The sequence below is a fragment of the Tumebacillus sp. BK434 genome, from assembly GCF_004340785.1.
GTDB lineage: Bacteria > Bacillota > Bacilli > Tumebacillales > Tumebacillaceae > Tumebacillus_A.
The window spans coordinates 57,672-173,014 of sequence record NZ_SLXS01000006.1; the positions used below are offsets into that span (position 1 = coordinate 57,672).

Below are 115,343 nucleotides of genomic sequence, written 5' to 3' on the forward strand. Positions count from 1 at the left end.
GGAGCTGAATGAGCCGTTTCGGGCGATTCGGGAGGATTTGTTCAAGGCAGCGTATGCCTCCTATGTGGTAGAGCTGGCAGACCGCTTTGTAGAGGAGCGCGAGCCCTCGCAAGGCGTTTTTCTGTTAGTGCTGACCTTGCTGACCCATTTGGCTGACGGCAAAGACCCGGAGATCGTCGTGCGGCTTTGTGAGATGAAAATGTTGGATCTGGCCGGGATTCGGCCGGAACTGTACCATTGCGCGCATTGTTTTCAGCCGGTGGAGCAGGCGGTGCGCTTTTCCATCCTGCATGGCGGCCCGCTGTGCGGGAACTGCCATCCCTACGATGAGCGGGCGATCTGGATCAAGCCGGTGGCGCTGAAGCTCTTGCGCACCTTTCAGGCGATGGATGTGCGGCGCTTAGGCGAAGTGAAGGTCGGCGACGATGTGCGGCGCCAGCTCGGCAAGGTGCTGAAGCAGTACATCGATGAGTACAGCGGTGTGACGTTCAAGTCTCGTGCGTTTTTGGAACAACTCCATAAGTATGATCTATAGACGAAGCCCATTGTGGAGGAGTGAGCAGGATGACAGACCCGATGCTGGAAAAAGTGGACATTTTGCGCAAACGGTTTCAGATTTCCTACCGCGAGGCGTACAACTTGCTGGAGCAAAATGACGGCAATGTCGTGCGCGCATGCATTGACCTCGAGCACCGCACGGCCGACACTGGCGTGGTCGGGCAGGTCGAAGAGCGGATGCAGGTGATGGGCAAAGACTTGCTCCACAAGGTGCAGGACATCGTCCGCACCGGACAAGCTTCGAGCATACGTGTCATTCGCGACGGGCAGACGGTGCTGACGATCCCGGCGGCGGTCGGCGTGGTCGGCGCCCTGATCTTCCCCTATCTGGCGGTGGCCGGCACGGCAGCCGCTGTGGCCGCGCGCTACGAGATCGTCATCGACAAGCGAATGAAGCAAGACCCCGATACGGGGCATCAGCCGGCGGTCGTCAATGTGCATCACGAGTCGATCGATACGAGCGCCGTAACGCCGTCGCTCTCTTCCGGGAAAGCGGGAAGCATGGAGCGCGTCGAAGCATCCTCCAATACGTAATGGAACTGGCAGTTGCTGCAGAAGTTGTGCAGCAACTGCCTTTTTCATGTCGGGGCAGCAGGAAATAGTTGCCTGTACCTGACCGGCGCTCGGGCTCTTGCATATGGTATTACGAACGAGGAGAGGGGGTGGCCCGTAATGGATCGCAAGCGTGTGGGCTTGAAATTGGACGCGCAGTCCAAAAAAGAGCTGTTGGAGCTGCTGCAGACTCACGTCAAGCAGGAACATATGCCGAAGTCGCTTCAAGAACTTCTCCGCAAAGGGATGGACAGCTCGGAAGACGTTTCGGGAGAAAATACGGCAGAAATTGCGGAAGCAATCGCGGAAGCAACCACGGATGCAACTGTAGAGGAAACTTTACAGGAAACTATGGAGGACACTGTAGAGACATCTGTGGAGGACGAACAGGATTTAAATCTGGATTCGGATTTAGACTCGGATCTGGAGTCGGACTCGGAGATGGATCTGGATCTGGAAGAAGCGGACACGTAAGCAAACAAAAAAGTGACATCCCCAGTCGGGATGCCACTTTTGTTTTTCTCAGCCTCTAGGCGGTCTCCGTCTGTTTCGGAGCGCTGGTCTTCGCAGGGCGGAAGTGCAGATACACCATAAACACGGCGGCCAGCACCATCACGCTCAGGCTCGTCCACTGCGCCGCCGTAAGTCCGGCGAAGCGGTCCGAGTCGCCGCGCAGGAACTCCAAAGCGAATCGTCCCGCCGAGTACAGGATGTTGTAGGCAAGGAACAGGTAGCCGGTCGGCACGCGGCGCATTTTAAACAAGAACAACAGCGCCAGCACGATCAAGTCCCACTGCCCTTCCCAGACTTCGGCCGGCCAGAGCGGCTGTGAGCCGTATGTCGAATAGGCGACCGTGCCTTCCGGATAGACGAGGCCGAAGTTGCTGCCCGTCGGCGAGCCGAACGCGTCGCCGTTCATGAAGCAGGCGATGCGGCCGACCGCTTGGCCCAATATGATGCCAGGCGCCACGATGTCGGCAAACTCCCAGAAGTGGATCTTGTGTTTCCACGTGTACAAGCCGCCGCCGATAAAACCGCCGACCAGCCCGCCCTGGATCGACATCCCGCCGTTCCAGATCGCAAATACATCCATCAGATGTTGCGAGTAGTAGCCCCATTCGAAAAAGAGCACCTGCCAGAGCCTCGCGCCCAGCAGCGCGCCGAGAATCGCCCAGATCGCCATCCCCGAGACATGCTCTTCGTATTTGCCTTCCTGTTTGGCCATGTAGGTGGCCAGTCCGATCGCTAAAAGGATCGCAATCGCGACGATCGTTCCGTAGGAACGGATCGGGAAGTCCCCGATGTAGAACAGTATTTGGTGCACAGCACATACCTCCCAAGGGACGATCAACCAGTATTTTCTACCAACATTGTAGCCGACCTGCGGGCAGAAAGGAAGATGTGCGGGGAGACTATGCTTTGACGATCATGATCGAGCCGATCACGATCAGCACACAGCCTGCTGCGATGCCCAGCGTCACTTTTTCCTTGAGAAAGAGCGCGGCGAGGATCAGCGTGAACACGATGCTCAGGCGGTCGATCGGCGCCACTTTCGAAGCGGCCGCCTGTTGCAATGCGCCGAAGTAAAACATCCATGACGCCGCCCCGGCGAGGCCGGAGAGGATGATGAAGATCATCGGGCGCAGCGCGATGTCTCGCACCTGCCCGATCGTGCCGTTACAGGTGATGAACAGCAAGGTCGCCGCCGCCATCACCACGGCCCGGACGGCAGTCGCCACGTTGGAGTCGATCCCTTTGATCCCGATTTTCCCGAGGATCGCCACAAAGGAAGCGAACAGGGCGGAAAGCAATCCATAGATCAGCCAAGACACGAAATTTTGCCTCCTTTGTCAATCAACAGTTTCTGTTGGTATGCGCAGGAAGGGCAGAATTTAAACTTTTTGTGCAAACCTCACCAAGACTATAGCGGTTTTGCTGACATTCTAATAAGATGTACTATATAGCATATTGAACAGGATATTGTATGTCACATTTTCAGTTGAGCGAACAACGAGCGAATAAAAGGTGGTGGACACCATCGAACTGACCAAACGCCAAGGGCAGATCCTCGAGATCGTCCGCGAAGAAGGGCCGATCACCGGGGAGCAGATCGCCGACAAACTGGGGCTGACCCGGGCGACTTTGCGTCCCGACCTGGCGATATTGACGATGGCCGGTTTTTTGGAAGCGCGACCGCGTGTCGGTTATTTTTATGCCGGAAAGAAATCCGGGCAGATTTTTGGAGAACAGCTGCGCAAGCTGCAAGTGAAGCAATACAAATCGGTCCCCGTCGTGATCAACGAGGAAGCGTCAGTATACGATGCGATCGTCACGATGTTTATGGAAGATGTGGGCAGCATCTTTGTGGTGAAGGACGGCGGCATCCTGTCTGGCGTGATCTCGCGCAAAGACTTGCTGAAAGTCGCCATCGGCAACCAGGAAACGCAAAAAGTGCCGGTGTCGCTGACGATGACGCGGATGCCGAACATCGTCACGCTGTCGCTTGAGGACAGCGTATATGAGGCGGCCAAGCGCCTGATCGACTATGCGATCGACTCGATTCCGGTCGTGCGCCCGCTCGATGATGCGGGCAAGCAGTTGGAAGTGGTCGGCCGCTTTACGAAAACGACGATCGCCAAGATCTTTGTCGAGCTTGGTGAAGTCAACGAAGTGTAGGAGGGATGCGGATGACACCGATCGTGTATGTGATCTCAGACTCTGTGGGCGAAACGGCCGAATTTGTGGTGCGGGCGGCTGCGAGCCAGTTTAACGGCAGCCGCGCGGAGATCAGACGGATTTCCTACGTGGACGATATGGAGCCGATTCGGGAAACGGTGCAGGCGGCAAAGGAGATCGGCGCGCTGATCGCCTATACGCTGGTCATTCCGGAACTGAAGGACGGACTGGTGCGTGAAGCTTTGGAGCACGGCGTGACGGCGGTCGACATCATGGGGCCGATGGTGGCGGCGTTCCAATCGACGTTCCAAGCGGAGCCGAAAAACCGCCCGGGGCTCGTGCACAAGCTGGACGATGAATATTTCCGCCGTGTGGAAGCGATCGAGTTCGCCGTCAAATACGATGACGGGAAAGACCCGCGCGGTCTGCTGCGCGCCGACGTGATCCTGATCGGCGTGTCGCGCACGTCGAAGACGCCGCTCTCGATGTTTCTGGCGCACAAGCGTTTAAAAGCGGCCAACGTGCCGCTGGTGCCGGAAGTGGAGCCGCCGGAAGAGCTGTTTGAAGTGTCGCCGCACAAGGTGATCGGGCTGACCATCTCGGCGGGCGAACTCAATCTCATCCGCACGGAGCGCCTGAAGGCGCTGGGGTTGCGCGAAGAAGCGAACTATGCGGCGTTTGAGCGGATCAAGCTGGAGCTCGAATACGCGGAGCGGATCATGAAGAAGGTCGGCTGCCCGGTGATCAACGTCTCGAACAAGGCGGTGGAAGAGACCGCGAGCATCATCGTGGATCAGATCAAGCGCGGGAGCCGCCGCTAGTGATCTCCGCCTTTGCGGACGGCAGCCGCGAGCAGCAGCATCTGCTCGGCAACAAAGGAGCGGGGCTCGCCGAGCTTACGCGCCTCGGTTTTCGGGTGCCGGACGGGTTTACGCTGACCACCGCCGCCTGCCGCGCCTATTACGCGGCCGGGCAAACGCTGACGAGCGGGCTGCGCGAACAGATCGTCGACGCGCTGGCGGGCTTGGAGCGGCGGACAGGCAAGCGCCTCGGCGACCCGAGCCGTCCGCTGCTGCTCGCCGTCCGCTCCGGTGCCCCGGAGTCGATGCCGGGCATGATGGACACCGTGCTCAACCTCGGGCTGAATCGCGCGGTGGTGCAAGGGCTGGCCGGGGGAACCGGACATGCGGCCTTCGCCGCCGATTGCGAGCGCCGGTTCCGGGCGATGTACGGAGCGGTCGTCTCCGCTGAGATTCCCGAGTCGCCGCTGGAGCAGCTCTTGCAGGCGGTCAGCGCGGTGTTCGACTCGTGGAACAATCGCCGGGCGGCCGTTTACCGCCGGATTCACGGGATCCCCGAGGACGCTTTCACAGCGGTGAGCGTGCAAGAGATGGTGTTTGGCAACTTGAACGAGCGCTCGGCCGCCGGGGTGGTGTTCTCCCGCCATCCGGCCAGCGGCGAGCCGGGGTTGCACGGCGAGATCCTGTACGGAGCGCAGGGTGAAGATGTCGTGTCCGGCGCTGTGACGCCGGAGCGGATCGAAACGTTGCGCGCACGGATGCCGCTCGTCTATGCGGAGCTGGAACTTGCCGCACAACAGTTGGAAGCGCACTACCAAGATATGCAGGAGATCGAGTTTACTGTCCAAGACGGAGTGCTGTATCTTCTGCAGACGCGGGACGGCAAGCGCACCACGCAGGCGGCGGTGCAGATCGCCGTCGATCTGGTGCAGGCCGGAGTGATCGACCGTGCGGCCGCCGTGCAGCGGGTCGACCTGCCGGAGCTGAACCGGCTCCTGCAGCCCCGCCTCGATCCCGCCGTGCAGATCGCACCGCTCGCAACCGGCATTCCGGCGGTGCCCGGCGCGGCGGTTGGCCGCATCGCGCTCGACGCCGAGAGGGTGCTTTTGCAGCGCCGCGCCGGACAGGATGTGCTGCTCGTCCGGCGTGAGACCGACCCCGACGATTATGAGGCGATGACCGAAGCGCAGGGTATCCTGACCGCGTTTGGCGGGACGACGTCACACGCCGCCGTCACCGCGCTGCCGCTCGGCAAGCCGTGCATCGTCGGCTGCTCCGCCGTGACGATCGACCTCACCGCGCGCACGGTCGAGATCGGTGGCCGGACGTTTGTGGAAGGAGACGTGCTGACGTTGGACGGCAGCACAGGAAAGGTCTACGCCGACGCCTTGCCCTTGGCCGCACCGAAAGTTTCCGCCGCTGTCGACGTGTTCCGCAGCTGGCTTCAAGCGTAAAAACCCCTGTACAGGCACAGGGGTTTTTCCTTTGTTTGTGAAATTTTGGTCGGAGAGCAGAGAATTTGCAAATCGGAAGGATTTTTTGACGAAAGAGGCGTACATATTTAAGAAATGTTGTTTTCGCTCTTGACAAATCAGTCAGCATGCGCTCATGCCCGGAATATTTTTGTAGATGTGCGTCTATACTAGGGACGTACTTTAGCGGCTGTCGAGTGATTTTATTGTCGAAAGGTGTCAAAATGTGTTTTTGCGAGAAGGAAATCACTGCGCATCGTAGAATATCTTTGCTTCGGTACACCATTCTGGACATTCCATTTTGTCCGGGTGCACAGAAGGATATTGTTGAACGTTGGCGAATATTTTACGTACTCAAATGACAGACGAGGGTGATACGATGTGAAAAAGCGTCTGCCTGAGGAAATCATCGAACGAGTACGTCAGCACTTCGACATCGTCGATGTGATTGGTGAGTTTGTGCCCCTGAAGAAGAGCGGCCGCGGGTATATGGGCTGCTGCCCGTTCCACAATGAGAAATCGCCGTCGTTTTCCGTCTCGCAGGACAAACAACTTTACCACTGTTTTGGCTGCGGTGCGAGCGGCAATCTGTTCTCCTTCCTGAGGGATAAGGAAGGGATCACGTTTTTCGAAGCGGTGGAACAACTGGCCAAGCGCGCCAACATCGCACTTCCTGTCGAAGAGCTGGAAGACATCGATTCGCCAGAGTACAAGCGGCGCAAAGAGATGTTTCGCGCACATGATTTGGCGGCAAAATACTATCACCACATCCTGATGAACACCGATGCGGGCTTGCCCGGGCTAAGGTATCTCGAATCGCGCGGCATCACCAAGACGATCATCGAGGCCTTTCAGCTCGGCTATGCGCCAAACGCGTGGGATGTGCTTGTAAAATTCCTCAAGAAGCGGGGATTTGCCGAAGATTTGCTCGTGGAAGCAGGTTTATTGTCGCAAAGCGAGAAATATAAAGGCAGATACTACGACAAGTTCCGTCATCGTGTGATGTTTCCCATCCACGACGGACAGGGACAGGTGATTGGATTTGGCGGACGGATTCTCGACAAAGGGGAGCCGAAATATCTCAACTCTCCGGAGACGCCGTTGTTCTCAAAGGGACGCCATCTCTACAACTTGCACAGGGCAAGACCGGTGATGCGGCAAGAGGGTCGCGTGATCCTGCTCGAAGGGTACATGGATGTGATCATGGCCTATCAGCACGGCATACCGAACACGGTGGCCGCTTTGGGGACTGCGCTGACCAATGAGCAAGTCCGTTTGCTGCAACGCAACGTGGAAGAGATCGTCATGATGTACGACGGTGATGCTGCCGGTCAGAAAGCAGCCGTTCGATCGTCCGAAGTCATCAAAGAGTCAGGCGCAACTGTGAAAGCGAGGGTCGCAACAATCCCCGACGGATTGGACCCGGATGAGTTTCTGCGCAAATATGGCAAAGACGCGTTCGTCCGCGTCGTGCTTGACAACTCAAGCTCGATGACGGCGTTTCGCATGCATTCGCTTCGCAAGGAGTTCAACCTTGGCACGCAAACCGGCAAGGAAGACTACATCAAAGAAGTGATTCACAAACTGCTCGTCACCGTCAGTTCACCGATTGAACTGGAAACGCTCCTGCGCGAATTAAGCGAGGAGTTCGGCTATCCCAAAGAGGCCATGGAGAAGGAACTTGCGCTCGCCAAGAAAAGCCCGCCTGCGGGGGATAAACCTGACAGGAAGTGGAATACTAATAGAAATAATGCGGGTGAAGTGAGCTTTGCGAGCACAGGAAAACTGTTGCCGGCTCACATCAATGCAGAGCGGAAACTCCTTACTTATATGTTAATCGATGAAGGGGTAGCTAGACAAGTTCAATACGCGCTGGCAGACGAATTTTCTGTGGATGAGCATGGGGCGCTGGCCGCCCATCTTTTCGCCTATTACGCAGAACACACCCAGGCGGACCCGTCGCTGTTCATCGGCGGCTTAGAGGACCGCGAGCTTTTGAGGCTGGCGACTGCTCTCGCGATGGAAGCGGATCATCTGGATCGGCGGTCTGATCGTGTAGACGCCCTGGTACGTGAATATATCCATCGCATCAAGGTGTATCATTTGCAATTGGAAATGAAACGTTATGAACGGCAGATGATCGATTGTGGAAATCGAGGCGATACAGAAGGAATGCGGGCGGCATACGACGAAATGAATCGTGTGCAGTCCATGATTCAATCTCTGGAAAACGCGCAAGCCGAAATATAAACGTTCGTTAACTACTCCTTAGGGAAGGAGGGGTCGGGATGGTGAAAAAAGTGAAACACACAGACACTCAACAGATGTCTTTGGAAGAAGTAAAACAGATGCTTGTCGAAATCGGAAAAAAGCGCGGCGTGATCACCTACAGTGAGATTATGGACAAACTTTCCGCTTTCGATCAGGATTCGGATCAGATCGACGAATTCTTTGACCACCTCTCGGAGCAAGGGGTCGAGGTGATAAATGAAGCGGACGACGAAGCGCCGTTCGAAGATGACGACGATGATGATGAAGACGGTCCGAAGAGCCTCGATGAAGAAGAGGAGTTCGATCTCGAAGATCTGAGCGTGCCGCCTGGCATCAAGATCAACGACCCGGTCCGTATGTATCTGAAAGAGATCGGCCGTGTGCCGCTGCTTTCTGCTGAAGAAGAGATCAACTTGGCGCTGCGCATCGAAAAAGGGGATGAAGAGGCGAAGCGTCGCCTGGCGGAAGCGAACTTGCGACTGGTGGTCTCGATCGCCAAGCGCTATGTCGGCCGCGGGATGCTGTTCCTTGACCTGATCCAAGAGGGGAATATGGGTCTGATCAAGGCTGTTGAGAAGTTCGATCACCAAAAAGGGTTTAAGTTTTCTACGTACGCGACCTGGTGGATTCGTCAGGCGATCACTCGTGCGATCGCAGACCAGGCCAGAACGATCCGGATTCCGGTACACATGGTGGAGACGATCAACAAGTTGATCCGCATCTCCCGTCAACTGCTGCAAGAGCTCGGGCGCGAACCAACCGCCGAAGAGATCGCAGCCGAGATGGACATGAGCCCGGACAAAGTCCGCGAGATCCTGAAGATCGCACAGGAGCCGGTTTCGCTGGAAACACCGATCGGCGAAGAGGACGATTCTCACCTCGGCGACTTTATCGAAGACCAAGATGCACTGGCGCCGGCCGATGCTGCCGCCTACGAACTGCTCAAGGAGCAGTTGGAAGACGTGCTTGATACGCTGACAGAACGTGAAGAAAACGTGCTCCGCCTGCGCTTCGGTCTCGATGACGGCCGTACCCGCACGCTCGAAGAAGTCGGGAAAGTCTTTGGCGTCACTCGTGAGCGGATTCGCCAGATCGAGGCGAAAGCGCTGCGCAAACTGCGCCATCCGAGCCGCTCTAAGCGTCTCAAGGACTTCCTTGAATAGAACAATACCTTCGAACCTTCGCAGCACTCACTTCTTTTCTGGTGAGTGCTTTTTTATGCGATTTATCCGGGAGGCGTGATCTTTGAATCAGGAGCAAAAGAAACTCATGATCGGTGAGATCAAAAAGTGGCGTGAGAGCAGACTAATCCCGACCGAATATTGCGACTTTTTGATGAACCTATACGCGGAGGGCGATGCCTTTTCGCATGATCAACAAACGGGGAGCAAGGCCAAGTCGAGCTGGAAAACCAGTGCGAACGGCGGTGTCCTCGGCAAGGTGCTGCTTGTGATCACAGGCTTGTTGCTGTTCTTGATCTTTGCCCTTAATTTTACCTTGTTTCCCGAGCCAATGCAAATTGCTGTCCTGCTGCTCGGTACGGTCTTTCCGTTCGTGATGGCCTACCGCAAACGGGGCAAAAGCTCGCTCGCACAGACGGTTTGGCTGTTTGTCGCCGTGGTGATGGTGGCGCTGATTGGATATTATTACCTCTCTTCTTCCGGCCTGCTCGGCGACCGCGGGAAGCTGCTCGGCACGATGGCGGTCGTATTTCTGGTCTGGCTGCTGGCCGGAGCCGCCTTTCGCTCGCGGCTGGTCAGCGGCATCGGGCTGCTGGGCCTGCTCCTCTTGTATGCCAACTTCTTAGAAGTGGCTGCAGACATCGGCACCTCCTCGTACGGCGTGCAGCATTTCTATTTTATGATCCCTGCCTTTCTCGCGTTGTTCTTTGCTGTCGTGCTCGGCCGGTACCGCGTCTACGTCGCGCCGGTCTTCCTGGCGGCCGGGCTGCTCGCATTGTTTGGGCCCGATCTGCGGATGCTAGTATTTGGGCTGAACATGGATCTGTTCATGCAGATCCTCGTGTTTTTAAAGCTCGCGGTGCTGATCACGCTGTTCATCGTGTACCATCAGGGCCTCAAAAAGTGGGTTGGACAAGTGTCACAATAGCTCGAAAAGTATTGCCGTTCCTGATGGCGGTTGTGTATAATGTTTTTAGATGAATGAATGCGCACTCATTTTTCCGTTTCCATAGAGGAGGGTATCTTAATGAACTTTGATCTGACGCAAGATCAGATTATGATTCGCAACACCGTTCGCGATTTCGCTGAAGCGGAGATCCGCCCGAACGCCGAGCACGTTGACAAGACGGGCGAGTTCCCGTTTGACACTTTCATGAAGATGGGCGAGCTGGGTCTCCTCGGCCTGCCGATTCCGGAAGAGTACGGCGGCGCAGGCGCTGACACGGTCTCCTACGCGCTGGCTGTCGAAGAAGTCGGCCGCGCTTGCGGTTCGCACGGCCTGTCCTATGCGGCGGCAGTCTCGCTCGGCTGCAACCCGTTCCTTGCATTCGGTACTGAAGAGCAGAAGCAAAAGTGGCTCGTGCCGCTGGCAGAAGGCAAGATCCTCGGCGCGTTTGGCCTGACCGAGCCGAACGCAGGCTCTGACGCATCCGGCACCCAGACCAACGCCGTGCTCGACGGCGACGAGTGGGTAGTCAACGGTTCTAAGTGCTTCATCACCAACGTTTCCTACGCTAAGGTCTGCGTTGTAACCGCTGTCACCGATCGTTCCAAAGGTTCGAAAGGCATCACCGCGATCATCGTGCCGACCGATACCCCGGGATTCTCGACCTCCACGCCGTATGAAAAGCTCGGCCTGAAAGGCTCGAACACCGCGGAAATCATCCTCGACAACGTGCGCGTACCGAAAGAAAACGTGCTCGGCACTGTCGACAACGGCTTTATCCAGTTCATGAAGACGCTCGACGGCGGCCGCATCTCGATCGGCGCACTGTCGGTCGGTATCGCACAGGCGGCGTTTGAAGCGTCCCTGCAGTACGCGCAGGAGCGCAAGCAGTTCGGCCAGTCGATCTCCAAGTTCCAAGCGATCCAGTTCAAACTCGCCGACATGGCGATGCACATCGAACTGGCGCGCACCGCGGTGCACAAAGCGGCATGGCTGAAAGACCAAGGCAAGCCGTTCGGCAAAGAAGCGGCGATGGCCAAACTGTTCGCGTCTGAGATCTGCATGCGCGCATGCGACCAGGCGATCCAAATTCATGGCGGCTACGGCTATATGAAAGAGTACCCGGTGGAGCGCTACTTCCGCGACGCGAAGCTGATGGAGATCGGCGAAGGCACTTCCGAGATCCAACGCATCGTCATCGCGCGTCATATCGGTTGCTAAATTTAGCTAAATCCGATATACTGTTAAACAGCAATCAAATATCCATTTGAACGGGTATATTGAAAGCAGTCAACCAACCAACAATCTGCAACACCCCTCGTCCTGTTGGGCGAGGGCTTTTTTTATGCATTTTTAATCATTTGGAGGAATTTTCAGTCTATCATACGAAGTAGTAGTGCGAAGAGATTGGTTAAGGAAGGAGACTGACAATGGCTGAACGATTACATACTACCGTTGGGCAACTGCTTGACGATCTGGCTGCGCGCTTCCCGGCGCGTGACGCGATGGTGTACCATGACCGGGGACTGCGCTATACGTATGCGGAATTTAATGAGGTCTGCAAACAGGCGGCGAAAGGCTTGATCAAGCTTGGCATCGAGCGCGGCGAGCATGTGGCGGCGTGGTCGACCAACTACCCGGAATGGCTGATCACGCAGTTTGCGACCGGCAAGATGGGCGCGGTGCTGGTCACGGTCAACACCAACTACCGGGCGGCAGAACTGGAGTATCTGCTGCGCCAGTCTGACACCACGACCCTGATCTTGATGGAAGAGTTTAAAGGCACTTCCTACATCGACATGCTGTACGAACTGGTGCCGGAACTGCGCGAAGCAGAGCCCGGCCAACTGCAGTCGGAGCGCCTGCCGTTTTTGAAAAATGTGATTTTCTTGGGTGACAAAAAGTGGCCCGGCATGTTCAACTGGGCGGACATCATGGCGCTCGGTCAAGACGTGCCTGACGCCGAGCTGGCAGTGCGTCAGTCTTCGCTGCACCCGGACGATGTGATCAACATGCAGTACACGTCGGGCACGACCGGCTTCCCGAAAGGCGTCATGCTCACCCACAACAACCTCGTCAACAACGGGCGCAATGTCGCGGAGTGCATGAACCTGAGCGAGATCGACCGCCTGTGCATCCCGGTGCCGTTTTTCCACTGCTTCGGCTGTGTGCTCGGCGCGATGGCCTGCGTGACGGTCGGCGCGGCGATGGTGCCGGTCGTCGAGTTCAACGTGCAGGCGGTGCTGGAGACGGTGCAAGCTGAAAAATGCACCGCGCTGCACGGCGTGCCGACGATGTTTATCGCCGAGCTGAACCACCCCGATTTTGCCAGCTATGACCTGTCCTCCCTGCGCACCGGCATCATGGCCGGCTCGCCGTGCCCGACCGAAGTGATGAAAGCGGTGATCGAAAAGATGGGCGCGCGGGAGATCACGATCACCTACGGGCAGACCGAGTCGTCGCCGGCGATCACGATGACCCGCACCACCGACGGGCTGGAAACGCGCGTCGCGACGGTCGGCCGGGCCTTGCCGAACGTGGAAGTGAAGATCTTCATTCCCGGCACCAGCGAAGAAGCCCCGCTCGGCGAGCAGGGCGAGATCTGCACGCGGGGCTACCACGTGATGAAAGGCTATTACAAGAACCCCGAAGCGACCCGGGCGGCGATCGACGAAGACGGCTGGCTGCACACAGGCGACCTCGGCACGCTCGATGCGGACGGCAACCTGCGCGTCACCGGACGCCTGAAAGACATGATCATCCGCGGCGGCGAAAACGTCTATCCGCGCGAAGTGGAAGAGTTCCTCTACACCCATCCGAAGGTGCTCGACGTGCAGGTGATCGGCATCCCCGATCCGAAATACGGCGAAGAGGTTGGCGCGTTTGTGATCGTCAAAGAAGGGGCGACCTTGACGGCGGAAGAGCTGCGCGAATATTGCCTGGACAAGATCTCGCGCTTTAAGATCCCGCGCTATTTTGAATTTGTCGAAGGCTATCCGATGACCGCATCGGGCAAGGTGCAGAAATTCAAACTTCGCGAACTGGCGCAGGAGAAATTTCTCCTCAACTAGAAAGTTCAAGGAGGGCAGGCACCACTGGTGGTGCCTGCCTTTGCATTTTGGAAGGAGTGAGCAGGATGAAAGCGGTCTTTTTCGATTTGGACGGAACGCTTGGCGCGCACGGCCTGGGCAGCGGAGCGTTTTTGCTGCAGGCGCAAGAAGAGTTGCGGTCGAAGTTTCCCGAGCTGTCGTTTGGCGAACCGAAAGACTTTTTGATGTCCTATCGCAGCCTCAACAACCATTCCTGGGGCGCATGGGTCAAAAAAGAGCTCGTGCTGCCGGTCGATGGCGTGAAAGTGCACATCTGGCGCGAACAGTTGAAGAAGTTTGGCGTGCCGGCTGAGCTGGCAGACGGGCTGGCCGCAGAGCTGAAGGCGGCGATGCTGGCCGCCCATCCTGACGATTGGCGTCCGGCGCCGGGCGTGCACGAAGTGCTGCAGTGGGCGAAGGAACAAGGCGCGAAGCTGCTCGTCCTGTCCAACGGAGCGGCCGAGGTGCAGCTGCCGAAACTGGAAGCGCACGGGCTGCTCAGCTATTTTGATCATCTGGTATTCTCGCAGTCGATCGGCTATTCGAAGCCGGACCCGCTGTATTTTGAACATGCGCTGGAACTGGCCGGATGCAAAGCTGAAGAAGCTCTGATGATCGGGGACAGCTACACGCATGATATTGAACCGGCCGATTTCCTTGGCATGCGCCGCGTGTGGATCTTCGAAGACGCGCCGATTCTCGGGCTGCCCGATCGACATTCGGCGGCAGAACTTCGCGCGGTGCCCGGCTTGTTGGCATCCCTGTTGACATGAATGATCGGGACTAGCAGATTCTCAAAATCTTGTATGAGAAGCAAAACATCACCAAGACTTGGCTATCTCAATTCTGCCTCTGTCAACACCTAAGGCTGGCGGGTGCTGAACAGCACAGATCCTTTACTGAGCCCGTACAGCCCGGACGCAACAATCAAAAGCGCACAGAGCAGAATGCCTGTGGACGGTGTCACCAGCTGGTAGAGCGGAGCGGCCAGCAGCAGCCCGACGGCAAGCCCTGCGCCTGCGAACAGCTGGCGGATCGAATACAGCTTGCCGACATGTTCAGGGGGAAAGCCGGTCTGGATGCGTCCGAGGATCAGCAGATCGCCGATCGGGCTGCCAAAAGCGGCGATCGCTGCCCCGAGCATCGCGATCTGCAGCGAGCCGATCCCCATGACGGCAAAACCTGCCCCCAAGATCAGCTGGCCGAGAAACATCGCCCGAAACCCGACCTTGGCAGCCAATCCGCCCGTCACGAGCAGCGAGAGCACGTTGCCGATCCCGTAGGCGGCGACGATCAGCCCGTAGTCACTGGCGCTGTCTGACAGCAGCGGTGCGCCGATCATGAAGGCGGCACCCCAGGCGACGTTGACGACCGCGAGGCTGCTCAGAGCGAGCAGCAGGAGCTTGTCCTGCAGGAGCAGGTGCCACGCCGTGCGGATGTCATGCCCGATCCGCTTGGGTGCAGCGCCCTTGGGCGGACGGCTGGGGAACTCCTTGCCGATCAGCAGCAGCACCGCGCCGGAGACGAGGTACGTCATCGCGTCGAGCAGGAAAAAGTCGGGCAGCGCCAGCCAGAGCAGCAGCAGCCCGGTCAGGCCGGGACCGAGGATGCGGGCGAAGCGGTGCGTGCTGTCGATCAGCGCATTGGCCGCATAGAGCACGCTCTGCTCCCGGCAGAGGACAGGCAGGCTGGCCTGCAACGCCGGTTGAAAAAGGGTGCCCAGCGCTGCGACCAGCACGTGCGCCAGCATAAGCGGCCAGAGCGTGCCGTCGCCGAACCAATACCAGCTCAGTGGCAGCAGCCCGACCAGCAGCGCCCGCAGCAGATCGGAGACGATCATCGTCTTGCGGCGGTCGAAGCGGTCGGCATACGCTCCGCCAAACAGCCCGAGCAGGAGCGCCGTGACGGTGCCCGCCCCGGTGAGCAGACCGGCGCTGCTGCCCATCTGCTGCACCGCCAGCCAGGTGATGGCGATCAGATACAGCTGATCGCCAAACGCGGACAGAAACTGTGACAGCCAGAGCCACACCAAGTGCGGCGTGCGAAAAAAAGCAAGATAATTCACGAACAACCCTCCCTTTGCCAACATCGTACTAAGGGCAGGGTTATTTATCAATCCGATATCATCTATAATGAACATTAGGTTTTTCGATAAGGGGCGATCGCGATGGACACCAATCAACTGCAGACGTTCGACCAGATCGTCCGGCTCGGCAGTTTCAGCAAAGCGGCGCGCGTGCTGGACATCGCGCAGCCGACGATCTCGGCCCGGCTGCGCCAACTGGAGCAGGAGGTGGGCGGGGCGCTGCTGTTGCGCGGCGGGAGCAGGCTGGAGTTGACGGAGCTGGGGCGCAGCTTTTTGCCTTATGCGCGGCAGGCGCTGGCCGTGCTGTCGAAAGGCGTGGAGACGGCACGCCTCGCCGAGCAGGGCAAGCGCGGGCAGGTGGTGATCGCCACGCTGCCGACGCTGGCGGCAGGATTTTTCGCATCGGCGCTGGCCCGGGTGCGGGAGGAGAATCCGCAGCTGGGAATTGCGGTGCATACAGGGCACAACCGGGAGGTCGTCGAGATGCTCTATGACGGGTTTATCAAAATCGGCTTTCTGATCTGGCCGTACCTGAACGCCGACCTGACGACGCGGCTGACGGTCGAAGAGCCGCTGCTGGTCGCCGTTCCGGCCGGTCATCCGCTGGCGCTGCGGGGAAAGGTCACGCTGGAAGAGCTGAAAGAGGAAGCGAACCCGTTTTGGCAGATCGACTGGGGGCATGAGGTCAAAGGCTGGCAGGCGCTGTTGATCTGCGAACCGGGCACGGAGATCGAAGTGCCGCCGCAGACGGCGCTCGATCTCCTGTTGCGCGGGCAAGGGGCGGCGCTGTTGACGCGGGCGATGGCCGGCCGGGCCCTCGAACGCGGGGAACTGGTCGAACTGCAGGTCGAAGGGATGCCGCAGCTGAGTCGGAAAAGCGTGCTGGTGCAGCTCGGGCACGATCCGCTGCCGCCGGCGGTGGAAGAGTTTATCCGGCTGTTTCGGGAAGAAGCAAAGTTGGGCTATAATAGTTGAGACTGACTATCTTTACATAACAGGTGATCTCATTTGATAAACATATCGGAACGTTTGGCGCGGATCGCGTCATTTGTGCCCGTCGGAGTGAAGACGGCAGACATCGGGAGTGACCATGCTTACCTGCCGATCTATCTCGTCCAGCGCGGGCAATCGGTACAAGCGGTGGCAGGCGAATTGAATGAAGGGCCGTTTCTCGGGGCGGAGCGCAACGTGCGCGCGCACGGGCTGACCGGCAAGATTGCGGTGCGACGCGGAAACGGGCTGGCCGTGCTGAGCCCGGGCGAAGTTGACGTGATCACCGTCTCCGGCATGGGCGGCGGGACGATCCGCGACATTTTGGCCGCCGGAGCGGAGAAGCTGGAAGGCGTCTCCCGGCTCGTGCTGTCGCCGCAGGGCGATGGCGACTCGCTGCGCCGCTGGCTGCTGGCGCATGGCTGGAAGATCGTCGACGAAGACATGCTGATCGAGGATGAGAAGATCTATGAGATCGTCGTCGCCGAGCGCGGCGAGATGACGCTCGACGATCCGCTGCAACTGGAGTTTGGCCCGCTGCTGCTTGCACGCAAGCATCCATTACTGCTCGATCGCGTCGAATACGAACTGGGCAAGATCGCGCTGGCCTTAAAAGGCTTGGAGAAAGCCAAAGGGGACAGCGGACAGGCGCGCCGGGATGCGCTGCTGGAACGGAAAAGACAACTGGAGGAGGTAGGAAACGATGTCCGCTCATAAGACGACGGCGACGGTCAAGCAGATCGCCGCTGTAATGGAAGAGCTGGCGCCGCTGACGCTGGCCGAATCGTGGGACAAGGTCGGGCTGCAGGTCGGCGACCCGAAGCGCCCGGTGAAAAAAGTGATGCTGTCGCTGGACAGCAATGATGAAGGCGTGATCGACGAAGCGATCAAAAAAGGGGTCGACCTGATCATTGCGCACCATGCGATGATCTTCAAGCCTGTCCAGACCCTGCGCACCGACACGCCGTACGGGCGCAAGCTGCAAAAGCTGCTCGCACACAACATCGGCGTCTATGTGGCGCACACCAACCTCGACATCGCTGAGGGCGGCATCAACGACATCCTGGCCGGACGCCTGCACTTGGAACATGTCGAAGTGCTGTCCCGCGTCCACAACACCCGCCTGAAAAAACTGGTCGTCTTCGTGCCGGAGACGCATCACGCAGCCGTCTTGAAAGCGCTGGGCGATGCGGGCGCAGGTTGGATCGGCAACTACAGCCACTGCACGTTCAACACGCCGGGCATCGGCACCTTCGTGCCGCAAAAGGGCACCTCGCCGTTTATCGGCGAGCAGGGCGTGCTGGAAAAAGTGGAGGAAGTGCGCGTGGAGACGATCGTCAGCGACCTCAATCAGGAGCGTGTGGTGCGGGCGATGCTGGAAGCGCATCCCTATGAAGAAGTCGCCTACGATCTCTACCCTTTGGAGATCATGGGGCAGGAGCTCGGCGTCGGACGCGTCGGCGATCTCGTGCAGGAGATGACGCTTGAGCAGTTCGCGAACTTTGTGAAACAGCAGTTCGGCGTGGAGCATGCGCGGGTCGTCGGGCCGCATGACCGCCCCGTGCGCCGCGTGGCGGTGCTCGGCGGCTCCGGCGAGGAGTATTACCCGCAGGCGCTGCAAAAAGGCGCCGACGTGTTCGTGACCGGAGACATCCGCTACCACTATGCGCAAGATGCGCTGGCCGAAGGGTTGTGCATGGTCGATCCGGGGCATAATACGGAAAAGATCTGCATGCCGAGCGTGCAGGCCTACCTGGAAGCCAAGCTGCGCGAATACGGGTATGACGCGGAAGTTTTCGTGTCGGAAACGAACACAGAACCGTTCACTTTTTTGTAAGTTCACCGCGTCTTTTTTCTCAGACAAACCCATACAGTGGAGTATGGGGGTGAACGAGCATGGCTCATCTGATCATGAGCGCAATTGCACTCATTGCTGTTGTCCTGGCGTTTTCGTACGCCTATTATCTCCTACATTTGTTGCTGACGATCACAAAATGCCCCGACTGCGGACGGATCATGCAGAAGGTGATGTATACAGAGTTGTCGGAGGACGGAGAGCAGAAGCAGGTGCTGTATGAATGTCGGTTCTGCCAGTCCAAACGGATCAAAAAGAGCAGCATGCCGCGCGGACGAAAGTTTACACTGTACCCATGACACCTATGATTTGGTACTTGAAACTTCGGGGAAAACCCTGTATACTTCTTCTTTGTCAGGAATGAATCTGCTGATCAAACCGAAAAGTAAGCTGGGCAATCGCCGGTGCAAGGTCGAAAGGCCGCACGGGAGGAAAGTCCGAGCTTCACAGGGCAAGGGTGCCGGCTAACGGCCGGTGGGAGCGATCCTAAGGATAGTGCCACAGAAAGAAACCGCCAGCGGCCTCTTCGGAGGTGCGGGCAAGGATGCAACGGTGCGGTAAGAGCGCACCAGCAGCATGGAGACATGCTGGCTAGGTAAACCCCACCCGAAGCAAGACCGGATAGGAGTCCACATGCGTCGGCCCGGCGCGGACTCGGGTAGGTTGCTTGAGCGTGCTGGCAACAGTACGCCTAGATAGATGATTGCCACTCCACAGTGCGAGGGTGACTCCCGTTTGCAGCACCAGGAGTACAGAACTCGGCTTACAGGCTTACTTTTCGGAGTCATATATGAGAAATAAAGAACCCGCGCAGGGTTCTTTTTTTATTTCTGAATTATACTTGCCAGTCAGTTTTTGTAGTAGAATGAGTACATAACGGGAAGAGATGGGGGAGCGGTGTCCGATGTGGTTTTTGCGGTTTCGGGAGCCGGTGAATACGTGGACGCATTTGTTGACGTGTTTGGCGGCCGTTGCCGGCCTGGTGCTGTTGATCGTCTGGTCGCGGGAGAGCGCGGCAAAAGTGTCGGTGATGGTGATTTACGGGCTGAGTTTGATCGTGCTGTTTATGGCGAGCGCCGTCTATCATGCGGTGCGTTCCACGCCGGAGAAGATTTTGGCGTTGAAGAAGTTTGACCATATGGCGATCTATCTGTTGATCGCCGGCACCTACACGCCGGTGTTCGCCTTTGGGCTGGACGGCTCGTGGCGGATCACGATGCTGGCGGTGGTCTGGGCGCTGGCCTTGGCGGGGATGGCGATGAAGCTGTTCTTCATCAACGCGCCGCGCTATCTGTCCACCTTGCTCTATGTCGGCCTCGGCTGGATCGCGGTGGTGCCGTTTGTGAAGCTGGTCGAGACGCTGCCGACGGGCGCGATCTGGCTGATGTTCGCAGGCGGTGTGGCGTACACGGTCGGCGCGGTGATCTATGCGACCAAGTGGTTCGACTGGTTCCCCGGCAAGTTCGGCTTCCACGAGATCTTCCATCTCTGGGTGTCGGCGGGCGCGACCCTGCATTTTTTGATGGTGGCGCGGTACATTGCGATCTAAAGAGAAGACCTGATCCGCTTAGGATCAGGTCTTTTGCTTGATCAGTTCGATCAGCGCTTGGTCGGTGAGCTGTTCGGCGAGCGAGCGCACCTGGTCTTGGCCGTAGCCTTTCGGGCGGCCTTCGAGCTTGAATTTGCCCGACCAGACGCCGGTGATCATGTAGCCTGGCTCCCGATCCATCGTTTCCAAAAAAAGCAGGTAGCGGCCGGGTCCGGCGAAGTCACGAGAAAGGTCGTGGTGAATCTGGAGCGTCTTGCCTTTGACAGCAGGGTTGCCTTTGAGCACTTCGCCCGCCCGATAGGCACCGTCCGCGAAGTTTGCGATCACGATCAGGTCGGAGGCGGCGATGAGCTCTTCAAAATTCTTGATCGACACGCCGCGGTTGGCGAAAGGGTCGTCTCCGGACGGCAGTGATAAAAAGGGCGTCCAGCAACCGGTCGCCCGCTTGCAGGACAGGCCGTTGATCGTGCGGGCCGTCTGCTGTTCGATGCGGTAAGTGACGCTGGTCACCTGATCGTGGCCAAAGGTGCGGAGCAGTTCGTCATGAATGTTTTTGATCAGTTGACCTTCCGCCTCATGCGACAGTTTGGCGGCGTCCTGGTCGAAGGAGAGTTCGAGATTTTTCTCTTGCAACAGCAGCGTCTGCAGTTCAACTTGATCAGGCAGATGCTTTTCCACCAGCGGGCGAATCGCCTCACCGGTGGCCTGTTCCGCACAGCCGGTCAGCAGCAGCGGCAATGCCAGCCAAAAGAGCCAGTTTTTATTCAATCCCGTTCCTCCTTCGATAATCGGTTGGAGTCAAGCCAGTCTCTTTATGAAAGACGTAGGAAAAATGGGAAAGGTTCTGGTAGCCGACTTCGAGCGCGATGTCGGAAAGCGGGCGTTCGGTCGCCGCCAGCAGTTCCCGCGCTTTGTCGAGGCGGATGGCGGTGAGCGCTGCGGCGGGTGTGCGGCCGGTGGCTTTTTTGAAGGTGCGTTGCAGGTGGTAAGGGGAGATGTGCAGGCGGTCGGCGATCGATTGCAGAGACAGCGGTGCAGCGTAGCGGGATTCGAGCAGGTGTTGGGCCGCCCGCACCAGTTCATTTTGCGGCGCGGCTTCTTCCGGGCGGCAGCGTTTGCAGGCGCGCAGGCCGTGCTGTCTGGCTTCGTCCGGCGTCTGGAAAATGCGGACGTTTTCCCGCTTGGGGGTGCGTGATTTGCAGGAAGGACGGCAGAAGATCCCGGTCGTCAACACTCCGTAGTAAAATTGTCCGTCGGCCGTCGCGTCGCACTCGACGATCATTTGCCACTGCTGGTCCTGCATATGGTTTCCCTCCCGAATGGTCTGGTTGGCACTATTGTATCCTGTTTTATGGTAGGATGAAACCAGCAGATGATACGATTGGAGGAACTGACAAATGCCGCTGTTTTTTGCTTATGGCGTCAGCACCGACCCGGAGCGGATGCAAGAGGAGATGGGCGGGTACAAGTCCTATCAGACCGCGACCCTGCCCGGCCACGCCTGCACCTTCACCTACAACCCGGAGTATGACGGAGGGGCGACGACGCTGCTCCCAAGCCCGGGCGACGAAGCTCTGGGCGCAGTCTACGTAATTGAGGAAAGCCAACTCGCCTTGTTGGAAGAGGTCGACGATGAGTACGAATTGCACACCTTGCAAGTGCGGGCAGGCGGTGAACTCGTCGACGCGTATGTGCTCCTGCCGCGCGAAGAAGAAACGCTGACCCTGCCTTCGCCAAAATATCTGGAGCGGGTGCGCAAAGGCTTGTCGGTGCACCACCCGGCCGAGCAGGTCGAAGCGTATCTGCAGGCGGGCATCGACCGCGTCAACAACAGCGACCGCCATTAAATGAGAGAAACCCTTGGCACCTGCAAGCGCCAAGGGTTTTGTTGTCTAGACCAAACGCACGTTGTAGTTGCGCATCCAGGTGTCGATCTGCGCGAGGTAGGCGAACAGTTGCGGGCCTGCCATCAGCTGGCCGAAGAAGGGGCGGACAAAATTGGGGTCGTCGGCGTTTTGCGCCGCCTGCAGCAGCACCTCTTTGTTCACCACCTGCAGCAGCGGTGAAGCCGGATCATCGAGGATTTCGAGCAGCCAGCTGCGCACGGCGTTCAGGTAGGCCGGGTTGTGCGTTTTCGGGTACGGGCTCTTCTTGCGGTAGAGCACATCTTCCGGCAGCACCCCTTCCAGCGCTTTGCGCAGCAGCCCTTTTTCGCGCTCGGCGTAGAACTTCATCTCCCACGGCACGTTCCACATGTATTCGACGATGCGGTGGTCGCAGAACGGCACGCGCACTTCGAGCGACGCGCCCATCGTCATCCGGTCTTTGCGGTCGAGCAGGGTCGGCATCCAACGGAAGAGGTTGAGGTAGGACATCTCGCGCGCCCGCGCTTCTGCCGGCGATTCGCCTTCCAACTTCGGCACTTCGGCGAGCGCCGCCCGGTAGCGGCCGTCGATGTGCGCCGCCACGTTGATCTTGGCGGCGAACTCCTCGTTCAGCCAGGAAGCGCGCCCTTCCACATTGCGCGACCACGGGAAGGTGTCGGCGTTGACCATCTCCTCACGGTAAAACCATGGATACCCGCCAAAAATCTCGTCGGCGCACTCGCCGGACAGGGCGACGGTCGCTTCTTTTTTGATCTCTTTGGAGAACAGGTACAGCGAGGCGTCGATGTCGGCCATCCCCGGCAGGTCGCGGAAGGTGACCGCATCTTTTAGCGCTTGCACGAGCTGCGGCGTGTCGATGACGATGTTGTGGTGCTCCGACCCGATGTACTCGGAGACGCGCTTGATCCACGGGCCGTCCGGGTTGGGCTGGAAGTCGCTCGCCGTGAAATGCTTGTCGTTATCCACGTAGTCGACGGAGAACGTGTGCAGCCGTCTGCCCTCTTGTTGATACTTCATCGCCGCAAACGCCGAGATCATGCTCGAATCGAGCCCGCCGGACAAGAGCGTGACCAGCGGCACGTCGGAGACCAGTTGGCGCTCGACCGCGTCTTGCAGCAAGCCGCGCAGTGTTTCCACCGTCGTGTCCAAATCATCGGTGTGCGGGGCGCTTTCCAGTTGCCAGTACGGCGCTACCGCCGTACCGGTGCGGTCGAAGCGCAGATAATGCCCCGGCTTCAGCTCAGCGACATCTTGGAACACGCCGTGCCCTGGCGTGCGCGCCGGGCCGATGGCGAACACTTCGGCCAGCCCGTCGCTGTCCACGTCCGGCTCGACCAGCGGGTGGGCGAGCAGGGATTTCAGCTCGGAAGCGAAGAGCAGGCCGCCGCCGCGCTCTGCATAGAACAGCGGTTTGACGCCGAGCCGGTCGCGGGCGAGGAACAGGTGCTGCTCATGGCTGTTCCAGATCGCGAAGGCGAAGATGCCGTTCAGCTGCTCCACGCAGGCCGGGCCCCACTCGATGTAGGACGTGAGCAGCACTTCGGTGTCGGAGTGGCCTTGGAAGCGGTGGCCGCGGGCGAGCAGTTCCTTGCGGATGTCTTCGGTGTTGTACAGCTCACCGTTGTAGATGATCGTATATGTGCGATCGCCGCGGGCGCGGGTCATCGGCTGGATGCCGCCTTCGATGTCGACGACAGCCAGACGGCGGTGGGCAAATCCGGCGTGGGGAGACAGCCAGATGCCTTCTTGGTCCGGGCCGCGGAGGTGTTGCAAATCTGCCATTTGTTTGAGAATCGAACTCTGTTCTGTGAGATCGACTTTCCAATCGATCCATCCACTAATCCCACACATTTGTTCGTTCCCCTCCCATTCTCAAGTCTTACATGGACATTCGCCCAGCATGACATAACGTATGCGAAAGGGAAAAAAGATGTGCAGGAAATCACATTCCGTTGGGCCGGACTGACGCCATCACCTGTTCTGCGACTTCTTTCGACGCCAATCCTTCGAGGAACCAGCGCGAGAGATCGACGGCAGCCAGACAGCCGGCGGCGGTGGCGATCCGCTCATGTGCGACGAGCGGCGCCTCGACCACTTCGATGCCCATCGCGGCGAGCTGCTTGACCCGCGTCGGATAAGTTGTCGCCGTCAAGCCGTCCAAGAGCCCCAGCTTGGCGAGCAGCAGCGCGCCGGAGCAGATCGAGCCGATCAGCTGGCGGCCCGGGTCGAGCAGGCTGTGCAGGCGGGCGAGAATCGCTTCATCCCGGAGCAGCGTCTGCACGCCGGGACCGCTCTCGATCAGGACGGCATCCGCTTCTCCGAGATAGTCGAGTCCGGCCGACATCGGAATGGTCAGTCCGTTTTCAGAGGTGTGGTGCGCGCTGGTGCCGACCAGCTTTACTTCCCAGTCCGGGAGCAGGCGGAAGCGCGCCACGCGGTTCAGCAAATCCCACGGCAGGAAGACATCGAGATCGGTAAAGCGGTCAAAGACGAGAATGGCCAGTTTCATCAATCAGATCTCCTTTTTGTTCAACTTCTTGCATCTATGGTACGATGAATTGGGAAAGACGTACATACAGAAACAGGAAAGGGTGTCGTACACATGTTTATCGCAATGAACCGTTTGACCGTTCCGGCCGACTACCGCTCCCATCTCGAAGAGCGCTTTGCCGGTGCCGGCGCACGCATGAAAGACGTGCCGGGCTGCCTCGAATACCAGTTTCTGCTTCCGACCGAAGGCGATGAGATCATCGTCTACACCAAATGGGAATCGGAAGACGCGTTTAACGCCTGGACGCAAGGCGAAGCGTTCCAACGCGCCCACCAAGGCGCCAACCCGAACTCTCCGGTCAAAGGCGACCTGCGCAAGTACACTGTGAAATTCTCCTCCTAAGCGCAGGCCGGCACAAGCAAAAACAAAAGCAAAAGCGCACCTTGGCAGGTGCGCTTTTTTGCGTTACTTGGAGATCTTGATCAACGCCGCGGAGCGGTCGTTCGCTTCTTTCATCACTTGGATCTTCAGACCGTACTTGAGCAGTTTCAGGCCGGAGTCCGGGTTGGAAGCGTTCCAGTAGGAATCGTGGTCGCTGAACGTCTTTTCCGCCGCTTTCGCTTTGGAGAAGATCGAGCTGCCGTCCGCATACACGATGTTCAGGTCGGTGCCCTTCTGCAGCGAGAAGGTGGCATCTTTCAGCTGGAAGCGGGAAGCAGCCACTTCGCCGTCATTCCACTTCACGACGTTTTGGTGCGAGTCGACGACGCCGAGGAAGCCGTAGCCCGGGTGCATGGCGACCCAGTTGTTCTCATACGCTTCGTTCACGTACCAGACCAGCATGCCCGGGTCATAGGACATGAGGGATTTGCCGCGTTTGATGTGCGCCAGACCTTGGTCGACGCCGTCATGGGTGCGCCATTCCACCAGGTAGTAGTGCTTGGTGTACGACTTGCCGGTATCTTGCTTGAAGCCTTGCAGGTCGAAGGACGGAGTGCCTTCTGCGCCGTCGGCGAACACTACTGCGCCGTCAGCGGTCACTTTTACGTTGTCCACGTAGAAGCCTTCCAGGGTGGTGCCCCAGTCTGTGATCGAGCGGAACTGCAGCAGAATCTCCTGGCCGGCGTAAGCGGACAGGTCGATCGATTCATGCACCCAGCCGTTCGAGGAACCGGTGTAGCCCGGCAGGTTCGGTGCGATCGTCGGGTACGCGCCGTTCGCGATCTGCGTCGACGTGCGGTTGGTCGAGAGCGAATTCCAGGTCGCGCCGTTGTCGGTCGAGACTTGTGCGAACGCGTAGTCCCACGTGGATTCGATGTTGTACCAGGTATCGAAGTCGAGCGTCGCCGACGTTTTGCCGGTCAGGTCAACAGATGCGACCATCGAATGGTCGTGCTCGTCGCCTTTGCCGCCCCAGTACTCGAAGGAGCCGCCGGCCGGCTTGTTGACGACCGTCTCATTGTCCGGCAGGTCGATGCGGACGACATCTTCGTTTTTGCCTTTGGTGGTCGCTTGGTCGAGCGTCACTTCGAGGCCTTTTTTCGGGATGTCAGACAGCGAGATCGTCTTGCCATGCTGCCAGTTGCCGCCGATGGTGTCTTGGAAGTACTCTTTCGCATACGGGGAGAAGCCGGTCGGCTCGGTGCCGCCGATCTTGCCCGCCCAGGAGCCGGCCGACATGATCGACCAGTATTCGATCGGCTCGCCGTTGCCGGAGTAGATCGTGTCGTACTCGTCCGGCAGGCCGAGGTCATGGCCGTACTCGTGTGCAAAGACGCCGGTTGCGCCGTCTTCCGGCATGATGATGTAGTCAAAAGCTGCCATTTGGCCGCCCCAGTACGGAATGCTGGTCGAAGAGCCCGGCACCGCGTACGGCGAGGTCAGATCCCAGCGGTGCGACCAGATCGCGTCGCCGCCGAGGCTGCCGCCGCCCGCTTCTTCGCCCACGCCGGCGTGGATCACCGCCATGTGGTCGATGAGGCCGTCCGGCTCGCGGTAGTTGCCGTCGCCGTCAAGGTCGTAGATGTCCTCTTGGTCATATTCGGACAGGTCGAGGCCTTGGGCAACAGCTGCAGCCAGCGCGTCGCGGATCAGCTGTTTCGGATCGTTATCATCGCCGTCGACGCCGCCCACGTTGCCGCCGTAGTAAGCGGCCGATTTCGGAACTTTCACCCAGCCGACCACATCGCCTTCGACGGTGTACGAGCCGCCGGATTGCTGCAGATAGTATTGTGCCATCGAAACGAAGTGCTCGCCGTTCGGGCCAGTATAGCCGGTCGGGGAGAACATCATTTGCTGATAGTGTTCAGTCGTATAGTCCGGATAGAACATATCGGTTTCAGACTTCGTGATGTTGTTGTGCTCATAGTCGTCAAACTCGACGAGCAGCACGAGCAGCTTGTCTTTGCGCACTTCGCCGGTCCACGGCTGTTGCTGCGCAGGCTCTACTTTCTTGCCTTTGCCCTTGTTGCCTTTCGCAGCTTTGTTGACAGCTGCTGCGCGGTCTTTGAACGAGTTGCTCTGGGCGATCGAAACGTTCGGCTTCTTGCCTTTGCCGGTGAGGTAGTCTTTCATCGCCACTTCTTTTTGCTCTTGGCTGAGGCCTTGATCGATGATCCCGCGCTCGACGAGCGAATCGATGTAGCGGTCGGTGTTGATCACGTTCAGGTCGGCCGGCGTGCTTTCCCGGTCGGCAGCCTGCACGGTCACGCCTGTCGGAACACCGGCAAACAGAGACCCTGCGATCAGCACCGAGGAAAGACCAATCCCTAATGCCTTTTTCTTCATAAAGTAAAATCCCCCTTGCTCTCATTGAATATTTAGACTTCTCGTTATAACAGTTCAACAAGTGATTGAAAAACTCCTTCGTGCATCGAATGAAATATTGAAGATTGTAATTGTTATTAATAAAAACGCACCCAGTTACGGGTGCGTTTGCGGTGGTCTGGTGTTACTTGGTGATCTTGATGGTCGCAGCGGAACGGTCGGCCGCTTCGCCTACCACTTGGATCTTCAGGCCGTAGTTGTTCAGCTTGAGACCCGAATGCGGGGAAGACGGAGACCAGTAGGAGGACTTGTCATCGAACGTGGAAACCGGGTTTTTCGCAGCGTTGTACAGATGCTGGTCCGGACCGTAGTACACGTTGAGGTCAGCGCCTTTCTTCAGCGAGAAGGCAGCATCGTAGACTTGGTAACGGGTGCCTGCCGTTGCGCCGTTCGACGCATAGCCGCCCCAGTGGTGAACGTTTTGGTGCGCGTCGACCACGCCGAGGAAACCGTAGCCCGGGTGAGCGCCGACCCAGTTGTTGTCATACGCTTCGTTCACGTACCAAACGACCATGCCCGGGTCGTAGGAGAGCAGGGACTGACCGCGCTTGATGTGCGCCAGACCTTGGTCGACACCGTCATGAGTGCGCCACTCAACGAGGTAATGGTGTTTGGTGGTGTATTTGCCTTCCGACTTCGCGAAGCCGTTGAGCGTGAAGGACGGAGTGCCTTCCGCGCCGTCCGCGAACACTTCTGCGCCGTTTTTGGACACTTTCACGTTGTCGACGTAGAAGCCTTCGAGGTTGGTGCCCCAGTCTGTGATCGAGCGGAACTGCAGTTTGATCGTTTGACCGGCATAGGCGGACAGGTCGATCGTCTCATGCACCCAGCCGTTCGAGGAACCGGTGTAGCCCGGCAGGTTCGGTGCGATCGTCGGGTATGCGCCGTTCGCGATCTGCGTCGACGTGCGGTTGGTCGCCAGCGAGGTCCAGGTCGCGCCGTTGTCGGTCGAGACTTGTGCGAACGCGTAGTCCCACGTGGATTCGATGTTGTACCAGGTATCGAAGTCGAGCTTCGCGGTGGTGGCGCCGGTCAGGTCGACAGTGCGTACCATCGAGTGGTCGTGCTCGTCACCGTTGCCGCCCCAGTACTCGTAGGAGCCGGCAGCCGGGGTGTTGACGGTGCGGACTTTGTCCGGCAGGTCGATGCGGACGACATCTTCGTTAGCGCCTTTGGTGGTCGCCTGATCGAGCGTCACGGTCAGGCCGCTTGCCGGGATGTCAGACAGCGAGATCGTCTTGCCATGCTGCCAGTTGCCGCCGATGGTGTCTTGGAAATACTCTTTCGCATACGGGGAGAAGCCGGTCGGCTCGGTGCCGCCGATCTTGCCCGCCCAGGAACCGGCCGACATGATCGACCAGTATTCGATCGGCTCGCCGTTGCCGGAGTAGATCGTGTCGTACTCGTCCGGCAGGCCGAGGTCGTGGCCGTACTCGTGCGCAAAGACGCCGGTCGCGCCGTCTTCCGGCATGATGATGTAGTCAAAAGCTGCCATTTGGCCGCCCCAGTACGGAATGTTGGTCGAAGAGCCCGGCACCGCGAACGGCGAGGACAGGTCCCAGCGGTGCGACCAGATCGCGTCGCCGCCGAGGTTGCCGCCGCCAGCTTCTTCACCCACGCCGGCATGGATCACCGCCATGTGGTCGATGAGGCCGTCCGGCTCACGGTAGTTGCCGTCGCCGTCGAGGTCGTAGATGTCCTCTTGGTCATATTCGGACAGGTCGACGCCTTGGGCAACAGCTGCAGCCAGCGCGTCGCGGATCAGCTGTTTCGGATCGTTATCATCGCCGTCGACGCCGCCCACGTTGCCGCCGTAGTAAGCGGCCGATTTCGGAGCTTTCACCCAGCCGATGACATCGCCTTCGACGGTGTACGAGCCGCCGGATTGCTGCAGATAGTATTGGGCCATCGAAACGAAGTGTTCGCCATTCGGGCCGGTATAGCCGGTCGGGGAGAACATCATTTGCTGATAGTGCTCAGTCGTATAGTCCGGATAGAACATATCGGTCTCATCCGGCGTGATGTTGTTGTGCTTGTAATCGTCAAACTCGACGAGCAGAACGAGCAGCTTGTCTTTGCGCACACCGCCGTTCCAGGCCTCGCCTGCTGCCGGAGCGACAGTCGTGCCGGACGCCTGCTTCGAGGAAACGGCAGTGTTTTGCGCAGCTCCTTTGACTTTTGCGGAGCGCGACTGGAAGGTGTTCTTCGCAGCCGTGTTGACCGCGCCTTTGCCCGTCCGTTTCAGGTATGCGCGCATCGCTGCTTCCTTGTCTTCCTGATTCAGTTTACCTGAGATGATCCCGCGCTCCACCAGCGAATCGATGTAGCGGTCGGTGTTCACCACGTTCAGGTCGGCCGGTGTGCTTTCCCGGTCTGCAGCCTGAACGGTAACTTGTGCCGGTACGGCGGCAAACAAGGAACCTGCGATCAGGGCAGAGGAAAGGCCGATGCTCAACGCCTTCTTCTTCATAAGTGACTCCCCCTCTATTCTCTGTTGAGATTTACATCTCGGAAAAAAGTTTCAACAAATTTTCGAAAACTCCTTCTGGGTTGGAACAAAATACAGAAGGTTGTATTAACTTTCAACAAAGAACAAACCCTACATTTGGTTCTGTTTTATGAAATAAAAAGGCGCCCCTGTCGCAGGGCGCAAATGTGATGAAAAGCAAATGGCGGGAAAAGCGTGACAAAAAAGTCGAACCTCTCAGCAGCACCTTCGCGAGGTGCTGTTTTTATTTTATGGTACAATGGGAGTGTTTGTTAGGTAAGAGATGGGGAGAGATCAGAGTGCATCGAAATTTACGAAGCTTTATGCATACATTGCGCCAAGAGCGCGACATCGTGGAGATCACAGCGGAAGTCGATCCGTATTTAGAGCTGGCGGAGATTCACCGCCGCGTGATTCAGGACGGGGGACCTGCCCTGTTGTTCACCAACGTCAAAGGCAGCCGCTACCCGGTGTTTTCGAACATGTTCGGGACGTCGCGCCGCGTCGATCTGGCGTTTGGACCGCGCCCGGAGCAGCTGATGAAAGACATCGTCGGCCTGACCCACAAGCTGGTGCCGCCGACGCTCGGGAAGATCTGGGGCGAACGCAACCTGCTGCTCGACGTGGCAAAGACCGGCACGAAGACGGTCAGCGCGGGACAAGCGCCGATCCTGGAGATGGTCGATGCGCCGGCCAAGCTGTCGGAACTGCCGGTCTTGACGTCGTGGCATGAGGACGGCGGCCCGTTTGTGACCTTGCCGCTCGTGTACACGGAGCATCCTTCGAAAAATGACCACAACCTCGGCATGTACCGCGTGCAGATCTATGACGACAAGACGACGGGCATGCATTGGCAGATCCACAAAGGCGGCGGCTTCCATTACCATGAAGCGGAGCGGCTGAACCAGAACTTCCCGGTCACCGTCTTCCTCGGCGGCCCGCCCGCACTGATCGCTTCGGCGATCGCGCCGGTGCCGGAGATGCTGCCGGAACTGCTCCTGACCTCGCTGATCATGGGCGAGAAGCTGCCGGTCGCCAAAGATCCGCACGGCGGCAAGTATCCGCTGATCGCCGAGGCGGAGTTTGCGATCGTCGGTCACGTGCTGCCGCATGAGCGCCGCATCGAAGGGCCGTTTGGCGACCACTACGGCTATTACTCGCTGGCGCACGAGTTCCCGGTGTTCAACGTCGAACGCGTCTATCACCGCAAAGATGCGATCTACCCGGCGACCGTCGTCGGCAAGCCGGTGCAGGAAGATTACTACCTCGGCGAATTTTTGCAGCGCCTGTTATCACCGGCGTTCCCGCTGGCGATGCCGGGCGTGCGCGATCTGTGGACGTACGCCGAGACCGGCTTCCATGCGCTGGCTGCTGCCGTCGTGCGCGAAAGCTACAAGCGTGAAGGTCTCGTCAACGCGTTCCGCATCTTGGGCGAAGGGCAACTGACCCTGACCAAGTTCCTGATCCTGACCGACAAGCCGGTCAAGCTGGAGAACTTCACGGCGCTGTTTGAGCAGGTCTTGGAGCGCTTCGATCCGGCGCAGGACCTGTACGTGCTCGGCAACACCTCGATGGATACGCTCGACTACACGGGCCGCCGCCTGAACCACGGTTCGAAGGCGATCATGCTCGGCGTCGGCGAGCCGATGCGGACGCTGCCCGACACCTATCAGGGCGCTGACTTGCCGGGGATTCGCAAGATCGAATCGTATTGCAAAGGGTGTCTGGTGGTGGAAGGGGCATCGTTTGAGGAAGATCCGGAGCTGGCACCGCGCCTGGTCGATCTCGCCGCTGACAAGCTGCGCGAGTGGCCGGTGGTGTTCCTGGTCGATGATGCTTCGGTCGCCAAGTCGCAGTCGTCGTTCCTGTGGACGACGTTCACTCGCTTCGACCCGGCGCATGACATCTATGCGGAGTCTGAGCTGCAGCGTCACCATGTCGGCTACAAACTGCCGCTGGTGATCGACGCGCGGATGAAGCCGGGCTACCCGGACGAAGTGGTCACCCGACCGGACATCGACCAGAAGGTCTCGGAGCGCTGGACGGAGTATTTCGGCAAGACGAATTTTTAACAGGCAAAGACCCCATGGCGGCCGCCACGGGGTCTTTTTGCTTGGTTTTGCTTGGGTTAGAAGGGCTCTTTCCAGTCGGACAGCACTTGAATGCCGGATGCCTGTACGGTTTTGCGCAGCTGGTTGACATTGACCAGATGGTTTTCGTACTCGACGGTGATGATGTGGTTCCCCGGGTCGGCCAGCGCGCGCTCGACGCCAAGCAGCGCATTGAGCGAGGTGGAGACGCGGCGATACTCTTCCGGCGATGCCTGTTTGATCATGATGTGTGCGATAGACATAACGGAACACCCCCCTGACGTAAGTATGGATGGTGCGGCTTGTCTTTAGTCGATGGTCGAAGAGCCAAAATGCGTCACTCGTAGGTGCGCAGCTTGCTGCACACACTACTCCCAGGGGGTGCTGGATACGATGACCGAACGTTCGATGAAAAAGCGTCTCGAATGGCTGGACCGCAAAGCAAGAAGTGGGAAGCTGACGAAACAAGAGCAATTCGAACTGGGGCAAGCGTTTTTAACACCCGCTTTTGAAAAAGGAAAAAAATAGTCAGGCTAGCTGACATCCTGCCCGTTTGGAGAGGGCAGGATGCTTTTTTTATGAAACTTTCTGGAAGTTGTTCCGTATAGATAGGTGTTCGCCTGAAAGCCGCGAATGATTTCTGGAAAAAGGAGGGGTGTTGGTTGCTGGAACTCTATTACGGGTGTCTGATCGGCGGCATCCTGTTCGCGGTGGCGGTGCTGATCTTCGGCGATCTGCTGCATCTGCACGGGCCGGATTTTTTTGACCCGACTGTGATCGGCGGCTGGATCACCACATTTGGCGGCGTTGGCGTTTTGCTTACGACGTACACGGAACTGGGCTTGGTCGCAACCGCAGTTTTGGCGGCGCTGGCCGGGATCGTGCTGTCCTTTTTGGTCTATTTTTTCTATGTGAAGCCGATGAAGAAAGTGGAGAACTCGACCGGATTCTCGCTGCAGGATCTGGCGGGGAAGCTGTGTGAGGTCTCGGTGACCGTTCCGGAGCAAGGCTTTGGCGAAGTGTTGGTCAAAGTCGGGGCGGGCCTCACCAACCAGATCGCGGCCAGTTTTGACCGGGAAATCATCCCGGCAGGGATGAAGGCGGTCATTGTGGAAGTGAAGGATGATGTCTTATATGTATCTGCGTATGAAGAAGTAGAATAGCGTGCAGGAAGGGGTTATCGTATGCCGAGTTTTCTCGTAATTCCGGCAATTATCGTCGGGGTGTTGTTGATTTTGGGTTTGGCGTTCTGGGCTCGTTACAAGACGGTCGGTCCGGATGAAGCCATGATCGTGACAGGTTCCTTTCTCGGGAACAAAAATGTCTTGACCGATGAGTCGGGGCGCAAGATCAAGATCGTGCGCGGCGGCGGCGCTTTTATCCTGCCGATCTTCCAGCAGGCGGAGTTTCTGTCGCTGTTGTCGCACAAGCTGGACGTGTCGACGCCGGAAGTGTACACCGAGCAGGGCGTTCCGGTGATGGCCGACGGCGTGGCGATCATCAAGATCGGCGGTTCGGTCGAAGATATCGCGACGGCGGCGGAGCAGTTTATGGGCAAGCCGGTCGATGCGCTGAAATCGGAAGCGCAGGAAGTGCTGGAAGGGCATCTGCGCGCCATCCTCGGCACGATGACGGTCGAGGAAGTCTACCGCAACCGCGACAAGTTCGCGCAGGAAGTGCAAGGCGTGGCGGCCCGCGATTTGAAGAAGATGGGTCTGCAGATCGTGTCGTTTACGATCAAAGACGTGCGCGACAAACATGGCTATCTGGAAGCGCTCGGCAAGCCGCGCATCGCAGCGGTCAAGCGCGATGCGGAGATCGCCGAAGCGGAAGCGGTGCGAGATGCACGGATTCAAAAAGCGCTGGCGGAAGAGCATGGGCAGAAAGCCGAACTGGTGCGCGATACGAACATCGCAGAAGCTGCCAAGGAAAAAGAGTTGAAAGTCGCGTCCTTTAAGAAAGACCAGGACATGGCGAAAGCGGAAGCGGACCAGGCGTACCACATTCAAGAGGCGCGCGCGAAACAGCAGGTGGTCGAAGAGCAGATGAAGATCGAGCTGGTGCGCAAGGAGCGCGAGATCGATCTGGAGACGAAAGAGATCGTGCGCCGCGAGCGCCAATACGACGCAGAAGTGAAGAAGAAGGCGGACGCAGACCGCTATGCGGTCGAGCAGTCGGCAGAAGCGGACAAAGCGCGGCGTATGCGCGAAGCGGATGCGATGCAATATAAGATTGAAGCGGAAGCAAAAGCGAACGCCGAGCAGAAGCGCTTGGAAGGTCTCGCCATCGCCGAAGCGGAGCGCGCCAAAGGTACGGCCGACGCGGAAGTCATCCGTCTGCGCGGTCTGGCCGAAGCGGAAGCGAAGGAAAAGCTGGCCGAGGCGTTTGAAAAATTCGGCCAGGCGGCGATCCTCGACATCATCGTGAAAATGCTGCCGGAACTGGCCGGGAAGATCTCCGAGCCGATCGGCAAGATTGATAAGCTGACCGTCGTCGACACCGGCAAAGGCGAAGGCGCAGCGCGCGTGAGCAACTATGTCACCGAGCTGATGGCAACCGCGCCGCAAATGCTGAAAGACGTGTCCGGTCTCGACCTCGAAGCGATGATCAAAGGCCTGACCCAGCGCGGCGGCACGAACGCTGTGCAGAAGGTGATCGAGCAAGTGCAGGAAGAACTGTAATCGCAGAGCTTAGGAAGCCAAATTTATCGCCTGCAGGCGGTAGATTTGGCTTTCATGCTATACTGGAAGCAACATCCAAGTTGTAGAGCTGGCCGGATTGTCCAGAGTATTTGAGAACGGTTAACGACCGGTTTTGCGTGGTTTCGCAAGTATGAAAGGGAAGTGTTCGCGATGGTTTTTTTACAGGTGATGGCGGTGCTCGTGTGTGTCTATTGGGTCGTCATGCTCGTCCTGAACGTGCGGGGTCTGAAAATGATTCCGGAGCTGACGGGGGGCAAGGTGAGCGGGGAGGAGCCGTTTGTGTCGGTGATCGTAGCCGGGAAGGATGAAGAGGCGGCGATCGAGCGGACGGTGGAGAGCTTGCTGGCTTTGGAGTATCGGAACTATGAACTGATCGTGGTCAATGACCGCTCGGAGGATCGGACGGGCGAGATTCTGGACGCGGTGCAGCAACGCGCCAAGGAAACAGGCTCGCAGGTGCGGTTTAACGTGATACATATCGAAACGCTGCCCGAAGGATGGCTGGGCAAAAATCACGCGCTGTACCAAGGGTATCAGCAGGCGAGCGGCGAGTACATGCTGTTTACCGATGCCGATGTGCGCTTTGAGCGCAACGCGCTGGGTGCGGCGATGGCGTATGCCGTGCAGGAACGGGCCGATCACGTGACGATGACGCCGACGATGGAGGCGAGCCGTTTCTGGCTGCGGGCGTTCGTGCATTATTTTCTGTTTTCGCTGTGCCTGTTGATCCGTCCATGGCTGCCGAATGTGGATACGCAGGACAAGGTCGGTTTTGGCATCGGGGCGTTTAATTTGATCTCGCGTGAGGCGTATGAACAGATCGGCACTCACAAGGAACTGCGCATGCGGCCGGACGATGATCTGCAGCTCGGCACGATGGTCAAGCGCGCCGGGCTGAAACAGCGTCTGGTCACCGGAACGAAACTGTTGACCGTCGAATGGTATCCGACGCTTGGCGCAGCGATCCGCGGCTTGGAGAAAAACACGTTTGCCGGGCTGAACTATTCGCTCCTCATGGTGCTGATCGGCGTGCTCGGGCAGCTGTTCGCCTTTTTCCTGCCCTTTGTCGGCTGGCTGCTGCTGGGCTGGGCGGGACTGCTCTACGCGGCGTCGGTCGTGATGATGATCTATCTGTATCTGCAGTACACGCGCACGCTCAGCCCTTATCGGGGCGAAGAGGTGATCGCATTGCCGCTGACTGCGCTGTTGTTCGTCTACATCATCGTGCGGTCGACCTATCTGACGCTCCGCCAAGGCGGGATCTACTGGCGCGGGACGTTTTATCCGCTGAAAGAACTGAAGCGAATGAAGCAGGGGAGAGGGATCTTGTGAAGCTTGAGATCATCAGGGACTATCATGAGCAGACCAAACATCATTTTCACCGCCATGCGCGGGCGCTGGCACAACTGGATTGGGACACGCAGCCAGATCCGTTTCGGACCTATCTAGGGGCGGTGCAGATTCCGCTGTTGAAAGTGGGGCCGACCGCCGAGCCGCGCTACGACGAGGCTTATGCGGCAGGTAGGATCGCACCGGCACCGCTGAATCTGCAGGGCATCTCCCAGCTTTTCTATGACAGCATGTCGATCGCGCGCTGGAAGATGTCCTTGGACGGCACCCAGAAGCGGGCGGTGCGGATCAACCCGTCGAGCGGGAATCTGCATCCCACGGAAGCTTATCTGTTGTGCGGAGCGGTGGCGGGCGTGAGCGATGCGCCGTTGGTGGCGCATTATTCGCCTCAGGTGCATGCGCTGGAAAAACGGGCCGAGGTGCCCTTCCACCTGTGGCAGCGGCTGAGCCGGGGGCTGCCGGACGGGGGCGTGCTGGTCGGGCTGACCTCGATCTATTGGCGCGAGTCGTGGAAGTACGGAGAGCGGGCGTTTCGCTACTGCCACCTCGATGTCGGACATGCGCTGGGCGCTTTAGCGGTCGCGGCGGCGGGCCTTGGCTGGCAGGTGCGGCTCGTGGAGGCGCCGGGCACCGGGCAGTTGAACACCCTGCTCGGCGTCGCCGGACAGGACGGGCCGGAAGCGGAGCATGCCGACTGCCTGCTCGCTGTGTGGCCAGCGGGCTGCGAACTGCCGGTGGAAGTGGTCGACCCGTCCGTGATGGAAGAGTTCGCGGGACTGAACTGGCTTGGCGAGCGCAACGTGTTAAGCCGTGATCACCACCCGTGGGAGATCATCGATACCGCGTCGCAAGCGGCTGTGAAACCGGAGACGCAGGAGACGCCGCGAAGGGTTTTCAAAACGAACAGTGAACGGAGCGGCAGTCGGCCTGCTGAGATGCGCGAGATCTCACTGCGCTCGCTGGTTCGAAAGCGTCGCAGCGCCGTCGGGATGGATGGGACGACAGGTATTTCCCGGGAAGTTTTTTATCATATCCTGCAGCGGCTGGCAGCCCCTGCGTTCGATGTGCTGCCGTGGGAGCCGAAGATGAGCATGGTGGTGTTTGTCCATCGCGTGGCAGGTCTGACTCCTGGCATGTACGCCTTGGTGCGCAACCCGGAGCATGTCCAGTCGCTGAAAAGCGCTGCGCACGCCTCATTCCTTTGGACGAAGCCGGAAACATGCCCGGAAGGCTTGGACTTCTATCTGCTGACCACCGGCGATTTTCGCAAGATTGCCCGGGACGGTTCGTGCGATCAGGACATCGCGTCAGACGGGAGTTTTGCCGTGGCGATGTACGCGGAGTTTGACCGGCCGCTGGAGGAGCAGGGCGCTTGGTTCTATCCCCGGCTGCACTGGGAGTGCGGACTGGCCGGACAAGTGTTGTATCTGGAAGCGGAGGCGGCCGGTGTCAGCGGTACGGGGATCGGGTGCTTTTTTGACAATCCGATGCACCGCACGCTGGGGCTGAAAGGCCGGCAGTGGCAGGATCTCTACCATTTTACCGTCGGCGGCGCTTTGGAGGACCGGAGGTTGACCGATCTGCCCACTTATGGCGAATAGCGGACATTCGTTCGAAAGGAGTTCTGCATGATCAACAAACGGCTCCAAGAATTGAGTCTGCTGGCCGGCGGCACCATCCTCGTGCTGGCTGCATCCGTCCTGCTGGTGACCGCGCTGTTCTGGGCGCTCGGGCAACCGATTAGCAAGTGGAATCTTGCTCTCGGAGCAGGCTGTGCCGCTTTGGCGCTGGCGTTTGGCGTCAACCGCTATGTGGAAGGGGCGCTGCGGAAAGCGGGCGTTTTCGCCGGGGTGCTGGCGTTTGTGGCGGCATTGTTCTGGCTGTCGGTGCAGCTCGGCGGGTCTTATTTGGATGTGTCTTATGACGGGCAAGGCTATCACACCACGGCGGTGATCAAGCTTCATGACGGGTGGAATCCGTTTCATCAGCCGGACACGGGCAATGTCTGGAACGATCATTACGCCAAAGGCGCGGAGACGCTCGCTGCGGCGCTGTACAAAGTGACCGGGCATCTGGAGCAGGGCAAGGCGTGGAACTTCCTGCTGCTGTGCGCTTCGTTTCTGCTGGCGTGGGCCGGGCTGCTCAGCTGGGACAGGCAGGTCTGGCGGGCGCTGCTCGGCGCTCTCGTGCTGGCTTGGAACCCGGTGGTGCTGAACCAGACGCTGTCCTTTTACCTCGACGGGCAGCTCGGCGCGCTGCTGCTCTGCCTGCTCGGGCTGGGCGCGCTGATCGCCGTGCGCGGCGACCGGTGGATCGCGCTGGTGACGGCGCTAGCGCTGGTGCTGATCCTGAACAACAAATTCACCGGTGTCGTCTATGCTGCCGTGCTGAGCGGCGGGCTGCTCCTGCTGCTGTACGCGGTCGGCAAGCGCCGGGTCGCCGGCGCGATGGCCGGGGTGATTCTCGCAGCGTTTGTGGCGGGCATCCTGTTTGTCGGCTGGAACCCGTACGTGTTGAATACACTGGAAAAAGGGCACCCGTTCTACCCGGTCGCCGGGGACGGGAAGCTCGACATCATGGCGCAGCAGGTGCCGGGCAACCTGATCGGGCTCCCGGCGTGGCAGAAGCTGGGCTGGTCTCTATTTGCCCGGTCGGAAAATGTGCTGGCGACGCAACAGGCGGAGCTGAAGCTTCCGTTCACATGGACGCAGCAAGAAGTGAAAGCGTTCCAAGGCCCCGACCCGCGCATCGGTGGCTGGGGTCCGCTGTTCGGCGGCGCGTTGCTGCTCGGGATCGTGATCGCGGGGCTTTGCTTTTTGCTCACCTCGTGGCGGCAGGCGCTGCTGGCGTGCGGCGTGCTGCTGCTCGTCATCTTTTCGGTGCTGCTCAATCCGGAAGCGTGGTGGGCGCGATTCACGCCCCAGCTGTGGCTGGTCCCGGCGCTGGCTGCCGCGTACGGGCTCTTGATCAGCAACCGTCGGGCGCTGCAAGCGCTGAGTCTGGTGTTGCTTCTGCTGATGGGGACGAACTCGTGGCTCACCTCGCACGAGTATTTTGCACGGCAAAGCGAATACTCGGCGCTGGCGAAGCAGCAGCTCGCCGCCTTGCAGCGCGCGTCGCAGGAGCAGCCGATCCCGGTCCTGCTCGGCACCGGTGCGCACGCGCGGCGGTTCGCCGAGCACGGGGTGAGCTTTGTCGCAGTGAAAAAGCTGGCTTGTGCCAGCAAGACGCAGTTGCAGGCATCGGTGACTTTCGTGTGCACGCCGCCGGAACTGAAGGAAAAAAAGGGCATGTAGGGAACTAGTTGTTGATGCAACAAACTCTAGAGACAAGGTGGGGTACATATGACAGCAATTGAATACGTACGTGGTTTGTTTGGGCAGGAAGATGAGATCTTGACCGGCGTCCGCCAGTCGATCGTCGACCGCGGCATGCCGACGATCTCCGTGTCGCCGGAAGTGGGCCACTATTTGACGATGCTCGTCAAGATGATCGGCGCGAAACACGTGCTGGAGATCGGCGCGCTCGGCGGCTACAGCGGCATTTGCCTGGCCCGAGGACTCGGCGCAGACGGCTCGCTGACCTCGCTGGAGCTGGAAGCGGACTATGCGGAACTGGCACATGAGAATTTGAAAAAAGCGGGCTTTGGCGACCAGGTGCAATACCGTCTGGGCGAAGCGCTGTCCAGCCTGGAACAGTTGGAGCAGGAAGGGGCGAAGTTTGACCTGTTCTTCATCGATGCGGACAAAGTCAACTACCTCAACTATTACAACTATGCGCTCAAGCTGGCCAACCCGGGCGCGCTGATCATCGGCGACAACGTGCTGCAGAGCGGCCGCGTGTACGACCCGGAGAACGACGGGGAAAACACGCTGGCGATCCGCGCGTTCAACGAAACGATCGCGACCGATGAGCGCGTCGATTCGATGCTGCTGCCGATCGGGGACGGCCTGTCGGTCACCCGCGTCAAATAGGAGGCTGAAGATGAAGACGCTGTTGTTGTGGGACATCGACGGGACGCTGCTACGCAACAAAGGGGCGGGGAAGCGGGCGATGAACCGGGCGTTTGCCCAGCTGACCGGGGAGGCAGGCGCTTTTGACAGCCTCGACATGGCGGGCGGCCTCGATCTGAATATGATCGGCGGCGTGTTTGCCAGCTACGGAGTGGATGCGTCGCGGATGGATGAGTTTTTGACGCTGTATTACCCGTGTCTGGAAGACGTCATGCGCGATGGGAACTCCATGCTGATGCCCAACGTGCTGCAGGTGCTGGAACGGACGGAGCAAGACGAGCGCTTGTATAACGCGTACGGCACGGGCAACGTCGAGCGGGGGGCGCGGATCAAACTGGCGCATTTCGACCTGAACCGCTTTTTCCCGGTCGGCGGGTTCTGCTATGGGCCGGTCGAGCGCTGGCAGTTGCTGCAAGACGGCGTGGCGCGGGCGAAACAGCATTATGGCGTCGACTTCGCCCCCGAGCGGGTGATCGTCATCGGCGACACGTTGAAAGACATCGCAGCGGCCCGCAAGATCGGTGCCAAAGTCGTGGCCGTCGGCACGGGCGGCCATGCCTATGACGTGCTGGCAGAGGCGGAGCCGGACCTGCTCTTGGCCGATCTGAGCGAAGAGGAGCGCTTCTTCGCTTTCCTCAGCGAGTAAGCAGGCGTCCGCCCGGAGACCCTACCTTCAAGGAAGGAGGGATCGTCGATGGGCGAAAAAATCGTAGCCGTCCAAAAAAACGGCGACGGCGACATCACCGCCGTCAAAACGGATACCGGCCGTGTCCTGCAATACGATCAAGCGATCACCGAAGCGAAAAGCGGCAACCTGGAGCATGTTGACGTGTTCCAAAAATACGGGCGTGACATTTTGCGCTCCGAACCGGATGGGATCAAAGAAAACAATCTGGACAACTTGCCGCAGTTTTAACGAAGAAACGCCCCGTTCCTATGTGGAACGGGGCGTTTTATCTTTACGCTTTCGGAGCAGCAGATTTGATTGCTTCGGAAACGCTCTCAAACTTGTTGAAGTTCTGGACGAAGCGGGAGGCAAGGTCTTTCGCCTGTGCATCGTACGCTTCTTTGTTTTCCCAGGTGTTGCGCGGGTTGAGGACTTCGGACGGCACGTCTGCGACTGCGGTCGGGATCGCCAGGCCGAAGATCGGGTCGGTTTCGTATTGCGCCTTGTCGAGGGCACCTTCGATCGCTGCGGTGACCATCGCGCGGGTGTAGGACAGCTTCATACGGGAACCGGTGCCGTAGCCGCCGCCGGTCCAGCCGGTGTTGACCAGGTAGACTTTCGCATCGTGCTTGGTGATCTTCTCGCCGAGCAGCTCCGCGTACACGGTCGGGGCCAGCGGCAGGAACGGTGCGCCGAAGCAGGTGGAGAAGGTCGCTTCCGGCTCGGTGATGCCGCGTTCGGTGCCGGCGAGCTTGGACGTGTAGCCGGACAGGAAGTAGTACATCGCCTGTTCCTTGGTCAGTTTCGCGATCGGAGGAAGCACGCCGAATGCGTCTGCCGTCAGGAAGACGATCACGTTCGGATGGCCGCCGACGCTCGGGATCACGGCGCCCGGGATCGCATCGAGCGGGTAGGCTGCGCGGGTGTTTTCGGTCAGTTGGTCGCTGTCGTAGTCCGGCAGGCGGGTCTCGCGGTCAACCACCACGTTTTCCAGTACAGATCCGAACTTGATCGCGTTCCAGATCTCCGGCTCGTTCGCTTGGGTCAGCCGGATGCATTTTGCATAGCAGCCGCCTTCGAAGTTGAACACGCCGTTGTCCGACCAGCCGTGCTCGTCGTCGCCGATCAGGTTGCGGTTCGGGTCTGCGGACAGGGTGGTCTTCCCGGTGCCGGAGAGGCCGAAGAACAGCGCGACGTCGCCCGACTTGCCGACGTTGGCCGAGCAGTGCATCGGCATGACGCCTTGCTGCGGCAGCAGGAAGTTCATCACGGAGAAGATCGACTTCTTCATTTCGCCCGCATAGTGTGTGCCGCCGATCAGGACGACTTTTTTCTCGAAGGAGACGAGGATGAACGTCTCGGAGTTGGTGCCGTCAACCGCCGGGTCGGCCGAGAAGCTCGGAACGGCGATCACGGTGAATTGCGCTTCGTGCTTTGCCAGCTCTTCGGCGGACGGACGGATGAACAGCTGGTGCACGAACAGGTTCTGCCAGGAGTATTCGTTGATCACGCGGATCGGCAGGCGGTAGGTCTCGTCAGCCCCTGCAAAACCGTCGAATACGAACAGCTCTTCCTTGGTCTTGAGATGGTTCAGGACTTTCGCGTAAAGGGCATCGAACTTTTCCTGATCGAAGGGTTGGTTGACCGGACCCCAGTGCACTTGGTCTTGGGAGAGCGCGTCCTGGACGATAAACTTGTCTTTCGGGGAACGCCCGGTGTATTTGCCAGTGGTTACGCTGAGTGCGCCGGTGGAGGTGGTGATGCCTTCGCCATATTTCACTGCTGTTTCCATGAGAGTGGGTACGGAAAGATTGCGGTGTACGGTCGTATTGTTCAAGATCTCTTGGAGCTCAGCGGTCATCATGTTCGTTGTCATGGGAAAAGTTCAGTTCCTTTCCTTTGGGGATAGCTGTTATTATAATAGTAGTCAAACGTGGAAATTGGTGCAACACAATTTGACAATTGGTTACTCGTTTTTTCTTAATTAGGTCATACTATTTGCCTTAAGTATAACACAATGAATTTGGGACGTGTATCGTTTTTTCATGAAAATTTGGCAGGTTTATGTCCGACTGTAGTGTATCCAAATTAAGAGGAAAAAACAAGGAGGAGGTTGCCGCATGATGATCAGACTGATCGCCATCGATCTCGATGATACGCTGATCGCCCGGAGCGGGCAGGTTCCGGAGGCCAATTGGACAGCCCTCCGCCGTGCGCAGGACGCCGGAGTGCGGGTGGTGATCGCCACCGCCCGCGGATTCGCCGGGGCGAAGCGCTTTTATGACCCGCTGGGGCTCGACACACCGATGATCGTCTCCTCCGGCTCAAACGTTGTCGACGGGCGCACCGGGACTGTACTGCGCCGCCGCCTGCTGCCGCTGGAGTTTGCGCGGGCGGTCGCGGAGTTTGCCGACGAGCATGACATCGCGCTGCGCGTGTACGTCGGGAGCGAGGTCTGGAACAATTTCGACTACGACCCGGTCAACGGCACCGACCGCACGGTCGAGCGGACGGTCGCGCGATTGCATGAGCAGCTCGTCGAGGCGCCGTATCAGATTTTTGTAAAAGGGAACCGGGAAGCGCAGCTGATCCTCCGGGAGTTTGGCGAAGCTGGGGACGGGTATTGCTGCCGACATCACGTCTATGGCGACGGCATCTCCGAGCTGAACATCCTGCACCCGCAAGCGACGAAGCAGGATGCCCTGGCCGAGCTGTGCGCGGCGCTTGAAGTGCCCCGCGAGCAGGTGATGGCGCTGGGGGACAGCCGCAACGACCTCGGCATGATCCGCTGGGCCGGCCTTGGCGTCGCGATGAGCTGGGCGCCGTCTGACGTGCAGGAGGCCGCCGACTGGGTGCTGCCCGCCGATGCGGAGCGGCTGACCGGGGATCAGGATGCGGAAGTCGCCGAAGCGATTCTGCGTTTTGTGCTGCAGGCGGAAGAACAACAGAAGAGTTCCTAAACGGATCGATCCGGCTCCTGGTGAGCCGGATTTTTCGTTTAAAAGTATATTTGGAATGTTATTGCGATCGTAAGAACGGATGTGCTATTTTTAAAGGTGTAGACTTACTTACTTTTTGCACTTTTTTCTAAGTAATCAAGCGGACGATTTAAACCGACGAGTCGAAATGAAAACGGGAGGCGCTATCCGTGAGTGAAATTGACGGAATGTTAGGACATCTCATGACGAAAAAAGAACAGCATCAACTGCTTGTTTTGTGGAACGACACGGCGGCGGAATTCCCCCGGGAGCTTTGTTTGCATGAGCTGTTTGAACAGCAGGCGGAGCGGACGCCGGATGCGCCGGCCGTTTTGTATCAAGAGCAGCTCCTGACCTACGGGGAGCTGAACGCACGGGCGAATGGCGTAGCGGAGCGGTTACTGCAGCAGGGCGTCGGCCCGGATGTGCTCGTCGGGATCTCGGCGGAGCGCCGGCCGGAGCTGGTCATCGCCGTGCTTGGCGTATTGAAAGCGGGGGGCGCTTACCTGCCGCTCGACCCGGACTATCCGACGGAACGCCTGCTGTACATGCTGGAAGATTCCGGCGCGCCGGTCTTGTTGACGCAAACGCATCTGTCCAAACGTTTTGCCGGCACAAACGCGCGCCTGTTGTTTTTGGAAGACATGACCGCTGCACAGGAAGCAAATGTGACATCGGCTGTGACGGCAACAGACCTGGCCTATGTGATCTACACGTCCGGCTCCACCGGCCGGCCGAAAGGGACGATGATCGAGCATCGCAGCATTGTCAATTTTGTCTGGGACATGAAATCAAGACTGGAGCTGGGACCGGACAAACGGGTGCTGCAGGCCGCTTCGTTTAGTTTTGATGCTTCGGTGATGGAACTGTTCACGGCGCTGACTACAGGAGCCCTGCTCTGCATGGCCGATCGGGAGGACCTGCTGCCCGGTCAGCCGCTCGTCGACCTGTTGCGGGAACTGCGCATTACCAACTTGCTGCTGCCCGCTTCTGCGCTTGCCCAGCTGCCCGACACCGACCTGCCCGATCTGACCACGCTTTGCAATGGCGGGGAAGCGTGCTCGGCGGAACTGGCTGCAAGGCTGTCGAAAGGGCGGCGTTTTTTTAACTTTTACGGACCGACCGAAGCGACGATCGCCACTTCGGCGGAGCGATGCGACGGGTCGCGCAAACCGCCGATCGGACGTCCCTTTTCCAACGTGCGCTATTACGTGCTCGATGAGCAGTTGCGCCCAGTGCCGGTCGGCGAGCCGGGTGAGCTGCACATTGGCGGCTCCACGCTGGCTCGCGGGTATCTGAACCGTCCGGAGCTGACGGCGGAGCGGTTCTTGCCCGATCCGTTTGTGGACGAGCCGGGTGCGCGGATGTACAAGACGGGCGACCTTGTGCGCTGGCTGCCGGAGGGGACGGTGGAGTACCTGCGGCGCATCGACCAGCAGGTGAAACTGCGCGGACTGCGCATCGAACTGGGCGAGATCGAGCAGCAGCTTGCGGAGCATCCGCAGATCGGCGAAGCGGTGGCGATCGTGCGTGAAGATCTGCCGGGTGACCCCCGCTTGGCGGCGTATGTCCTGCCGCTTCCGGGCGAAGCGGTGTCGGGGCGTGAACTGCGCGACTTCCTGCACGATCGTCTGCCCTCGTTTATGGTGCCCGGCGCGGTGGTGGTGCTCGACCGCTTGCCGTTGACGCCAAACGGCAAATTGGACCGCCAGGCGCTTCCGGCGCCGATCTGGTCGCGGGAAGAGCTGTCCAGCAAGTATGTCGCGCCGCGCGACCCGGTGGAAGCGGCGGTTGCTGCTGTCATGGCGGTCGTGCTCGGCGTGGCGGAACTCGGCGTGCAGGATTATTTCTTGGAGCTGGGCGGTCACTCGCTGCTGGCGACACAGGTGATCTCGCGGGTGCGGGAGCAACTGCTGGCCGACGTGACGGTGCGCGACCTGCTGGAAGGGCAGACGGCGGAGATGCTTGCCCTGGCGGTCAAACGTCAGCAGGCAGCAGGCGTGGACGCACCGGGCAAGATCGTCCGCCAACATCTGCAGCAAGCACCGCTGTCGTTTGCCCAGCAGCGTTTGTGGTTTATGCAGCAGATGGAGAGCAGGAGTGCGGCCTACAACACACCTTATGCGGTACGTCTGACCGGATCACTCGATGCCGAGCGGCTGATCGCGGCGCTGCAGGAAGTCGTGGCGCGGCATGAGTCGCTGCGCACCGTCTTTGTGACGGAAGACGGGCAGCCGGTTCAGATCGTGCGTGCAGAGCGGAATGCGGCGGTGACGGTGCAGGATCTGCGCGGCATGGATGACCGTGAAGCTCTTGCGCGGCAGATGATGGCGGACGCGGCCGGAGAACCTTTTGATCTGGAAAAAGGGCCACTGCTGCGCTGCGACTTGGTGCGGCTGGAGGATACGGCGTGGCTGCTTCTGCTCAATTTGCACCACATCGTCTCGGATGGTTGGTCGATGGGCGTGCTGCTGCGCGAACTGTCGGCGCTGTATGCCGGACAATCCCTTTCGGAGCTGCCGATCCAGGTGATCGACGCGGCGGCGTGGCAGCGGGAGCGTATGCAGGGGGAGACGCTCAACAACCTGCTGACGTTTTGGAAGGAGCAGGCTGCGGGGGCTCCGTCTGTGCTGGATTTGCCGACCGATCAACCGCGCCCTGCGGTGCAAAGCGGGCGAGGTGCCGCACAGTTCTTCACGGTGCCGGCCGATCTGGCTGCACGCTTGAAACGGCTGGGGCAGCAGGAACAAGCAACGTTGTTTATGACCCTGCTCGCCTCGTACCAGGCGCTGTTGCATCGGTACACGCGGCAAGACGATCTCTTGGTCGGATCGCCGAGCGCGGGCCGCACGCGGGCAGAGTTAGAAGGGCTGATCGGCTTTTTTGTAAACACACTGGTCTATCGGGCCGATTTCTCCGGGGAGCCGAGCTTTCGCGAACTGTTGCGGCAGGTGCGCGAACGCGCGCAAGCTGCGTATGCGCACGAGGAACTGCCGTTTGAAAAACTGGTCGATGAGCTGCAGATCGAGCGCAGCTTGAGCCATCATCCGTTGATTCAGACGATGTTTACGCTGGAGAGCACAGCGCCCGTACAGTCGTGGCAGCACGAGAGCCTGCAGGCTGACTATGTGCAGATCGATGGCAAGACCAGCAAGTTCGATCTCGCGCTGCGCCTGATCGTCACGGCGGACGGGCTGTCCGGGGAGTGGGAATACAGCACCGACCTGTTTGCCGCCGAGACGATCGGACGGCTGACCGGACATTTTTTGACGCTGTTGCAGGGAATTGCCGCACAGCCGGACGAAAAGGTGGCGCTCTTGCCGCTGTTGACGGAGGCGGAGCGCCTGGCGCTGCTGCCCAATGAGAGCGCTCCGGCTCTGCTAGCTGCGCCGGATGGCTGCATTCACCAGCTCATCGGGCGGCAGGCGGCCGCGACGCCCGATGCTTGCGCGTTGCGGTATGCGGGGCGTGAGATGACGTATCGCGAGCTTGAGGTGCGGGCGAATCAGCTGGCCCGCCATTTGCACGCAGTGGGCGTGGGGCCGGATGTGTTAGTCGGTCTGTCTGTGGAGCGGTCGCCGGAGATGATCGTGAGCATGCTCGGCATCTTGAAGGCGGGCGGCGCGTATCTGCCGCTCGACCCTGACTATCCGTCCGACCGGCTGGCCTTCATGCTGGAAGATGCACAGGTGCAGGTGCTGGTGACGCAGTCACAGCTGCTGGACCGCTTGCCGCATCAAGGCGTGCGGACGGTGTGTCTGGACCGGGATCGGGCCGTGATCGCTGTCGAATCGGCCGATCCTGTTCCGTCGAACGTGACGGCCGGACATCTGGCGTATGTGATCTACACGTCCGGTTCGACCGGCAAGCCGAAGGGCGTGCTGCTTGAGCATTGCGGCCTGTGCCAGCTGGTCGCGGCGGTGAATGAGCGGTTCGACATCCGGCCGGGCAGGAGGGTGCTGCAGTTTGCCACCTTCAATTTTGACGCGTCGGTGTATGAGATTTTTACCACGCTGACCGGCGGGGCGACGCTTGTGCTGGCCGACAGCGACACGCTGTTGCCAGGTGAGAATCTGCAGCGCTTGCTGCGCGCGGAAAAAGTGAACACGGCGATGCTGCCTCCCGCTGCGCTGGCCGTGACGAGCGCGGACGGCTTACCCGACTTGCAGACGGTGATCTCCGGCGGGGAGGCCTGCACGGCGGAGCTGGCTGCGCGGTGGGCGAAAGGACGACGTTTTCTGAATGCGTACGGGCCGACGGAAGGCACGGTCGCCGCCACGTTGGCAGACGGTGTGGACGGCAGCCAAAAGCCGCCGATCGGGCGGGCGTTGCCGCATGTGCAGACCTATGTGCTGGACCGTCATCTGCAGCCCGTGCCGGCCGGAGTGCCAGGGGAGCTGCATATCGGCGGCGCGGGGTTGGCTCGCGGGTATCTGAATCGGGAGGAATTGACCCGCGAGAAATTTATCCCGCATCCGTTTGCGGATGGGGCGGCGTCGCGGCTGTATAAGACGGGTGACCTCGTGCGCCTGCTGCCAGACGGGCAGCTCGATTATCTGGGCCGCCTCGATGATCAGGTCAAGATCCGCGGATTCCGCATCGAGACGGGCGAAATTGCGGCAGCGCTTTTGCAGCATCGGGCGGTGCGCGAAGCGGTCGTGGTGGTCATGGAGGCCAAGACGGGTGAAAAGCGACTGGTCGCATATGTGGTCGCCGAGCCGGAACTGACGTTGTCTGACGGGGAACTGCGCGCGTTTTTAAAAGAGTCCTTGCCGGGCTATCTGGTACCCTCGGCATTTGTCCTGCTGGAAAGACTGCCGCTCACCGCCAACGGCAAGGTCGACCGCCGGGCACTGCCTGTGCCGGATGCCGCGCTTTGGACGGCCGAGTACGTCGCGCCGCGCGATGAGGTGGAGCGGCTGACAGCGGAGATCTGGCAGGACGTGCTCGGTGTCGAGAATGTTGGGGTCCGCGATGATTTCTTTGCGCGGGGCGGGCATTCCCTGACGGCGACACAGGTTGTGTCGAGATTACAGCGAGCCTTACAGGCGGATGTGACGGTGCGTGACCTGTTTGCCGGGCCGACCGTGGAGGAACTGGCTGCCCGGATCAGGGGGCGTGCGCAGCAGGAGGCACCCCCTGCTGCAGAGATCGTGGCGCGGGAACGGGTTGACGGTATGGCACCGTTGTCGTTTTCCCAGCAGCGGCTGTGGTTTTTGCAGCAGCTGAAGCCGGATTCTGCCGCCTACAACATCCCATTTGCACTGCACCTGCGCGGGGCGCTGGATCTGCTTATGCTGGAGCGCAGTTTGCAGGAGTTGGCAGGGCGGCATGAAGCGCTGCGCACCACCTTCGCCGAACTGGAGGGCAAGCCGGTGCAGGTCATCGCCCGGCAGGCCGATCTGAAGCTTGTCGTGCAGGAGATTCCGGAAGCGGAGGTCGAACGCTTGGCGCGGGACGAAGCGCAAACGCCGTTTGACTTGACGGCGGGACCCCTGCTGCGCGCGACGGCGCTGCGAGTGAACGAACAAGAGCACGTGCTGCTGCTCACGATGCACCACATCATCTCGGACGGCTGGTCGATGGGCATCTTCCTCCGCGAACTGACGGCGGTCTACCGTGAGTTGGAGCAGGGCGGTGTGCCGCAATTGGCCGAGCTTCCCGTGCAATATGCCGATTACGCAGAATGGCAGCTGGAGCGGTTGCAAGGGGAGAAGATGGAGCACCTCACAGGTTATTGGAAGCAAAAATTGAACGGGGCGCCGACCGTGCTCGAACTGCCGGCCGACCGTCCGCATCCGCCGGTGCAAAGCTATGCCGGGGCGTATTGTCCGCTTGTGCTGTCCAAAGCGTTGACCGAGCGGTTGAAAGCGATGTGCCAGGCGGAAGGAGCGACGCTGTTTGCCGGGCTGCTGGCGGCGTATCAGGCGTTTCTGTACCGCATGACGCGCCAGGAAGATCTGCTGGTCGGATTCCCGGCGGCGGGACGCAACCGGGCGGAGACGGAAGGTCTGATCGGATTTTTCGTCAACACGCTGGTCAGCCGGGCGGTCTGCGCGCCGGAGATGACGTTCCGCGACTTGCTGGCTCAGGTGTCTGAAGGCGTGCTCGAAGCGTATGAGCAGGAGGAGATGCCGTTTGAAAAGCTGATTGAGGAACTGCAAGTGCCGCGCAGCCTCAGTCACAATCCGCTAATTCAAACGATGTTCCTGCTGGAGCAGGAGCCGGTGCAAAGCCAGTGGCAGCTGCCGAACCTCGAAGCGGAGATGCGGGAGACGGACAGCGCAGCGGCGATGTTTGATCTCACGCTGCACCTGACCGACACCGGGCAGGGTCTGGCCGGGGGCTGGCAGTACAGCACCGACCTGTTTGACGCAGCGACGATGGAACGCATGAGCGGCCACCTGGTGACGATGCTGGAAGCGCTGACCGCCGATCCGGGGCAAAAGCTGGCCGGTCTGCCGCTTTTGACGGCGGAGGAGGAGCACAGGCTGCTCGTGACGTGGAATCAACAGGAACACGCTCCGATTTCCCGGACTTGCATCCATGAACTGTTTGAATTCCAAGTCGCACAACGGCCCGATGAGACGGCGGTGGTGTACGGCGCGGACGCATACACCTATGGCGAACTGAATGAGCGCGCCAACCGGTTGGCGCACAAACTGCGCACGCTCGGGGTCGGCGCGGAGACGCTGGTCGGCGTATGCATGTCGCGCTCGGCGGAACTGCCGGCTGCGCTGCTGGGCATTCTCAAGGCGGGCGGGGCGTATGTGCCGCTCGACCCGGACTATCCGGCCGAACGCATCGCTTTGATGATGGAAGATGCGGGCGTCTCGGTGCTTTTGACCGAACAGAAGCTACTGTCGCATCTGCCAGAACACGGGGCGCAAGTCTTGCTGTATGAGGACACGGCAGATGAGCCTGCCGAAACGAGTTCCGCAGTCGTTGCCCCTGATCAGCTTGCATACGTCATCTATACGTCCGGTTCCACGGGACGTCCGAAAGGCGTGGCGGTCGAACACCACAGCGTCCATGCGCTGATCGAATGGTCGCGTAGGCAGTATGCGCCAGACGAGCTGGCCGTCGTGCTCGCTGGGACGTCGATCTGCTTCGACTTGTCGGTGTGGGAATTTTTCGTCACGCTGTCGCTCGGTGGCAAACTGGTCATCGCCGACAATGCGCTTGCGCTGCCCAACCTGCCGAACAAGTCGGAAATTACGCTGATCAACACCGTACCTTCGGCGATCACCGAACTGCTGCGGCAGAAGGCGATCCCGAAATCGGTGCGCGTGGTGAACCTGTGCGGGGAACCGTTAAAACGGCAGATCGTCGACAGCCTGTATGCGCTGGGGACGGTGGAAAAGGTGGTCAACGTGTACGGTCCGACAGAAGACACGGTGTACACGACGTATAGTCTGACCCGCGCCGGACAGCCGGTCACGATCGGCCGGGCGATCGACCGCGAGCGGTTATTTGTCCTCGATGAACAGATGCGCCCGGTGCCGATCGGTGTGGCCGGCGAGCTGTACATTGGGGGAGCAGGTCTGTCACGGGGCTATCTGCACCGTGCGGAATTGACAGGGGAGCGTTACTTGAACAATCCGTTTGCGCACGGGGAACGTCTGTACCGGACGGGCGACTTGGTGCGCTGGCTCGCCAGCGGCGAGCTGGATTATCTGGGCCGCCTCGACCATCAGGTGAAGATCCGCGGCTTCCGCATCGAGATCGGCGAGGTGGAAGAGACGCTATTGCGGCACGAGGCGGTGTTGGAGACGGCGGTGATCGCACGGGATGACCATGCGGGAAACAAACGTCTGATCGCCTATGCCGTGCTGGAAAAAGAGTCTTCGGCGAGCGCTCTGCGCGCCTATATGAAAGCAAGTCTGCCCGATTACATGGTGCCGTCTCTGTTTATGCTGCTGGAGGAACTCCCGCACACGCCAAGCGGCAAGATCGACCGCAAGCTGCTGCCCGTTCCGGATTTTTCCGCCCTGCAGTCCGAACAGGGGCTCGAGCCGCGCAATGAGACGGAGCGGGCGCTGGCAGCTCTTTTTGCGGAAGTGCTCGGCTTGGAGCGCGTGGGTGCGGATGATAACTTTTTCGAATCGGGCGGGCATTCGCTGCTGGCGACCCAACTGATCTCCCGCATCCGGGATCACCTGCAGATCGAACTGCCGCTTCGGGCCTGCTTTGAAGCGCCGACGGTGGCGGAGCTTGCAGAACGCCTGCGGGAGGCGGGAGCAGTCCGGACAGACATGATCCCGAGCGGGGAACGGGATGGCATCCTGCCGCTATCGTTTACACAGCAGAGATTGTGGTTCATGCACCGTCTGCATCCCGAGAATCCGATGTACAACATGCCGACCGTGCTTCGGATGTGCGGAGACTTGAACCTGCTGGCGCTGGAAGCGGCGCTCGGGGAGATCGTCCGCCGCCATGAAGCGCTGCGCACGGTCTTTGTGCAGCAAGGCGAGGAAGCGGTGCAGGTCATCGGCGAACCGAAGCCGCAGCGCGTCACTCTGCTCGATCTGTCCCGGCTTCCGGAACCGGAGCGGGAAGCGGATGCGAAGCGCATCCTGCACGAAGAGACGCATCGCCCGTTCGAGCTCAGCAAAGGACCTCTGCTGCGGGTGATCCTGCTGCGTTTGAGCGATGAAGAACACGTGATGCTCCTGCTCGTGCACCACATCATTTCGGACGGCTGGTCGAACGGTGTTTTGACCCGCGAACTGACAGCGTTGTATGAGCAATACACGGGAGGAAAGGAAGCGGCGCTGCCCGCTTTGCCCGTTCAGTATGCCGACTATGCCTGCTGGCAGCGCGAATGGCTGCTCGGCGGGGAAATCACCGATCAGCTTGGGTATTGGCAGGAGCAGCTCAGCGGGGAACTGCCTGTGCTCGCCCTGACGACCGATCGTCCCCGTCCGGCCGAGTTCAGCTATCGCGGTACCTGTGAGCCGTTCCAACTGTCGGAAGAGCTGACGGCGCAGCTGAACCGTTTGTCCCGGCAGGAAGGCGTGACGCTGTTCATGACCCTGCTTGCCGCCTTCAACACCTTGCTGCACCGTTATACAGGGCAAGATGACATCATCGTCGGATCGCCGATCGCCGGACGCAGCCGGGCGGAGATCGAGCAGCTGATCGGATTCTTTGTCAACATGTTGCCGCTGCGCACCGACCTGTCCGGGGACCCGACCTTCCGCGAGCTGCTGCAGCGGGTGAAGCGCGTGACGCTTGGCGCTTATGCACATCAGGACGTGCCGTTCGAACAGCTGGTCGATGAGGTCAAGCCGGAGCGCGACCTGTCCCGCACGCCGTTGTTCCAAGCCTGCTTGATCTTGCAGAACCTTCCGGACCAGGTGTGGCGTCTGCCGGGCCTGACGGTGGAAGCGCAGCCGGTCACCAGCGACACGGCGAAATTTGACATCACCTTTGCGATGCAGGAGCAAAACGGCAGGCTGCACGGGGTAGTTGAGTACAATACGGACCTGTTTGACGCCGCTACGATCCGCCGCATGACCGGACACTGGTCGAATCTGCTGGAGAGTATCGCTGAAGAGGCGGGGCGGCCGCTGTACGACCTTCCTTGGCTTTCGGAAGCGGAAAAACACGACCTGCTCGAGCGCTGGAACGACACCCGGACCCCTTACCCGAGAGACAAAACCATTCAAGCGTTATTTGAAGAGCAAGCGGCCCGCACCCCGGACGCGGATGCCGTGCTTTTCGCGGGGGACAACATGACCTATCGCGAACTGAACGAGCAAGCCAACCGGGTGGCGCACCGTCTGCTCGCGCTTGGTGTGCAGCCGGATGAACCTATCGGCATCTCCGTTTCCCGTTCCTTCGATCTGCTGATTGGCGTGCTCGGCATCGTAAAAGCGGGCGGCGCGTACGTTCCGCTCGATCCGGAGTATCCAAACGAGCGGCTGGCCCTGATGGTGGAAGACGCTGCGCTGAGGATCATCCTGACGCAGGAGCATCTGCTCGCCGACCTGCCGGACACACAGGCAGTCCTGCTGTGCCTCGATCGCGACCGGGAGGTTTGGGACAACGAGAGCTGCGAGAATCCGCCTTGCCGGACCACCAGCGATCATCTGGCGTACATCATCTACACGTCAGGATCGACCGGCCGTCCGAAAGGCACATGCATCCCGCAGCACGCGGTCAGCCGGCTGGTGAAAAACAGCAACTATGTGCAGTTCACCGCCGAAGATACGATCGCGCAGGTGTCCAACTCGGCATTTGACGCGGCGACGTTCGAATTCTGGGGCGCGCTGCTGAACGGCGGACGTCTGGTGATCCTGCCTAAAGAGCTGGTGCTGGACGTAGACCTGTTCGCCGCGGCGATCCAAGAGCACAACGTCACATCGATGTTCCTCACCGTCGCGCTGTTTAACCAGATGGCGGCCGTGCGGCCAGACGCCTTCCGCACGATGCGCGACCTGCTCGCCGGCGGCGACGCGCTCGACCCCAAGTGGGTGAAAGCGGTGTTGGAACACGGCGCACCGAAGCGTTTGCTCAACGGCTACGGCCCGACCGAAAGCACGACGTTTGCGGCGTGGCACGAGATCAAGGCGGTGCCGGAGGGAGCGGTGTCCATTCCGATCGGCCAGCCGCTTGCCAACACCTCGCTGTACGTGCTCGATGTGCAGATGCAGCCGGTGGCAATCGGTGTGCCGGGCGAGCTCTACATCGGCGGCGACGGGCTGGCCCGCGGCTATCTCAACCGTCCCGATCTGACGGCAGAGCGCTTCGTGCCGCATCCGTTCAGCGCGGAGCCGAACGCCCGGCTGTATAAGACGGGAGATCTCGTGCGCCGTTTGGCGGACGGCAACATCGAGTTTATCGGCCGCGTCGATTTCCAAGTCAAGATCCGCGGCTTCCGCATTGAACTGGGCGAGATCAAAGAAACGCTGCTCCGCCATGAACTCGTCCAAGACGCGCTGGTGCTGGCCCGCGAAGACGAGCCGGGCGAAAAGCGCATCATCGCCTACGTCACGCCCAGCGGGGAGGAGAGCGGCCTCGCGCAGGTCCTGCGCCGCGATCTCAAAGAGCAGTTGCCCGCCTACATGGTGCCGGCTGTGTTCCTCGTGCTGAAAAGCCTCCCGCTCACGCCAAATGGGAAGATCGACCGCAGTGCACTGCCCAAGCCGGAAGACATGCTGCCGGAAACACATCAGGTCGACACACCGCGCCAAGCCGGACTGGAATCGGATCTTCGCAGCGTCTGGCAGGAGGTGCTGGGCAGGCAGGATGTCGGACTGCACGACAACTTTTTCGATCTGGGCGGGCACTCGCTTCTGCTGAGCAAAGCGCACCAAAAAATCCAAGAGCGAATCGGGCGCACCTTCCCGCTGGTAACCATGTTCAAACATACCACGGTGGCCGCCTTGACCTCCTTTTTGCAAGGCGACCGCCCCAGCGCTGAGCGGAAAAAAGCGGAGCATGGCACTCCGCGCACCGAGAGCCGCAGCATCGCGATCATCGGTATGGCGGGGCGCTTCCCGGATGCAAGCGATCTTGCCCGCTTCTGGCGCAACCTTGCAGATGGAGTGCAATCGGTGCAATTTTTCCCGGAAGAGCAGCCGGCGATGGCCTTGCCGGGAATGGTGATGGCAGGCGCCTTGCTGCCGGACCCGGAATACTTTGATGCTGAATTCTTCGGCATGTCTGAGCAAGAAGCACTGTTGACCGACCCTCAGCAGCGCCTGCTGCTCGAATGCTCACAGGAAGCGTTGGAAAGCGCCGGGTACATCCCGCAGCGCTTCGACGGCAAGATCGCCCTGTATGCGGCGGGGGGAGAGAACAAGTATGCACAGCTTCTGCTGCAAGATCCGTCTCTGCTGCAGGAGACGGAGAACTTGATTCATTTTTCGACCGGCAATGATACCAACTTCCTGACCACCAAAGTTTCCTACCGCCTGAACCTGAAAGGCCCAAGCTTTGTTGTGCAGACGGCCTGCACCGGGTCGGCCGTGTCCATCCACCTCGCGTGCCAAAGCCTGCTCGCCGGGGAAAGCGACATGGCGCTGGCCGGGGGCACCAATGTCAAAGTGCCGCAAAAACAAGGCTATCTCGCATTTGAAGGTGGGCCGTACTCCTTCACGGGCGAGAACTGCCGGCCGTTTGACGCCGATACGGAAGGGGCGTTTGTCGGCTTCGGCACAGGGGTCGTGCTGCTCAAGCGTCTGGACGATGCGCTCCGGGACGGCGATCCGATTCATGCGGTGATCCGTTCTACCGCTTTGAACAACGACGGCGCAGCAAAAGTCGGATTCACAGCCCTTGGCGCAGAAGGCATCGAGCAGGTCATTCGCGAGGCGGTCGACCAGGCGGGCATCGACCCGCAGACGGTGACCTACATCGCCGCACACGGGATGGGCACGCCGCTTGGCGACGCGATTGAAGCGGACGCTTTGGCTACCGTCTACGGCGCGGGCGCGGAAAAAACGGGCTGGTGCGCGCTCAACTCGATCAAGCCGAACATCGGTCATACCGGTGTCACGGCGGGCGTCGCCAACGTGATCCACACGGTGCTTGCCATGCAGCACAAAGCGCTGCCGCCCTTGTTGGGATATCGAACGCCGAATCCGCAGATCGAGGTTGCGAACAGCCCGTTCTACTTCAACACCGCTTTGACGGCATGGGAAACGGAGCCGGGAGTGCCGCGCCGCGCCGGGGTCAACTCCTTTGCGCTGGGCGGCACCAACGCGCACCTGATCCTCGAAGAAGCGCCGGCGCTGCAGTCGGAACCTTCGCAGCGCGCCGAACACGCGGTGGTGCTTTCGGCGAGGACGCCGGAAGCGTTGGAGATCATGGCGAACAACCTCGCCGATCATCTGGAGCAGCACCCCGGACTAACGCTTGCCGATGTCGCGTACACTTTGCAGACCGGCCGCGCCGTGTATGCTCACAGCCGCGTCCTGCTCTGCCGCGACGTGCCGGATGCGATCGCTCAACTGCGCGGCCAGCAGCAGCGCACCGTGTCTTTGGAAGAGTTGGATTGGAGCACGCACTATGCGAACGAAAAGCGCCTTCGTGTGCCGTTGCCGACCTATCCGTTCGAAAAGAAACGCTATAGCGTGGAGCCGCAAACAGCAAAAACCACCCTCTGACGAGGGTGGTTTTTCACGTTTTAAGCCAACACATCCCGCTTCGTAAACGAAGCAAATGACACAGCCAGCGACGCAGCCGACCAGACCGCCAGCACGGCCAGCGAGTAGCCGAGCGTCAAGCCGTCGACGGCAGGCGGCGCGCCGTTGATGTAGCCGGCGAGGTTGAGGTGGGTGGTGAAGACATATTTGGTCAGCGGGAAATCGGTCGCCAGCTGAACCATGATGCTGCCGCCGATCAGCACGGCGAGCATCACGCCCATGCCGGTCGCCGTGCCGCGCACCAGCACGGAGACCATGAACGACAAGGTCGCCACGGCGATCGCCGCGATCCAGCCCAGCCCATAGTTCATCAGGAGCAGGTGCCAATGCGGGATCACCCGCACGTTATCCGCATCCAGCGTGCCGTTGACGATGCTGAAGCCGGTCAGCATCGGCGCATCCCAGCCCCGGTAGCCGAAGAAGATCCCGGAGATCAGGAAGGATAGCACGCCCATCGCCAGCACCGTCAGCGTGGTGAAGATCAGCAGCGTCAAATACTTGCTCATCAAGATCCGCCAGCGCTTGACCGGCCTCGTGAGCAGCAGCTTGATCGTCCCGTCCTGATGCTCCGACGACACGATGTCGGTCGCGATGACGATGACGAGCAGGGGCAGGAACAAGGAGATGCCAAACTGCATGAAGATCCGCGCAAACGTTGTCGCGCCCGGTTCGGACGGGTTGATGTCGCGGTCCAGATAGTATTTGTTCTGTTCAATCCGCAGGGTCATCTGCGTGCGGCGCGCCTCGTCGAGCGTCGGGTTGGCGAGGCGGCGCTCCGTCTCGGTGATCTCCTTGCCAAGCTCAGCGCGCCAGTCGGTGACGCCGGTTTGGGCCTTCATCTTCTGCTGATCGTGATATTGCCCATAGGCAAACAGCGGAATCAGCACGGCGAGGATCAGCATGACGACGAGGAAGCGCTTTTTGCGCAGCACCTTCAGCGTCTCGTTGCGTGTCAACTGATAGAGGTTACGCAATCGAATCACCTCCCGTGATCTCGAGGAACAGTTCTTCCAACTGCCCCTGCACCTGCACGCCGTACAGCTTGATGCCGGCATTGATCAACTGCTGATTGACGAGCGCCGTCTGGTCGGTGGTCAGCACGGCGACGATCTTGTTTTCGCCGAGCCGCTCGACCTGTGCGGCGCCAACTTCCGCTGCGATCAGCTCACAGGCCTGCTCGCGGTCATCGACCGTCCACTCGACGCGGTTGGTGCCGGTGTGGACGATCTCTTCGACGGTCGCCACCTTTAAGATCTCGCCGTGCGAGAGGATGGCGACGCGGTCGCACATCATCTGGACTTCGGCCAGCATGTGCGAGGAGACGAAGACGGCGAGGCCTTCCTCCCGCGCCAGGCGGCGGATGAACTCGCGCAGCTCGCGAATCCCCGCCGGGTCGAGCCCGTTGGTCGGCTCGTCCAGGATCAGCAGCTTCGGGTTGGCGAGCAGCGCCTGCGCGATGCCGAGGCGCTGGCGCATGCCGAGCGAATACGTTTTCACTTTGTCATGAATCCGCCCGTCCATGCGCACCAGCTTGACCACTTCTTCGATGCGCTCATCGGGCAGATCGAGCATGCGGGCAAAATGTTCAAGGTTCTGCCAGCCGGTCATGTACTTATACAATTCGGGATTCTCGACGATGCAGCCGACACAGCGCATCGCTTCGATGAAGTTTTTCTGCACATCATGGCCGCCGATCAGGACTTCGCCTGCCGTCGGCTTGATCAGGCCGACGATCATGCGGATCGTGGTCGTCTTGCCCGCACCGTTCGGGCCGAGGAAGCCAAACACTTCGCCTTCGAACACATCAAACGTGATGTTTTTGACGATGTTGCGGCCGCGGATCGTCTTTTGCAGCTTGCGGACAGACAGCGCGACAGGAATGTTTCTATCGTTCAAGCGTTGCTCCTCCCAGCTTGTGAAGATGTGAATCGTTGTGAAAAGATGCACGATCTCTCGTCTCTATGATACACTAAAGCAAGGGAGGTGCCGTACACGAAAATGAAGAAAAAACGTTCTTTTTTATGGGGCAGCGTCGTCACGTTGGCACTGGCCAGTGCAGCGGTCCTCAGCGCCGGATTCATCCTTGCGCTCTCCGAGCCCGGCGAGGCAGCATCCACGCTGCAGTCCCATCCGGCTTCCACGGCGCAGCAAGAGGCCCAGCCTGCCGTCGCCGTCGACAAGAAGGCGGATGATCCACTGCTGATCGTCGCGATCGGCGATTCCTTGACCAAAGGCATCGGCGACACGTCGGGCAAAGGATATGTCGGGAATTTGAAATCACGCCTTGAGGCGGCCGGACAGAAGGTCAACGTCCAGAACCTCGGTATCAGCGGACTCGAATCGACCGAGCTGGTGAAGTCGGTGCAGAATCCGGGCGTGCAGCAATATTTTCAAGATGCAGAACTGATCATGGTCTCCATCGGAGGCAATGACATTACACACTCCATCGGCGGAGTGGATAAACTGATCGGCGCTAAAGGCGTCGATGAGAACACCATTTTGGAAACGCAGGCGGCATACACGAAAAACGTGCAGGAAGTGCTGGCTTCGATCCGCAAAAGCAACGCAAAGACGCCGGTCATCGTCTTGGGCTTGTACAACCCGTTCGAAGGGCTGTTCGAAGATCAAGGCAAGTCGGACCAGCTGCTGCTCGACTGGAACGAGAACCTGCGCAAAGTCGCGCAAGCTTATCCGCATGTCAAAGTGGTGCCGATGTTCGACCTGTTCCAATGGAACAACAGCACGTTGCTGTCCTACGACCATTTCCACCCGAACAACGAAGGATATGCGAAGATGGCGGAGCGGATTTACAGCGGCTTGCCAAAAGAGTTTTTGAAATAGCGATGCGAAAGACCTTCCCCGGAGCGGGAAGGTCTTTTTTAGTTCTCGTAGGTGTCCAGATACCGCGAGGACTTGCCCTTGGCAGGGGGCGCTTGTAGCATCCAATATGATCTGCAGTCTACTAGCCGCACGTCGCCAGCGCAAAAAAAGACCGCCGGGTTGCTTGCCCCCGGGCGGTCTGCTTGCCAATTATTTCGGGCGGATTTCTTCCACGCCGTTCATGTACTTGCGCAACGCTTTCGGGATGTAGATCGAGCCGTCTTGGCGCTGGTGGTTTTCCAGGAGCGGGATCAGGATGCGCGGAGTCGCCACCGCTGTGTTGTTCAAGGTGTGGCAGAACTGCAGCTGCCCGTTTTCATCGCGGAAGCGGATGTTCGAGCGGCGCGCCTGGAACTCGTGCAGGTTGGACGCCGACTGCGTTTCGCCGTAGCTCTCCCGGCTCGGCATCCACGTCTCGATGTCGTACTTTTTGTACACGCCTTGCCCGATGTCGCCGGTGCAGACGCTGACCACGCGGTACGGCAGTTCCAGCAGTTGCAGCAGGTCTTCCGCATTTTTCGTGATCGTCTGCAGGATCGCTTCCGACACTTCCGGGTCGTTTTTGCAGAGCACCACCTGCTCGACTTTGGCGAACTGGTGCACGCGGTACAGCCCGCGCACATCGCGGCCCGCCGAACCGGCTTCGCTGCGGAAGCAGTTCGAGACGCCGGCAAAGCGGATCGGCTCCTCGACATCGACCGTCTCGCCGCTGTAGTAGGAGACGAGCGGCACTTCCGACGTGCCGACGAGGTACTTGTTGTCTTCCAGCGCATAAGTCTGGTCCAGACCCAGCGGGAAGAAGCCGGTGTTGGTGAACATCTCTTCGCGCAACATCACCGGCACGTCAACCACCGTAAAGCCGCGGTCGGTCAGCAGGTCGATCGCCAGCGACTGCACCGCACGGTGCAGGTAGGCGCCGATGCCTTTCAAATAATAGTTGCGCGTGCCTGCGACCTTCACCCCGCGCGGGATATCGAACAGGTCGTATTTTTCCCCGAGCGCCACATGGTCGAGCGGCTCAAAGTCGAACACCGGCACGTCACCGACCCGGCGCACTTCCACGTTGTCGGCGTCCGATTCGCCGATCGGCGTGTCCGGCGAGATGATGTTCGGCACACGCAGCATCAGTTCGCGCAAGTTCGCTTCCACGTCGTTCAAGGAGCTCTCCAGCAAGGTGATGTCCGCGTTGATCTTGCGCACCTGCTCTTTGGTCTGCTCCATCTCGTCTTTCTTGCCTTGTTTCGCCAGCTGCGGCATCATCTGCGACAGCTGGTTGCGCTGCATGCGGTACTGCTCCAACTCCTGCAGGATGCGGCGGCGCTCGACGTCAAACGTCAGCAAGCCGTCGATCGACACCTCGATGCCTTTTTGCTTCGCGACCTGCTGCACCATTTCCGGATTCTCGCGAATGTAGCGAATGTCCAACATGTTTCATGCACTCCTCACTGTAAAATTTTTCCGAAAAACACAAAGAGCGCCCACATCCCTTTGGGACGAGGAGCGCTCTTCTCGCGGTGCCACCCAACTTGGCCAAACATCTGCAACAGACAATCTGACCCTCTTTGCACTGCTGTAACGGGCAGTCCCCGGTCTGCTCTTCGCAGACGCCTCCGAGTTGGATGCTCTTCACCGGCATAATTCCGCTCTGTAGATTTTTTCTATTATAAGATAAGATGTTACGAAATGACAATGGGTATTCTTTTTGCCAGCAATTCTTTCACCATTTCGGGAAAACATGTACAATAGACAAGTTAGACTGAAACAGGTGAAACGGAAGGTGACTATAGATGAATCAAAACTTGAGACGTGAAGACATCGAGCTTCTCGCGCCTGCAGGCAACTGGGAAGCGATGCGTGCAGCTGTGGCCAACGGGGCGAACGCCGTCTATTTCGGCGTCGAAAAGTTTAACGCCCGCGCCCGGGCGAACAACTTCTTGATGGAAGAGCTGCCGGAGATCATGGAGTTCTTACATATGTACGGTGTGAAGGGCTTTCTGACCTTCAACATCCTCGTCTTTGAAAATGAGCTGGAAGACGCCAAAGAACTGATCGATGCCTGCATCGACGCCGGGGTAGACGCGGTGATCGTGCAAGACCTCGGCCTGGTCAAGATGATCCGCGAGATCTCGCCCGACTTCCCGATCCACGGATCGACGCAGATGACGATCACCTCTTCGGAAGCGGTGGAGTTCACCAAGCCCTACGACATGGAGCGCGTCGTCCTCGGCCGCGAGAACTCGCTCAAGCACATCCAAAAGATCGCGTCCGAAACGGGCAGCGAACTGGAAGTGTTCGTGCACGGCGCTTTGTGCGTCTCCTACTCCGGCCAGTGCCTGACCTCGGAGATGTGGGGCGGCCGCTCCGCCAACCGCGGCGAATGCGCACAGGCCTGCCGCCTGCCGTATGACATGATCGTCGACAACGAGCACAAAGACATGGGCAACATCGCCTACGTCCTGTCGCCGAAAGACCTGTCCGCGCTGGAACTGGTGCCGGAGCTGATCGAAGCGGGCGTGACTTCCTTCAAGATCGAAGGCCGTTTGAAAGCTGCCGAATACGTGGCGAACGTCACCGCGAAGTACCGCAAGGCGATCGATGCTTATTTTGCCGGGGCGGACTACGACCCGCAGATCATCGACATCGCGGAGCTGGAGCAAAGCTTCTCGCGCGGCTTCACGCACGGCTTCCTCTCCGGCACCAACCACCAGCAGCTCGTCGACGGCACGTTCCCGAAAAAGCGCGGCGTGTTCCTCGGCAACGTGAAAAAAATCTTCCGCGACGCGATCCTCGTCGATCTGCAAGCGCCGCTGAAGCGCGGCGACGGCATCGTGTTTGACGCGGGCGACCCGACCCAGGACGAAGAGGGCGGACGCGTCTATGACCTGCGGATCAAAGGGCAGAAGATCGAAGGCAAAGTCGAAGCGGGCATGTACGAGATCGTCATGGGCCGCCATGACGTCGACCTGAGCCGGATCAACGTCGGCGACAAAGTGTGGCGCACCTCCGACCCTGAGCTGGACCGCCGCCTGCGCAAGACGTTTGAAACGGAAAAGCCGTACCACACCTTCCCGGTCAACGTCTCCGTGTACGGCAGCATCGGGCAGCCGCTGATGACGATCTGGACGGACGTCAACACCGGCCATGAAGTCACGATCTCCTCGGACAAACCGGCCGAAGCGGCGATGAAGCGCCCGCTGAACGATGAAGTGCTGCGCGATCAGCTCGGTCGTCTCGGCGGCACCGTCTACCACCTCGGCGACCTGTCGCTCGACCTCACAGGCGATCTGATCGTGCCGATGTCGGAGCTGAACCGCATGCGCCGTGACGCGGCCGAACAGCTGCTGGCGCTGCGCGTAGCACCGCGCCAGTATCAAAAGCGTGACATCGACGTCTACGCCGACACGGCGGCTGCCGATCCGGCCAACGGCGCCGAAGCCAGCCTGATCGCGCTGTGCCGCTCCTTGGAGCAGATCGAAGCGGCAGGCAAGACCGATGTCGATTATATCTACGCCGACTTTGAATTTGTCCGCGACTATCCGAAAGCGGTCGAGTCGGCGCGCCAAGCGGGCAAGAAGATCGCCCTCGCCACCCCGCGCATCCTGATGCCGGGCGAGCGCGGCATCCTGCTCAACATCATTAAGGCCCAGCCGGACGGGATCTTGATCCGCAACACCGGCGCTGCCTATTTCTTCGAGCAGGAGCGCCCGGAAGGCATCGAGCTGATCGGCGACTTTTCGCTGAACATCGCCAACCACAAAGCGGTCAACCTGTTTCTCGATCGCGGCATGAAGCGCGTCACCGCCTCCTACGACCTGAACACCGAGCAGATGGTCGACCTGCTCTCTCAGTCGGACGCCAGCAAGATCGAAGTGGTCATTCACCAGCACATGCCGATGTTCCACACCGAGCACTGCGTGTATGCGACCTTCCTGTCGGAAGGCACCGACTACACCAACTGCGGACAAGTCTGCGAGAAGCACCGCGTTTCGCTGCGCGACCGCGTCGATTTTGAACATCCGGTTCGCGTCGACACCGGCTGCCGCAACACCGTTTACAACGCGGTCGACCAGTCCGGGGCCGAATTCCTCCAAGAGTTCCTCGAATACGGCGTGAACACCTACCGCGTCGAGTTCCTCGAAGAGGACGGCGGACGCGTGCAGGAAGTGCTGAAACTGTACCGCCAAGCCCTGCAAGGCGAAGTGACCGGCACCCACGTCTGGCGCACGCTGAACGCCACCAACCAGCTCGGCGTCACGCGCGGCCAGCTGACGAAGACGGGCATCACGCGCGGCTAAAGGGAAGAGCTGCAGAAGCTGATCTTAGGATCAGCTTCTTTTGCATTTAGAAATTGGCTCCTGACGATGTACGATTGACTGGACGCTTTATCATGTTAAAATACGGGTATTGGCTCTATTACTTTCTTTCTTTTTATAAAGGGGGGTAGGCCGATGCTCATCCACGGGAATGCGGAAGCGAACGGATTGATCGTCCAGACGATCGTCGACGGCTGCGGCGTGTTTATGAACCGGGCCAGAACGATTTTGGGCGAGAAAGGGATTGTCGAGATTGATGAACACGGTTGGTACCCGCTGCAAGCGGTTTTGGAAACGTTAGACGAACTGAAGCGGACGGTCGGCAAAGAGATCATCTGTGAGATCGGCAAGCATGTCGCCATGCGGGCGAAGGAGATCGAAGGCGTCCACACTTTTGAGCAGGCGATGCACGCCTTAAACGACATTTGCCACTTCCACCACCGGGGAGTCGGCAGCAGCGAATTGGCCTATCAATGCCTCCAGTCCGAACCGAATCAATTGCACATCATCTGCCACAATCCGTATCCCCACAGCTTCAACTTGGGAATCATTCGCGGCATGGCCCGAAAATTCTCGATCCTGGTGCGCATCGAAGCGCTGCCGTCCGTACATCGTGGCGGCGAGTTTCTCGTGACCCTGTAGCTCAAGTCCCAAGTGAATATAAAATGGCATCATCATAAAAAGACCACGTTCCCGGGGAACGTGGTCTTTTCCTGTCTTGCGCTTACGGCCAGCGCAGGCCTTTCGGGTAGTGATTCTTCACCACGCCGCCGGACTGTTTACCCCAGCCGAGCGGAAACCCGTCCACGGTGAGCACAACCCAGCCTCTGGCGCTGTCCGCCGCGACCGTCTCGCCGCGCAGATACTGCAGCGTCTGCGGGCTGTCGGCCGTCAGCGGCACCGTGTGGCGTATTGCTTGTGCAGGGAGGCCCAGCGCGAGGGCATGGCTCGGCTCGAAGCGATTCTTCTTCAGCGTTCCCAAGTGCCAGCCCGGACGCACCACTTTCAGCCCCTTGAGGTCGGGCAGCCCGCTTGGCACGAGATAGAGGTTGTCCCCGAAGAGCAGAAATTCGCCTTCCGGGGTGCTGTGCAACGCTTCTTCGGCAAACTGCCGGTAGCTTTTCAGCGCCTCCGCCGGAAGCTTGACCGGCTTGACCTCTTTGCGGCGCGGGGCCGGCTCGCCATCCGTCTTGCGCAGATGCGCCACATAATGCCCTTCCCCGCGCAGGCGATGCGGCCACAGGCGGGCCGTCTTGGCCAGATCGGCCCGGCCTGCGTCGGCCCACTCCGGGCGGCCCGGCGCAAAGTGGTCGAACGTGTGAATGGCCAGCACTTCAAACTCCGCATACTTCTGCAAAAACGCTTCGATCAGCCCTTCGTTTTCCGCGGGCGCAAACGTGCAGGTCGAGTACACCAGCGTCCCGCCCGCGCGAAGCATTTGGGCGGCCGCATCCAAGATGTCGAGCTGGCGCAGTGCACAGGCGGTGACATGCCCCGGACTCCATTCTCCGCAGGCATCGGGGTCTTTGCGGAACATGCCTTCGCCCGAGCACGGCGCATCGACCAATATCTTGTCAAAAAAAGCGGGGAAGCGCTCGGCGAGCCGGTCGGGCATCTCGCTTGTGACGAGCGCATTTTGCACGCCGCACCGCTCGATGTTTTCGGAGAGGATCTTCGCCCGCTGCGGATGCGGCTCATTGGACACGAGCAGCCCCGTCCCTTGCAAAAGGGCGGCGAGGTGCGTCGATTTCCCGCCCGGAGCGGCACACAGATCGAGCACGCGGTCGCCTGGCTGCGGCTTGAGCACTTCGGCGACCGACATCGCGGACGGCTCTTGAATATAGTAGATGCCGGCCGCATGGTAGGGATGTTTTCCCGGCCGCTCCGGCGCTTCGAAATAAAACCCGCCCGGCACCCACGGCACCGGCTCCAGATGAAACGGCGCGAGCTGCAACAACTGCTCAGCGCTTGTTTTTAACGTATTTACGCGCAATCCCTGTACGGAAGGACGATCGAGCGTTTCGCGAAACGCTGCGTATTCATCGCCCAACAGCTCCTGCATGCGCGTCAAAAAAGCTTCCGGATATATCGTCCGCACTTCTGCCAAGGACATCATCTCCCTGCCCATTAGGTTTTCCGGAAGTATATCTTACCATGTGTGGAAACGCGCGCATAGCATCCCGCTAAGGAGCTCGCATCACAGGGTCTTTTTTCATTGCAACGGAGGGAAACCTATAATACAATTCGCGTAGAATGTCACGGCTCACGAGAGCAGGGGGAACAGAAGCTTGAAGACTGAACAACTGCAAACTTACCGGGCAGCGGGATACCGCCTGCTGCCTGTCAAACGTACATATGACGGGGTGACGCTCGACCCGGCGGAAATTTACGAGCGCTTGGGCTGGCAAGGCAAGCATCATTTTTTGCTGGAGTCGGGCAAGATGGGCGACTTCTCGTTTGTCGGCGGGGAACCGTTCGCCACGCTGACCGCCAAAGACGGCCGGATCGAGTTCGTCCACGGCGAACACCGCGAGGAGCGCACAGGCGATCCGCTGGAGATGCTGCGCGAAAAAATGGCCTTGTTCCGCGCCCCGCGCCTGGCCGGCTTTCCGAAGCTGCGCGGGGGAGCGGTCGGGTTCTTGGCGTACGACACGGCACGCTATATCGAGCGCTTGCCGGAGCAGAGCCGGGATGACCTCGGGACGCCCGATCTGTATTTTGTTTTTGTGGACAAACTGTGTGTGATCGACCACCGGAATGGAACGGTGCATCTGATCGCCCATGCCGATCTGCAGGCGGAAGACGGACTGGCGCAGGCGGAAGCGTCCCTGGCGGAGATGGAGCAGAAACTGTTCCACGGCGCGTCGCAAGCGCCGCTTTTTCCCGTGCTCACCGCGCAGGAGGACTGGAGCTATTCCTTCTCGCAGGAAGCGTTCCAACAGGCGGTGCTGAACGTGCAGGAATACATCCGCCAAGGCGACGTGTTTCAAGTGAACCTCTCCGTGCGCCAAGGCCGGACGCTTGGCGCGGCGCCGTATGAGATCTATAAACATTTGCGAAAAATCAACCCGTCGCCGTACGCGAGCTATCTGCATTTCCCGGAGTTGCAGCTCGTGTCCTCATCGCCGGAGCTGCTGGTCAACGTGCTGCAAGGCGAATGCAACACCCGCCCGATCGCCGGCACCCGTCCGCGCACCGGCGATGCCGTGCAAGATCGGCAGGCGGTGGAGGAGCTGCGCAGCAACGAAAAAGAGATCGCCGAGCACATCATGCTGGTCGACTTGGAGCGCAACGATTTGGGGCGCGTCTGCCGCTATGGCTCGGTGGAAGTCAATGAGCTGATGGCGATCGAAGAGTATTCGCACGTTTTCCACATCGTCTCCAACGTGCGCGGGCAACTGGCAGACGGCCGCGACGCCTACGATGTGATCCGCGCAACGTTCCCCGGGGGCACGATCACCGGCGCACCGAAGATCCGCACGATGGAGATCATCGAAGAGCTGGAGCCGACCCGCCGCGGGATCTACACCGGGTCGATCGGCTGGATCGATTTTGACGGCGATATGGAACTGAACATCGTCATCCGCACCTTGCAGGTGCAGGACGGCAAAGGCTATGTGCAGGCGGGGGCGGGCATCGTGATCGATTCGGTGCCGGAGCGGGAATACCACGAATCCCTGCGCAAAGCCAAAGCGCTGTGGGTCGCGATTGAACAAGCGGAGCAAGCCGCGCAGAAAGGGGGCGTCCAGGCATGATCCTGATGATCGACAACTATGATTCGTTTGTGTACAACCTCGTGCAATACTTGGGCGAGATGGGCCATGAGCTGGTCGTCCGCCGCAATGACGGCATCTCCGTCGAGGAGATCGCCGCGCTGAATCCCCGCGTGATCGTCATCTCCCCCGGGCCGTGCTCGCCGAACGAAGCGGGCGTGTCCTTGGAGGTGATCCGCACCTTTGCCGGCAAAATTCCCTTGCTCGGCGTCTGCCTTGGGCACCAGTCGATCGCGCAGGCGTTTGGCGGCCATGTGGTGCGGGCCGAGCAGCTGATGCATGGGAAAACGTCGCGGATCGAGCATGACGGGCAGACGATGTTTGCCGGGCTGCCCTCGCCGCTTACCGTATGCCGCTACCATTCGCTGATCGTCGAGCGCGAGACGCTGCCGGAGTGTTTTGAGATCTCGGCATGGACGGAAGCGGGCGAGATCATGGCGATCCGCCACAAGGAGCTGGCGGTGGAAGGCGTGCAGTTCCACCCAGAGGCGATCTTGACCGAGCACGGCAAGCAGATGCTGCGCAACTTTTTGGAAAGGCAGGGGCTGGTATGCTCGTCTATCTAAACGGTCGCATCGTTCCGGCGGAGGAAGCGACCGTGTCCGTCTTGGACCATGGCTTCCTGTACGGGGCGGGGCTGTTTGAAACGATGCGCACCGCGGGCGGTGTTCCGATGTTCTGGCCGGAGCACGCCTGCCGCCTGCGCGAATCGGCCGCGTGGCTGAGCATTCCGCTTCCGTGGAGCGATGCGGAGCTGGAGAGGGCGATTGTGGAGACCGTGCGGGCAAACGGTCTGGAGGAAGCGTACGTCCGTCTCACCGTCTCGCGCGGAGAAGGGGCGCTCGGCCCCAGCGGCAAGACGTGCGCGGCGCCGACGCTGGTCATCTATGTAAAAGAGCTCGTCCTGCCGCCCGTGACAGGGCGCAATCTGGTCGTATTGACAACGGTTCGCAGCACTCCGGAAACGCCGGTGCGGGCGAAGACGCTCAACTACCTGAACAGCCTGCTCGCCTATCGTGAACTCGAGCAGCGCGGTGCAGCAGAAGGGATTCAACTCACCCAGGACGGGTATATCGCCGAAGGTGCGGTCAGCAACCTCTTCTTCGTCGTGCAGGGTGAAATCTGGACGCCTGCGCTCGAGACAGGCTGCCTGCCGGGCATCACGCGCGACTGGGTGCTGCAGCAGTTGCCAGTGATGGAGAAGCGTTTCACGCTCGCGGACATCGCGGGCGCCACCGAAGCATTCACCAGCTCATCTGTCGTCGGGATTCTCCCGGCCACAGCCATAGAAGGCGTGCCGATCGGCTCTGGAGAGCCCGGCCCGGTGACCCTGCAACTCATCGAAAACTGGAAGAAAAATACTTGAGAAATACCTCTTGCAAACTACTATACGCCATGATATATTAATACCTGTCGCCGCGAGAGATGCGCAGCGGCAACCGTCGGACAGAGGTAGTCCAGTTAAGGGCACGACGTCCTGTACGTGAGCCATTAGCTCAGTTGGTAGAGCAACTGACTTTTAATCAGTGGGTCGAAGGTTCGAGTCCTTCATGGCTCACCATGCGGAAGTGGCTCAGGGGTAGAGCATCGCCTTGCCAAGGCGAGGGTCGCGGGTTCGAATCCCGTCTTCCGCTCCATTTTTCTTCTTTAAAACAAAATATGCGGTCGTGGTGGAATGGCAGACACGCACGCTTGAGGGGCGTGTGGGGCAACCCGTGGAAGTTCGAGTCTTCTCGACCGCACCATTTTGGGGGTATAGCTCAGTTGGTAGAGCACCTGCCTTGCAAGCAGGGGGTCAGCGGTTCGAATCCGCTTATCTCCACCAGTTGCCTTTTTAGCTCAGTAGGTAGAGCGCATCCATGGTAAGGATGAGGTCATCGGTTCGATTCCGGTAAAAGGCACCATTTTTCTTGGCTCGTTGGAGAAGCGGCTTAACTCACCGCCCTTTCAAGGCGGCATTCACGGGTTCGAATCCCGTACGAGTCACCATTTTCTTTTCCCGTAACAAAACAACAGATGGCTCGGTAGCTCAGTCGGTAGAGCAGAGGACTGAAAATCCTCGTGTCGGCGGTTCGATTCCGTCCCGAGCCACCATTTTTGGATGCGGGCCCATAGCTCAGTTGGCTAGAGCGCACGACTGATAATCGTGAGGTCGGAAGTTCGAATCTTCTTGGGCCCACCATTCAACTTACGCAAACAAGGGTTCAAGCCTATAAACTCAGTATGCGCGAAAGCGGTGTCTCCTGACACCGCTTTTTTATTTTGGCATACATTGCTACTAGCAGAGAGGAGGAGCGTGGATGCCTATTGGCGGAATCAACGTCTTTGCCTTTAAAGTCAACGTCATCGACAAAGGATACATTAACATCGGGCCTTCCTTCGTGCAGGATTGGAATGGCTACAGCAAGCAGAACTACGGTTCCGGGGAAGCAAACGGTGACGTGGCCGCACAGTTTGCAGGAGCAACGAACATTCTGGATACAGATCTCGCCGATCAAAATATCAATCGCACCAGCGCCGTGTAGCAAGCGCCAGCAGCATCAAAAAATCGTCGGTTCGCACCTTGCGCCGACGATTTTTTATGGTTCGCTTTGGATGTTGATCCGCCGGCCGGCGCTGTTCTTCTTGCGTCGGCGCGGCAGCCGGATCTCTAACAGCCCATGGCGATAGATCGCTTCAATGTTCGCTTCTACAATCGGCTTGTGAATGGGGATCGAAAGTGAAAAAGCGCCGACAAACCGCTCCGCCCGTACCGGGTGCAGGTCAGGGTAGGGGCGCTCCAGCGTTCCTTCCACGATCAAATGCCCATGCTGTGTGTAGACTTCCACAGCGGACATGTCCTTCAAGCCGGGCAATTCAACATGCACGAGGATCTGCTTTTCCGTTTCAAACAGGTCGACGGCCGGTTTCGAGGAGGGGGCAGTTGAAGACGGCGCATCGGCCGACCCGATCGTTCCGTTTCCCCGTTCATAGCTTCGGAGATCTTCACCGCTGCGGTTCTGTTGTTCTGCATCGGGGATCACAGAGAGAATGTCCGTCCAGAAGTCATCCCCGAAGAACTGACGGGCTTGTTTTTCCCAACGGGTCCAACTTCGGTTGTCTTTCAACGGTGATTCCCCCCTTTTCCTGCGGTCATAGATAGCCTATGCGGACAGAAAATCAGGTGTGCGTTTGGGCGGATGTCACCACCTTCACGTTGCGCACATAGGCTGAAGTAATGAGGAGGTGGGCGAGATGGCTTTTACCATTAATATCTTCTGTATCAAAGTCAACAACGTGGAGAATGCCTCCGCGCTGAACGTCGGGCAAAACCTCCTGAATGACTGGAAGAACAACTCCAAATACAACCAAGGCTTTGGCAACTTGAACGGAGACGAGAACGTCCAGAAGCGGCTGCGAAGCCGTGTGGACGACCCGGATTTTATCGACGCGCCGGTCCGAGACACTTCCGTGACCCAACTTCCTTCCTTATTGGGGTGAGATGATGCAGATCAACGTAATGAATGTGCGAGTGACAACGTTTGACAAAGCGTTCATGACCATTGGCCCGAGCATCCAAAACGTGGTGCGCGGGCGGCAGAATCAGAATCAGGGGTTCGGAGAGGTCGAAGGCGATTTCAATACGACAGAAACGACCCGTTTTGAAGTGGACGACCGTGATGGAATCGACTTTCCGGTCCATCGTGTCCACATCAACATCGCAGGGAAACGCAAATGAAAGTGTTTTTTGATGTGAAAAATATCCGCATCAGTTCGATGGAGAACTCAGCACTGAACGTCGGGAAAAACTGGCTGGTCTCTGCTGTTCCAGGACGAGAAGCTCAACACGAGAGCGAGGAAGAAGGTGAAAGCGGCCGTGTGGGACGTATGGCAGGCCCTGCAGCAGCTCGAGGCCCGCATTCGCAGACTGGAAGCAGAAAATGTTGAATTGCGGCAGCAACTGAAAGCGGGCAAACGTCCATTAAAAGTCAAGAAAATCGTCTACCATGTTCATTCGCTGCACATCCAAGAGATGAAAGGCACGATGAATCTCGGTATCTCCGCCCCCTTGCCGGAAGAGGAAATGGAGCAGTTTCGCATGGAAATGCAAAAACAGCAAGATTGAGAACTGTCGACAGCTCAGGTTGACAGTTTTTTTATGAGTACGACCTCAATTATTGGGCATCTTGTGGAAGGAAGTTCATAATTCGTTATCGAAGAATAGCATGATGCTGATTAACACAAGCACCGCTTGACTTGTGTCAGGCAGATACATAAAGGAGGTAACAATCGTGATTAACAAAGTCTATGACAGTGTACAAGAAGCCATTGCAGATATCCAAGACGGCGCCACCATCATGGCTGGCGGTTTTGGTCTGTGCGGCATCCCGGAGAACTTGATCCTTGCACTGCGCGACAAAGGCGTTAAAGACCTCACCGTCATCTCCAACAACTGCGGCGTCGATGAATGGGGCCTCGGCTTGATGCTGCAAAACAAGCAGATCAAGAAGATGGTCGCTTCGTACGTCGGTGAAAACAAAGAGTTCGAGCGTCAATTCCTCTCCGGCGAGCTGGAAGTGGAACTGGTGCCGCAGGGTACGCTCGCAGAGCGCTGCCGTGCAGGCGGCGCAGGCATCGGCGCGTTCTTCACCCCGGCCGGCGTCGGCACCCCGATCGCCGAGGGCAAAGAGACCCGCGTGATCGACGGCAAAGAATACATCCTCGAGTACCCGTTGAAAGCAGATTTTGCAATCGTCAAGGCGTGGAAAGCTGACAAGATGGGCAACCTGATCTACCGCAAATCCACGCAGAACTTCAACCCGATGATGGCGGCAGCAGGCAAGATCACCATCGCGGAAGTTGAAGAGATCGTCGAAGTCGGCGAACTGGACCCGGATCAGATCCATACCCCGAGCGTCTATGTTCAACGCGTCGTTCTTGGCCAGCACGAGAAGCGCATCGAACGCCGCACGACTCGTCAAGGGTAATCACCAACGGATCTGAAAGGGGAGCTAATAAAATGGCATTGACTCGTGACCAAATCGTTCAACGTGCAGCGCAAGAAATTCAAGACGGCTTCTACGTCAACTTGGGCATCGGCATCCCGACCCTGGTGGCCAACCATATTCCGGAGGGCCTGAACGTCGTCCTCCAATCGGAAAACGGGCTGCTCGGCATCGGGCCGTACCCGACCGAAGAGGAAGTCGACGCAGACCTGATCAACGCGGGGAAAGAAACCGTAACGACCATTCCGGGCTCGGCCTTCTTCTCCTCCGCCGAATCGTTCGCGATGATCCGCGGCGGCCACATCGACATCGCCATCCTCGGCGCGATGGAAGTCTCGGAAAAAGGTGACCTCGCCAACTGGATGATCCCGGGCAAGATGGTCAAAGGCATGGGCGGCGCGATGGACCTCGTGCACGGCGCGAAGCGCCTGATCGTCACCATGGAACACAACAACAAACATGGCGAAGCGAAGATCCTCAACGAGTGCAAACTCCCGCTGACCGGCCGCGGCGTCGTACACCGCATCATCACCGACCTCGCCGTGCTCGACGTGACCGCAGACGGCCTCGTCCTGCGCGAAGTAGCTCCGGGCCACACGGTTGAAGAGATCCAATCCAAGACCGAGCCGAAGCTGATCATCCCGGCAGAAGGCGTACAAGAAATCAACGTGTAAGTACAGCGTGTGAGAGCTCCGTCCGAAAGGGCGGAGCTTTTCTTCGCCAGCAGAAATTGGGTGCATTTTTTTCTGCAAAAAGTATTGCATAACGACATTTGAAATGATATATTATCTCTTGTCGACAGCGACTGGGTCGCTTCGATACGGTTAGAGTTTCCATGACATACAGCAGTGCAACAAGAGCCATTAGCTCAGTTGGTAGAGCAACTGACTTTTAATCAGTGGGTCGAAGGTTCGAGTCCTTCATGGCTCACCACTTTATGTATGGTAGTGCAGTTAAGAACGCAACAAAGGCAGCCCAGCTAAAAGCGCGACGTCCTGTCGCAACGGAGGTAGCCCAGCTAAGTACGCGACGTCCTGTCGCAACGCTGGACACGGTACATCCTGTACGTGCGGAAGTGGCTCAGGGGTAGAGCATCGCCTTGCCAAGGCGAGGGTCGCGGGTTCGAATCCCGTCTTCCGCTCCATTCAATTTCATAGTATACTTTTGATTATGCGGTCGTGGTGGAATGGCAGACACGCACGCTTGAGGGGCGTGTGGGGCAACCCGTGGAAGTTCGAGTCTTCTCGACCGCACCATTTTTTTATTTCCAGGCATTTTTCTTTTCTCTTACACGCGGAGAGGTACCGAAGTGGTCATAACGGGGCGGTCTTGAAAACCGTTAGGGGGCAACCCCACGCAGGTTCGAATCCTGTCCTCTCCGCCAAACGTTAAACAGCAAGGGTTCATGAGGGTTTTCCACAGCTTGTGGAGAGACCGCATGGACTCTTTTTTATTGTCGAGTTCGCAAGGGTGTGCGGTCTAGTTGGTTCCAAATTGGTACGCTGAGATGATGGCAAGGCATTTTTGGAGATCAGCAATCAGGGTAAGGAACGAATAGTAGACGGACAACATGACCAGCAGTTGTACGTATCAAAAACATAACCAATTTTTGCACCATATTTGATTTTCTAATTCCATGCACCCAAGTTCCCACCCATTCATCTCAAAAACGAATTACAAGGCAAATACGAGTGTCTGAGTGGGGAGAGATAGAGATATTGGGGCGATCTAGAAAACCGTTAGGGGGCAATCACCACAGGGGTTCGAATCCCCTCCTCTCCGCCATTTTTGATACATGAGGCTTCGAGGAACTTTTCCACAATTTGCGGAGCGACTGCAGGAATCGGACGAATTTGTATGAGTTCGCTAGGGTTCTACAGACCGCCTTTAATAAGACCGATGTGCCATGCTGATGGGATTGTTCCTATCAGCTTATTTTCGTGCTAGCTCTTTACAAGTAGGATGTACTACCATGTCACGAAGTGTGATTAATTGAGTGTTTTGAGAGTTTGGATGTATAATAAGTAAATACCAGTCACATCAAGACCGAGTGAGGCTTGTAGCTTTGGCTAGGTGGGTTCCGGTGCGTATGATCAATGGATAAAATAATATCAATTAATAAACACATTGTTTAGTTCTATGGATAGCGAGGGTTCTACATGAGAGGACATGAAACCAAAGCTGCGACCCGCTCCGTTGCACAACGAGTCCCAAAATCGAGTGCAAGGCGTACGATCCAAGAGGGGGAGGCCAATCGAATTCTCCAAATGCAAAAAGTTTATGGGAACCAGAGTGTGGGGCGCTTGATGACTCAATATCGTCACGCTGTTGTGCAGCGAATGCAAGGTCACGCGTCCGCAGGATCAAATGGGAGTAGTTCCATCGCACAGATCCAACCGTTGGTCTTGGAAGGGGTTCATTCCAACAAAGGTGCAACTCTGACGCTTAGCGTCAAGGGGAATCAAGTGAAATCAATCTGGAGCAGAGGAATAGAAAGTCATGAAGGATGCGTCACTTTTGGCATTCGTGATAACGTACCCATCATCACATGGGTACAAGCTTCTCCACCAGGCCAGGGGGTTGGGGCGGCTTTGATGTACTTTGCAGCAATGGCTTGTCAGCAAGCTTCCGTCAACTCCATTTTTGTTGACAATGTGATAGATTCAGCGAGAAAGTATTATGAAGAATTGTCATTCACGGCGTATACAAGGCGAGATGAAAATGGCGTGGAAACATACATCAGCGATACGGATATGATCGGGGATACAGCGTCAGTACTCTCAACCTCGGAGCTCAAATTTCAAAAAGGGTGGAGGCAGAGAAGGGGAGACAAAAAGAAATGCAACATTCAGTAGCATTCAACAAAGAGTGGGTTGGTCAAGAGTTTTGTGTATTCACCTGCAAGTGAGCCTCGATGGGGGCAACACCACGCAGGTTCGAATCCTGTCCTCTCCGCCAAATGTTAAACAGCAAGGGTTCATGAGGTTTTCCACAGCTTGTGGAGAGACCGCATGGACTCTTTTTTGTTGTCGAGTTCGCAAGGGTGTGCGGTCTGGTTGGTCATCGAGTTCGCTCGTGTGTGAGTCCCAACGAACGATTCTTATCGTTGGAGGGATATGAAGATGGAAAAGAGAAAGCGGAAGACGGTACGTACTCATCGGGCTTTAAGCGTAGCGGAGCAAGAAGTGCTACAGGAGGAGGGGGTGTCCCTTGAGCAAGCGATGGATCAATTTCTGCAAGCCAAGCAAGCTGAACGGGCAGCCCAAAGGACGATTCGTGATTACAAAACCCATTTTCGGTATCTTCTATCGTGGTTGAAAAAGAATCATCCCCTTGCAACTCTACCCACGATAACTGTGAACATGCTGAGAGAGTATGTGAACTGGATGACGAGTGGGAAAGAACTGTACGATGATCACCCACAAAAACGCAAGAAGAAAGGGATTGTGGGGCTTTCACCGATGACCGTGAATGTTCGGATCAGAACAATGCGAGCGTTTTTCAACTGGTGCGAACGAGAAGGGCTGGTACAGCAGTCTCCGGCGTTTGAAATTAAGCTGCAGAAGGTGGACGAGGATAAAATTTGTTCTTTCACGGAAGAGCAGTTAAGAAAACTGCTTTCCGTTCCTGACCGTAATATTTTTAATGAATTTCGTGACTACGTAATCATGGCGACACTGGCAGATACAGGACTACGGATAAGTGAATTGCTATCTTTAAAGGCCGTAGATGTTGACTTCGAACAGCTTACATTGACAGTTCCGTGGGAAAAAGAAAAACTCGTAAAACACGTATCGTACCGATTTCAAAAAAAGTTGGTCGCTTGCTAGCTGAATTGATCAAAGAAAATCAGGATTTCGGAGACGGAGCAGAATCACTTTTTTATTCAGCGTATGGACGTGTCCTGCAGCCAGATGCTTTTGATTGTCAACGCCGGGGGTAAATTGACCCACAAGCGTCGGTTTGAAAATGACCCACCCGTCGATTTACTCTGTCTTCTGTTGCGGCATCCCGTAGGAACCGGCTTTCATCTTCTCGCGTAAGCGGTAGCTGTTGCCGCGAATGTTGATGATATATGAATGGTGTAGCAAACGGTCAAGAATCGCTGTCGCGAGGACGGAATCCCCCATCAGTTCTCCCCACTCTCCGAAGTTCTTGTTGCTGGTCATGATGATACTCCCGCGCTCATATCGAGCGCTGATTACTTGAAAGAAGAGATTCGCAGCCACCCTGTCCATTGGAAGATAGCCTACCTCGTCGATCAATAGCAATTTGGGACGTGTATACACTCGTAGCCGCTTATCGAGCCGGTTTTCCTCATACGCCTTACGTAGATCTTCGATCAATTGTGTGAGCGTTACAAAGTAGACGGAGAGGCCGTGTACGTTTCCAGCCATCGCGAGTGCTACTGACAAATGGCTCTTGCCGACACCAGGGGGGCCGAGGAACAGAATGTTCTCCGCTCGCGTAGTAAAGCTCATCATGGCCAACTCCCGCATCAAGCGTTCATCGACAGTCGGTTGGAATGAGAAGTCAAACTCGTCCAACGTCTTGCGGTAGGGAAGATGAGAGAGCTTGGTACGTACTTCCAAGTTTCGTTGCTGTCGGTGCTGAATCTCTTGGCCTAACAGATCGTTTAGGAAGCCGATATAGGTCGGCTGCTCTCGCGCAGCCCGTTCAATGCGAACGTCCAAGATCCTCTACATGCTGATCCAAGAGAAACAGGGCATGCAGCGCGTGGATGAATGGATGAAGTATCAGGTCGCCCGAATGAAAGGCGAGAACGTGGCCGCGCCGGTCTATGAGGATCAGTATGGAGTGGACAAGGCGCGCAAAGAGCGGCGCGGCTGACTGGTGCATCTGGTCGTGTATGCGGCGGTGCATGTGATGTTTTTGCTGCTCTATGGCGTCACGGATGTTTTGAGCGAAGGGCCGTTTCGCGACGAGACGGCCAACCAGGTGACGCGCGTTTGGACGATGGTGTTGGCTGTGGATACGGTAATCTCGTGGTCGTACACGATTTTTCCTAAGAAACAGTCGCCACGAAAAAACCAACGGTTCTAAGATCTGTTGGTTTTATTAAATCGCCTGATTGATCAATCGCAGTAGGCAACGCTGAGGAATAGCAAGGATGCAGATTAGTATAAATGTTTGGATTTTTGTGAATATATGGTATACTACTGCTGTGAACTACTCTCGAAGGATTGGTGGTGACACTTATGGCAACTGAACAAATGAAAGACCTGTTTGATCTGGATGTGGAAGTAGTAATGTCTGCAAACGAGGACGATCGTGCGTGGGCGTACACGATGAATGCACCGTGTGCTTGGACAGTAAAATAAGGCACCTATGTCGAGAATGGCAAATGAACGAATGCAAGATCTGTTCGAACTGGACGTCGTCGTTTCGGAGTCGGCCGAACACTCGAACGAACGTTGGAGCTACTCCCCGAGCCGGGGATTCGTTGTGTGACGATGGCGTAGGAAGAACCCGCATGGGTTCTTCTTTTTTGTGGGGAGGTGGGACATGGAACATATCAATATCGAGATAGTCAAGGGCGGCAACATCGAGCAGTGCCGCGAACTGTGCAATGAACATGGGGGATCTATACACAGTGCAGGCCTACGTGATGTGGGGGCTGTTGCCGATGAGGAAATCGGAGCGGGGGAGATCCTGGTGCACCTTGCTGCAATTGACCTCCCTCCCTTTCATCGCGGAGAGGTACCGAAGTGGTCATAACGGGGCGGTCTTGAAATCCGTTAGGGGGCAACCCCACACAGGTTCGAATCCTGTCCTCTCCGCCAAACGTTGAACAGTAAGGGGTCATGAGGTTTTTCCACAATTTGTGGAGAGACCGCATGGGCTCTTTTTTGTTGTTGAGTTTGTAAAGGTGTGAGATCTGGTCTGTGATTGAGTTCGCTAGGCATGCCGAAGAAGGGGGGAGGATTCAGTTCGCTTACTTTTGTGCATCTGAAAGCGCACGGCATTCGCATCAAGGACGGCTAGCATGAGGCCACCAAATACGAATAATGGATCGAACCGAGCAAAGTGTATAAAGCAGCCTATTTGGTGGGGCTGTTGGCTTTATTTGAAAATTGTGGTAATGTATAGAATTGTGAGGAGGGGGAATTGTGCTTTATCTTATTGGTGGTGGAATTTTGATACTTCTTATTTCTCTTTGGTTCGGCATAAACCCGTTCAAATTGATTCTTGTTTGCATTTTTCTCTTTATTCTTTGGCGAATCGGTGTTCTCAATTTAGTGATGTCCATCTTACGGTGGATTGCAATCAGAATCATTTACTATGGTGAGAAAATATTTGGCATTGATGACTCAGAAGTGGCACCTTTGCTTCAGGGAATTGACTTTCTAGAGGTGTAACAATGCTTGAAGAATCGATGGTTCCGCCGACATCAATCGAAAGCTGGCGGAACCATCGATTGCTCCTTCCTGCACGGTATGAAAGTTTCCTGCGCGAACCCCTCATTTGATCTCAACCGTTTGCAGATTCGACCATCTGTCATCTGGTAGTTGAGGGTGAATTCCAAACCTCTGTTCCTCCTATTTTCTCGTCCCCATCGCGGCAATTTCCACTTTCACTTTCACGTTCACATCCGCCTTCGCGAGTTCTTCTCCCCAGCGCTTCTGTACAGGTTTCCAGTGCTCATATTCAAATGCGCGCGCATATAATCCGAGACCGATCGGATCGATCTTCGCTTGTTGAACTTTATCGATGAACTTGTCGAACTTTTTTTCAAACTGCTGTTCAATCTCCCGAGTCAGCTTTTTTTCCTCATTCCTTACGTCGATCGGAAACATCAACTCCGCCAACACCACTCGAATTTTCACATGAATGTCAAATTTGAACTTGTTGTCCGCATAATTTGTCTTCGTCTTCACACTTATATCTTCGGTAGAAAAACTGTATGCATTTGCAGGGAAAATCTCTCCTTTCGGTCGATCGGCAGCTTTATACGTAAATTGAAATTCCCCTTTCGTCTGCTGCTGCAAGATACGAAGCAATCGGTTCTCTTCTTCCCCGATCGAAAGCTTGTACTTCCCCTCCTCATCGAGCAGAGCAGAGCCGATCACGAATACCTTCCCATCTTTGCGCATTTCGGACACGGTTGCGGTCATCCCCTTTTCAAAAGTGGCTCGTCGGAGGTCTTGGAGCGTTGCGCTCACAGTAATATTGCGTTTTGCAGCTGTTTCGAGCAGCTTAAAAAGATAGAGCGGAAGACGCGGTTTATCCTTTGGCGCATATTGCAGGACTTCGTAGGAAAACCCGTCCACCATTACGATCCTCACATTCAGCGTATTTTTGGGATCCCGCAAATAGGGCTCGAGCATTTTAAACCAGCCCTTTTGTTGCATCGCGCGTTTTCCGATCAGCAGAATTTGTGTTTTTCCTCCGGTGGTTAAGGCCATTACTGTTTTGTCGTCTTTATCCCTCGATTTTCGCAACGTGATCGCTTGCGTCGTATAGACCTCCTCCTTCTCTCTCGCTTCTTTGCTGAATACCGGACTGGATGACGAAAATACCAAGTTGTTTTCTTCATCGAGATCAATTCCGACCAGCAGCGACAACGAGATGTCTTCGATATCGATTTTGTCCTTATATCCCATCATCAACAATAAGAGTGCAGCAAATAGGATCAGCAACCTCCTCATCCGATCTTCCACCTCCTGTACTTTTCATATCCCGAGGTATAGACAAGCAGGAGAACTGGCAAAGCGTACATGATGCCCATCCCAGCATTGCCTAACAGCGTCGACCAATGCTCCGCCTGGTTCCACGTCGGCTTTACCAAATAAACACACACGATGGCCAACACAAAATAGACGAAGGCGTGCGAGCTGTGATCCTGCTTCTTGAAAAGAAAGCCCGTGGAAAAAACGGTACAGAAAATGTAAGCGTTCCATGCCCTGGACACCACGATCAGATAGATCGCCAGAAAGATCATATCGACCCGTTCCGCAAAACGAAATTCGATCGTCTTGAGCAAGCTCAACGTCGGTTGGTTCAAAGATGTGATCTCGTCCGGCGAGTAAAAAACGAAACAGATGATGGTGACGTACAGATATAAAAACATCGTCATGGTGTTCGCGATCAACATTCCGTGAACAGCAAATTGTTTTTTTTTCAGGAACGGGTAAATAAAAAAGAGAACTTCATTTCCAGCAAAAGCGAACACCGTCCTTGGCAAACCGGATAGGATGGGTTCCCAACCTTCTTTCAACACGGGAAGCAGATGAATCCAATGCCCGTGCTCAAGCGTCGCTAGAAAAATTAAGGGAATCCACATCATCAAATAAGAAATGAACTCTGCATATCGGGCTTGAATGTTCAATCCATGCCGAACGATAAGATAACCTGGAATCGCAAAAAGAAGCAAAATCAAATATCCAGGTGTTTTGGGCAAAAACCACGCTTTAATGAAGAGCATCGAATTGATCATGATGATCCAGCCAAAAAAGGCGAAATAGGCGATGATTGGAAGGAGAAGCAACTTTCCAAGCCATTTTCCAAACAGGTAATTGAACAGGTCAGGCAACGCAAAGTCTGGGTACTTTCTAAGCGTTAGCAAAATGGCCCAGCCGGCCAAACAATTGATCCCCCAAGCGATGAGCACGTTCACCCACCCATCCGTTCCACTCTTTTCGGCGAGCACCCTTGGGAGCGATAAAACCCCGGTTCCCACTTGAGCTCCTTGGATCAGAAAAATGTACTGCATCAAGGAGATCTCATTCACCGCATATTTGTTCATGATTCGTCCCCTTTCGGTCGCTTACTGTCCATCCGTATGTCCTGAGTCGGTCTGGCACTTTTGGGGCGATCGGTCATCTTCCAAAGTGGGAGCCGGACGAACGTATCTTTCATATCCGACCAACGAAAAGGAGCCAACGGGCTTCCGTAAGGGGTCCCGAGCGATTCCAAAGCGACCAGATGGGCAATCAAGGTCATGAATCCGATCACCATTCCGATAAAACCAAACAGCGAAGCCATCAACATCATCGGAAAGCGCAACAACCTGACGGCCATCCCCATGTCGTAGCTGGGAAGAATGAAGGAGGCGATCGCAGTCGAGGCTACGACGATCACCATGATGTTGCTGACGATACCAGCTTGCACAGCCGCCTGGCCCACAACGATGCCGCCGACGATGCCGATCGTCTGTCCGACCGGCGCAGGAAGCCGAATTCCAGCCTCGCGCATCATTTCCAACGTGATCTCCATCAGCACCGCTTCCAAAAGCGGCGGAAAGGGGACACTTGCTCTCGATTCGGCGATCGACAGTAACAATTGAAGCGGGATGATTTCATAGTTAAAGGAGATAACCGCAATGTAGAGAGCTGGCAGCAGCATGGCGATCATAAAAGCGGTGAAACGGAGCAGTCGAATAAACGATGCGATCTGCCAGCGCGTGCTGTAATCATCCACACTTTGAAAAAAGGACGTAAAGGTGGCAGGAGCGATGATCACGCCGGGGGAACGGTCGACGATCACAACGAAACGCCCTTGCAGCATCTGGGATACAGCCGAATCGGGACGCTCAGTCATGATAAACTGAGGGAACGGCGAATTCGGACTGTCTTCGATGTATTGCGCCAATTCCCCAGTATTGATCAACGCATCCACATCCACTTTTGAGATTCTCGTCTCCAATTCCTCAAGAATGTCCGGATTGGCGATATCCTCCAAGTACAAGATCCAGACTTTCGATCTTCCACGCTGACCGACCAATTGTTCCTTGATTCGAAATTCATTGTTAGGAAGATACCGGCGGAGGAGCGCGATATTTTGCATGCCGGTTTCCACAAATCCCTGATGAGCACCTTTTAGCGAACTTTCCAGTTGAGGGTCTTCGATCGCCCGCTGTGGCCAACCTTTCGTGTCATAAATCCATGCTTGCTGTTGTCCTTCGAGGAGCAGCACACTTTCGCCAGTGAGAATTGCAGCTACCACATCGTCCCATGTCGAAACTGTACGAACGCCGCTGATCGACGGGATCGGCATCCCTTGAATCACTTCGGATGGATTGTGCAACATCGGATTCAAGATGTGGTTGTTGATCGCATTTTTATCGGTTAAACCGTCCAAATAAAGCAGAGCAACAGGCGCTTTCTCAGCACCTGCAACAAAGCGGTAGATGACCAAATCAGGAGATAACGGGAATAACCGTTTGGCTTCCTCGATATTTTGAGACAGATCCTGGGAGAGCGGGTCTTGTTTCGCAGACTGATTTTGTTGCCGGTTGGATTTTGTTTGTTCTTCCTTTTGTTGATATCGTTTTTGATTGAGGATTTTGGAGAAAAAGAACATGGAAAACAATCCCCCACTCCGTTCAGTTCCTTATTTTGTATAGAATTGATTGAGAGGCAGGAATCTATGCATGAGAGGGGAGTTGCAGATCGGATGGATGGATGGATGGATGAAGGTCATTTATCGGAGGTGCGGGGGCACACGGGTTCGTTGAAAGGGTTTATGAGGTTTTTTCACAGTTGGTGGAGAAACCGCACGGCTCCTTTTTGCTGAGTTCGCTCGTGTGCGAACGAAAGTATTTAGAAAGGTGAGGAATATTGTGTCTAAGTTGAGGCGCAAAGAGGAGGGGTCTAACTCCGCTATTCTACCCCAGTCAGGAATGAGGTATACTGATTGAGGGGATCATAACCGTAACAAGAGAGATTTTCGAGGATGCTCCCTGTTTTGATACAAAAAGTCGATCCTCGAAAAAATGCCGATTTGAGATCGCTGTTGAGGTGGCTTGATGCCTTGCTGCAGCTGGATTTTGATGTGCTGATTTTGGTCGGTAACAATGACAGACCCGATGAATAGGGGACTGAAAGATATGATCCCCATTGGCGAAGTCGAGGAAGAATTCGAGTAACAATGACAGACCCGATGAATAGGGGACTGAAAGTGCACTTCAATGAGTCATCGTAGATTTGGATCGAGTCGTAACAATGACAGACCCGATGAATAGGGGACTGAACGGGGGAAACCTGAAGACGTAGCTGCGGGACGGTGACGTGAAACAATGACAGGCTAAACAATCCTGTAAAGGATCACAAAGAGAAAAGAGATCCAAAAAATCACGGCAGAGACAACCAGAAAACTGGTCAGCAAGTCAGCGGCAAATCGTGGAAAGTTGTATCTAGAAGAGCTTTTTGTGGTGAGACTTTGTATTTTTTCTTCCAAGGATACTATTTGTTCTTTTAGCAACTCAATTTCATTACGGTCATCCATTCTATACCTCCGACTTGGAAATGGCTGTTGATAACTATTGTATAGCAGATTTTGACTTATCAGAATGACTGCATCCGAAATAACCGGAGCGCGGTTGTATACCGAACTCAAGTTATGTTTAGGTCGCAGGGCGGTTTTTCCGTCTGCCTGACAATAATTTTTCAGGGATTCTTATTCGAGACAGTATCCTTCCAAACTTCTTCAAATTCATCTTTACTAATCAACATTGGAACAAAATGCCCAAACTCATCCTCGGCAATTTCCTCAATCGTGGGAACCGGAACTTCGCCCAGCCCTACTCCTACTCCTCCTACTTCAACATCTTCGTATGCATATCCATAACGCCCATCTCGATAAAATTCGATCTTACGGACTTCATATCTTTCATCGTCCATTTCCGAGTAAATGAGAATCGGTTCATCCGCATCGTCATGTATCCACTCGCACTTCAAATATTCCACTTTCGATCCCACCCCCTCTATTCAAGTATGACTCTTTCGTTTTTTTCAGAATGAGCCTGCACTCATCTGATTACGGATTTCGGTGACGTGTCCCAAATTGTCGTACTTGGCGTGCGTGATTGTATTGTTGCCCTGTTTCAGCGTGGAGATCTTGTTGAGCTCAATGATGGACAAGCGATTTGGCAAGAGCATCTGGAGCGCATACGAAAAGCCCAATCCGCCCAGACCGATTTGACGGTTTCGGAAAAACAAAACATACAATTCAGTAGTTGGGTGAATCCTTTTGCGCGGTATTTACGTAAGAGTATGAAGAGGAAGAAGGAGAGGGAGGACCAAAAGATGGATATTTTGAGTTACAAATGTCCCAACTGCTCAGCCACATTGAAATTTGACAGCCAAAAGGGTCAAATGCTTTGTGAATACTGCGATAGTACGTTTGATCCCGAAGTGCTCAAAAAGTACGACGAGGTCTTGCAGCAAGAAGCTCCGAAAGAACCGGATTGGGGCACTTATGAAAGCGATGAGTGGCAAGATCAGAACCTTGGCGTCCACCTTTGTAATTCCTGCGGGGCTGAAATCGTAGCAGAGGAAACGACCGCGGCGACGACTTGTCCATATTGTGATAGCGCAACGATTCTTGCCGGCAGACTATCCGGTGCGTTGAAGCCCGATCTGGTGATTCCGTTCAAGGTCGAAAAAGAACATGCCAAAGCGGAATTGATAAAATTCTGCTCGGGCAAACGCTTGTTGCCGAGTCTCTTCCTCGCGAATAACAGAATCGAAAAAATCACAGGCGTCTATGTTCCGTTCTGGCTGTTCGACTGCGAGGCGGAGGCGAACATTACCTATGATGCCAAGAAAGTGAGAACTTGGAAGCGAGGGAATTACCGCTATACTGAGACCAGCCACTTCCTGATTCACCGGGCAGGCAAGATCGGATTCGAAAGTATTCCGGTGGACGGCTCGGAAAAAATGGATGACGCTTATATGGAAGCGTTGGAACCGTATCATTACGAGGAGGCTGTTGATTTTGCAACCGCGTACCTCTCCGGTTATCTGGCGGACAAATATGATGTGGACGCAGAAAGCAGCAAACCGCGTGCCAATCAGCGCATCAAGGATAGCACCGAGAAAACGTTTGCAGAAACCGTTTCGGGCTATTCGGTCGTCACGCCCCGCAGCACGGCGATCGATCTGACCGAGGGCAAAATTCGTTACGCACTGCTTCCCGTTTGGATGCTGAACACCAAATTCGGGGGCAAAACTTATACCTTTGCCATGAACGGTCAGACCGGGAAATTTATCGGCGAACTTCCCGTATCCAAAGGCAAGTATTGGGGTTATGTTGCGGGCATTACCGCTGTGCTCAGTACCGTTGGCTTGCTGACAATGTTCTTATAAGGAGGGTTGAACCATGAAAAAACTGTTTCCTGCACTCTTTCTCTTCGTGATTCTGCTCTCACTCTTTTCGTTCCCTGCACAGGCGGCCAATGTATACGACAAGGAGAACCTGCTGAGTGCAAGCGAGAAACAACTGCTTGAAAAGCGAATTCAAGACATTGCAGCAACCTATCACTTCGATGTGGTCATCGTGACCGTCGATTCGCTCAACGGAAAGAGCGCGATGGAGTACGCTGACGATTACTATGATGAAAACGGTTTTGGCTTTGGCCCCAACCATGACGGACTGCTGTTCTTGCTTGCGATGGACAGCCGCGACTATTGGACCTCCACATCAGGATACGGCATCAAGGCGTTTACCGACTACGGAATTCGCTACATCAGCGACAACGTGGTGGGCTTGTTGAGCGAAGGCGAGTATTACCGGGCATTCGACAAGTACCTCGACTATGTTGACATGTTCTTAGCAGAGGCGGCGACCGGAACGCCTTTTGACATCGAACACACGGTCAAAACTTCAAACTACTATTTGATTCGCGTCTCGCTCACCGTTGCGATTTCTGCCGCCATCGCATTTTTGGTAGTAGGGATTATGAAGTCGAAGATGAAAACGGCCAACAAACAGCGTTATGCGCTGAACTATGTAAAAGAAGGCAGTTTTCAGGTGACGAGCGACAAAGATTTGTTCTTGTATACGACAACAACCAGACAAAAAGTTGAGTCCTCGTCAAGCAGTGGAGGAAGCAGTACGCACAGTAGCAGCAGCGGCAATTCACACGGCGGCGGCGGTGGGAAGTTTTAAGCCAGAGGACACGATAGAAAAAAGAAACGTACGTTGAGGAGTGGTTCGAATGGGACTGATTAAAGCAGGATTGGGAGCTGTGGGCGGGGTACTTGCCGATCAATGGAAAGAGTTTTTCTACTGTGATTCGCTTGATGCTGACATCCTTGTCGCCAAAGGGCAAAAGCGCACTTCTAAGCGCTCTTCTAACACCAAAGGCGAAGATAACATCATCACCAATGGCTCTGTTATCGCCGTAAATGATGGTCAGTGCATGATCATCGTCGAGCAGGGCAAGGTCGTTGAGTTTTGCGCAGAACCAGGTGAATTCACTTGGGACGCATCCACCGAACCGAGCATCTTTTCCGGTACTCTTAAAGAGAGCATCAAGCAGACTTTTCAAACGATCGGCAAGCGTTTCACATTCGGTGGCGATACTGGCAGAGACCAAAGAATTTATTTCTTCAACACCAAGGAGATCGTTGGCAACAAATACGGCACGGCCAACCCCGTTCCGTTCCGCGTGGTAGACCGAAACATCGGCCTTGATATCGACATTTCCATTCGTTGCAACGGCGAATACTCGTACAAGATCATAGATCCGATGCTGTTCTACACCAATGTGTGTGGCAACGTCGATGATGAGTACAACCGTTCCAATATTGACAGCATGCTCAAGAGCGAATTGCTGACCTCCTTGCAGCCGGCCTTTGCAAAGATTTCCGATATGGGAATCCGTTACAGTTCCTTGCCCGGACATACATTGGCACTGGCAGATGCACTCAATGAAGTGCTGTCCAAGAAATGGGCGGAGACAAGAGGTTTGGTCATCGCATCCTTTGGCGTAAACTCTGTCACCGCTTCCAAAGAAGACGAAGACATGATTAAGCAACTCCAAAAGAGTGCGATAATGCGTGATCCGAACATGGCGGCGGCAACTCTGGTCGGCGCGCAAGCCGATGCGATGAAAGCGGCCGCTTCCAACGAGGGCGGTGCGATGGCAGGCTTTATGGGCATGGGTATGGCTCAGCAGGCGGGTGGCATGAACGCAAATAACCTGTTCGCGATGGGACAGGCGCAACAACAAGCACAACAACAAGCGCAGCAACAAGCAGCACAACCTGTTCAGCAGGCGGGATCTTCGGCAGCCTCCTGGAGCTGTGTGTGCGGTGCATCGAACACAGGTAAATTCTGTGCGGAATGCGGAAAAACCAAACCTGTCGCAGAAGGCTGGAACTGTTCCTGCGGTGCGGTAAACACAGGCAAATTCTGTGCCGAATGCGGTAAGAGCAGACCCGAAGCGGAAGGCTGGAGCTGTTCTTGCGGCACGGTAAACAAAGGCAAGTTCTGCGCCGAATGCGGTAATCAAAAGCCTGCCGGGGCACTGAGCTATCAATGCGATAAATGCGGCTGGTTACCCGAAAATCCCGCACAACCGCCGAAGTTCTGCCCCGAGTGCGGCGACGCTTTTGACGACAACGACAAGAAGTAAGGGCAAGTAAGGAACCTTGCAGAAAAGGCACCGCTTTCGTTTGGGGAAGTGGTACCTTATTATGCCGCAGGTGACATGCCGGCGACCTGGCGATCACATCTGCGGCAATATGAAAACAGATCACTTGATGGGCGCCAGGCACCATAAAGTGATCTGTTTGACGTTGGTGGGTACTTCGTCCCCATGATATGGCGATGAGGGAGATAGTGAAGTATCGAATGCGGTTATTCTGCCAACACCTTTTCGAGCTCGCCGCCCATTCTCGTCCAGCCGAACTTAGCGCCTTCGCGTGCCTGTGCATGTGTGATTCCGGTTTGTTCGAGATGAAGGTTCACTTTCCCATCCCCGAGATCTTGCAGTGTCCAAGTGATCGTGTTCTCTTGCCCTGCGCTGACCCATGTGTAGGACAAGCGATTCGGTTCCTCCACGATCAGCACTTCACAGTTGATAATTCCATCCCACCCGCCGACCGGCTGTGCGCGAAATTGAAAACGGTGCCCTACGACAGGCTGAAAGTCATTTTCCATGACCCATTTGGCAAGTTTATTTGGATCGATTAATGCGGACCACACCTTCTCGATCGAAGCTGTGTACTGAAAATCCAAGGATACTGTTTCACTCATTCTTCTTCCTCCTCTAACAGTTGGTTCAAACGCAACATATTGGTTCTCCAGAATTTGCTGTAGAAAGCCACCCAATCTTGAATTTCGCTGAGTGGAGCGGCGTTAAGCCTAAATCGTGTTTCTCTGCCGACTTTCCGGTCCTGTACCAGCCCGGCCTCTTTTAGGATGGCCAAATGTTTGGAGACTGCGGTACGGCCCATTTGAAACTGAGCTGTCAATTTGTGAAGCGGCAATTCGTCCGCTTCTGCCAAGAGACGGATCAGTTCCCGGCGTGTCGGGTCGGCAATGGCAACATACACATCTCCCATTTGATTCGTATCGGTCACGATCACCCTTCCCCTTACTTTCGCGTTCTAAAATGACACCAATTAGTGTCCCTTTCATAATAGGACACCAAATAGTGTCGTGTCAAGTCTGCCCAACAGACTCTTTTCTTGCTTCGCAAGGGACGGCAAAAACGGACTGCTTGCCCTTTTTTGTTCCCACAATATACGAGTCTAGTACGAGTCTTTGCATCCCCGCATAGTCTGTAAAGGAATTGCAGGGAGGTGAAAAACAATGGCAGGTAGGCTTCGAGTAGCAAGCATCCGTTCGACGCGACCGACACAACGCATACGTCAGATCGTCACGTTCCGGTTTAATCGTATTGGTGCCGGATTTTTTGTCGTGACGCGCCCTGTGCGGCTTCGAAACATCATCAACAACGGTGAAGTGATTGTGAGTCAACGCTCACTCAGCGCAGCACAAGCTGTTGTCCGTTACCAGTTCGTGAACGCGACCACCGGGGTTCCTGTTTCAAACAGTGTAACCGTACGTGGCAATCGCACGGTCGTGCTTCCGTTCTTGCTTCCGGCAGGCACAGTCCGGCTTCGCATTAGCAACATCGGTGCTGGCGCTGTGGCGTTGCATGGTGTCGTGATCGTGTTTTAGTCCAAAATAGCTGGTCTCCCGAGTGGTGGCCGGCTTTTTTGCGGTGTCTTACAAAGTTTCACATTTCATGCATGGCCTTACCCAAGCACGGCGTCTTGTGTGTTATACTAGCTTTATTTGATGATTCTATAACGAGTATTCGCTAGAAAAGATAAGTAATTTCAGGAGATATGGTAAATGAAACCTAAAAAAATAACGTACATGATGATAGCAGTACTTGGTGTCCTCCTCTTTGCTTTTGGGTGCGTGGGTTTGATGATGGAGGAAACGAGGAGTGAAGCAAAAGTAAATCAAACGGAGAAAACGACGGTGGAGTATTCGAAATACCCGGATGTTGATCTCGTTACCGATATTTCTGAGAAAGAAAAATATAACATGGCCATCCACTATCCACACTTTACAAATAAAAAGTTGAACGCCGAAATCGAAGCCTATATCGCTGACACGAAAAAAAGCTTTTTAAAATCGGTTGACGAGAATCGGGAGTTCATCAAGAATTACGCGGCCTCTTTGTACGTGACGCTGAATATCTACCAAGCAGCTCCAGATACGTATTCCATCGTATTTTCTGAAGAAAGTTATGTGGCTGGCGCAAACGGCATGCAAAAAGCCAAAGTTTTTATGGTCGATCTCAAAAAGGAAACCTTTATTCCACAGACTACCATCCTGAAAGATTCGAAAGAAAATCGAGAACAACTCTACACGCTCTTACGTGAAGCGTTCAGGTCTACCGATTACGAAAGCGTATTGTTTGAAGACGATTTAAAAGAATGGGTACTTCTCAAGGACCACCAATTCGCAAAAGTGTATCTTACTGAAAAAGCTGTCGTCTTTAAATTCGATAAATACGAAGTGACGGCAGGCGTAGCAGGTATGCCCGAGATCTCGATCCCCATAGACAAGATGCAGAGTATGCTGACCGATGAGTGGAAAGAGAAACTAAAGGTGGCTCCTCCAAAAGAAGAAGGTAAAGTTCCCCCGCAGGAGCCGGTCAAAGAAGAAGGAAAACCGAATGATCACAAAACGCCAGGCGGTAAACGAGCAGCCCTGACTTTTGATGATGGGCCACATCCGAAATACACGTTGAAGATTCTGGAGCTGTTGGATCAATATCATGCGAAGGCAACCTTTTTCATGCTCGGGAACCGGGTGGATTTCTATCCGGAGATCGCCCGGAAAGTTGCGGAAAAAGGGCATGAGCTGGGCAATCACACGTGGAATCATAAAGACCTTTCGACGATCAATTTGCAAGAAGGGATTCGGGAAATCGAAAAGACCAATGCGATTATCAAAAAGACGACGGGCAGACCCGCGACTGTATTCCGTCCGCCGTACGGAGCCATAAACGAACAAGTCCAGACCGCTACGAACAGCCCTGCTGTTTTGTGGACGGTCGACACATTGGACTGGAAGTCGCATAACCCTGATAAAATCTTAGCCATTGTGAAAGAGAACGTACGAGACGGGTCGATCATCCTCATGCATGATATTCATGAGACAAGTGCAGAAGCTGTCGAACTGATTCTGAAATATTTAGATGCGGAAGGTTATGATGTCGTGCCAGTTTCTGAATTGCTGTAACCCGCATGGCCTGCGGCACAATAGGTAGGAAGAACATGAAAACACCCGTTCGAACAAGGATCGAACGGGTGTTTTGTGTTCCTTCCTTAGTAGCCGTAGCCTGCGCCTCCGTCATAGCCCGGAACGAGCAAGAAGAACAGAACGAAGATAATCAGGAAAACGACTGCCCAGCGGGTGTAACCGCCAAAAGTGCCGTACATAGGAGCACCTCCTTTCGAGTGCACGAGTGAAAGATATTCCGCTTATCGACCTTGCCGGGGGACAGAGCAACCGGGGTCGATGACTTCCGTTCGGCTCTCCGGCTGCGTGTAATATCGGGGTACGTTGACGATGATCTGCCGGTTGACTCGTATCACCGGTTGAATGATCGGAACTTCACGCGGGATGTAGCAGTCGTGGTACTGATAGATCGGTGGGCAAACAATCGGCGGGCATTTTTCCAATATAACCATCCTCCTTGAGAAATTTGTTATACAGTACCGTATGTGCAAGAAGGACAGCCCGTAACGGATATTCGACCTAATGGTATAAAATTGGACAGTTGATTTAGTAGACGACACATACGATCCTCATACAAAAAACCATAGTCCGGTGGTATCCGGAACTATGGTTAGACAATACTCTACCTCTTCATCGCGCAAGCATTTCGATCACCTTGTCCTGCCTTACTGATAGGCATACAAAGTGATCAGCGGAGGCAGTAACAGGGTAATGAACGCCAGGATCGCGATCCCGATGGCACCACGGTAGTTGCGCTGTCGCCAGAAGGGGAGGGTGAGACTACCGATGTACACACTGCCCCAGATGGATACGACGATCACCGATGCGAACCTGGCCAGTTCTTGTATCATTTCATTTGATCCCCCTCGATGGCCGGTCCGACCTGATCGCCATGCCGACGTAATTTAAAGCTGATATCAACATAGAATTGAGTGTCCTTCACATGATTCTTCCAATCAAAATCGTTCCATTCCTGTAGTGTGCGAAAGGTCGATTTGAGCTGATTGCTGATGTAAAAGCAGTCCACTTCCCAGGTGTGGAGCGTTTTCTGTAGCAAGTTGATCGACTTTTGTTTCATAAGCTGTTCGATGGCCCTCTCGAGTTTTTTCGTTTCCGCGGGTACGGTATAGTTGGCAGTCGTTTGGACGCTCATCAGATCTCCTTCCATCGAGACATGGAAGGTCGCTTTGATCTGATCCTGATTTCGCTGCACCTCGAGGCGCGTCTGTTTTTGTGCTGATACATTTAACGTGAGATTGAGCTGCGGATCGGCCGGATCTGGAAAGTCCCACGGTGTCGTCAGAAATTGACCGCGAAGCATATTGAGGACTTTGGTTTCCGAACCGTTGAGAAATCCAGCCAGCTTACTTCCTTGATAGACGGCACTCCCATAAAATTCGACGGGGACTTCTCCCGCCCGGCGAATGCTCCCTGCGTATTCGTCACCGATCGTCAGCTGTCTCGAATCACCGGAAGCGTGTTCGCGCGGATACGTGAGATTGGATCGTCCTTTGCGGATGTCCGGGCGAGGGGCGGATAAGATGGTGACCGCTCCGCCTCCTTTCGATTCGATGTCCAAGATAAAGTTGTGAAATCGCGACTTTTTGGGCAACGCGGCTCCCATGTTGTTTGGATCGGTTTCCAGTTCAAACCATAAGTTAATGTCCTGTTCCGTTGTAGGGCGAATGTTACGAATATAGGTTTGTGCACTCCCACGGGTCGTGATCATATCCAGCGTGCGGCGAATTTGACGATTGCGAACCACTTCGCTCATCAGTTCAATGACGCCCTTTCGAGCCATGTCTTCACCCAAAATAAATGCTTTTGCGTGAATGAAAGTGAGCCTGCGGGCAACAAAAGCCTGACTTGCCGTCATGGCGGAAGCAATATTCGAACCTTCGACTGTGAAGACGGAAATGGAATCATTTTGGTCAGAGCTTGAGTTGAGGCTTCTTCCGCCGATGCCTCCGTTGGTTGTTTTGGGACCCGCTAACGCAAAGGTGAATAAAAAATCGTTACGCGGACCGGGATCGACCCCGATCGCCATGACAAACGCAATGTTTTCAGGGTCCAGCCGATCCCAGCAACCGGATAGCAGCGGTACGAGCAGCACGCAGATCAAAAAACAGCGAAACGCACGAATCTTCCGTTTCATAGCAGTTGCCTCTTTCTCCGAACAAGACTCACCAGCCAAGTCATCAAGGGCAGGCAGATCGAGAAGAGGGAGCCGTAGATCCGCAGATAATCCCGGTCCCATTCGACTGCAGACATCAGGCTTTCCGGCAACAGCGCGAGGCTGTAAGCGAGGATGGAAAGCGGGAAGATCAGAGGATGAAACGCCGGCATGCGCAGCACCTGCGCCAGCGTCGATGCGCTGCAATATAACCCGATGGCGAGCTTGATCACCGCGCAGGTCAGCCAAACGACCAGAAACAGGCTTTCCACCCGTTGCACCCACCTGCCGAACATGATGACCCGGCTGATTTCATAGAGTGGGAAGCTGATCCGTAAGCCGGCAGGATAAGGAAAGATATACAGGTACGCGAGGATCGTGCTAAACAGGATCAGCGAAGAGATCAGCATGCAGGGCCAGACGACTCGTTCCCATTCCTTCCGCTTGCGGAGCCGGGGAACGAGGAATCCGAGAACCAGCAGTTCTGAAAACAAAGAGCTTCTCACGACCCCCATCTTTAGCACTTGGGAACGTCCGGTACCCCAAAAGGGGGATAACGCGTTCGGCTCCGTATGGCTGATCAATCCACCGATGATCATCACCATCACGCTCACCAGAATGAGGCCGATCGTCAACCAGCATAAACGCCCAATGTTTTCGATGCCGCTGTGCGCAACAACCGCAATGGGGATGAGGAGCGATAACATGATCATTTGAATCGGGGTTCTTGGCAAAATGTCAGATTTTAAAATCTCGGCAAATTCACGCAACACAATGAAGGTAATTGCGTAGAAGAAACTAAAGTATGCAAGATTGACCACACTGCCCAGAACAGGACCTAAAATTTCTTCGGTCGCCGTAATGAGAGATGCTCCCTCTGAAGCGTTCTTGATCACACCGCGGATGCACCACCAGGTCACCGGGCAAAACATGATGGCGATCAGAGCGATCAACCAAGCGGCGGTGCCTCCGATCTCCAGCATCGATCGCTGAAAGGGCAGGAAGATTTTCGTGATCACGAAAATAATGCCGACAGATGCCGCCTCGCGCATTCCGATCCGATGCATTCTCATTTTTTCTTCTCCTTCGGAATTTTCCGCGACAGTTTCGGGCGGATGGCTTGCTGTCTTTCGTTTTGACTGCGAATCGGACTGCGTAAGGTGCGATCCTTACTTTTTCGAAAGGGGGCGATGGGCGATAAGCCAGGGACACCGAATGTATTTTCAGAAGCGCGCATCATCCACAGCATTAACGAGAGTGAGACGATCCCCAGAAGCCCGAGAAAAGAACCGGCCAGCAAGTAGGCAAACCGCAGAATGCGCGTTGCGAACTGCATGTTGTAATTGGGGATCGTATAGGAAGCCAATGCGGTTGTGGCGGTGATGATGACGACAATCGGGCTCACGATGTTGGCTTGCACGGCAGCCTGCCCAAGGATCAGCGCACCGACGATCCCGATGGTCGGACCGATGACACTGGGGATCCGGACGCCTGCTTCCCGGATCAGTTCGAACATGCTTTCGAGCATGAATGTCTCGGCTGCCACCGGAATCGGCACAGCTTCGCGAGTTTCTGCGATCGCCAGCAGCAGCGTTGTCGGGATCATCTCTTGATGAAAATTGGCGATCGCCACATAGAGGGCCGGCAGATACAGCGCCAAAAAGAAGCCGGCGAGCCGCACAATGCGCAAAAACGAACTGTAGGTCCAGCGCAGGTAGGAATCTTCGGCAGTCTGCAAAAAAAGCGGAAAATGACCGGGTACGATCAGCCCAAATGGTGAATTATCGACGAGGATGCAGACATATCCTTCAGAGATATGCGCAGCCACACGATCGGGTCGTTCGGTGCTCAAGATGCTCGGATAGATCGAGTTGGGACGATCTTCAATCCACTGCTCGATCGTGCCGCTGTCCCCGATAAAATCAAACTTGATCGCAGCGATGCGCTTGTGCACTTCGGCGACCAGCTCATCGTTGGCAATCGTTTTGATATAGACGACAGCAACTTCCGTCCGTGAAATGCTGCCGACGATCCCGCGCTCGACCATCAGGCCGGGAGTGCGAATCCGGCGCCTGATCATCGACAAATTCGTCTGAATATCATCGGTAAATCCCTCGTTTGAACCGCGAACCACGAGTTCGGTGTTCGGCTTGGAGATGCCTCTTTTTTCCCACCCTTTTACATCTGCGAGGATTGCCGTGCTCATGCCATCGATCAGTACGGCTGCAGATCCGGTTAAGATGCCATGTACGATCTGGCCGAACTTGCTGTCGGTGGCAACCTGTGCATCTGTGATCACTTCGTTGATGATTTTCTCGGCGTTTGGCTGTTCATCCGAAGCAAACTGCATGGTCATCAAGGGCTGCAGAACGGCGCGTTCAAAATGACCCTCTTTGATTTGGTTGGTCAGATAGATGGCGGCACCGCGCACGGCCGTTTGCCCGATGGTGAGCGGGCGGATGATCAGTCCGCTGCTTTGAGGATAGGAGAAGTGCCGCTTGAACCAGTGCAGATTGGTATCGAGTTGCGCCGAAAGATCCCCATAATCCTCAATCAGACTTTCAGTCGTGGGCAGACTTCTTTGCTCTGGCTGCTGTTGCGTTTGCTCGCCCTCCCAATGTCCGAGGGAGAATGAGTTTTGTTTTGCAGAACTATCGGCAAGGATGTATTTCTTTAGTTTTTGCCAACCACTCATCTCAAACGAGCTCCCTTCCTATGTATTCGAATGCATTTGCATATTACTTCCAAGGGAGACGTGCATAGTGTGTTCACCGCATGAACATGTTATTCGATTCGCACATGGTTCTGGAAACAATGTATTGGGAAATTGAACTGGAGGATGATCCAATTGATGTTGCACAAAACACTAGTCTATCGGGACGCGCAGATTGCTTACTATTTCGCGGAAAACAAGGAGAAGGAAACGATCCTGTTGCTGCATCCCGCATTCGCCGACCATGAAATATTTGAGGCGCAAACAGAATCTTTTATGGAAGATTATCAAGTGATCGCAGTTGATATGCCAGGGCATGGAGACAGCCAAATCAAGGGGCGGAACGTCACGCTCAAAGATATGCCCGCGATTCTTCACCAAATCATGTCAGATCATGAGATCTCTGCGCTGCATATCGTCGGGGTATCGATGGGATCTTTAGTGGCGCAAGCGTTTGCGGACCGGTACCCGGAGCGAGTCAAGTCTGTGACCATGGTAGGCGGCTACTCGATCCATAAAGCGAACGAGCAGATCTTGAAAGCACAAAAAAAAGAAGGATTGAAATGGCTCGGGTACATGTTGTTTTCGATGAAAAAATTCAGAGATCATGTCATTTCGGTGTCTTGTTACACCGATCGCTGCCGTACTGTGTTCAGGCGCGGCATTGGGAAGTTTCACCGGAAATCTTTTTCCGTCATGTCGGGTATGAATTCTTTCTTTCGAAAGCAAGACACGCCGGTACGCTACCCCCTGTTGATCATTGTCGGACAGCAAGATCAGCAGATGATTCGAGAGGCGGCGAATACAATACATAAATTAGAAAAAGGTTCTCAGTTGGCGGTGCTTCCGGCAGCCGGACACTGTGCAAATCTTGATGCACCCGAGGAGTTCAACAGACTGGTCAAGGATTTTTTGTTGGACCAGTAGCGAAATCAAAAAGAACCCTTTTCATCATCGAAAAGGGTTCCCGGTTCGCCAAGGGCGGAGTGGATTAGCTATACATTTTTTCGAGCTGTTCTTTCACGCGATCATCTTCCAAGAACTCATCATAGCTCATCTGTTTGTCGACGAGACCGTTCGGGGTGATCTGGATGATGCGGTTGGCGATCGTTTGCACAAATTGATGGTCATGCGAAACGAAGATCATCGAGCCGGTGAAGTTGATCAGCCCGTTGTTCAGCGCGGTGATCGATTCGAGGTCCAAGTGGTTGGTCGGCTCGTCGAGCATCAACGCGTTCGCGCCGGCATTCATCATCTTCGAGAGCATGCAGCGCACTTTTTCGCCGCCGGAGAGGACGTTTGCTTTTTTCAGCGACTCTTCGCCGGAGAACAGCATGCGGCCCAAGAAACCGCGCACGAACGTCTCATCCTGCTCTTTCGAGTACTGGCGCAGCCAGTCGACCAAGTTCAGGTCGGTGTCAAAATACTCGGCGTTGTCTTTCGGGAAGTAGGCCGTGGTGATCGTGATGCCCCATTTGAACTCGCCGCTGTCCGGCTCCAGCTCGCCGGCCAGCACTTTGAACAGCGTGGTCTTGGCCAGTTCGTCCGGGCCGACCAGCGCGATCTTGTCGCCTTTGCTCACCGTGAAGGAGATGTTGTCGAGCACTTTCACGCCTTCAACGGTCACGGTCAAGCCTTCGACGGTCAGGATGTCGTTGCCCGCTTCACGCTCCGGCTTGAAGTCGATGAACGGATATTTGCGGTTCGACGGACGGATGTCTTCGAGCGAGATCTTGTCGAGCTGCTTCTTGCGGGAGGTCGCCTGCTTGGACTTGGAAGCGTTGGCGCTAAAGCGGCGGATGAACTCTTCCAGCTCTTTGATCTTCTCTTCTTTCTTCTTGTTCGCATTGCGTTGCAGGGCGAGGGCCAGTTGGCTGGATTCGTACCAGAAATCGTAGTTGCCCACATACAGCTGAATCTTGCCAAAATCGATGTCGGCGATGTGCGTGCAGACTTGGTTCAAGAAGTGACGGTCATGGGAAACGACGATGACTGTGTTTTCATAGCCCAGCAAGAAGTTCTCCAGCCACTTGATCGACGCGAGATCCAAGTGGTTGGTCGGCTCGTCCAAGAGCAGGATGTCCGGGTTGCCGAACAACGCTTGTGCGAGCAGGACGCGGACTTTCTGGCTGCCGTCGAGTTCATTCATCAGCTTGTCGTGCAGGTCGACCGGGATACCGAGACCTTGCAGCAGTTCTGCCGCTTCCGACTCCGCCACCCAGCCGTTCAGGTCGGCGAAATCGCCTTCCAGTTCAGCGGCGCGCATGCCGTCTGCTTCGGTAAAATCGCCTTTCGCGTAGATGGCGTCTTTTTCCTCCATGATTTCATAGAGGCGTCTGTGACCCATGATGACGACTTTCAACACTTGAAATTCATCAAATTCAAAATGGTTCTGCTTGAGGATCGCCAGACGTTCGCCCGGCGTGATGTTCACTTCACCGACGCTCGGTTCGATCTCGCCGGAGAGGATTTTCAGGAAGGTCGACTTCCCGGCTCCATTCGCACCGATGAGGCCGTAGCAGTTGCCCGGGGTGAACTTGATGGTGACATCTTCAAACAGAGCGCGTTTTCCATATCGTAAGGTAACACCGTTTGTACTGATCATTGGTTTGCAATACCGTCCTTCTTTTTTTATCCTGTCAAACACTTACTATACCATAATTGAGCAAGTATTGCTTGAGTTATAACGCAAGCGGGGCGGAGGGAATCGTAAGGAGGAAGGAGATCGAAAGGGGTCACGTGATTTGAAAAAATTGCTGCTTACAGCTTGTCTTCCTTTGACCTTGCTCACCTGCTCCCTGCAAAACCAATGGAGTGTTGATCTACAACCAACAGCTGCGGGCCAAGCACCGCATGCGGATGCGAATGCGGCGCTGCAAGCGCTGCGGGACGGGAATGCACGTTTTGTGATGAATCGACTGGAGCATCCCCATCTCTCAGCGGCACGCCGTACTGAGGTTGCGTACGGGCAGCATCCTTTTGCGATGATCCTGAGTTGCGCCGATTCCCGCGTGCCGCCGGAGCAAGTGTTTGACCGCGGGCTTGGCGATCTGTTTGTCGCTCGTGTCGCCGGCAACGTCGTCAGTGACGAAGTGCTGGGCACGCTGGAATACGGCGCCCTGCATTTGCAGGTACCGCTGATCGTGGTGCTGGGACACGAGAGATGCGGGGCTGTAGAAGCTGCTGTGCAAGGTGGTGAACTGCCGGGTCATACGAAAAGTGTGGCAGAGCGGATCGCTCCCGCTGTGCAGGAAGCGAAGAAGCACAACCCTCCCGATCTGGTGGAGGAGTCGGTTCGCATGAATGTGAAGTTGGTGGTGGAACAGCTTCAGAAGTCTCAGCCTGTGCTGGCCGCCATGATCCAGCAAGGCAAAGTCAAAGTCGTGGGAGCGCGGTGTGACCTTGACACGGGAGTGGTGGACTGGCTGTAGGCAGCCAGTCTTCGCCCAGGTCAAACGAATAGCGAGGCGGCGATTAAACATTGAGCGGCGTAATAGGTCACCATGACGGCCAGTTCCCCGGTGAGCGAATTCTTCATGAATCGACCCCATGCGAGAATGGCATCGGAGACCATAAAGGATACCGCACCTGCCAGCAGCAAGCTGTCGCCTGCCCGGACAGCCGACCAGACCATGACGAGGATCACCAGAATGTAGCAAGCGACAGCGACAAGCAAGCCTGCCCCTCCCGCTGACCGAACGCCGCGGAACAGGAGGAGGAAAAATGCGAGGCCGAACAATGCTAAAGCGATGGCGGCTCCGATGGCGGAATCGCTCCCCGCGCTCTGCTGAGAAAAAGAGACGATGTAACAGAGATGGGCAGCCAGAAACGCGACCAACCCGGAAAGAAACCGGTCGCTTGGCAAGACCAAAAACACATCTCCCGCCAGCGAGAGCACCAGTCCGATCAGAATCCATACGGCCTGCGATTCCCCAACATCCGCTCCCATCCATGCCATCATCAGTATCAAGAGCATCGTCAACGGCTTCCAGACGTAACGAGCCTTCGTCCATCCGCGTGCAATCGCCGCCAGATCCAGCGCTCCGCTTACGATCACCGCAACTGCGATCCCTAACATGTTCATAGCCCCCTTTTCGAAACCGAGCGGAGAACTCCGATCGGTCGTTTGCTTTTGTATTTAAAAGATACAGAATCTTTCAGGGGAAGGAAAGAGTGAGAACTGTAAAAACGGGTTACCCACCGCACAAACGCCGCCGACATCTGTCGGCGGCGTTTGTGCGAATCGCTTCTATTCAAGAAACCCCATGAGGCGTCTGACCTTGTTCGCATTTTGCACAGAGGTGAGCATCTCCAGCAAGGTAAAGGCAACTTCGAAGGCGGTCGAAGGGTTGTAAGAGGTGATGATATTTTGATCCACCACGATCGCTTGATCCGGAATGACATGGGCGCCGTAGGCGGCGAGCTGTTTTTGGCGGATGCGATCATTGAGATTGTAGGTGGTCGCACGACGGCCATGCAGCACGCCGCTTTTGCCGAGCACCAAAGCCCCCACGCAGATCGAGGCGATCACTTTTCCTTGCGCGTCGAACGCCCGGATCAGTTCGAGAACATCCTCGCGGTACGCATCTTCATAGAAACCGGCCGTTTCAAATCCACCGGGGAGCGCCAAGGCGTCAAAATCATCGACCTTGACGTCCGACACCAACAGATCGGGCAGCACTGTAAAAGCAAACGTGCAGCGCAGCTTTTCACGGGTGCCGACCGTGATGATTTCCGTTGTGCCGTCGCCCTCTTCTTGGTTCCAACCGATCACATCTGAAAATACGCTGGCTTCGACAGCTTCAAAGCCGTTCGGCAACAGCAGGCAAACTTTTTTCATGTTGATCACTCCCGATTGTTTTGAGATGAAGCGGTACCGGTACTACTTGGATGTTATACTACAAGTACCGATTCGTAAAACTGAATTCACTGAAGATATCGATTAGAAGATCTGATAACGCCAAGTGCCGGGGGAGGGAATCCTCATCGAAATCCGTCAGTTTCAAACGTTCAAAACGGTCGTCGATCTGAAAAGTTTTACCAAAGCTGCCCAAGCGCTGCAATATTCGCAGGCGACGATCACCTCTCATATTCAACAGCTGGAAGCGGAGATGCAGACCCCGTTGTTCGATCGGCTGGGCAAGAAAATCGAGCTGACCGATTTCGGCCGCGAGCTGTATCCGTATGTGGAAGAATTGCTGGTGACGTATTCTAAGATCCAGTTTCTGTCCGCCGGGGATCACCGGATCAGAGGGGAGCTGCGGCTTGGAGCGTCCGAGACGATGACGATCTACAAACTGGGGCCGATCTTGTCGGAGTATAGACGACGCTACCCTGAGGTGAACATCTCCCTGATCAATGACGATTGCATCAATCTGCGCGGGCGCATCCATGCGGGAGAGATCGACCTTGCCATCGTCTTGGAAGCGCGCGTCGAAGATCCCAACTTGACCGTTGAAGTCTATTCGGAGGAGCCGCTGGTCTTTATCGGCGGCGCGGACCTGCCGATCCAACATGTGGAGCAGGCCGACGGGGAATGTATGATTTTCACCGGAAAGGAATGCTCGCTGCGGCGATTTTTTGAGACCTATCTGGCGGGGAAAGGGATCGATACTGCGAACAGGCTGGAGTTTACCAGCATGGAAGCGATCAAGCAAAGCGTGGTAAGCGGTCTTGGGATCAGCTTGATCCCTGCCGTGAGTGTCGAAGCGCTGCTGCGCGAGCACAAGGTCAAATCGTTAAGCTCAGCAGAAGGGCAGCCGCTTTTTTATGCCCAGGTGGTGTATCACAAGAACAAATGGCTGTCACCGGCACATCAGAAGTTTCTGGCGTGCATGTTTGAGAGCGTGGAGGCGGGCGGCGGGAAATAATCGGATGCTCTGCGCCTTCGAGTACTGTGGATAAGGCGATTTCGTGGTCGTATACGACCGTTCCAAAAAAACAGCCGATCCCAAAATGACTGTTTTTCTGGACAGATCCCGTCTCTTTCTACAGAGGGGGTAAATAGATGCCGGTTTTGAATGATGTGGAATGTGTGCAGAACGCGATCCGAGGCGATCAAGATGCATTTGGACAGCTCATCAACAAGTATTCCAACGCGGTTTGCAGTGTAGCATATAGTCTGATGAACGATTTTCATATCGCGGAAGACATCGCGCAAGAGGCATTCGTGAAAGCTTGGTATCGCTTGGATCGTCTGCGGGAACCCGACAAGTTTTGCCCATGGGTCATGTCTATCGCTCGCCGTTTGTGCATCGACCGGCTGCGTAAAGCGCAACCTGCTGTCCATCCACTGAGCGAGTGGGAAGTCATCCCCGATCCTGTCACCTTGGAGGAGCAGGTGGAGCGGGCAGAGCACCGCGCTGTGATTCGGCACGCGCTCCAAACGCTTGATCACAAGCATCGCACAGCGCTGGTCATGTATTACTTTGGCGGTTTCCCCGCGAAAGACATCGCGAGGCTCCTCGATACCCCTCTCACCACGATCGAAAGCCGTTTGCGGCGAGCGAAAGATAAATTGAAGAAGGAGTTGTTCCTCTTGGTTCGTGAAGAGTTGGAAGCTTCCCGTTTGGACGAATCGTTTGAGAAAAAGGTCCGGGCGCAGATCAAGTCGCTTTTCCATATGCAAATTCCGGTGGAACGGTTGGACGAGTCGATCGAATGGTACAAGCAACACCTTGGCTTCCAGCTCCGGGAGCACTACGGAACGTGTGCATTCCTCAGCCTCTCAACAGGACCGATGCTGATGCTATGGCAGACAACCGATGGGAGCACGGCCAATTTTACGGTCAACGGAAACATGATGCCTGTGCTGTTGTACGCGACAGACGATGTGCATGCCCTGCATGATCAGTTGCAGGCAGCAGGCACCCCGATCGCCCACTATCAGGATGACGGGTTCGGCTGGGTCCTTAAATTTTTTGATCCGAATGGGAACATGTGGGGTGTCATTCAGGAGAAGAAATAAAAACCAACGGTCGAACAGACCGTTGGTTTTTCATTTACAACCCCAGCTTGCTTCCTTTTTCCAAGCGCAGAATCGTCTTCTCCCCGGTATCGGCGAGCTCGCGGAACTGGTTGATGGTGTCGCGCATCTTCGGCAGCGCTTCCTGCTTGTAGGTGCTGATGGAGTCAAGGGCCGAGAGCACATCGGTGAACGCTTGCTTGAGCGTATCCACCGATACGGTGGAAGCGATCGCCTGCTTTTGAATGGCAGCACCTTGATCTTTTAACAGACGAGAAGTGCCGGCGATGATCTCGTTGGTGGTCTGGTTCAGCAGCTCGATTTTTTTCAAGACGACTTTCTGATTGTATAAGGCGCTGGCCACCGTCACAGCGATCTTCATCGCCGAAATGGTCACCGTCTTGGCGCGCTCCACGCCGCGGATCAACTCGCGGTTGTTGCGGATGACGACTTCATACGCCATGACGCCTTGCTGGTTGACCACCAGCATCTGCTGCATGTCCATCACACGCTGCCGGAGCGGGAACAAGATCTCTTCGGTGATGAAGCGAACTTTGTCAGGGTCTTCATCACGAGCTTTGGCAGCTTCGATCTGGGCTTCGATCGCTTCATCCATGAAGCTGCCAAGCTGGATCTCCTGCTTCAGTTTCTTGGTCAAGGCGCGCAGGGAGTGCTGCTCGATCTCCAACGTCGTGTTGTCGTTCTTCAGCGTATGTTTCCCTTTCTCCAAGGACAGGACGATGTCGGAGATGACTTCATCTGCTTTCTGGTATTTCAGGAAATAGGCGCGCAGCGGATTGAACAGCTTCCCGAGCAACCCGGTCTTCGTGAAATCCACGAGGCTCGGGTCGAGGTCTTTCAACTGCACCTGCAGCTCCGTCAGCCCTTTGGCGACAAGTCCGCCTTCATCACCTTTTTGCGACAGTACGCCGACCGACACTTGCAATAGCGAGTTCTTGTCCGAAGACGTCCGCATCGTCGGCAAGCCAAACGATTCGATCGAGGACATGATTTCTTTGCGCTTTTCCAGCGAGTCGGTGTCCAGCTCCATGATCGAAACCACGTTGGTGAGCGCCATCTCCTTGAGCTTCTGAACTTCTTCCGGGACCGGTTGGATCTGCTCTTCGATGACGACTTTGATTTCTTCTGTGCTCGGCACTTCCATCGAGAATGACATGTGAAACACCCTCCTTTTCTAGGAATCGAATCTACATTTGTACATTGAAGAGATTGCCAAGTTTATAGATGACATCATCGGTGTCAGCGTTAATGCTGGCCGCTTCATTGATGCTGGAAATGCTTTGCAGCGCTTTGATGTCCGCATTGTAGCCTACGGTATAGACGGGAATCTTATAGGTTTCGATTAACCCTTTCACATCTCGCAGCGAATGGCCTTTGTTGGTTTCGCCGTCGCTCAACACGAAGATCAGCGGTTTCACGTTGGGATTGACCTTCATTTCGTCTTGCAGCATTTTCAAGGCGACGATAATGCCGTCAAACGTGGCGGTGCCGCCGCTGGCCTGCAGGCTGTTGACCGCTCCGACGAACAGCGACTGCTGGGTGGTGTTGTACTCGCTGATCGGCAGATTGATCGTGACGTTGTCCGAATAGGAGACCAGACCGATGCTGTTGCCTTTGCCAAGGAACTTTTGCGCTTTCAACAGCGATTCTTTCAATTGGTTGATCGGTGCGCCTTCCATACTGCCCGACACGTCGGTTACGAAAACGGCCACGATCGGCTTGTTGGCATCTTTTTTGTCTTTCCAAAGCTTTTGGGCGGAAGTCAGCAGGTTGCCGTCAATCGCGCCGAGTTCAGACTTGTAGGCCTCCTGGCCGTTGAATCCTTTCTCTTTTGCCGATTGCTGGTATTTGTCTTGCGTGACAAAGTCGGAGAATTTCTTGAGGACGTCGAGCTTTGCTTGCGGAAGGTCGCCAATCGCATACAACGGGCTGTCATGGCGAACGCCAAACGGCGTGAACACATAGCCGCTCTTCAAGTCTGGGTTGTTGACGTACGTCTGATATTCCAGCACAAATCCATCGAGAGCGCCCGACTTCGCGGCCTCACGCATTTGCAGCGTGGTGGAAGCGGTGAAGGGGACATTTGCCTGGAAGGTACCGAAACCTTGAACCGCTTTGTCGCTTAACAGATCGGAGCTGTCGAACGTGGTCAGCGTGGTGACGAGGAAGTTCAAGCCGGTGGAGCTGGCGAAAGGATCGGTGTAGCCCATGGCAATTTCGTTGTGGGAAACGGCCTCTGTGACCGTTTTGACATTCACCGCACCGTATTTCGAGATCAGTTGGTCGTGCTTGGCTTTCGACATCACGATCCCCGGCACGTTGCCGGTCAGCCGCTTGGCCACCAGTTCGGTCTTGATGCCGTGCGATTTGACCATTTCACCCCAGAGTTCATTGGACGGGGTATAGGCGTCAGGTTTGTACTTGCCGGAAATGATGTAGTCCATGGCCGTGCCGGACGCAATGTTGCGGATTTTGACCGAGACGGATTGGCCGCCGACTTGGATGCCCGCTTTGTTGAAGTCGTTCGCCACATCATTGAGCCAGCCGTCCGCGCCTTGGCCCGATTTTTCGGTCGAGGAGAAGATCTCCACATACGTATCGGTCGTGTTCTCGACCGATACGGGAAACTTCGAGATATCGGGCAGCGAGGAGCCGACATCTACCGGGTCGAGGTCAATCTGTCCTTTGGGCGGCGTTTCTTTTTTCACCGTGATGTCGGCGTACAGCTCTGCTAATTGCTCGCTCGCGTTTTCGGCCGTCACTTGGACGTCAGACTTGCCAAAGTTGGCTGTCAAATTCACACCAAGATAGACGAGGAGAAAGACGGCGACCAAGATCCCTCCCAGCAACAGCGCTTTGTTTTTCATCATGAGCGTCACCCTTTCATTTATAAAGTTTGGTCTGCCTGATCAGGTCATCGATCTCCTGAATGCAAGACATCGTCTCGATCTCTTCGGGATCGAAATGATCCAAGCGGGAGACTTCCAGCAACAGCTTGTCGAGCCGGAGCAGGATCTCTTCATTGGTGTTCAAGGAATCTTTCACGAATTGTAAATATTCATGGTAGACGTTCTCTTTTTCATGGAGCAGTTCTTTCGAGAGCGACGATTCGTCCGAATCGCTGATCTTCGTGGACTCAGCGGAAGAAAACAGATGCAGCCGGCTCAGCATGCTTTTCATATTTCGATAGAAGAGGTTTTCCACCGACTGGATCACAGCGGCGAACTTCGTAAAAGTCATTTCGCTCTCATCAAATCTCTGTTGCAAGACATCATATAAAGTGTTCTTCTTCTGCTCGATTCGCTCCAGTTGCGACAGTGCGAGGTCGATGTCTCCGGCCAGTCCTTTGACACGCTTGAAACGGCTCAACGCGGCTGCAAGATCGTCACGGCTCTTGATCTCAGGGACAGCGGGGGGCGGTGTCGGCTTGAAGAGAAATTGATAGCTGAGCGACAGCAGAATCAGCAGACTGGCGACGATAAAGGTGACACCCAGCGCGGTTTCCAGCGCTCCGGCTCCGCGCAGCTGCAGGCCGAGCAGACCGGGTGAAAACACGACGATGTTGGCAACGGCGATGCCGAGAATGAGTCCGCTGAGTTTAGCGAAATTATAAAAAGTAAATTTTTGCAATCTGCTCCCCCTCCTCATTGCAAGATAATCTAGCATTACCAAAGAGTTACTGAATATCCTCATCTTACATAATAACGGTGTTTAGCTAAAAAGCAAACACCGCCGTTTCAACCGATGATGCTGATGTGAATATTTATCTTCGTCAGCAACGGAGCGCCTGCAATCGCCGGCGTGATCGATGTTCTTGGTAGCAAGGGCTAATCATTCTGTTAAATGATCATTCTTGATGTTAGGATAGAGAGGAAAGGATGGAGAAAGGAGTTGTTTCTATGAACAATCAACAATTGTTCGCCGCTTTTGCCCAACTTTCCACCCCGTTGCTTGCCGATGCGTGTCTGCGGTTGAAGATTCCGTATCGGATGGCGCCGGCAGGGCTGCGTCCGGTCTCGGCAGCGGCGAGAACGGCGGGTCGGGTGCTGCCGGTGCGGCACTATGGCAGCGTCGATATCTTCTTGGAAGCGATGCATGCGGCCGAAGCCGGGGATGTGCTGGTCATTGACAATCAGGGCCGCACGGAAGAAGCCTGCATCGGGGACCTGACCGTGTTAGAAGCTCAGGCCAGCGGACTCGCCGGGATGGTGGTCTGGGGGCTGCATCGCGATACTGCCGAGCTGATCGAGATCGCGTTCCCCGTCTTTACGTACGGCGCGGTACCGACCGGTCCGCTGCGATTGGCACCGCGCGAGCCGGAAGCACTGCAATCGGCTGTGTGCGGCGACTTTACGGTCAGTGCGGAAGACGTGGTGTTTGCTGACCATGACGGGGCGCTGTTTGTGTCCGGCCATGCGGATCTGCAGCAACTGATCGATGTTGCAGAGAGCATCGCCCGGAATGAACGCCGCCAAGCGGACTTGATCCGTTCCGGCCAGACGCTCCGCGATCAACTGCGTTTTGCCGAGTATCTGGAAAAGCGCTCGGCCGATGCCAACTACTCCTTCCGCGAACATCTGCGAGGCATTGGCGGCTCGATCGAAGAATAGCGAACATGGCCTGCAGGTAAGAACTGACCTGGGGGATGCGACGTGTGACAATCACGCAGGAAGGACCCGTGAGGGTTCTTCTTTTTTTCGACTGCAGGGGTTACACTCAGGAAGAGGTGAATGGGATGGATCAGATTACGATGGAAGTGATACAAGACGGCAACATCGAGTCCTGCCGGGAGTTGTGCAATGAACTGATGGCGTTTCAAAAGTCGCTGGCCGTGATCGCGCCGGAGAGTTTTGACACGATGAATTTTGATACCCGGATGAAGAAAAGCTATGCCAACGCCTTGGCGAGCCAAGTCATCGTGGTCAAAGACAACGGCTTGCCCGTCGGCTATGTGTTCTCGACGATCGACAACATCGAACACAGCAAAAACAGGATTCCCGCCTGGGCACCGGTGGCAGACCCCGAGACGACGCAAGGGTTTTATCCGGAATGGGAGGATCTGCCGAACAAGGTGGGCCTGTTGAACAATTTGTATCTCCGAGATGAGTATCGGGCGCTGGGACTGGGTACAAAGCTGTTCGATCTGGCGATGGAGTGGCTGGAGAGCTTCGACGATGTGGGTGTCATTTTTGTCTTTATCTCCAACGGCAATGATGCGGCGCTGCAGTTTTATTTGAGCCGCGGGTTTACGTTCAGCCACGATGTGTTTGGCGGTTTTATCAAAGCAGTTTATAAGCGTGTGTGATATAATATCCCCATGTATAATTCGTCATCCGAAATAATTGGAAATGAGTGTGTGGTACGAGATGAACATGGGGTATGTGTACGCAGTGCTGGCCTATATCATGTGGGGGTTGCTGCCGATCTATTGGAAGCTGTATGAGGAGATCGGGGCGGGGGAGATCCTGGCGCACCGCATCATCTGGTCGGTCGTTTTTGTGATGATCTTGCTGACGTTCTCCAAGCGCTGGAGCAAATTGAAACGGTCGGTGCCCGATTTGAAAAGCAGGCTGGCCGTGGTGATGTGTTCGATCCTGATCACGGCGAACTGGCTGATCTATATCTGGGCGGTGCAGAATGGCCGGATTTTGGAAGCGAGCCTCGGCTACTACATCAATCCGCTGGTCAACGTGTTCCTCGGCGTCTTTCTCTTGGGGGAGCGCCTGTCGAAACTCCAGTGGACCGCGATCGCGCTCGCCGGAGTCGGGGTGCTGATCACGACGCTGTCCTACGGGCAGTTCCCGTGGGTGTCGATCACGCTGGCCTTGTCGTTTGCATTATACGGCTACACGAAGAAAAAAGTTCAGGTCGATCCGACGGTCGGACTGTCGCTGGAAACGCTGGTCGTGCTGCCGTTTGCTCTGCTCTACCTCGCGTTTGTGGAGCACGGCGGACAGGCGCTTGAGGTGCTGTCCGGCTGGAAACTGGCGGGACTGACGCTGGCCGGTGTGGCGACGGCGCTGCCGCTGCTGTTCTTTGCACAAGGCGTGAAGCGGCTGCCATTGTCGGTGATGGGCATCATCCAGTACATGTCGCCCACGATCTCGCTATTGCTTGGTGTGCTGGTGTACGGGGAAGAGTTCACATCCATTGAGCTGCTCAGCTTCGGCTTGATCTGGAGCGCCTTGGTGCTGTATACGCTCCAAATGTTGAAAAAGCCCAAACTTGTCGCGGTGCCGGCCGGCGCGGCCAAAACGTCATGATCCCTTTGGGGCTCATGGAACCTGCAAGTACGAAAAAGGTTACTCTTGTGAGTAACCTTTTTTGCATCTCTTCGCTTCATTCAGTGTGAGGAAGCACTTCTTCTGCCCGTGCGGGCGGCACGATGAATTTTTTGATCAGGCGCAGACTGTCTTTGTGGCGCGAGACCAACCCTTTTTTGTTGTCAAACTTCTTGGCGATGTCGCCCGGCTTGGATGCCGGCTTCAAGAGCGGGTTGCGGCGGGAGACCATGCCGTTGCTGAGGTAGAAGTTGTGTGTGATCACCGTCTTGTTCGCGCGCAGGACGAATTCGAGGACGGCAAACAGCTGGTCGAGGTCGCGGGAGATCATTTTGAACGAGTCGCGGAACAAAAAGGAGATCTCGCCGCGTTCGATCCCCTGCAGATCTTCTAGCAGGCTGCCGTCGGCGAACTGCTCCAGAGGCGGCAGTTCCGACCCGGCTGCCGTGACCGCTTCGTACGTCTTGGGCAGGCGGGTGCTGCGGGCGAGCTGGTCAAAAGCAGCCCAGGCGAGCGGATACTGTGCGGGCAAATGGTGGAACGGGTCTGCGTCGGGCGTGGAAAGTTCACCGGCTGCTGCAGCCAGGTCCACGCCGGAGAAAAATTCGACCGCCTGCGTGGTGATCGCCCGGATGTCGGTGTCATCGAGCAGCCCATGTGCGCCGTGCAGGTCCTGCAGCAGCGGGCTGTAGCGGATCGCCAGCACGACGAGCGGGCCGGCTTCGCGGTGAAACGGCATGTAAAACGTGGCTTCTTCCAGGGCAGGCTGGAGCAGAGCGGCGCGATAGCCGGTATCGTTCCAGCGCGCCAGCAGGGCGGTCAGGCGCTGCTCGATGTCGCCGGTCACAGCAGCCACGGTGTCAGCGTTCAGTTCTTTGTGCTGCAGGAACACGCGCAAGTGTTCCGTGAGATAAGCCGAGATAGGATTAATGATCGATCACTCCTTGGGATTGCTGTCAATCTATACAAGTATTATCGCCTGAGGCGTACTTGTCAATTCCAGCGATGATGCAGCGCGTTTTTTCGTTAAGGGGTGGACAGGAAGTCGGCCTACCGATCTCGAATCAAAAAGAGTGGAAGGGAAAGGGTGTGTGTGGAGGAATGCACTTTTTACGGCCGTATGCCAAAAAATACGCAAAGCCATTTAGTATCGCAGTTCTGTTTTTAACGTTTGAAGCTTTGTGCGACTTGATGCAGCCGACGATTATGTCGATGATCATCGACGAAGGCATCGCCAACCGTGATTTGAACTACGTGTTCAAGATGGGCGGGCTGATGCTGTTGATCACGGCGCTCGGCGCGGTGGCCGCCTCCGTCCGAAACGTGGCGGCAAGCGTGGTGTCACAGAACTTCGGGACGGAGTTGCGCTCCGATCTATATCGGAAAATTCAGTCACTCGCCGCCCGCAACTTGGACCGATTCGACCAAGCCTCGCTGATCACGCGGCTGACCAACGATGTGACGCAGGTACAGACGTTTGTGAACGGGATGATGCGCATCTTCGTCAAAGCCCCGCTGCTCTGCATCGGCGGTTTGATCATGGCGACCCGGCTCAACGCGGAGCTCGCCGTCGTGCTGCTGATCGTCGTGCCGATCGTCGCGGTGCTGATCATCATCAACATGAAGATCGGCTATCCGTTTTTCCAAAAGGTGCAGAAGTCGCTCGACCGCGTGAACGGCGTGATGCGCGAATATCTGTCCGGCGTGCGCGTGGTCAAAGCGTTCAACCGCTTCGATTACGAAGTGGCGAAGTTCAGCGGCGCCAATGAAGAATTCCAGACGCGCTCCGTGGCGGCGGCGCGCGTGATCGCCGTGTTCAGCCCGGCGATCATGCTGACCTTGAACATCGGGATCGTCGCGGTGCTGTGGATCGGCGGCGTGCGCGTCGACCAAGGCAACATGCAGGTCGGACACATCATCGCGTTTACCAACTACATGACGCAGATCCTCTTCTCGCTGATGCTGATCTCGATGGTGTTCAACATGTTTGTCCGCGCGCGGGCATCGGCCGGACGGATCGGGGAAGTGTTTGCTGAAGAAAATGCGATGAGCTGGCACGAGGAGCCGCCCGCTCCTGTCGCCGAGCAGCAGGGCAGCATCGCTTTCGAAAACGTGACGTTCGCCTATGACGGCGAGCCGGTGCTGAAAAACATCACGCTGCAAGTCCAGCCGGGGGAGACGATCGGGCTGATCGGTTCGACCGGCTCCGGGAAATCGAGCCTCGTCGGGCTCCTGCTCCGCTTTTATGATCCGGATGCAGGAACGATCACCATCGACGGCGTGAACATTCAGGAAGTCAACCCGAAGCATCTGCGGGAGAAGATCTCGATCGTGCCGCAGAAGACGACGCTGTTCACCGGCACGATTTTGGAAAACATCCAGTGGGGCAATGAACACGCCACGTTCGAGGAAGTGGAGCGGGCGGCGCGGATGGCGGAGGCGGAAGAGTTTATCGCCAAAACTCCGGAAGGCTATCACACTCGCCTCGGCCAAGGCGGGGTCAACCTGTCCGGCGGGCAGAAACAGCGCCTGTCGATCGCCCGCGCCCTGGTGCGCAACCCGGAGATCCTGATCCTCGACGACAGCACCAGCGCCGTCGATGTGGCGACAGAAGGCAGGATCAAAACGGCGCTGAAAACGTACGCGCAAGGCTTGACCTGCATTCTGATCGCCCAGCGGATCACCTCGGTCATGGACGCCGACAAGATCGTCGTGCTCGACCAAGGCGAGATCGCCGGACTTGGCACGCATGATGAATTGATGTCTTGCTGTGAGATCTACCAGCAGATATACCGGTCGCAGATCGGCAAGGAGGTGCAGTAGCATGGCGAACGCTTCGAAACGGCAGGAGCAGGCGCCGCCCGCGCCGGCGATTCCGGGGCGGCCGGGCGGATTTGGCCAGCGAAACGGCCCGGTCGTGAAGCCGAAAAATTTCAAAGCCACGCTGAAACGGCTCTGGGACTATTTCGGCAAAGAGCGCAAGATGCTGTCCCTGATCTTCGGGCTGATCCTCGTCGATGCGGTGATCATGTTTACCGCGCCGTATCTGATCGGCCGCGCGGTCGACGCGATGTCGGCCGACGGGAGCCAGGATTTTGGCCTGTTGGAAGTGACGGTGCTGGTGCTGCTCACCGCGTATGTCGCCGATGCGGCGCTGACGTTTTTGCAAGGCTGGCTGATGGCCGGCGTGGCGCAGCGGATCGTGAAAAATCTGCGCGGGTCGCTGTTTGCCAAACTGCAGAAGCTGCCCGTTGCCTTTTTTGACACGCGCACGCACGGGGAACTGATGAGCCGCTTGTCCAACGACATCGACAACGTGAGCAATACGATCTCGCAGTCGACGACACAGCTGATGTCCGGCTCGATTTTGATCCTCGGGACACTGGGGATGATGATCGCGCTGAGCCCGGTGCTGACGCTGGCGACGCTGTTCACCATCCCGCTCGTCTTCTGGCTGACCCGCTCGATTGCCAAACGCACGCGGGTGCTGTTCAAGAACCAGCAGATCGAGCTCGGCAAGCTGAACGGCCATATCGAAGAGACGGTCACCGGGCTGCAGGTGGTCAAAGCGTTCAACCATGAGCACAAGGTGATCGAAGAGTTTGAAGCGGTGAACCAGCGGCTGCGCGAAGTGGGCTTGAAGGCGCAGATCTGGTCGGGTTTTCTGATGCCGATCATGAACGTGATCAACAACCTCGGCTTTGCGGTCGTCGCCGTGGTCGGGGCGGTGCTGGCGATCCAGGGCGATGTGACGATCGGGATCATCGCCAGCTTCTTGACCTACTCGCGGCAGTTTGTCCGGCCGTTGAACGACTTGGCGAACACCTTTAACGTCTTGCAGTCGGGCGTCGCCGGGGCGGAGCGGGTGTTTGAAGTGCTCGACGAGCAGGAAGAGCCGGCCGACCGCCCGGGCGCGGTGGAACTGAAAGACCCGAAAGGCCATGTCGTGTTCGAAAACGTGAGCTTTGGCTATCGGCCGGACGTACCGATCTTGCAGGACGTCAGCTTCGAATCTCCGCAAGGCACCAGCACGGCGCTGGTCGGGCCGACGGGGGCGGGCAAGACGACGGTGGTCAACCTCTTGACCCGCTTTTATGATGTGACGGGCGGGACGATCTATCTGGACGGACGGGACATCCGCGATTACACGCGGGACAGCTTGCGCAAAAGCTTTGGCATCGTGCTGCAGGACACCTACCTGTTCTCGGGGACGATCAAGGAAAACATCAAATACGGACGCCCCGATGCGACCGACGAGGAAGTGGAGACGGCGGCGAAGATGGCGAATGCGGACGTGTTCATCAAGCGCCTGCCCAAGCAGTATGACACGCAGCTCTCCGAAAACGGCAGCAACTTGAGCCAGGGGCAGCGCCAACTGCTCGCCATCGCGCGGGTGATCCTCGCCAAGCCGGGACTTTTGATCCTCGATGAGGCTACGAGCAGCATCGACACGCGCACCGAGCTGCACATTCAGGAGGCGCTGCTGCAGATCCAGCAAGGGCGTACCTCGTTTCTGATCGCACACCGTCTGAACACGATCCGCGATGCGGACACGATCATGGTCGTCGATCAAGGTCACATCGTCGAGCAGGGCAGCCATGATCAGCTGATCGAGCAGCAGGGACGGTACTACAACATGTTTGTCAACCAGTTCAAGAACCTTGAATCTGCGCTAGAGGACGATGAAAAAGGCCGCGGACTCGCTTGAGTCTGCGGCCTTTTCCGCTCTTGATTGGCATATTTCAACATTTAGTGACATTTCATGTAGATGTAAGCCGCGACAAAAGGAGGAAGTTATATGCCGAAACGGATCTGCATCGACCCCGGCCATGGCGGGTACGACCCGGGCGCAGTGGCCAAAGGGGTGCGGGAAAAGGACATCACGCTAAAAATCGGGCTTCAGTTGCGCGACCTGCTCCGCAAGGCTGGTTTTGAAGTGCTGATGACACGGGAGGCTGACGTGTCGCCGGGTGGCTACCCGCAGGTCGCAGCCGACCTGCGGGAGCGCTGCCGCATCGCAAATACTAAGCAAGTGGACGTGTTTCTGTCCCTCCATGTCAACGCCGGGGGCGGGCGCGGCGCCGAGATCTATGTCTATGGCCAGGGCGGCCCGATCGCCAGTTTGGCGAAAGGCGTGATCACAGGCGTCTCGACGATCTGCGGCACGCATGGACAGGCGGTGCGCGACGGTGGTCCGAACGGCACGGGTTTCGCCGTGATCTGCAACACAGAAGCGGATGCGATGCTGCTGGAGATCGGCTTTATCGACTCGGACGATCTGCAGAAAATTCAAGCGAATCTTGATAAATTCGCCCCGCTGATCTGCCGTGCGTTTTGTGAGTTTTACAAGCTGAAGGTTCCGGACGATCGTGCGGACGATCAGGAGCCGCCGGTGCCGCAAATGCTCGACCGCCAAGCGGTCGACCTGGTCATCGCCCAGCTGGGTGCGCTGACCAAGACGGGGACGGACGAGGTGCTGGTCGCCTGCAACTATGCGGCTAACTCGCTGCGCCGCGCGCTGTCCTTGCCGATCACCCAGAACAAAGGCATCCCGACTCCCCGCGCGGCCGATCGCGTGATCGACGTGTTGGGCGCGCTGTGGATGTGTGCGGAGGACGAGGACATCCAAGACGCCTACCACTATGCGGCCGATGCGCTGCGGGCGGTGCAGTCGCAGCGCTTCATCGGCTGAGCTACTTCAGTTCCTGACAGACCATGTTCACGCTGCCGAACGAAGGGGCGCGGTTTTTGTTTGCCTGCAGCTGATTTATGGTAAGCTATGGGCAAAGGAGGAAAGGAACTGATGGCCTCTCATTTTTTTACCAAATTAGGTTTGGCGCTTTTTCTCGGCCTTCTCATAGGGATCGATCGCCAGCTGCGCAACAAGCCGCTCGGTGTGAAGACGAGCATGGTGATCTCGGTGGCGAGCTGCCTGATCACGATTGTGTCGATCGAGTCGGTGCACCGCTATTCAGAGCCGGGCCACACCACGATGGACCCGATGCGCCTCGCCGCCCAGATCGTCAGCGGGGTCGGCTTCCTCGGCGCGGGCGT

99 protein-coding genes, 14 tRNA genes, 1 other RNA gene and 2 pseudogenes (2 of these 116 cut by a window edge) are annotated in these 115,343 nt (G+C 56.7%); 80 read left to right on the top strand and 36 right to left on the bottom strand.

What is annotated here, in order from left to right; all coding sequences use genetic code 11:
- From recO to EV586_RS15430, 3 genes are all read left to right on the top strand, one after another.
- Positions 1-535: the 3' portion of a DNA repair protein RecO gene (recO, locus tag EV586_RS15420; RefSeq protein WP_132946014.1), read on the top strand. It extends 218 nt beyond the left edge of the window; 535 of the gene's 753 nt are visible here — the last part of the coding sequence; its start codon lies beyond the left edge, outside the window; the stop codon is at positions 533-535.
- 29 nt (positions 536-564) lie between these two features.
- Entirely contained in the window at positions 565-1,092 is a 528-nt protein-coding gene (locus EV586_RS15425) for a DUF4342 domain-containing protein (protein ID WP_132946015.1), read from the top strand.
- Between the two features lie 138 nt (positions 1,093-1,230).
- Complete coding sequence (locus EV586_RS15430) at positions 1,231-1,584, top strand: hypothetical protein (RefSeq protein WP_132946016.1); 354 nt, start codon at positions 1,231-1,233, stop codon at positions 1,582-1,584.
- A 55-nt stretch (positions 1,585-1,639) separates the two neighbouring features.
- On the opposite strand, the gene lgt is transcribed toward EV586_RS15430, so the two are convergent.
- Entirely contained in the window at positions 1,640-2,434 is a 795-nt protein-coding gene (gene lgt, locus EV586_RS15435; RefSeq protein WP_132946017.1) for a prolipoprotein diacylglyceryl transferase, read from the bottom strand.
- Between the two features lie 88 nt (positions 2,435-2,522).
- Positions 2,523-2,942, bottom strand: coding sequence for an EamA family transporter (locus EV586_RS15440; RefSeq protein ID WP_132946018.1), 420 nt, complete (start codon positions 2,940-2,942; stop codon positions 2,523-2,525).
- A 193-nt stretch (positions 2,943-3,135) separates the two neighbouring features.
- Between EV586_RS15440 and ccpN the strand changes: the two genes are divergently transcribed.
- The 9 genes from ccpN (at position 3,136) to EV586_RS15485 (ending at position 14,318) form a co-directional block, all read left to right on the top strand.
- Positions 3,136-3,786, top strand: coding sequence for a helix-turn-helix transcriptional regulator (gene ccpN, locus EV586_RS15445; RefSeq protein ID WP_481937766.1), 651 nt, complete (start codon positions 3,136-3,138; stop codon positions 3,784-3,786).
- 11 nt (positions 3,787-3,797) lie between these two features.
- Positions 3,798-4,607: a pyruvate, water dikinase regulatory protein gene (locus EV586_RS15450; protein ID WP_132946019.1), complete on the top strand. Its 810-nt coding sequence runs from the start codon at positions 3,798-3,800 to the stop codon at positions 4,605-4,607.
- Entirely contained in the window at positions 4,607-6,040 is a 1,434-nt protein-coding gene (locus EV586_RS15455; RefSeq protein WP_165898636.1) for a pyruvate, phosphate dikinase, read from the top strand. The genes EV586_RS15450 and EV586_RS15455 overlap by 1 nt, the downstream gene beginning before the upstream one ends.
- 399 nt (positions 6,041-6,439) lie before the next feature.
- Positions 6,440-8,308 (top strand): DNA primase, encoded by a 1,869-nt coding sequence (dnaG, locus tag EV586_RS15460; RefSeq protein WP_132946021.1) that lies wholly within the window; start codon positions 6,440-6,442, stop codon positions 8,306-8,308.
- Positions 8,309-8,346: 38 nt separating this feature from the next.
- Entirely contained in the window at positions 8,347-9,492 is a 1,146-nt protein-coding gene (gene rpoD, locus EV586_RS15465; RefSeq protein WP_132946022.1) for an RNA polymerase sigma factor RpoD, read from the top strand.
- An 82-nt stretch (positions 9,493-9,574) separates the two neighbouring features.
- Positions 9,575-10,438, top strand: a complete 864-nt coding sequence (locus EV586_RS15470) for a hypothetical protein (protein ID WP_132946023.1) — start codon at positions 9,575-9,577, stop codon at positions 10,436-10,438.
- Between the two features lie 99 nt (positions 10,439-10,537).
- Entirely contained in the window at positions 10,538-11,677 is a 1,140-nt protein-coding gene (locus tag EV586_RS15475) for an acyl-CoA dehydrogenase (RefSeq protein WP_132946024.1), read from the top strand.
- Positions 11,678-11,886: 209 nt separating this feature from the next.
- Positions 11,887-13,527 carry an AMP-binding protein gene (locus EV586_RS15480; RefSeq protein ID WP_132946025.1) on the top strand — a complete coding sequence of 547 codons (1,641 nt, stop codon included), beginning with the start codon at positions 11,887-11,889 and terminating at the stop codon, positions 13,525-13,527.
- Between the two features lie 65 nt (positions 13,528-13,592).
- The gene (locus EV586_RS15485) at positions 13,593-14,318 is read left to right on the top strand and encodes an HAD family hydrolase (RefSeq protein ID WP_132946026.1); all 726 of its coding nucleotides are present in this window, start codon (positions 13,593-13,595) and stop codon (positions 14,316-14,318) included.
- Between the two features lie 89 nt (positions 14,319-14,407).
- On the opposite strand, the gene EV586_RS15490 is transcribed toward EV586_RS15485, so the two are convergent.
- Positions 14,408-15,610 carry an MFS transporter gene (locus tag EV586_RS15490; RefSeq protein WP_165898637.1) on the bottom strand — a complete coding sequence of 401 codons (1,203 nt, stop codon included), beginning with the start codon at positions 15,608-15,610 and terminating at the stop codon, positions 14,408-14,410.
- Positions 15,611-15,712: 102 nt separating this feature from the next.
- On the opposite strand from EV586_RS15490, the gene EV586_RS15495 reads away from it, so the two are divergent.
- The 6 genes from EV586_RS15495 to trhA all read left to right on the top strand — a co-directional run bounded on the left by EV586_RS15495 (position 15,713) and on the right by trhA (position 20,025).
- Positions 15,713-16,606 carry a LysR family transcriptional regulator gene (locus EV586_RS15495; RefSeq protein ID WP_132946028.1) on the top strand — a complete coding sequence of 298 codons (894 nt, stop codon included), beginning with the start codon at positions 15,713-15,715 and terminating at the stop codon, positions 16,604-16,606.
- Between the two features lie 33 nt (positions 16,607-16,639).
- Complete coding sequence (locus EV586_RS15500; protein WP_132946029.1) at positions 16,640-17,338, top strand: tRNA (adenine(22)-N(1))-methyltransferase; 699 nt, start codon at positions 16,640-16,642, stop codon at positions 17,336-17,338.
- Complete coding sequence (locus EV586_RS15505) at positions 17,325-18,458, top strand: Nif3-like dinuclear metal center hexameric protein (RefSeq protein ID WP_132946030.1); 1,134 nt, start codon at positions 17,325-17,327, stop codon at positions 18,456-18,458. Before EV586_RS15500 ends, EV586_RS15505 begins: the two co-directional genes overlap by 14 nt.
- Positions 18,459-18,517: 59 nt before the next feature.
- Positions 18,518-18,775: a hypothetical protein gene (locus EV586_RS15510; RefSeq protein WP_132946031.1), complete on the top strand. Its 258-nt coding sequence runs from the start codon at positions 18,518-18,520 to the stop codon at positions 18,773-18,775.
- An 83-nt stretch (positions 18,776-18,858) separates the two neighbouring features.
- An RNA gene (rnpB, locus tag EV586_RS15515) (RNase P RNA component class A) lies at positions 18,859-19,258 on the top strand.
- A 122-nt stretch (positions 19,259-19,380) separates the two neighbouring features.
- Complete coding sequence (gene trhA / locus EV586_RS15520; RefSeq protein ID WP_132946032.1) at positions 19,381-20,025, top strand: PAQR family membrane homeostasis protein TrhA; 645 nt, start codon at positions 19,381-19,383, stop codon at positions 20,023-20,025.
- Positions 20,026-20,049: 24 nt separating this feature from the next.
- Here trhA and EV586_RS15525 read toward each other — a convergent pair whose 3' ends face one another.
- Together EV586_RS15525 and EV586_RS15530 are read right to left on the bottom strand one after the other, a co-directional pair.
- On the bottom strand, positions 20,050-20,793 hold the full coding sequence (locus EV586_RS15525; protein ID WP_132946033.1) for a hypothetical protein: 744 nt from the start codon (positions 20,791-20,793) through the stop codon (positions 20,050-20,052).
- Positions 20,786-21,328 (bottom strand): bifunctional transcriptional activator/DNA repair enzyme AdaA, encoded by a 543-nt coding sequence (locus tag EV586_RS15530; protein WP_132946034.1) that lies wholly within the window; start codon positions 21,326-21,328, stop codon positions 20,786-20,788. Before EV586_RS15530 ends, EV586_RS15525 begins: the two co-directional genes overlap by 8 nt.
- Positions 21,329-21,422: 94 nt before the next feature.
- Here EV586_RS15530 and EV586_RS15535 point away from each other — a divergent pair, with 94 nt between their 5' ends.
- Entirely contained in the window at positions 21,423-21,872 is a 450-nt protein-coding gene (locus EV586_RS15535; protein ID WP_132946035.1) for a gamma-glutamylcyclotransferase family protein, read from the top strand.
- Positions 21,873-21,917: 45 nt separating this feature from the next.
- On the opposite strand, the gene asnB is transcribed toward EV586_RS15535, so the two are convergent.
- Both asnB and EV586_RS15545 read right to left on the bottom strand, forming a co-directional pair.
- A complete protein-coding gene (asnB, locus tag EV586_RS15540; protein ID WP_132946036.1) occupies positions 21,918-23,762 on the bottom strand; it encodes an asparagine synthase (glutamine-hydrolyzing) in 1,845 nt (614 codons plus the stop codon).
- 91 nt (positions 23,763-23,853) lie between these two features.
- Positions 23,854-24,420, bottom strand: coding sequence for a DJ-1/PfpI family protein (locus EV586_RS15545; protein WP_132946037.1), 567 nt, complete (start codon positions 24,418-24,420; stop codon positions 23,854-23,856).
- A gap of 93 nt (positions 24,421-24,513) precedes the next feature.
- Here EV586_RS15545 and EV586_RS15550 point away from each other — a divergent pair, with 93 nt between their 5' ends.
- A complete protein-coding gene (locus EV586_RS15550; protein ID WP_132946038.1) occupies positions 24,514-24,804 on the top strand; it encodes an antibiotic biosynthesis monooxygenase family protein in 291 nt (96 codons plus the stop codon).
- A 63-nt stretch (positions 24,805-24,867) separates the two neighbouring features.
- Here EV586_RS15550 and EV586_RS15555 read toward each other — a convergent pair whose 3' ends face one another.
- Positions 24,868-27,189, bottom strand: coding sequence for an immune inhibitor A domain-containing protein (locus tag EV586_RS15555; protein ID WP_132946039.1), 2,322 nt, complete (start codon positions 27,187-27,189; stop codon positions 24,868-24,870).
- A 163-nt stretch (positions 27,190-27,352) separates the two neighbouring features.
- Positions 27,353-29,698: an immune inhibitor A domain-containing protein gene (locus tag EV586_RS15560; RefSeq protein WP_132946040.1), complete on the bottom strand. Its 2,346-nt coding sequence runs from the start codon at positions 29,696-29,698 to the stop codon at positions 27,353-27,355.
- A 341-nt stretch (positions 29,699-30,039) separates the two neighbouring features.
- Between EV586_RS15560 and EV586_RS15565 the strand changes: the two genes are divergently transcribed.
- Positions 30,040-31,788: a UbiD family decarboxylase gene (locus tag EV586_RS15565; protein ID WP_243653061.1), complete on the top strand. Its 1,749-nt coding sequence runs from the start codon at positions 30,040-30,042 to the stop codon at positions 31,786-31,788.
- A 56-nt stretch (positions 31,789-31,844) separates the two neighbouring features.
- Here the strand turns inward: EV586_RS15565 and EV586_RS15570 are convergent, their stop codons facing one another.
- On the bottom strand, positions 31,845-32,069 hold the full coding sequence (locus tag EV586_RS15570; RefSeq protein ID WP_132946042.1) for a hypothetical protein: 225 nt from the start codon (positions 32,067-32,069) through the stop codon (positions 31,845-31,847).
- Positions 32,070-32,199: 130 nt separating this feature from the next.
- Here EV586_RS15570 and EV586_RS21650 point away from each other — a divergent pair, with 130 nt between their 5' ends.
- The 9 genes and pseudogenes from EV586_RS21650 to EV586_RS15610 all read left to right on the top strand — a co-directional run.
- Positions 32,200-32,334 (top strand): hypothetical protein, encoded by a 135-nt coding sequence (locus tag EV586_RS21650; RefSeq protein WP_279388303.1) that lies wholly within the window; start codon positions 32,200-32,202, stop codon positions 32,332-32,334.
- A gap of 134 nt (positions 32,335-32,468) precedes the next feature.
- Positions 32,469-32,969 carry an NfeD family membrane protein gene (locus tag EV586_RS15575; protein ID WP_132946043.1) on the top strand — a complete coding sequence of 167 codons (501 nt, stop codon included), beginning with the start codon at positions 32,469-32,471 and terminating at the stop codon, positions 32,967-32,969.
- Positions 32,970-32,990: 21 nt separating this feature from the next.
- Positions 32,991-34,487, top strand: a complete 1,497-nt coding sequence (locus EV586_RS15580; protein WP_132946044.1) for a flotillin family protein — start codon at positions 32,991-32,993, stop codon at positions 34,485-34,487.
- Positions 34,488-34,658: 171 nt separating this feature from the next.
- A complete protein-coding gene (locus tag EV586_RS15585) occupies positions 34,659-35,840 on the top strand; it encodes a glycosyltransferase family 2 protein (RefSeq protein ID WP_132946045.1) in 1,182 nt (393 codons plus the stop codon).
- Positions 35,837-37,459 carry a SagB/ThcOx family dehydrogenase gene (locus EV586_RS15590; protein WP_132946046.1) on the top strand — a complete coding sequence of 541 codons (1,623 nt, stop codon included), beginning with the start codon at positions 35,837-35,839 and terminating at the stop codon, positions 37,457-37,459. The genes EV586_RS15585 and EV586_RS15590 overlap by 4 nt, the downstream gene beginning before the upstream one ends.
- Positions 37,460-37,486: 27 nt before the next feature.
- Entirely contained in the window at positions 37,487-39,154 is a 1,668-nt protein-coding gene (locus EV586_RS15595; protein WP_132946047.1) for a hypothetical protein, read from the top strand.
- 48 nt (positions 39,155-39,202) lie between these two features.
- On the top strand, positions 39,203-39,832 hold the full coding sequence (locus tag EV586_RS15600) for an O-methyltransferase (protein ID WP_132946048.1): 630 nt from the start codon (positions 39,203-39,205) through the stop codon (positions 39,830-39,832).
- Positions 39,833-39,842: 10 nt separating this feature from the next.
- The gene (locus EV586_RS15605; RefSeq protein WP_132946049.1) at positions 39,843-40,517 is read left to right on the top strand and encodes an HAD family hydrolase; all 675 of its coding nucleotides are present in this window, start codon (positions 39,843-39,845) and stop codon (positions 40,515-40,517) included.
- A gap of 51 nt (positions 40,518-40,568) precedes the next feature.
- Positions 40,569-40,787: pseudogene (locus tag EV586_RS15610) on the top strand (DUF3892 domain-containing protein); the annotation flags it as partial.
- A gap of 43 nt (positions 40,788-40,830) precedes the next feature.
- Here EV586_RS15610 and pckA read toward each other — a convergent pair.
- Positions 40,831-42,414 (bottom strand): phosphoenolpyruvate carboxykinase (ATP), encoded by a 1,584-nt coding sequence (gene pckA, locus EV586_RS15615; RefSeq protein ID WP_132946051.1) that lies wholly within the window; start codon positions 42,412-42,414, stop codon positions 40,831-40,833.
- Positions 42,415-42,658: 244 nt separating this feature from the next.
- Between pckA and EV586_RS15620 the strand changes: the two genes are divergently transcribed.
- The gene (locus EV586_RS15620) at positions 42,659-43,498 is read left to right on the top strand and encodes an HAD-IIB family hydrolase (RefSeq protein ID WP_132946052.1); all 840 of its coding nucleotides are present in this window, start codon (positions 42,659-42,661) and stop codon (positions 43,496-43,498) included.
- A gap of 188 nt (positions 43,499-43,686) precedes the next feature.
- Entirely contained in the window at positions 43,687-56,631 is a 12,945-nt protein-coding gene (locus EV586_RS15625) for a non-ribosomal peptide synthetase (protein ID WP_132946053.1), read from the top strand.
- A gap of 20 nt (positions 56,632-56,651) precedes the next feature.
- On the opposite strand, the gene EV586_RS15630 is transcribed toward EV586_RS15625, so the two are convergent.
- Both EV586_RS15630 and EV586_RS15635 read right to left on the bottom strand, forming a co-directional pair.
- On the bottom strand, positions 56,652-57,644 hold the full coding sequence (locus EV586_RS15630; RefSeq protein ID WP_243653055.1) for an ABC transporter permease: 993 nt from the start codon (positions 57,642-57,644) through the stop codon (positions 56,652-56,654).
- On the bottom strand, positions 57,637-58,551 hold the full coding sequence (locus EV586_RS15635; RefSeq protein WP_132946112.1) for an ABC transporter ATP-binding protein: 915 nt from the start codon (positions 58,549-58,551) through the stop codon (positions 57,637-57,639). The genes EV586_RS15630 and EV586_RS15635 overlap by 8 nt, the downstream gene beginning before the upstream one ends.
- 117 nt (positions 58,552-58,668) lie before the next feature.
- On the opposite strand from EV586_RS15635, the gene EV586_RS15640 reads away from it, so the two are divergent.
- The gene (locus EV586_RS15640; RefSeq protein ID WP_132946055.1) at positions 58,669-59,511 is read left to right on the top strand and encodes a GDSL-type esterase/lipase family protein; all 843 of its coding nucleotides are present in this window, start codon (positions 58,669-58,671) and stop codon (positions 59,509-59,511) included.
- A gap of 189 nt (positions 59,512-59,700) precedes the next feature.
- Here EV586_RS15640 and serS read toward each other — a convergent pair whose 3' ends face one another.
- Positions 59,701-60,978, bottom strand: coding sequence for a serine--tRNA ligase (gene serS / locus EV586_RS15645; protein WP_132946056.1), 1,278 nt, complete (start codon positions 60,976-60,978; stop codon positions 59,701-59,703).
- Positions 60,979-61,337: 359 nt separating this feature from the next.
- Here serS and EV586_RS15650 point away from each other — a divergent pair, with 359 nt between their 5' ends.
- Both EV586_RS15650 and EV586_RS15655 read left to right on the top strand, forming a co-directional pair.
- Positions 61,338-63,845, top strand: a complete 2,508-nt coding sequence (locus tag EV586_RS15650; protein ID WP_132946057.1) for a U32 family peptidase — start codon at positions 61,338-61,340, stop codon at positions 63,843-63,845.
- 153 nt (positions 63,846-63,998) lie between these two features.
- Complete coding sequence (locus EV586_RS15655) at positions 63,999-64,505, top strand: hypothetical protein (protein WP_132946058.1); 507 nt, start codon at positions 63,999-64,001, stop codon at positions 64,503-64,505.
- 82 nt (positions 64,506-64,587) lie between these two features.
- Here EV586_RS15655 and EV586_RS15660 read toward each other — a convergent pair whose 3' ends face one another.
- Positions 64,588-65,961 (bottom strand): RsmF rRNA methyltransferase first C-terminal domain-containing protein, encoded by a 1,374-nt coding sequence (locus EV586_RS15660; RefSeq protein WP_279388305.1) that lies wholly within the window; start codon positions 65,959-65,961, stop codon positions 64,588-64,590.
- A 190-nt stretch (positions 65,962-66,151) separates the two neighbouring features.
- On the opposite strand from EV586_RS15660, the gene pabB reads away from it, so the two are divergent.
- From pabB to EV586_RS15720, 12 genes are all read left to right on the top strand, one after another.
- Positions 66,152-67,618, top strand: a complete 1,467-nt coding sequence (pabB, locus tag EV586_RS15665) for an aminodeoxychorismate synthase, component I (protein WP_132946060.1) — start codon at positions 66,152-66,154, stop codon at positions 67,616-67,618.
- The gene (pabA, locus tag EV586_RS15670) at positions 67,615-68,202 is read left to right on the top strand and encodes an aminodeoxychorismate/anthranilate synthase component II (protein WP_132946061.1); all 588 of its coding nucleotides are present in this window, start codon (positions 67,615-67,617) and stop codon (positions 68,200-68,202) included. The genes pabB and pabA overlap by 4 nt, the downstream gene beginning before the upstream one ends.
- Positions 68,187-69,002: an aminotransferase class IV gene (locus EV586_RS15675; protein WP_132946062.1), complete on the top strand. Its 816-nt coding sequence runs from the start codon at positions 68,187-68,189 to the stop codon at positions 69,000-69,002. Before pabA ends, EV586_RS15675 begins: the two co-directional genes overlap by 16 nt.
- A gap of 119 nt (positions 69,003-69,121) precedes the next feature.
- Positions 69,122-69,197: transfer RNA gene (locus EV586_RS15680), tRNA-Lys, on the top strand.
- 1 nt (position 69,198) lies between these two features.
- Positions 69,199-69,273 (top strand) — tRNA-Gly (locus tag EV586_RS15685).
- A 24-nt stretch (positions 69,274-69,297) separates the two neighbouring features.
- Positions 69,298-69,381: transfer RNA gene (locus tag EV586_RS15690), tRNA-Leu, on the top strand.
- A 4-nt stretch (positions 69,382-69,385) separates the two neighbouring features.
- A tRNA-Ala gene (locus EV586_RS15695) sits at positions 69,386-69,461 on the top strand.
- Positions 69,462-69,464: 3 nt separating this feature from the next.
- Positions 69,465-69,540, top strand: a tRNA-Thr gene (locus tag EV586_RS15700).
- 8 nt (positions 69,541-69,548) lie between these two features.
- Positions 69,549-69,625: transfer RNA gene (locus EV586_RS15705), tRNA-Glu, on the top strand.
- A gap of 29 nt (positions 69,626-69,654) precedes the next feature.
- Positions 69,655-69,730, top strand: a tRNA-Phe gene (locus tag EV586_RS15710).
- Positions 69,731-69,741: 11 nt separating this feature from the next.
- A tRNA-Ile gene (locus EV586_RS15715) sits at positions 69,742-69,818 on the top strand.
- 118 nt (positions 69,819-69,936) lie between these two features.
- Positions 69,937-70,161: a spore germination protein gene (locus EV586_RS15720; RefSeq protein ID WP_132946063.1), complete on the top strand. Its 225-nt coding sequence runs from the start codon at positions 69,937-69,939 to the stop codon at positions 70,159-70,161.
- A 54-nt stretch (positions 70,162-70,215) separates the two neighbouring features.
- Here the strand turns inward: EV586_RS15720 and EV586_RS15725 are convergent, their stop codons facing one another.
- Entirely contained in the window at positions 70,216-70,743 is a 528-nt protein-coding gene (locus EV586_RS15725; RefSeq protein WP_165898638.1) for an Hsp20/alpha crystallin family protein, read from the bottom strand.
- A gap of 127 nt (positions 70,744-70,870) precedes the next feature.
- Here EV586_RS15725 and EV586_RS15730 point away from each other — a divergent pair, with 127 nt between their 5' ends.
- The 12 genes from EV586_RS15730 to EV586_RS15780 all read left to right on the top strand — a co-directional run bounded on the left by EV586_RS15730 (position 70,871) and on the right by EV586_RS15780 (position 76,451).
- Positions 70,871-71,116, top strand: a complete 246-nt coding sequence (locus EV586_RS15730; RefSeq protein ID WP_132946065.1) for a spore germination protein — start codon at positions 70,871-70,873, stop codon at positions 71,114-71,116.
- A 4-nt stretch (positions 71,117-71,120) separates the two neighbouring features.
- On the top strand, positions 71,121-71,354 hold the full coding sequence (locus tag EV586_RS15735; protein ID WP_132946066.1) for a hypothetical protein: 234 nt from the start codon (positions 71,121-71,123) through the stop codon (positions 71,352-71,354).
- Positions 71,355-71,492: 138 nt separating this feature from the next.
- Positions 71,493-71,741, top strand: coding sequence for a spore germination protein GerPC (gene gerPC / locus EV586_RS15740; protein WP_165898639.1), 249 nt, complete (start codon positions 71,493-71,495; stop codon positions 71,739-71,741).
- Between the two features lie 169 nt (positions 71,742-71,910).
- Positions 71,911-72,603: a CoA transferase subunit A gene (locus tag EV586_RS15745; RefSeq protein WP_132946113.1), complete on the top strand. Its 693-nt coding sequence runs from the start codon at positions 71,911-71,913 to the stop codon at positions 72,601-72,603.
- Between the two features lie 32 nt (positions 72,604-72,635).
- A complete protein-coding gene (locus EV586_RS15750) occupies positions 72,636-73,295 on the top strand; it encodes a CoA transferase subunit B (protein ID WP_132946068.1) in 660 nt (219 codons plus the stop codon).
- A 183-nt stretch (positions 73,296-73,478) separates the two neighbouring features.
- Positions 73,479-73,554 (top strand) — tRNA-Lys (locus EV586_RS15755).
- Positions 73,555-73,690: 136 nt separating this feature from the next.
- Positions 73,691-73,765: transfer RNA gene (locus EV586_RS15760), tRNA-Gly, on the top strand.
- Positions 73,766-73,793: 28 nt separating this feature from the next.
- Positions 73,794-73,877, top strand: a tRNA-Leu gene (locus EV586_RS15765).
- 39 nt (positions 73,878-73,916) lie between these two features.
- Positions 73,917-74,005, top strand: a tRNA-Ser gene (locus EV586_RS15770).
- Positions 74,006-74,324: 319 nt separating this feature from the next.
- Positions 74,325-74,406: transfer RNA gene (locus tag EV586_RS21205), tRNA-Ser, on the top strand.
- 374 nt (positions 74,407-74,780) lie between these two features.
- The gene (locus tag EV586_RS15775; protein ID WP_132946069.1) at positions 74,781-75,476 is read left to right on the top strand and encodes a hypothetical protein; all 696 of its coding nucleotides are present in this window, start codon (positions 74,781-74,783) and stop codon (positions 75,474-75,476) included.
- A 267-nt stretch (positions 75,477-75,743) separates the two neighbouring features.
- A complete protein-coding gene (locus tag EV586_RS15780) occupies positions 75,744-76,451 on the top strand; it encodes a tyrosine-type recombinase/integrase (RefSeq protein WP_165898640.1) in 708 nt (235 codons plus the stop codon).
- Positions 76,452-76,607: 156 nt separating this feature from the next.
- Here EV586_RS15780 and istB read toward each other — a convergent pair.
- Positions 76,608-77,318, bottom strand: a pseudogene (gene istB, locus EV586_RS15785) (IS21-like element helper ATPase IstB); the annotation flags it as partial.
- Here istB and EV586_RS21210 point away from each other — a divergent pair.
- From EV586_RS21210 to EV586_RS15800, 5 genes are all read left to right on the top strand, one after another.
- Positions 77,302-77,472, top strand: a complete 171-nt coding sequence (locus tag EV586_RS21210; RefSeq protein WP_165898641.1) for a hypothetical protein — start codon at positions 77,302-77,304, stop codon at positions 77,470-77,472. The pseudogene istB and the gene EV586_RS21210 sit on opposite strands and share 17 nt — an antisense overlap.
- A 3-nt stretch (positions 77,473-77,475) precedes the next feature.
- Positions 77,476-77,685, top strand: a complete 210-nt coding sequence (locus tag EV586_RS15790) for a hypothetical protein (protein ID WP_132946072.1) — start codon at positions 77,476-77,478, stop codon at positions 77,683-77,685.
- Positions 77,686-77,840: 155 nt separating this feature from the next.
- Entirely contained in the window at positions 77,841-77,963 is a 123-nt protein-coding gene (locus EV586_RS21655; RefSeq protein WP_279388304.1) for a hypothetical protein, read from the top strand.
- A 184-nt stretch (positions 77,964-78,147) separates the two neighbouring features.
- Complete coding sequence (locus EV586_RS15795; protein WP_132946073.1) at positions 78,148-78,360, top strand: hypothetical protein; 213 nt, start codon at positions 78,148-78,150, stop codon at positions 78,358-78,360.
- A tRNA-Ser gene (locus EV586_RS15800) sits at positions 78,337-78,425 on the top strand. Before EV586_RS15795 ends, EV586_RS15800 begins: the two co-directional genes overlap by 24 nt.
- Before the next feature lie 756 nt (positions 78,426-79,181).
- On the opposite strand, the gene EV586_RS15805 is transcribed toward EV586_RS15800, so the two are convergent.
- The 5 genes from EV586_RS15805 to EV586_RS15820 form a co-directional block, all read right to left on the bottom strand.
- The gene (locus tag EV586_RS15805) at positions 79,182-80,291 is read right to left on the bottom strand and encodes a Ger(x)C family spore germination protein (protein ID WP_132946074.1); all 1,110 of its coding nucleotides are present in this window, start codon (positions 80,289-80,291) and stop codon (positions 79,182-79,184) included.
- On the bottom strand, positions 80,288-81,388 hold the full coding sequence (locus EV586_RS15810; protein WP_132946075.1) for a GerAB/ArcD/ProY family transporter: 1,101 nt from the start codon (positions 81,386-81,388) through the stop codon (positions 80,288-80,290). Before EV586_RS15810 ends, EV586_RS15805 begins: the two co-directional genes overlap by 4 nt.
- Complete coding sequence (locus tag EV586_RS15815; RefSeq protein ID WP_132946076.1) at positions 81,385-82,944, bottom strand: spore germination protein; 1,560 nt, start codon at positions 82,942-82,944, stop codon at positions 81,385-81,387. Before EV586_RS15815 ends, EV586_RS15810 begins: the two co-directional genes overlap by 4 nt.
- A 723-nt stretch (positions 82,945-83,667) precedes the next feature.
- Positions 83,668-83,868: a coiled-coil domain-containing protein gene (locus tag EV586_RS21875; protein ID WP_481937767.1), complete on the bottom strand. Its 201-nt coding sequence runs from the start codon at positions 83,866-83,868 to the stop codon at positions 83,668-83,670.
- A gap of 161 nt (positions 83,869-84,029) precedes the next feature.
- Positions 84,030-84,329: a DUF6881 domain-containing protein gene (locus EV586_RS15820; protein ID WP_132946077.1), complete on the bottom strand. Its 300-nt coding sequence runs from the start codon at positions 84,327-84,329 to the stop codon at positions 84,030-84,032.
- An 87-nt stretch (positions 84,330-84,416) separates the two neighbouring features.
- Between EV586_RS15820 and EV586_RS15825 the strand changes: the two genes are divergently transcribed.
- Genes EV586_RS15825 through EV586_RS15835 form a run of 3 tightly spaced genes read left to right on the top strand, consistent with a single transcriptional unit; the run spans position 84,417 to position 88,003 of the window.
- Positions 84,417-85,730, top strand: coding sequence for a hypothetical protein (locus EV586_RS15825; protein WP_207893921.1), 1,314 nt, complete (start codon positions 84,417-84,419; stop codon positions 85,728-85,730).
- A gap of 13 nt (positions 85,731-85,743) precedes the next feature.
- Entirely contained in the window at positions 85,744-86,532 is a 789-nt protein-coding gene (locus tag EV586_RS15830; protein WP_132946078.1) for a TPM domain-containing protein, read from the top strand.
- Between the two features lie 49 nt (positions 86,533-86,581).
- On the top strand, positions 86,582-88,003 hold the full coding sequence (locus tag EV586_RS15835; RefSeq protein WP_132946079.1) for an SPFH domain-containing protein: 1,422 nt from the start codon (positions 86,582-86,584) through the stop codon (positions 88,001-88,003).
- Between the two features lie 224 nt (positions 88,004-88,227).
- Here the strand turns inward: EV586_RS15835 and EV586_RS15840 are convergent, their stop codons facing one another.
- Entirely contained in the window at positions 88,228-88,626 is a 399-nt protein-coding gene (locus EV586_RS15840) for an SRPBCC family protein (protein WP_132946080.1), read from the bottom strand.
- The gene (locus EV586_RS15845; protein WP_481937769.1) at positions 88,623-88,934 is read right to left on the bottom strand and encodes an ArsR/SmtB family transcription factor; all 312 of its coding nucleotides are present in this window, start codon (positions 88,932-88,934) and stop codon (positions 88,623-88,625) included. Before EV586_RS15845 ends, EV586_RS15840 begins: the two co-directional genes overlap by 4 nt.
- A 250-nt stretch (positions 88,935-89,184) precedes the next feature.
- Here EV586_RS15845 and EV586_RS15850 point away from each other — a divergent pair, with 250 nt between their 5' ends.
- Positions 89,185-89,556 (top strand): hypothetical protein, encoded by a 372-nt coding sequence (locus EV586_RS15850; RefSeq protein WP_132946082.1) that lies wholly within the window; start codon positions 89,185-89,187, stop codon positions 89,554-89,556.
- 177 nt (positions 89,557-89,733) lie between these two features.
- Entirely contained in the window at positions 89,734-91,137 is a 1,404-nt protein-coding gene (locus EV586_RS15855; RefSeq protein ID WP_132946083.1) for a polysaccharide deacetylase family protein, read from the top strand.
- A gap of 242 nt (positions 91,138-91,379) precedes the next feature.
- On the opposite strand, the gene EV586_RS15860 is transcribed toward EV586_RS15855, so the two are convergent.
- The 5 genes from EV586_RS15860 to EV586_RS15880 form a co-directional block, all read right to left on the bottom strand.
- Entirely contained in the window at positions 91,380-91,589 is a 210-nt protein-coding gene (locus EV586_RS15860; protein WP_207893922.1) for a hypothetical protein, read from the bottom strand.
- Positions 91,590-91,802: 213 nt separating this feature from the next.
- Complete coding sequence (locus tag EV586_RS15865; RefSeq protein ID WP_132946084.1) at positions 91,803-91,988, bottom strand: hypothetical protein; 186 nt, start codon at positions 91,986-91,988, stop codon at positions 91,803-91,805.
- Positions 91,985-93,292, bottom strand: coding sequence for a Ger(x)C family spore germination protein (locus EV586_RS15870; protein WP_165898642.1), 1,308 nt, complete (start codon positions 93,290-93,292; stop codon positions 91,985-91,987). Before EV586_RS15870 ends, EV586_RS15865 begins: the two co-directional genes overlap by 4 nt.
- Positions 93,289-94,383 carry a GerAB/ArcD/ProY family transporter gene (locus EV586_RS15875; RefSeq protein WP_132946086.1) on the bottom strand — a complete coding sequence of 365 codons (1,095 nt, stop codon included), beginning with the start codon at positions 94,381-94,383 and terminating at the stop codon, positions 93,289-93,291. The genes EV586_RS15870 and EV586_RS15875 overlap by 4 nt, the downstream gene beginning before the upstream one ends.
- Positions 94,380-96,005 (bottom strand): spore germination protein, encoded by a 1,626-nt coding sequence (locus EV586_RS15880; RefSeq protein ID WP_132946087.1) that lies wholly within the window; start codon positions 96,003-96,005, stop codon positions 94,380-94,382. The genes EV586_RS15875 and EV586_RS15880 overlap by 4 nt, the downstream gene beginning before the upstream one ends.
- Positions 96,006-96,149: 144 nt before the next feature.
- Between EV586_RS15880 and EV586_RS15885 the strand changes: the two genes are divergently transcribed.
- Entirely contained in the window at positions 96,150-96,950 is an 801-nt protein-coding gene (locus tag EV586_RS15885; RefSeq protein ID WP_132946088.1) for an alpha/beta fold hydrolase, read from the top strand.
- 64 nt (positions 96,951-97,014) lie between these two features.
- On the opposite strand, the gene EV586_RS15890 is transcribed toward EV586_RS15885, so the two are convergent.
- Positions 97,015-98,628, bottom strand: coding sequence for an ABC-F family ATP-binding cassette domain-containing protein (locus EV586_RS15890; protein ID WP_132946089.1), 1,614 nt, complete (start codon positions 98,626-98,628; stop codon positions 97,015-97,017).
- A 139-nt stretch (positions 98,629-98,767) separates the two neighbouring features.
- Here EV586_RS15890 and EV586_RS15895 point away from each other — a divergent pair, with 139 nt between their 5' ends.
- On the top strand, positions 98,768-99,454 hold the full coding sequence (locus EV586_RS15895) for a carbonic anhydrase (RefSeq protein WP_207893923.1): 687 nt from the start codon (positions 98,768-98,770) through the stop codon (positions 99,452-99,454).
- A gap of 20 nt (positions 99,455-99,474) precedes the next feature.
- Here EV586_RS15895 and EV586_RS15900 read toward each other — a convergent pair whose 3' ends face one another.
- Together EV586_RS15900 and EV586_RS15905 are read right to left on the bottom strand one after the other, a co-directional pair.
- Positions 99,475-100,101 (bottom strand): lysoplasmalogenase, encoded by a 627-nt coding sequence (locus EV586_RS15900; RefSeq protein ID WP_165898643.1) that lies wholly within the window; start codon positions 100,099-100,101, stop codon positions 99,475-99,477.
- Positions 100,102-100,272: 171 nt separating this feature from the next.
- The gene (locus tag EV586_RS15905) at positions 100,273-100,863 is read right to left on the bottom strand and encodes a DJ-1/PfpI family protein (RefSeq protein WP_132946091.1); all 591 of its coding nucleotides are present in this window, start codon (positions 100,861-100,863) and stop codon (positions 100,273-100,275) included.
- 124 nt (positions 100,864-100,987) lie between these two features.
- On the opposite strand from EV586_RS15905, the gene EV586_RS15910 reads away from it, so the two are divergent.
- On the top strand, positions 100,988-101,893 hold the full coding sequence (locus tag EV586_RS15910; RefSeq protein WP_243653056.1) for a LysR family transcriptional regulator: 906 nt from the start codon (positions 100,988-100,990) through the stop codon (positions 101,891-101,893).
- Between the two features lie 137 nt (positions 101,894-102,030).
- The gene (locus EV586_RS15915) at positions 102,031-102,990 is read left to right on the top strand and encodes a sigma-70 family RNA polymerase sigma factor (protein ID WP_132946092.1); all 960 of its coding nucleotides are present in this window, start codon (positions 102,031-102,033) and stop codon (positions 102,988-102,990) included.
- A 34-nt stretch (positions 102,991-103,024) separates the two neighbouring features.
- Here the strand turns inward: EV586_RS15915 and EV586_RS15920 are convergent, their stop codons facing one another.
- From EV586_RS15920 to EV586_RS15930, 3 genes are read right to left on the bottom strand one after another with little or no spacing between them, the layout of a single operon-like run.
- Positions 103,025-104,164 (bottom strand): toxic anion resistance protein, encoded by a 1,140-nt coding sequence (locus EV586_RS15920; protein ID WP_132946093.1) that lies wholly within the window; start codon positions 104,162-104,164, stop codon positions 103,025-103,027.
- 31 nt (positions 104,165-104,195) lie between these two features.
- Complete coding sequence (locus EV586_RS15925; RefSeq protein ID WP_481937768.1) at positions 104,196-105,878, bottom strand: vWA domain-containing protein; 1,683 nt, start codon at positions 105,876-105,878, stop codon at positions 104,196-104,198.
- A 13-nt stretch (positions 105,879-105,891) separates the two neighbouring features.
- Positions 105,892-106,638, bottom strand: coding sequence for a hypothetical protein (locus tag EV586_RS15930; RefSeq protein ID WP_132946094.1), 747 nt, complete (start codon positions 106,636-106,638; stop codon positions 105,892-105,894).
- Between the two features lie 269 nt (positions 106,639-106,907).
- Here EV586_RS15930 and EV586_RS15935 point away from each other — a divergent pair, with 269 nt between their 5' ends.
- The 3 genes from EV586_RS15935 (at position 106,908) to rarD (ending at position 109,271) form a co-directional block, all read left to right on the top strand.
- Complete coding sequence (locus tag EV586_RS15935; RefSeq protein ID WP_165898644.1) at positions 106,908-107,618, top strand: RraA family protein; 711 nt, start codon at positions 106,908-106,910, stop codon at positions 107,616-107,618.
- Positions 107,619-107,743: 125 nt separating this feature from the next.
- On the top strand, positions 107,744-108,313 hold the full coding sequence (locus tag EV586_RS15940) for a GNAT family N-acetyltransferase (RefSeq protein ID WP_132946095.1): 570 nt from the start codon (positions 107,744-107,746) through the stop codon (positions 108,311-108,313).
- Between the two features lie 61 nt (positions 108,314-108,374).
- Complete coding sequence (gene rarD, locus EV586_RS15945; RefSeq protein WP_132946096.1) at positions 108,375-109,271, top strand: EamA family transporter RarD; 897 nt, start codon at positions 108,375-108,377, stop codon at positions 109,269-109,271.
- 76 nt (positions 109,272-109,347) lie between these two features.
- Here the strand turns inward: rarD and EV586_RS15950 are convergent, their stop codons facing one another.
- Entirely contained in the window at positions 109,348-110,181 is an 834-nt protein-coding gene (locus EV586_RS15950) for a hypothetical protein (protein ID WP_132946097.1), read from the bottom strand.
- Between the two features lie 209 nt (positions 110,182-110,390).
- On the opposite strand from EV586_RS15950, the gene EV586_RS15955 reads away from it, so the two are divergent.
- The 4 genes from EV586_RS15955 to EV586_RS15970 form a co-directional block, all read left to right on the top strand.
- Positions 110,391-112,112 (top strand): ABC transporter ATP-binding protein, encoded by a 1,722-nt coding sequence (locus EV586_RS15955; protein ID WP_132946098.1) that lies wholly within the window; start codon positions 110,391-110,393, stop codon positions 112,110-112,112.
- 1 nt (position 112,113) lies between these two features.
- Positions 112,114-113,997: an ABC transporter ATP-binding protein gene (locus tag EV586_RS15960; RefSeq protein WP_132946099.1), complete on the top strand. Its 1,884-nt coding sequence runs from the start codon at positions 112,114-112,116 to the stop codon at positions 113,995-113,997.
- Between the two features lie 90 nt (positions 113,998-114,087).
- Complete coding sequence (locus EV586_RS15965) at positions 114,088-114,981, top strand: N-acetylmuramoyl-L-alanine amidase family protein (RefSeq protein ID WP_132946100.1); 894 nt, start codon at positions 114,088-114,090, stop codon at positions 114,979-114,981.
- A 111-nt stretch (positions 114,982-115,092) separates the two neighbouring features.
- Positions 115,093-115,343: the 5' end (the start) of an MgtC/SapB family protein gene (locus EV586_RS15970; protein WP_132946101.1), read on the top strand. The gene runs 433 nt beyond the window's last position; the window shows 251 of its 684 coding nt (coding positions 1-251); the start codon lies at positions 115,093-115,095; its stop codon lies off the right edge, out of view.

Excerpts from the sequence above, each read along its gene's own strand:
- EV586_RS15425 (WP_132946015.1), top strand. The coding sequence starts at position 565 with ATGACAGACCCGATGCTGGAAAAAGTGGACATTTTGCGCAAACGGTTT.
- EV586_RS15430 (WP_132946016.1), top strand. The coding sequence starts at position 1,231 with ATGGATCGCAAGCGTGTGGGCTTGAAATTGGACGCGCAGTCCAAAAAA.
- EV586_RS15450 (WP_132946019.1), top strand. The coding sequence starts at position 3,798 with ATGACACCGATCGTGTATGTGATCTCAGACTCTGTGGGCGAAACGGCC.
- rpoD (WP_132946022.1), top strand. The coding sequence starts at position 8,347 with ATGGTGAAAAAAGTGAAACACACAGACACTCAACAGATGTCTTTGGAA.
- EV586_RS15475 (WP_132946024.1), top strand. The coding sequence starts at position 10,538 with ATGAACTTTGATCTGACGCAAGATCAGATTATGATTCGCAACACCGTT.
- EV586_RS15480 (WP_132946025.1), top strand. The coding sequence starts at position 11,887 with ATGGCTGAACGATTACATACTACCGTTGGGCAACTGCTTGACGATCTG.
- EV586_RS15485 (WP_132946026.1), top strand. The coding sequence starts at position 13,593 with ATGAAAGCGGTCTTTTTCGATTTGGACGGAACGCTTGGCGCGCACGGC.
- EV586_RS15495 (WP_132946028.1), top strand. The coding sequence starts at position 15,713 with ATGGACACCAATCAACTGCAGACGTTCGACCAGATCGTCCGGCTCGGC.
- EV586_RS15505 (WP_132946030.1), top strand. The coding sequence starts at position 17,325 with ATGTCCGCTCATAAGACGACGGCGACGGTCAAGCAGATCGCCGCTGTA.
- EV586_RS15510 (WP_132946031.1), top strand. The coding sequence starts at position 18,518 with ATGGCTCATCTGATCATGAGCGCAATTGCACTCATTGCTGTTGTCCTG.
- trhA (WP_132946032.1), top strand. The coding sequence starts at position 19,381 with ATGTGGTTTTTGCGGTTTCGGGAGCCGGTGAATACGTGGACGCATTTG.
- EV586_RS15530 (WP_132946034.1), bottom strand. The coding sequence starts at position 21,328 with ATGCAGGACCAGCAGTGGCAAATGATCGTCGAGTGCGACGCGACGGCC.
- EV586_RS15535 (WP_132946035.1), top strand. The coding sequence starts at position 21,423 with ATGCCGCTGTTTTTTGCTTATGGCGTCAGCACCGACCCGGAGCGGATG.
- asnB (WP_132946036.1), bottom strand. The coding sequence starts at position 23,762 with ATGTGTGGGATTAGTGGATGGATCGATTGGAAAGTCGATCTCACAGAA.
- EV586_RS15545 (WP_132946037.1), bottom strand. The coding sequence starts at position 24,420 with ATGAAACTGGCCATTCTCGTCTTTGACCGCTTTACCGATCTCGATGTC.
- EV586_RS15550 (WP_132946038.1), top strand. The coding sequence starts at position 24,514 with ATGTTTATCGCAATGAACCGTTTGACCGTTCCGGCCGACTACCGCTCC.
- EV586_RS15555 (WP_132946039.1), bottom strand. The coding sequence starts at position 27,189 with ATGAAGAAAAAGGCATTAGGGATTGGTCTTTCCTCGGTGCTGATCGCA.
- EV586_RS15560 (WP_132946040.1), bottom strand. The coding sequence starts at position 29,698 with ATGAAGAAGAAGGCGTTGAGCATCGGCCTTTCCTCTGCCCTGATCGCA.
- EV586_RS15565 (WP_243653061.1), top strand. The coding sequence starts at position 30,040 with ATGCATACATTGCGCCAAGAGCGCGACATCGTGGAGATCACAGCGGAA.
- EV586_RS15570 (WP_132946042.1), bottom strand. The coding sequence starts at position 32,069 with ATGTCTATCGCACACATCATGATCAAACAGGCATCGCCGGAAGAGTAT.
- EV586_RS21650 (WP_279388303.1), top strand. The coding sequence starts at position 32,200 with ATGACCGAACGTTCGATGAAAAAGCGTCTCGAATGGCTGGACCGCAAA.
- EV586_RS15580 (WP_132946044.1), top strand. The coding sequence starts at position 32,991 with ATGCCGAGTTTTCTCGTAATTCCGGCAATTATCGTCGGGGTGTTGTTG.
- EV586_RS15585 (WP_132946045.1), top strand. The coding sequence starts at position 34,659 with ATGGTTTTTTTACAGGTGATGGCGGTGCTCGTGTGTGTCTATTGGGTC.
- EV586_RS15595 (WP_132946047.1), top strand. The coding sequence starts at position 37,487 with ATGATCAACAAACGGCTCCAAGAATTGAGTCTGCTGGCCGGCGGCACC.
- EV586_RS15600 (WP_132946048.1), top strand. The coding sequence starts at position 39,203 with ATGACAGCAATTGAATACGTACGTGGTTTGTTTGGGCAGGAAGATGAG.
- EV586_RS15605 (WP_132946049.1), top strand. The coding sequence starts at position 39,843 with ATGAAGACGCTGTTGTTGTGGGACATCGACGGGACGCTGCTACGCAAC.
- pckA (WP_132946051.1), bottom strand. The coding sequence starts at position 42,414 with ATGACAACGAACATGATGACCGCTGAGCTCCAAGAGATCTTGAACAAT.
- EV586_RS15620 (WP_132946052.1), top strand. The coding sequence starts at position 42,659 with ATGATGATCAGACTGATCGCCATCGATCTCGATGATACGCTGATCGCC.
- EV586_RS15640 (WP_132946055.1), top strand. The coding sequence starts at position 58,669 with ATGAAGAAAAAACGTTCTTTTTTATGGGGCAGCGTCGTCACGTTGGCA.
- serS (WP_132946056.1), bottom strand. The coding sequence starts at position 60,978 with ATGTTGGACATTCGCTACATTCGCGAGAATCCGGAAATGGTGCAGCAG.
- EV586_RS15650 (WP_132946057.1), top strand. The coding sequence starts at position 61,338 with ATGAATCAAAACTTGAGACGTGAAGACATCGAGCTTCTCGCGCCTGCA.
- EV586_RS15655 (WP_132946058.1), top strand. The coding sequence starts at position 63,999 with ATGCTCATCCACGGGAATGCGGAAGCGAACGGATTGATCGTCCAGACG.
- pabA (WP_132946061.1), top strand. The coding sequence starts at position 67,615 with ATGATCCTGATGATCGACAACTATGATTCGTTTGTGTACAACCTCGTG.
- EV586_RS15675 (WP_132946062.1), top strand. The coding sequence starts at position 68,187 with ATGCTCGTCTATCTAAACGGTCGCATCGTTCCGGCGGAGGAAGCGACC.
- EV586_RS15720 (WP_132946063.1), top strand. The coding sequence starts at position 69,937 with ATGCCTATTGGCGGAATCAACGTCTTTGCCTTTAAAGTCAACGTCATC.
- EV586_RS15730 (WP_132946065.1), top strand. The coding sequence starts at position 70,871 with ATGGCTTTTACCATTAATATCTTCTGTATCAAAGTCAACAACGTGGAG.
- EV586_RS15735 (WP_132946066.1), top strand. The coding sequence starts at position 71,121 with ATGCAGATCAACGTAATGAATGTGCGAGTGACAACGTTTGACAAAGCG.
- EV586_RS15750 (WP_132946068.1), top strand. The coding sequence starts at position 72,636 with ATGGCATTGACTCGTGACCAAATCGTTCAACGTGCAGCGCAAGAAATT.
- EV586_RS15775 (WP_132946069.1), top strand. The coding sequence starts at position 74,781 with ATGAGAGGACATGAAACCAAAGCTGCGACCCGCTCCGTTGCACAACGA.
- EV586_RS15780 (WP_165898640.1), top strand. The coding sequence starts at position 75,744 with ATGGAAAAGAGAAAGCGGAAGACGGTACGTACTCATCGGGCTTTAAGC.
- EV586_RS21210 (WP_165898641.1), top strand. The coding sequence starts at position 77,302 with ATGCGAACGTCCAAGATCCTCTACATGCTGATCCAAGAGAAACAGGGC.
- EV586_RS21655 (WP_279388304.1), top strand. The coding sequence starts at position 77,841 with ATGGCAACTGAACAAATGAAAGACCTGTTTGATCTGGATGTGGAAGTA.
- EV586_RS15795 (WP_132946073.1), top strand. The coding sequence starts at position 78,148 with ATGGAACATATCAATATCGAGATAGTCAAGGGCGGCAACATCGAGCAG.
- EV586_RS15805 (WP_132946074.1), bottom strand. The coding sequence starts at position 80,291 with ATGAGGAGGTTGCTGATCCTATTTGCTGCACTCTTATTGTTGATGATG.
- EV586_RS15810 (WP_132946075.1), bottom strand. The coding sequence starts at position 81,388 with ATGAACAAATATGCGGTGAATGAGATCTCCTTGATGCAGTACATTTTT.
- EV586_RS15815 (WP_132946076.1), bottom strand. The coding sequence starts at position 82,944 with ATGTTCTTTTTCTCCAAAATCCTCAATCAAAAACGATATCAACAAAAG.
- EV586_RS21875 (WP_481937767.1), bottom strand. The coding sequence starts at position 83,868 with ATGGATGACCGTAATGAAATTGAGTTGCTAAAAGAACAAATAGTATCC.
- EV586_RS15830 (WP_132946078.1), top strand. The coding sequence starts at position 85,744 with ATGAAAAAACTGTTTCCTGCACTCTTTCTCTTCGTGATTCTGCTCTCA.
- EV586_RS15835 (WP_132946079.1), top strand. The coding sequence starts at position 86,582 with ATGGGACTGATTAAAGCAGGATTGGGAGCTGTGGGCGGGGTACTTGCC.
- EV586_RS15840 (WP_132946080.1), bottom strand. The coding sequence starts at position 88,626 with ATGAGTGAAACAGTATCCTTGGATTTTCAGTACACAGCTTCGATCGAG.
- EV586_RS15845 (WP_481937769.1), bottom strand. The coding sequence starts at position 88,934 with ATGGGAGATGTGTATGTTGCCATTGCCGACCCGACACGCCGGGAACTG.
- EV586_RS15850 (WP_132946082.1), top strand. The coding sequence starts at position 89,185 with ATGGCAGGTAGGCTTCGAGTAGCAAGCATCCGTTCGACGCGACCGACA.
- EV586_RS15855 (WP_132946083.1), top strand. The coding sequence starts at position 89,734 with ATGAAACCTAAAAAAATAACGTACATGATGATAGCAGTACTTGGTGTC.
- EV586_RS15860 (WP_207893922.1), bottom strand. The coding sequence starts at position 91,589 with ATGGTTATATTGGAAAAATGCCCGCCGATTGTTTGCCCACCGATCTAT.
- EV586_RS15865 (WP_132946084.1), bottom strand. The coding sequence starts at position 91,988 with ATGATACAAGAACTGGCCAGGTTCGCATCGGTGATCGTCGTATCCATC.
- EV586_RS15870 (WP_165898642.1), bottom strand. The coding sequence starts at position 93,292 with ATGAAACGGAAGATTCGTGCGTTTCGCTGTTTTTTGATCTGCGTGCTG.
- EV586_RS15875 (WP_132946086.1), bottom strand. The coding sequence starts at position 94,383 with ATGAGAATGCATCGGATCGGAATGCGCGAGGCGGCATCTGTCGGCATT.
- EV586_RS15880 (WP_132946087.1), bottom strand. The coding sequence starts at position 96,005 with ATGAGTGGTTGGCAAAAACTAAAGAAATACATCCTTGCCGATAGTTCT.
- EV586_RS15885 (WP_132946088.1), top strand. The coding sequence starts at position 96,150 with ATGATCCAATTGATGTTGCACAAAACACTAGTCTATCGGGACGCGCAG.
- EV586_RS15890 (WP_132946089.1), bottom strand. The coding sequence starts at position 98,628 with ATGATCAGTACAAACGGTGTTACCTTACGATATGGAAAACGCGCTCTG.
- EV586_RS15900 (WP_165898643.1), bottom strand. The coding sequence starts at position 100,101 with ATGTTAGGGATCGCAGTTGCGGTGATCGTAAGCGGAGCGCTGGATCTG.
- EV586_RS15905 (WP_132946091.1), bottom strand. The coding sequence starts at position 100,863 with ATGAAAAAAGTTTGCCTGCTGTTGCCGAACGGCTTTGAAGCTGTCGAA.
- EV586_RS15915 (WP_132946092.1), top strand. The coding sequence starts at position 102,031 with ATGCCGGTTTTGAATGATGTGGAATGTGTGCAGAACGCGATCCGAGGC.
- EV586_RS15920 (WP_132946093.1), bottom strand. The coding sequence starts at position 104,164 with ATGTCATTCTCGATGGAAGTGCCGAGCACAGAAGAAATCAAAGTCGTC.
- EV586_RS15925 (WP_481937768.1), bottom strand. The coding sequence starts at position 105,878 with ATGATGAAAAACAAAGCGCTGTTGCTGGGAGGGATCTTGGTCGCCGTC.
- EV586_RS15935 (WP_165898644.1), top strand. The coding sequence starts at position 106,908 with ATGAACAATCAACAATTGTTCGCCGCTTTTGCCCAACTTTCCACCCCG.
- EV586_RS15940 (WP_132946095.1), top strand. The coding sequence starts at position 107,744 with ATGGATCAGATTACGATGGAAGTGATACAAGACGGCAACATCGAGTCC.
- rarD (WP_132946096.1), top strand. The coding sequence starts at position 108,375 with ATGAACATGGGGTATGTGTACGCAGTGCTGGCCTATATCATGTGGGGG.
- EV586_RS15955 (WP_132946098.1), top strand. The coding sequence starts at position 110,391 with ATGCACTTTTTACGGCCGTATGCCAAAAAATACGCAAAGCCATTTAGT.
- EV586_RS15960 (WP_132946099.1), top strand. The coding sequence starts at position 112,114 with ATGGCGAACGCTTCGAAACGGCAGGAGCAGGCGCCGCCCGCGCCGGCG.
- EV586_RS15965 (WP_132946100.1), top strand. The coding sequence starts at position 114,088 with ATGCCGAAACGGATCTGCATCGACCCCGGCCATGGCGGGTACGACCCG.